The following is a 114,152-nucleotide window of genomic DNA, read 5'->3' on the forward strand; positions in this document are numbered from 1 at the left end:
TTGCTATGATGACGCCATCGGCGCGGCGAAGCGACTGGAGAAGACGAAGGGCGGCGGGAGGGCGGTGCGTCACGCCCGGATCGAACAGCGGCAGCTCAAGTTCTGCGCCGCAGATGAGGTCGATTTCCGCGCCGGCCTTTTCGGCAGCCGCGAGACAGTAGCGCAGGGCAAGCTCGGAGCTCGAGCCGGGGCGCTGCGTCCCGCCGATACCGACGATAAAGGGTTTGCGGGTCTGCGTCATGGCGGTCTCCTCCTTCGGCCGCAGCCGATTGCCTTATCAGGCCTCCTGAGGAAATATTTGTATACCTTTCTAGCGGAAGTCAAGGCGATATTGCCGTTCTAACGCTTATATTGTTTACCTGGTATACACTTATTGGCGATTGGCCTCATTGGATAGTTTATCGTAATCTCCCCACATCATCATGAAGAAGGAACAGGTGGCGGCTTGACGAACGAGACAACCAGAGACGGAGTCAAGGACGGGGCGACGCAGAGCGCCGTCGAAACCGCCTATCATCGCATCCGGCACCTGATCCTCACCGGCGAGATGCGCTCCGGCGACAAGCTGCTCGAAAACCAGCTCGCCGCCGCGATCGGTGTTTCCCGCACGCCGATCCGGGAGGCTTTGAACCGGCTGAACGCCGAAGGCCTCGTGGTGCTGGAACGCTATCGGCGGGGAATCGTCGCGGATTTCTCTCTCGACGACGCGATCGAGATCTTTCGCCTGCGCGCCATTCTCGAAGGCCATGCGACCAGCCGCGCCGCCAGCCGCATTTCGGAAGCCGACCTGCAGCGGCTTCAGGAGTTAGAACGGGTGATGGAGACCCAGTTCGAGGAGCTCGGCTGGAACGAACATCTCGAAGGGTTCGACAAGCTCAACGCCGAATTCCACGCGGTGATCGCTGCCGCCGCCGAAAGCCCGAGGCTCGAAAAAATCCTCGCCTCTTCGCTGGAATTGCCGGCTTCGATTTTCAACCGTTATTCAGAGCCGGTCGAGGTTCGTACACGCCGCACCCATGCCCAGCACCGGGAAATCCTCGCCGCGCTAAGAGCCCGCAATCCCGAATGGGCGCAGGCGGCGATGAACGCCCATCTCTTCTCGCTGTTGCCGACAGCTTCGGGCTCGCTGGAGCATGAAGACGGAGCGAAATGAGGTGATGCGATAGCTCCGTTTTCGTTGGGCTCCCGCCGACCGGCCGTTGCCGAACTGCTACCGATTGGTGGCCATCCACAGGACGTGGCGCCCGCCGCGTTTGCCGTTGGCGCGCACATAAATCTCCTCGGCGATAAATCCCACGTCCCGCAGCCGCCGGGTGAAGGCGGCATCCGGCGCCGACGACCAGACGGCGAGGACGCCGTTGCCGCGCAGCGCAGCCTTGGCTGCGCGAAGACCGGCATGGTTATAAAGGCTGTCGTTGGAGGCCCGCGTCAGCCCATCGGGGCCGTTGTCGACATCGAGCAGGATGGCATCGTAAGCAGCGTTGCGCGACCGGATCAGCGCGCCGACATCGCCGACATGAATATCGACACGCGGATCGTCGAGCGTACCCTTGTGAAAATCAGCCATCGGCCCGCGCGCCCAGTCAACCACGGCCGGAACCAGTTCCGCGACGGTGACCCCGGTATCGCCCGGCAGGGCGCCGAGGGCTGCTCTGAGCGTAAACCCCATGCCGAGACCGCCGATCAGCATATGGGCATTTTTCCGGCCAGCAATCCGCTCGCAGGAAAGCGTCGCCAGCGCCTCTTCCGAACCGCTCAGCCGGCTGTTCATCAGCTCCGTCGAGCCGAGCATGATCGAAAATTCGGCCCCGCGCTGCTTCAGGCGCAACTCGCCGCCCTCGCCGGGAATGGTTGCGCGGTCAAGCTGGATCCAGGGAAGCATTGGCCAATCTCATCGTCTTGTGTTGGACGCCTCCTAACACAGACATTGCGGGGAAAACACCGAACTATCGGCGGCCGGCGGAAGAATCTGGTCATCTAGACCATGCTGCCGATGGTGGATTCGAAATCGCCGGCCTGGAAGCAGCCGCCAGAGGCTGAGATGGAGGCATGGAGGGCGGGGAATTACCTCCCCCCTCATTCCTGTTGTGGGGCAAGCTCCGCAACGCCCGACCTGGTACAGGCCGACAGCGGCGGAATTGTCAGTGCCTCGATCAGCACAAAAGCGAACTCTTGGAGTTCGCCATCGGTAAGCTCTGAATAATCGTCTCCGTTCGGAAGATCATCCGAGCATCCATCGTTGTTTTTTGGAATCATGTCTCGCCCCAGCCCGCGGCGAACATGCATGAAATTTGGCAAATAGCATCACCTTTTTGATGCTGTGCTGCAAAATAAAAGGCCCGCGCCTTTTCCCCCTGCGCGGGCCCCTCCTAAGACGTAACCTCTTCTACGCTCGACTTAGGAGAACGGTATTGTACTCCGGACTGGGAAGTCCTCAATTCGTCCAAAAGACCTAGCACAAGGGGTATAGCCCCCAGGGGAGCGGCCGGCTTTTGGGGCGCCGGCCGCTAAGACCGCAGCGACTGGGGGGTGACAATTGTGCGGTCCTGCGCCTCAAATGACGACAATCGCGACCGCACATCAAGATGAACCTTGGGTGATATGACTACGCCCAAAGGCCTCATAGCCTTATCAAAATCATCAAATCGGCATCTCCTCCTCAAGCCACCCGCCTGGCGGTCACGTTGCGCAGATACGGCATAACCTCCTTGGAGTAGATCTCCATGTTTTTGCGGGTTAGCTCGGCGGGCAGCGTACCGAACTGCAGAAGCGTGAGCAGATGGCCGAAGCCGATCTGGGCCTGGTATTCTTCCAGCTTCTCGCGCACCGTCGCCGGACTGCCGCAGATGAACTTGCCCTCTTCGATGACGCTGTCGATCGTCTGCTTCATCGAATGGCCGGCCTTGGCCGACATCGCTCCGACCATCGACTTCACCGAGGTGTAGCCGGGCGGCAGCAGCATCTCCATCGGCATGCGCAGAAACTTCTGCAGGAAGGCCTCGATATGCTCCTTGGCTTCCCGGCGGGCGATCTCGTCGGTCTCGGCGACGTAGAGCGGCAGCGACCAGCCGAGCTGGTCCTCGGTCGCCTCGTAGCCGTAACCGGCGGCGACGTCCTTGTACATCTTCATGTAGCGGGCGACGGTCGCCACCGAGGCGAAGGTCTGGAGATAGGTATATTTGCGGTCCGGATGGGCGGCCCATTCGATCGTCTCGCTGGAACCCTGGCTCGGGATCCAGATCGGCGGATGCGGATTGTCCTGGTAGACCCGCGGCCAGACGTTCACGTATTCGAAATTGTAGTGCTTGCCCTCGAAGACGCTCGGGCCGGGCTTTGTCCAGGCCTGCAGGATCAGGTCATGGGCTTCCTGGAACCGCTCGTGCGAAAACGCCGGATTGACGCCCCAGGAATGGTATTCGGCGCCGATGCCGCGCACCATGCCGGCGATCAGGCGGCCGCCGGTGATGTTGTCGACCATCGCGAATTCTTCCGCGATGGTGAGCGGGTTGTTCAGGAGCGGCAGGGCGCGCCCGAGAATGGCGATCTTGACGTTCTTGGTGCGGCGGGCGAGCGCGCCGGCCATGACGCCGGGGATCGGCATCAGGCCGTAGGCGTTCGAATGGTGCTCGTTGACGCAGATGCCGTCGAAACCGAGCTGGTCGGCATATTCGAGCTCGTCCAGATAACGATTGTAGAGCTGGTGGCCCTTCTTCGGGTCGTAATAGGTATTCGGCAGGGTGACCCACGCCGAATTGTGCTTCTCGTCATAGGACAGATCGAGATCCGCATAGGGCATCAGGTGCATGAAGTAGAATTTCATCGCGTAACCTCCCCGATGAAGCCACTGACCAGTTCGACGAAACGGTCGGCCTTTTCGATCTGCGGGACATGTCCGCAGTTCTCGATGATCTCAAGCCGCGAATTTGGAATGAGATCGCGCCAGGCCGGAGCGTAACCGACCGGCATCGCCTTGTCGTCGTCGCCCCAGACGATCAGCGTCGGCACAGAAATACGGTGCAGCCACTTGTGCAGGTCCGGATTGAGGAATCGCGGCTCCCAGGCGAGCTTGGCCGACGTGAGCTTGTTCCTGAGAAGGATTTCCATCTCTTCCTTCGACGGCGGCGGGGCCGCCAGCATCGCTTCTGCAAATGCCTGGTCGTGGAAGAGGTTGCGGGCCGTCTCCTCCGGGTTCCACATGAAGACGTCCCCCTTGCGCACGCCCTTCACCCGGATGCCGGCGGGCGCCACGACGGTCAGGGAACTGAGCTTGGTCGCATTGCGGATGGCGATCTCGGCCGCCAGCCAGCCGCCGATCGACGTGCCGACAAGGTTGACCTTCTCAAGGTCGAGGTGATCGAAGACATCCAGATAAAAGAAGGCGAGGTCCGAAATGTTGTCGAGCCATTCGGGACTGTCGGAGGCGCCAAAACCCGGATGTTCCGGTACGATGACCTCATGGGTTTCGGAGAGCTTCTCCATGAAGGGCAGCCAGCGCGAGGCGCCGCTCGCGCCATGCAGGAACAGGAGTGGCGCACCAGTCCCTTTCCGCATGAACCGGACTTTGCAGCCGGTTATCGTCTCCGTACTTTCGGTAAAGCTCATCGGTTTCCGCCCTCCCAAGTGCCGTTTACCGCAGGCGGGAAGCGCTCCTCTGCACCCGCCCGAAGGCCTCCCTTGGGGCCAATCTGTATAACCTTGACAGATGGGTCAATATGATTCTGTCAAATTTTGATTGATAATAGCAAATTTCTAACTTGCATCTTCGGTAATTGCATACAAAGTAGGCGCCGCTCGGGTGGGGAGGGTCATGCTCGCCCGGTTCGGAGGGAGGATAGGAATGCAGGCCGAAAAACTGTTTGATCTCCACGGTCAGGTAGCGATCGTGACGGGCGCTGCGAGCGGCCTGGGGCTTGCGATCACCAAGGCGCTGGCCGCCAATGGCGCGCATGTAGCGTTGCTCGATCTCAACGCCGAGACCCTCGCCGCCGCCTATCAATGGCTGAACGGCCAGCGCTTTTCCGCCGAAACCCATAAGGTCGATGTTTCCGCCAGCGCGAGCCTGCGCGAGACGATCGACGGCATCGCCGAAAAGCACGGACACCTCGATATCCTCGTTGCCAATGCAGGCATCAGCGGCGGCCCCAATTCCCGCACCGAGGCCGGCGCGATCGAGAATGTCAGTGACGAGTTGTGGAACAAGGTGGTGGACGTGAACCTCACCGCCACCTTCGTCGCCATTCAATCGGCCGCCAAGCATATGAAGAAGCAGAAAAGCGGCCGCATCGTCGCAATCGCCTCGATTGCCGGCCTGCGCGGCGACCCCATGACCGGTTACGCCTATGCCTCCAGCAAGGGCGCCGTCGTCAACCTCGTCAAGCAGGCTTCCTGGGAACTGGCACCTTACAACGTGCTGGTCAACGGCATCGCGCCCGGCCCCTTCCGCACCAATATCGCCGGCGGGCGCATCCGCGAACCGGAAATCGAGAAGGCCTTCGCCGACACCGTACCGCTCGGCCGCATCGCCGAGACGGACGAGATCATGGGCCTCGCGCTACTTTTGGCATCGAAGGCCTCGAGCTTCATGACCGGCGCGGTGATCCCGATCGACGGAGGCACGGTCGCCATCTAGGCTGCGCGAAATGTCGTAATTGACAATATCAGGCTCCCTGCTTTATCTCCTTGGAGAGGGATGAGAGAGCGGGGCTCGAGAAAAGCCCGAAATTGACGAATGCCAAACGCACTCGTCTCATGACGCAGGAGGAAACCATCATGAATATCGCGACCAATCCCGCCCCCTCTTCCGAGGCCTACCAGTCCGCACGGCTGCTGATCGACGGCGTCTGGCTGGAGAATGGCGACCGCAAGACGCAACCGCTCATCAATCCGGCGACCGAAAAGGCGATCGGCGTGGTGCCGCATGCAACGGTCGAGGATCTCGATCGGGCGCTCGAAGCCGCCAAGCGCGCCTTCCCGGCGTGGCGCGCCACCAGTCCACGCGAGCGTGGACGCATTCTGAAGCGCGCAGCACAGTTGATGCACGACCGGCAGGAAGAGATCGCTACTCTTGCGACGCTCGAAATGGGCAAGCCGATCGCCGAGGCACGGCTGGAAACCCATTTCGCCACCGAAGAAATGGAGTGGTTCGCCGAGGAAGGCCGCCGCACCTATGGCCGCGTCATTCCCGGACGGATCGGCGAAACCCGCTTCCAGGTCGTCAAGGAACCGGTCGGCCCGACTGCCGGCTTCTCCGCCTGGAACTTTCCCGTCGGCAATGCCGCCCGCAAGATGGGCTCGGCGCTCGCAGCCGGTTGCACGATGATCTACAAGCCCGGCGAAGAGGCCCCGGCTTCGGCCGCAGCAGTTGCCCAGTGCCTCATCGATGCAGGTGTGCCGGCCGGCGTCATCGCCGTCGTCTATGGCGTGCCGGACTTCATCTCCCGCCACCTGCTCGCCTCGCCGATCATCCGCAAGATCTCGTTCACCGGCTCGGTCCCGGTCGGTCAGCACCTGATCCGGCTTGCTTCGGAAAGCTTGAAGCGCACCACGATGGAACTCGGCGGCCATGCGCCGGTGCTTGTCTTCGACGATGCCGACCAGACGGCCGCGCTCGACATGTCGGTGCAGCGCAAATACCGCAACGGCGGCCAGGTCTGTGTTTCTCCGACCCGCTTCTACGTGCAGGAAAAGTCCTATGATGCCTTCTGCGCCGGTTTTGCCGAGCGTGCCGGCAAGATCAAGGTCGGCGACGGCCTCGATCCGGCAACCGGCATGGGTCCGCTCGTCCACGGCCGCCGCCGCGACGCGATCGAGGCGCTGGTGCAGGACGCGACCTCCAAGGGCGCCAAGCTGCTCTCCGGCGGTCATCGCGTCAATAACGAGGGTTTCTACTTTGCCCCAACCGTTCTCGCAGACGTGCCGAGCGACGCGCGGATCATGAGCGAGGAGCCGTTCGGCCCGGTTGCCGTGCTCAACCGCTTCTCGGATTTTGACGACGCGGTCACCAAGGCGAACGAACTGCCTTACGGCCTCGCCGCCTATGCCTTCTCCAATTCGCACAAGACCATCGCAAAACTTTCCGATGCGCTGGAAGCGGGCATGGTCGGCATCAATTCCTTCAACATCTCCATGCCGGAAACCCCGTTCGGCGGGGTGAAGGCAAGCGGCCACGGTTCCGAAGTCGGGATCGAGGGCGTCGAGGCCTATATGGTCACCAAGACGGTCAGCATCACCTGATCCGGTTCAGGTCCAAAAAAGCTCCAAGAGGACGAGAGTTATGAAACACGAAAAACCGACCGGGACATTCGCCGCCGAGGCCGTGCTGACCCACATGAAGGCCGCCGGCATCGATGTCCTGTTCGCCAATGGCGGCACCGACTTTCCGTCGATCATCGAGGCCTATGCGCGCCAGCCGGAAAGCGGCCTGAAGATGCCGGAAGCCCTGGTCATCCCGCATGAGGGTGTCGCGGTCGGCATGGCGCATGGCTATTACCTGATGACCAGCAAGCCTGCCGGCGTCATCGTCCACGTCAATGTCGGTCTTGCAAACTCGGTCATGGGCCTGATCAACGCCCGCTCCGAAAACGTGCCTGTCATGATGTTCTCCGGTCGTACGCCGATCACCGAGGCGGGCCGCTTCGGCTCGCGTTCCTCGCCGATCCACTGGGGCCAGGAAATGTTCGACCAGGGCGGCATGGTCCGCGAAGTGGTCAAGTGGGATTACGAGCTGCGCTACCCGGAACAGGCGGGCATCGTCATCGACCGCGCCGTGAGCATCGCCATGAGCGAGCCGCGTGGCCCGGTTTATTTGAGCCTGCCGCGCGAGGCGCTGGCCGAAGGCGCCCAAATCGAGACCAATCAGCGCTCGACGGTCACTCCGACGACCTTCGGCCCGGCCGATCCGGCGCTGGTTGCTGAAGCTGCCGACCTGCTTTCCAAGGCGAAGAGCCCGCTGGTCATCACCCAGAGCCCGGAACTGGCACCGGATTTCGAACCGCTCGCCGGTTTCGTCGAGAAATTCGCGCTGCCGACCGTCGAAATGTGGGCGACCCGCCTGGCACTGCCGAGCGACCACCCGATGATGATCGGGCGGGACTCCACCCAAGTGCTGAAGGAAGCCGACGTCGTCGTCGTCATCAATGCCGCCGTGCCGTGGATATCCGATCATACGGGCCTTGCGGAAGGCGCCAAGGTTATCGCCATCGGTCCGGACCCGCAGCATAGCCGCGTGCCGATCCGCAGCTTCGAGATCGACATCGCGCTTGCCGGCGGCACCAACAAGACGATCGCAGCCCTTGCCGCAGCCATGGCCGAACGTGTGTCGGCCAGCGAAACCTTCTCCGAACGTCGCGAGAAGTGGGCGAAGATCAAGGCAGCCCAGGCCGAAGCCGCCGACAGGCGCGCCGCCATGGGCAATGGTTCGCCGATGACGCCGGCCTTCGTCAGCCGCTGCGTCTCCGATATCATGGACGAGAAAACGACTATCGTAAACGAACTCGGCATCGATCCCTCGGTGATGAGCTTCAGATATCCGAAGTCCTACTTCTCGACCCCGCTTTCCGGCGGTCTCGGCTTCGGCCTCACCGCAGCACTCGGCGCCCAGCTCGGCGACCGTAGCCGCCAGGTGATCGCCACGATCGGCGACGGTTCCTACATGTTCGCCAACCCTGTCGCCTGCCACCAGACGGCAACCGCGCTGAAGCTGCCGCTGCTGACGATCGTCTTCAACAACGGCATCTGGAACGCCGTGCGCCGCTCGACGCTTTACATGTATCCGGACGGCAGCGCCGCGACCGCCAACACCATGCCGATCACCGCGCTCGACCCGGCCCCGGACTATGCGGCCATCGCTCGCGCCCACGGTGCCCATGCCGAACGCGTCGAGACGGGTGCCGACCTGCCGGCGGCGCTGCAGCGGGCGCTTACCGCGACCAAGAGCGGCCGGCAGGCCATGCTCGAAGTCATGGTCTCCTACTAAGAGGCGTCGTCATGGGGGGAGCCGGAGACGACGCAAGGACGATAGAGACGCTGGCCGAACTCCGCCGGCGTTATCCGATGGTCGGGGATCTCGAGAAACGGGCGAAATGGCGGCTTCCGCGTTTCGCCTATGAATTTCTGCAGGGCGGCGCCGGGGATGAAACCGGCCTCAACCGAAACCGGACTGCGCTGCAAGCGGTGGAAATCGTTCCGCGCTACGGCATCGACGTATCCAAGGTCGATGCCTCGGTCGAGCTTTTCGGCCATCGTTACGCCGCCCCGATCGGCATCTCGCCGATCGGCTTCGACGGCATGATGTGGCCGGGTGCGACCGAACGTTTCGCCAAGGCCGCGCAGGCCCACAATATCCCCTACATGGTCGGCACGCTTGCCTGCTCGACCATTGAGAAGGTGGTGGAATGGGCGTCTGACGTCACGTGGTTCCAGCTGTACCCGATGGCACCGAACAATCACCAGTACAGCCTGGAAATGGCCGAGCGCGCCCGTGTCGCGGGCGCCAGGGTACTGGTCGCGACACTGGATGTGCCGGTGCGCGCAAAGCGGCCGCGGGATCTTCGCAACGGCCTCACCATGCCTTTCAAGCTGACGCCGAAGACGATGTTGGCCGCGGCCGCGGCCCCCTTCTGGCTGGACGCGATCCGCCGCAAGGGCATGCCGACCTTCGCCAACATGGCTGGTTTCGCCGGCGCGCCGGACCGGGTGACCACCTCCGCCTTCGTGCAGAAACATATCGGCGGCGGCTTTCCGTGGGAACAGATCGCCCGTCTGCGCGACACGTGGCCCGGGCCGATGATGGTCAAGGGCGTCATGCACCCGGCAGATGCCGAAAAGGCGCTGGAACTCGGCTTGAACGGTGTCGTCGTCTCCAACCACGGCGGCCGCCAGTTCGATGCGGCACCGGCGACGATCGACGTACTGCCGGAGATTGCCCGCACCGTGGGCACGCGCGGCACCGTGCTGTTCGACAGCGGCGTCGTCTCCGGCGTCGACATGATGCGCGCGATTGCCTGCGGTGCCCATTCGTCCTTTGCCGGTCGTGCCTTCATGCTCGGCCTTGCCGCACTCGGAGACCATGGCGCCACCCATATGGCGCAGGCCTTCATTGAAGAATACCGCATCACGCTCGGCCAGAGCGGGCTGCTGAATACTGAAGAGGCCCGCCGAGCGCCCGTGCGCCATCCCGGTGCCTGGACGGCGGAAGATTTCCAACCTCACCTCTAATCGACCATGTCTCCGGGGAGGAGAAACCCATGAAAGTTGCCGACGCCATCGTGGAAATCCTGAAGCGCGAGGGGATCGAGGTCATCTGCGGTTACCCGGTGAACCATGTTCTGGAACACGCGGCCATGGCCGATGTCCGCCCGATCATCGTGCGCCAGGAGCGTCATGGCCTGCATATGGCCGACGCCATGTCGCGGTTGAGCTCCGGCAAGACGATCGGCGTCTTCGCCATGCAGCTCGGACCAGGTACCGAAAACGCCTATGGCGGCATTGCCCAGGCCTATTCGGAATCGGTGCCGCTGCTGGTGCTGCCCATGGGTTACGAGCGCCGCGTCGCGCATATCGACCCAAACTACAACGCGACCCGCTCGATGCGCGACATCACCAAGTCCGCCGAGCCGATCACCTCGGCTGCCGAAATCCCCAACATCTTCCGCCGCGCCTTCTCTAAACTGCGCAACGGCCGCGGCGGTCCGGTTCTGATCGAGATCCCGAACGACATGTGGCAGGACGAAGTGCCCGAACCTCTGAACTATCGGCCGGTTCTGTCCACCCGCTACGGGCCGGACCCGGCTGCCGTGCGCGACGCGGTCGATCTGCTGCTCGCTGCCAAGCGCCCGATCCTCTACGCCGGCCAGGGCATCCATTATGCCGAAGCTTGGCCGCAGTTGAAACAGCTCGCTGAACTGCTGGCGATCCCCGTCTCGACCAGCCTTGAAGGCAAGAGCGCATTTCCGGAAACCCACCCGCTCTCCGTCGGCGCCGGTGGTGCGGCGATCTCCAAGACGCTTCGCCACTTCCTCGACACATCGGACCTGATCTTCGGCATCGGCTGCTCGTTCACCGAGACCGCCTTCGGCGTGCAGATGCCGCTCGACAAGACCGTCATCCACGCGACGCTCGATCCCGACCACGTCAACAAGGATATCGAAGCCAAGGTGGCGCTGGTCGGAGATGCGGCGCTGACGCTCGACGCGGTTCTCGCCGAGCTCGAAGCCCGCAAGGTCAAGGCGCGCGACCACACCGAAGTTGCCGCCGAGATCGCCAGGATCCAGGCCGAATGGCTGGCGGAATGGATGCCGAAGCTTACCGCGCCCGAAGCGCCGCTGTCGCCCTACCGCGTTCTCTGGGACCTGCAGCACACCGTCGATATCGAAAACACCATCATCACCCATGATGCCGGCAGCCCGCGCGACCAGCTTTCGCCGTTCTGGAAATCGGTCAAGCCGCTCACCTATATCGGCTGGGGCAAGACGACCCAGCTCGGTTATGGCCTCGGCCTTGCCATGGGCGCCAAGCTGATGCATCCGGACAAGCTCTGCATCAACGTCTGGGGCGATGCCGCGATCGGCTTTACCGGCATGGATTTCGAAACCGCGGTGCGCGAACGCCTGCCAATCCTGTCAATCCTGCTCAACAATTTCTCAATGGCGATGGAACTGCCGATCATGAAGGTGTCGACGGAAAAATACCGCTCCACCGACATTTCCGGCGATTATGCCGCCTTCGCCCGCGCGCTTGGTGGCTACGGCGAACGCGTCACCGAACCGAGTGAGATCATCCCGGCGATCAAGCGCGGCATCGAGCAGACCAGACAAGGCGTGCCGGTTCTGCTGGAATTCATCACACGGCAGGAAATCGCCCGGTCACGCTACCACCGCATGCTGACGGGTGAGAAGAAATGACCGAGCCCAGTCTGCAGTCCACCATCGACGCCCTGAGGCTCCACTTCGGCGACCGGCTCTCGACCACGGAAGCGGTGCGCGAGCATCACGGCCACGACATGTCCCGCCAGCCGACGCGGCTGCCGGATGCGGTCGTCTATGCCGAAAGCGAGGACGAGGTGGCGCGCGTCGTCTCCGCCTGTTTCGAAGCGGGCATTCCCGTGACCCCGTTTGCGGCGGGCTCCTCGATGGAGGGGCATACGATCCCGCTGAAGGGCGGCATCTCGTTGGATCTCACCCGCATGAACAGAATAGTCCAGGTCAACCACGAGGATTTCGACGCGCAGGTGCAGGCGGGCGTAACCCGCAAGCAGCTCAACGCCCATATCCGCGATACCGGCCTGTTCTTCCCCGTAGATCCCGGCGCCGACGCCTCGCTCGGCGGCATGGCCTCGACGCGGGCCTCCGGCACCACGGCCGTCCGCTATGGCACGATGCGCGAAAACGTGCTGGCGCTGCGCGTCGTCACGCCCCAGGGCAAGATCATCAGCACCGGCCGCCGGACGAAAAAGTCCTCGACGGGTTACGACCTGACCAAGCTGTTCGTCGGCGCCGAAGGCACGCTCGGCGTCATCACTGAAGTCACCGTCAGGCTGCACCCTATCCCGGAGACCATCGCCTCGGCGGTCTGCGCCTTCGAGACGATGCGCGGCGCGGTGGAAGCCGTCGTTGCGACCATCCAGAGCGGCATTCCTGTCGCCCGCATCGAATTCCTCGATGAGGTCGCCGTCGAGGCAGCAAACCGGCATGCCGGCCTCACCCTGAAACTCGCGCCGACCCTGTTTCTGGAATTCCACGGCAGTCCGCGCTGGGTGGAGGAACAGTCGAACACCGTGGCCGAAATCGCCGCCGATCTCGGCGGATCCGATTTCCAGTGGTCGACCCGCACCGAAGACCGCGAACGGCTGTGGAAGGCCCGCCATGAGACGATCTATTCCAACCAGACGCTGCGCCCCGGCTGCAAGGCCTTCACGACAGATGTCTGCGTGCCGATCTCGCGGCTTGCCGAAGCGGTGCTCGCCGCCCGCGAGGACATCGACAACTCCTTCGTGATCGGTAAGATCATCGGCCATGTGGGTGACGGCAATTTCCATGTCGGCTACCTGATCAAGCCGGAAATCCCAGAGGAGCTTGCGGAAGCGGAACGCCTTGCCGAACGCCTCTACCAGCGCGCCATCGACATGGGTGGCACGTTCAGCGGCGAACACGGGATCGGCATTTCCAAGCTGAAATATCTCCGCCGCGAACATGGCGATGCCGTCGATATGATGAACGCCATCAAGGCAGCCCTCGACCCCAAGGGCATCATGAACCCCGGCAAGCTCGGCCAGGTGGAGTAAAGGCAGACGCTGGCGTGAGGTCGGTCAGCGGCTGAGATCGATACGGCTGGTGACCACCGATTTGCCGCTCGAAAGATCCTTGTCGATGGTCTGGAGCCTGAGGCGATCGTTGCCGACCCTCTCGATGCTCATGTTGGCCGTCCGATCACCATTGACTACCCTTGCCCAGCGAACGCCGAGATTGATCGCATTGCCTCGCCGGTTGCCGGAAAGGACCGAAGGCTGGCCCGATGGACCGACATAGGTGCCACGATAACCCCGATCCGAAGCCCGGAGGTCGGCTGATATGCTGCGCCGCACGACCAGCAGGCCGCGGCAGGTTCCCCGCATCGACAGGGTGGTCGCGCCGGCCGTCGAGGTGAAGCTGCAGGTGACATCGATGGGGCTGCCCCCGATGCGGGTCAGAACCGTGCCGTTGCCGTTCCAGTCGCCGGCAAGCGTTTTCAAGAAATCGCCTTCGGCCGCCAGAGCCAAGCCCGGCGAAAAGGCAAACGCGGTGAATGCGGCGGAGGCAAGAAAGGAGCGCATGGCGACCATCCATCTGAGTGCCCGCTTCAAACGCCGGTTGAGCCGTTCTGTTCCATCCCGGCTCCCTCGTGGCCAGCGCCGTCGACCCGGCCCCGGAACCAGCCTGATCTCTTCCCTTCATCCTCCCCTGCCCTAACTGCGTTTCCGGGAGAGGAAGAAGGAGGAGCGAGCATGATCATCCGGTCTGGAAGCTGCCTTTGCGGCAAGGTGCGGTATTCGGTGAAGGATGCGCCGCTCAGGATCGGGCTCTGCCATTGCGCCGATTGCCGGAAGGAAAGCGGCTCGAGCTTCGTCACGTTCGGCATCTGGCCGCGGCATGGCTTTGAAAGCACAGGCGAGGTCAGGTATTTCCATGGACGCGGCTTCTGCCCCGAATGCGGCTCGCGCGTCTTCAACGAGAGCGACGGCGACGAGATCGAGATTCGTGTCGGATCGCTCGACATGGCGCCGACCGATCTCGAACCGGTCTATGAGATATGGGTGAAGCGCCGGGAGAACTGGCTGAACCCGCTTCCCATCCAGCAGTTCGAAGAAGATCGCAATTGACGCAGTCGTCGCGCACCGCCCCTGGAGAGGCCGCCGAACTGAAGGGAAACAAACAAATGTCCGAACAGATCGACAAGGCGATCGCCATCGCGACCCAGGCGCATGAAGGGCAGTCGTCGAAGACCGGCGGTCCATTCATCGACCATGTCAGACGAGTCGCTGAAAACGTGGCTGGCGAAAACGAAAAGCAGGTCGCCTGGCTGCATGACGTGGTCGAGAAAGGTCCCGGCTGGACGTTCGAGCGGCTGCGCGAAGAGGGCTTTTCACAAGCGGTCGTCGATGCAGTCGATGCGATGAGCAAGCGCGACGGCGAGGAATATTTCGCCTTCGTCCGCCGCTCGATCGAGAACCCGCTCGCCCGGCCTGTGAAACGCGCCGACCTTACCGACAATCTTGCCCAGATGCGCCAGATGGGCGGCGATGGCTCGAAATTCGCCGAAGGCCTGCGCATTCTCAACGAACAATATCCGGCCCGACCCACGGAACCTTGAGCCCGTCCCTGCCGTTCGTCTGCGCGCGGCAGAAGCCGCTATCCGGCGACAGGATGGACTGATGGAACTCAAATCTCAGGTGGCATTGGTAACGGGGGCAGGTTCAGGGATCGGCAAGGCGGCGGCCCTGAAGCTCGCGGGAGACGGCGCCAAGGTTGGCGTACTCGGGCACACGAAAAGAGAAATTGACGGCACGGCCCGGGAAATAGAAGAGGCGGGCGGCGAGGCGCTGGTGCTCGTGGCAGACGTTTCCGATGAGAACCAGATGCGCGAGGCGATCGACCGGCTTGCGGAAAAATTCGGGCGGCTCGACATCGTCGTCGCCAATGCGGGCATCAACGGCGTCTGGGCGCCGATCGACGACCTGAAACCGGAAGAATTCGACAGGACGATCGCCGTCAACCTGCGCGGCACCTATCTGACGCTTCACCTCACCGTGCCGCATCTGAAGGCACAGGGCGCCGGCTCGATCATCGTCGTCTCCTCGATCAACGGCAACCGCACGTTCACGACACCCGGCGCCACCGCCTATACCGCGACCAAGGCCGCGCAGGTGGCGATAGTGCAGCAACTGGCGCTGGAGCTCGGCAAGCACCACATCCGCGTCAACGCCGTCTGCCCTGGCGAGATCGAGACCAATATCAGTGAAAACACCAATCTGCGCCACGAGGAGGAAACCGCAATTCCGGTGAAATGGCCGCAGGGCCAGGTTCCGATCAGCGACGGCAAGCCGGGAAAGAGCGAGGACGTCGCCGAAGTGATCGCCTTCCTCGCCTCCGACCGCTCCCGGCATGTAACCGGCACCCCGATCTACGTGGACGGCGGCCAGGGACTGCTGAGGTAGGATTGTTTTCCGCCTTGACCGGTGCCGGCGAGTTTACGCTGTCGAATAGGCAAACGGTCATTTGAACAGCCGGGCATAGGACTTCAGTCCCGTCCGTGGAACCCCCTTCCTCAACCTGCGTTCATGTCGCGCAAAAGATTGAGGAAACACCCAATGAAGAACCTACTTCTCGCATCGGCTCTGGCCATTTCTTCCATTCTCTCGGTCGCCGGCCCATCCGACGCCGCAAGTGTTACCATCACCACCAATGAGCGGATCGCCCCGCGTCACACCGTCCGCGAAGTCTATCGTCCGCATCGTCCCCGCCACGACTGCATGGTCAAGAAGGTGAAGACCCGCTACCACGGCCGGGTCGTCGTCAAGACCACCCGCGTCTGCCGCTGATCGCCAGATCGCAAACAAGAGAGGGCGGCGGGGATCGGGCCGGCGCCCCCTCCTTCGGGGAGGCCTATCGGGACGGGTACCGGAAGCTCCGGATCGCCTTTTTTCGGCTGTCAGGCTCCATCGACAGGTTTCAACATGCCTACGATCGATCCAGGGTAGCCGTAAAATTCCGTTGCAATGCCACAGGAAATCGGCAATTTCCTGTCTGGTATGGAGGCTGATCCCATGTCCAGCACATCAGCGAAAAAAGCGCCGGTCATCATCATCGACCTGCAGACCAACATGTTCGACGGCCGTATCGAGCCGCCACTCCACGAGGCGGATCTCCTCACCGACCGCGCCCGCAAGGTGATCGACTGGGCGCGGCGCGACGGCCGGGCGATCGCCTTCGTACGTCACGATGGGCCTAAGGGCGATCCGCTGGCGCCGGGAGAGCCCGGCTGGCCCGTCTGGCCGGCACTCGGCCAACGGGATGACGAGCCGACATTCGCAAAGTCGGTGCGGGACGCCTTCAGCAACCCGGAACTCGGCAAATGGATCGAGAGCCAGGGCGCGCCGGAAGTGGTGATCCTCGGCGCCCAAACGGATTTCTGCATCGCTGGCACGGTGGAAGGCGCGATGGCCGCCGGGCTGAAGGTGACGGTGGTTTCCGATGCCCACAGCACGCTCGATCAGCCGCAAGAGAACGCCGCCGCCATCATTCGCCGCTACAATGCCCAGTTCGCCAGGGCCGGCGCCAATCTGGTGACGAGCGAGGCGCTTACGGGCTCGCTTTGGCCTCATCGAGTTTGACGGCTGTGACGAAGAACCCCTGCAGGAACGGCGCCTGCCATGATCATCCGGTGCCGGCGCTTCCCCTCACGTCACCCGGCGACAGCCAAGGGCTGGCTGCAGTGTGCATAGATTCTCTGGCTGATTTCGGCAGGCTGCCCTGTGCCGTCCATGAATGTGAGGAGCGGCTTCATCGCAGTCCATCGCGCCTTGATCGAGTCAATACGTTCAGATGACTTTTCTTCGTGCTTGAGACTGTCGCCGTCGCGCGCGCGCAGCCGCTGCAGAAGCGCCTCGGTAGGGACCTCGAGGTAGAACGCGAAGTCCGGACGTGTCACCCCACCATTGATCTCGATCAGAAAATCGGGGTCGACGCCTCGGTGCGTGAAGACGGCAAACGTCGCGAGAACATATCGGTCGGAGATCACGACTGCCCCGCGGTCCAGCGCCGGATCGATGACTTCCATGACATGCCGATGCCGGTCGGCGGCCGCAAACAGAGACAGAATGCGGGCTTTTTCAGCGCTGCCGCCGTGGTCGTGGAAATGCTCGACAATCGGCGCGTCGCGATACCAATCGGTTGGCTGCCGGGTCAAAACGACCTCTCGTCCAGCGTCCCTGAACCGTTGCGCCAGCCTCTCGATCTGGGTGGATTTGCCCGAACCATCGAAGCCGTCAATTGTGATGAACAGGCCACGATTCGCCCGTTTGGGGCGAAACACCTTGCCAATGCGCGACGGGTCGAGACTGCTGACTGGAATCATCGGTTCTGTTCTCTCGAAAATTGTTCTTTGATCTGAAAGCGGCAACTGCTGGTCAATTGGATTTGCGAAACTACGCCCGTCTCGACAGCGCCGCTTCCGGGTTCCTTGATTTCACCAAGACCGGCGACATGTCCGGGGTCGTCATCTCCAAGCGCTGTGAAACCATTTGGGCTTGCTTCCGCACGTTCAGCCGGTTCGCGCCTGCTGGTCGCAGGATGACGATGTCGCCTTTTTGTGGGGCGCATCGCTGCATGACTTCGTCGCGGGTGATGCGGAGCTGTCCGTTCAGAAACGAATAGGTATCCTGCGGGGATGAGGAAAGATCCATGTCGCACCTCGAGTTTCGATAAATGAGATCATTCTCAATATTTACACTTTGGCGCCGAAGTCAACATCCGGTCACCGTGAGACGCTTGCCATCCGTCGCCGGGGCCGAGCTGCGCTGACCGGGCGCAGCAGGGCCAGGTTCGCAATTGCGTATTGAAAACAAAGGCATCGATATCAATCGCGGCTTTTGTCCTGGTTTACTGCCGAAAGCGGTTGCGCGACAGGAATGGGTGCTGTATCAGTTTTGCGACACGTCTAGAAAAAAGGATGGTCGTTTGCTGCTTGTCCTCTACTACGCTGCGGTAACCCTGGCTCTGCGGTCTGGCGGTCCTCTGCGTGCTCGGACTGCCGGACGCCTATCCGCCATCGAGTGGGTGCCGGAGCTACATGGCCGCGAGACGCGTATTTCAAGCGAATACGTTCGGTTGCCTTTTCTAGACCCTTTTTCAGAACTCGCCCCGCGTTTGAGGGCCAATACGGGGTGACTTGCAATGGATTTGACCGAAAACAGAATCCGTCTTCTGGGCGGTCGTGTCAGCGTTGATCAGGCGTTCATCGACAGCCAGATCTATTTGCGAGACGGGGACGTCGCGATCGCCGCCGGTACGCTTATCGAGGGGATAGGCAACAAGTTTTCCGATCTCGACATGTACGTTTTCACGGAAGAGCGACGCGCCTGCGAAGAAGTCATCTACCGTCGGCATCACCGGGTGCTTAGCGTCGAGCGAGACATCCTGAACGAGACTTCGCGCGGCAAGCAGGTCTTCCTGGTCCACACTGTGGTGCCGAACTCGGGCGTCAAGGTCGATGTCGAGTTCGACACATTCGCCGAGGTCGAAGCGCTCTTTGATCAGGTCAAGACGATCTATGACTACGCCTGCAACAACCTTGTCCTGCTGACCAAGGTGCTCACCGTGCGGCAGCAGAACCTAATTCACCGGCTGTTCAATTGCCTGGTCCTGCGCAACGAACCGCGGTTCCAACAGCTGATGGGAGGAATATCGCGCTGGCAATATTGCTATGTGGCATACCGTTGGTTTGCGTCGGATTTCTCCGTCCTCCTTGACCTGATGGGCGCCTGGGACAAGCGCGAAATCGACCGCTCCGTCGATCTGGCTCGCGAAAATCTGATTCAGCAGATGTCAGCCTACCTCCACCTTGTTGGATCGACCAATGTCCGAAGAAAATGGCTGCTGACTTATCTGGATCAGTTGCTTGTTCCGGACGCAATTCGTGTTCGCTTCCTGGACCTTTTCTACATGACCGGCGTCTCGGACCACCGTTCGAAGGAGCAGTTTGTCTTCAACACATTGGATCTGGTTGATGACATCCAGGAGGCATCGAGGGAGAAGCTGCTTGCGAACCCTTATTTCCCGGCTGGGCGCGCGGCGCTCGATACGCTACATGCCAACTGTTTCGGTTCGGCTGCCACCTCTGACTATGCGGAGACGGAATACAGGTATCGCTCGCGTGTCTACGAGGAGGGCGTGAAGCCCACCCGACTGCTTCTGATCGATGGCATCTAGAACGCGGACGGTTACGATGTCCTCGCTACGCAAGACAAGCAATGGCGTGCTTCCGCTGATCGGCCTGACGTGTTGCACCAAGCAAATCCTTGGATCGGATTTCCATGCGGTGCTTGATCGCTACGTTGCAGTCGTCGCCGGGTTTCTTGAGGCCGTCCCGATCCTTATTCCGGTTGACGCCAGCCGGCCCCAGCTCGAAAGCCTGCTCGCGCGCCTGGACGGCGTGTTGGTTACCGGTGCGCCAACCATGCTGGACCCCTCGCTTTACGGAGAGAGGCCCGATCCCGATTACAAATATGATCCGCAGCGGGACGTCACAACACAAGCGCTCATCCCGCTGGCGATTGCCATGGGCGTCCCGGTATTGGCAATCTGCCGCGGGATCCAGGATATGAACGTTGCTTTTGGCGGATCGCTCCATCAGGCAGTTCATCGTATGCCCGGCCGGCTGGATCACCGCGCGCCGTCGGACGTTTCAACCCGCGCTGAAAAGTTTGTTCCCTCGCATACCCTGCGCTGTGTCGAGAACACGCTTTTTGAGACGCTTGCCATTGAATGCGGACTCGATCCCCTGGCGGTACCGGTCAATTCTCTCCACGTGCAAGCCATCAAGGATCTGGGATCAGGGTTGACCGTGGAAGCGGTCGCCCCGGATGGCTCAATCGAAGCCGTGCGTGTGACGACGACGTCGATATTCGCCTTTGGTGTGCAATGGCACGTAGAGTGGGAACCTGATGAAACCAATTTCAACGGCGCTGTGCTTCGGACATTTCAGGGAGCCTGCCTGACGCGGACCAGTCGCCGGTCCGACGTGTTCGCCTGCGCCAATAGGGCCGTTCCAACCCTGCGCTGAAGCATCGGTGTTTGAGATGTTCAGGGCGCGAATGATCACTGCTTGCACCCGGGCGCCTATGTCGATGCCTGCGCCATCGCGTCAGATTCTGCCGTTTCAGCAGCGATCAGCCGCGCCAATCGCAGCACGCCTTCTCTCGCAAGCTCGGGCGCGCAGGACGAGAAGCACAGGCGCAGCGTGTTGCCGCCGGAGCCATCGGCATGGAAGGGGCGACCGGGAACGAAGGCGACACGCTCGCCTGTGATGGCCTTGGCAAGCAGCGTCTTGGCGTCGATGCCTTCGGGCAATGTCAGCCAAACGAACATTCCACCCTCTGGTTTTCGCCAGGTCACGTTGCGCGGCATATAGTCTTCGAGCGCCCTGATCAGGTTGTCGCGCCTCTGCCGGTAGACCTCTCGCGAGGTGTTCACACTCGCGTCAAACATTTCGTCTGCAACACGGTGCATGACCATCTGATTGATGGTCGAACTGTTCAGATCGCTGGACTGCTTCAGCAGCGTAAGCTTGTTGATCAGTTGGCTCGCTGCGCAAATCCAGCCGATGCGCATGCCCGGGGTCATCGTCTTCGAGAAACTGCCACAATAGACGACCAGCGACGTTTCGATAGAGCCAGAATCCGCGATGTCGAGCTGCATGATAGTCGGCTGTGGATCGCCTTCGTAGCGCAGTGAAGAATAGGCCCCGTCTTCTATCAGAGGCGCATCATTTGCGCGAGCAAGGGCAATGAGGCGTCGCCGTGCCGTCACATCCATCGTTTCGCCCGTTGGATTGGAGAAATCCGGATTGGCGTAGATAAGTTTCAAAGGCTGGGCTTTGCCGGCTCCTGGGCTTGCCATGCTCACGCCGTCGCCATCGAAGAAGCGGTAGTCGGGCTCATATGCGTCGAATATCTGTAGCGCGCCAAGGTAGCTTGGCTTTGAGACGGCGAGCGGATCACCCATCTCCAGAAACAGGCGGGATAGAAATTCGATAGCCTGCTGTGCACCGGACGTGATCAGGATGTTGTCTGAGCTGCAAACGACGCCCTGCCGGCGCATAAAATCGGCAATCCAGCGCCGCAACGGCAAATATCCTTCACTCGCACAATATTGAAGCGAAATCGCCGGGCTATCCTGGAGGGATTTTTGATAGCCATCGCGAAATTGCGGCAAGGCGAAAAGATTTGCGTCGGGGAACCCTCCCGCAAAGGAAATGATCTCCGAATTGTCGAGCAGGGCGAAGAGGTCGCGGATCTCCGACGCATTCATGTTCTTGGCCCGGTTTGCGAAACGATGCTCCCAGGTGTGTCTCTGCAAGTGTGTCAACGGTTGTTGCATCGGCATGGTTTCGATCCACATCAAGAGATGTTGGCCAGGGAGTTCGACTTCGTGGTCACGTAGCGAACAATTGAATCGATAGCGCCCTCGCAGGACTCGAAACCGCGGACGATCCCGCCGAACGGCGAGTGGATTTCGCTGTAGGAAGGCACATCCGGCTTGGCCGGACGCGCATTGATGTGGCATTGGACAAGTTCACGGCGGAAAACCTGGCCTACGGAGCCGTAGTCGATTTCTGCGCCATAGGGAAAGAGGAACCAGCCAAACATGTCGGCTCGGCCGCGGCCGTTGTCGACTTTGGCGACGTCGCCCAGTATGCAGTGCAGATCCCCATGGTGGAGATTGACGCCCGTTTTCAGCTCGAACGCCTCGGCAATGTAAGCGCCGCCGATACGGCCCGCGAACTCCAGGAAAAACGGCTGTCCGTCCCGATCGACGATCATCTCGAGATGGAAGCCTCCATCGCGATAGCCGAGCGCCCGGGCAATGTCCGTTACCGCCAGGCTCGCCCATTCCGGATTGTCGACCTGCGTCGAGCCGAGAGCTGAGCCCGATGCGAAGGAGAAGCAGGTGTTCACATATTTCGACGCCTGAAGCAGGGTCAGCTCGCCGCCGCTCAAAAGTCCGTCGAGGTGGAAGATGTCTCCCGGCACGAACTCCTCGACCAGCCAGTCGCGTTCGCCAAGGTTTTCGATGCGCGCGTCCAGGCCAGCGCGCGGCCCGATCCATATGCCGTTGCTGGCTGCGTCAAGACGTGGCTTGAGGACGAGTTTCTGATCAGGCGGCAGCGAGGCGCTGATGCGCTTGTACTTGGCAAGCGCCCAAAAGGCAGGCTGTTTCAGACTTGACTGATGCGCAGCCATCCGCATCGTCAGCTTGTCACGGATGGGAAGGACCCTTGCGACTGAATCGCCGGGAATGTTGAACCGTTCGCGGATCCGGGCGGCAAGGAGCAGATCGCGTTCGCCGCGGGCGACCAGATAGTCGCAATTCGCGCAAGCCTCTTCGATATGCGCCGGCAGAGCATCCGCATCGAGATCCGCCAACCTCGCGGGGAAGGTCGTGGCGTTGGCCAGCGATTTCTGGTCGAGGAACTGACCGATATAGGTCACGTCGTGACGCTGGTGATCGATGACCTGATCATACCGGATGCGTCTCGGATCCGCCCGATTTAGAATAACGATTCTGGTCAAGGCTTGCTCCCATTCTTCGACACCACGCTTGCACCACGTTCAGAAAGCCGCGTACCTGGTCGCTCGATCTTCGTCGCCCGGCCGCTTTGGGCTGAAAACGCCAAATCGTGAGCCAACATCGCAGCGCAGGGATGACGTTCATTCATGCGTTTCATTTTCGCTGTTTGCCTGGCGAAGCGCCGCACGGTTTCCGCTGGCCTGCAGGTCCAGGAGATAGATCCCCGCCGCGATGGTGGCGATGCCTGTGCCCCACAAGGCATACTGGAGGTTCACGTCTTCCAGGCCGGTGACTGCGGGCATCGAAAACACCAGTAGTCCGAAGGCGCTGGTGACCGCTTGTGTATGGGTGCGCACCCGGCCGATCGACTCCAGGTCGGCCAGCTCGATCATTCGCCCGTCACACAGGATCTTCGAGAACGAGAACGCAAAGCCCATCAGGAAATAGATGACCGCGACCGCCCCCGGATAGGCGGTGACCGAAATGCTGGCTGCAAGAAGCCCGAGCGCGACGATTGCCAGATACTCGAAGCCATCCAGATTGAACCGCTGCAGGATTCGCGCGGCGAAAACCGCGGCCGAGATCCCTCCCACGGACCACAGGGCGTCGATCAATCCATACAGCCCGCTGCCGCCGGCAAGCTCGCGCTGCACCAGCATCGGCAGCAGCACGTTCGACAGCTGCCCCACGGACGTGCTGAGCCCGATCAGCGCCGCGAGCCGACCCAGCTCCGGCTTCTGCACGAAGAACCGGTAGCCTTCCGCCACCTGCGCCATGTAGCTCCGGCGCCCACCTGAGGGCGGGTAGGCGTCCGGCAGTCCGAGCACGCAGAGGACCGCCAGGCCGCAGAGGATCACGCCAAGCGCGAAGGCGGCATGGAGCGGCAACCACATCAGCGCAAGCCCGCCAAGGCCGGCACCGGCGATCATCGAGCCTTGCCGCAGTCCGTTGACGATCGCGTTGGTCCGCCTGATATCAGCCTGCTCGACGATAGACTTCTGGATCGCGTCGAGCGCGCCGCCCTGCAGAAGTCCTGCCGCCGCGATGCAGCACGCGACGAAAAGGATCATCGCGTAGCTGAGCTCGAAGCCGAGCAGCCAGGCCAGGCCGGGCAGCGCCATGGCGCCACCGAACAGCGCCTGGCCGATGATTGCCAGACGCTTGCGGCTGCGCCGGTCGATCAGCGCGCCAACGCCCGGGGCGAGCAGGACGTTGATGAGGTGACCGACGAGAAAGGCGATGCCGATCAGGGTGACCGACCCGCCGACGAGGGCCGATGACCAGCCGAGCGCGACGACCCAGAGACCGCGCGTCACACCGGCCAGGGTTACCGCAGCGTAGTAGAGGACAAGCAGCAAACGACCATCCTTTTTTCTAGACGTGTCGCAAAACTGATACAGCACCCATTCCTGTCGCGCAACCGCTTTCGGCAGTAAACCAGGACAAAAGCCGCGATTGATATCGATGCCTTTGTTTTCAATACGCAATTGCGAACCTGGCCCTGCTGCGCCCGGTCAGCGCAGCTCGGCCCCGGCGACGGATGGCGAGCGTCTCACGGTGACCGGATGTTGACTTCGGCGCCAAAGTGTAAATATTGAGAATGATCTCATTTATCGAAACTCGAGGTGCGACATGGATCTTTCCTCATCCCCGCAGGATACCTATTCGTTTCTGAACGGACAGCTCCGCATCACCCGCGACGAAGTCATGCAGCGATGCGCCCCACAAAAAGGCGACATCGTCATCCTGTCAGGCACCCTCGTCGAGGGCATTGGCAGCAAGCATTCCGACCTCGACGCCTATATCATCTGCGACGAGCTTCCTCCGGTCCGGCACGTTGGCGATCACAGCTTCATCATCGAACAGAATGGCGGGCTGCGCACCTTCGTCGACTACATCCGCGATGATGGTTTCGCCATCGATGTGGAATATTACACACGCGCCGAAATCCAGGCGATGAAAGACGAGGTTCAAGGCCTCTATCGTCAGGCGCGAGAGCGCACCAAGACGCTGCGCAAGAAGATGCCGCACGCCTATGAAGACGGCTTGCACAAGATGCAGGTCGGCATCGCCCTCACCGGCGGAGAGGAGTTTGCCAGTTTGTTCTCGGCAGACTTCTGGAAACAGATGTCGTTCGTCCAATACCGCAACCGGACCGGCGGCTACCCCGAATTCAAGGATGTGATGGGCACCTGGGGCTCGGGCGACTTTGACACCAGTCTGCTGGTCTGCACCATGTTTCTCATGGATCAGGCGGCCGGGCTGTGCCATCTCGCCGGCAGCACCAATGGCAAGGCCAAGTGGGTGATGCAGAACCTGAAGCGCCTGCCCGAGCCGCTCCGCCCGCTTGGCCAGGACATTATCGATTGGTACGGGTCGGGTGGACGCTCCGCCGAGGACCGCAGGGCGGCAGTGCTTTCGGCTTGCGATCTCGTCACGCGAATCTACGAGGCGGACACTGCCCTGCTCGACGCAGATACGCGGAACTTCTATTCGGCAGAGGAAGCGCTGCACCTGACACAACAGGAATTCCTGACAGAGCCGTTCCACGATCCGCAGACGGTCCTCGAATTCGAGTTCCGGCGGCTTCTGTTCAACTCCGGCACACGATCCGTGCGCGAGCTTCTGATCCAGAACGTGTGACCGACGAAGCAGAACTGCGTCGACGCGATCGGCACCTCCGCCCCATCGGGTCGACGGCGTTATCATTGCGAGGTCAAAGAAATGTCTTCTGAAAACGACGCAAAGAGAGCCTACCGGAACGGCGACAGGCTGGTCATGGGAATGTCGATCGACGACCTGATGACACTTGATCCGGCAGAGGGCTATGAACGCACCGTCTCCGAGCTTCTTGGTAACGTGTATGAACGGCTGGTTCGGCTCGACCGGGACGATCTATCGAGGATCAAGCCGGAGGCGGCGGAAAGCTGGGCCATTTCACCCGACGGATTGCGATTTTCGTTTCGCCTGCGCCCGAATTTGAAGTTCTCGTCGGGCAACCCCGTCACGGCCGATGATGTCGCCTGGTCCTTCAAACGCGCGGTCACCTTCGCCAGAGGACCTGCCGAAATCCTGAACGAGCTCGGCTTGACGCCCGAAAACGTCAGCGAACGGGCCGTGGCGGAGGATGAGCAGACCTTCAGACTAACGCTGAATGCCGCCTTTGCGCCGAGTTTCGTTCTAAATTGCCTGACGTCCAACGCGGCGTCGATTGTCGACAGGAAGACGGTCGAGCAGGTTTGCGGCGCAGACGCCGATGCGCCGACCTTCGGCAACAACTGGCTGAAGAGAAACACTGCGGGGTCCGGGCCGTTCGCGGTTTCTGACTGGTGTCCGGGCCAGGCGGTCGCGCTGACAAGGAATGAGTTCTCCCGGCAAAGGACCTCCCTCGCCGTCGCCGAATATCGTCATATTCCAGACGGAGCGACCCAGCTCGGCCTTCTCCTTGAAGGCAAGATCGACGTTGCCCGCAGCCTTGATTTCCAGCAGTTGGAGATCGCGCGACAGAGTGGCGTTTGCCGCGTGTCAGCCGCACCTAAAGGGGCGATACTCTTTATCAGCCTCAATCAACGGCATCCCGTCCTTTCCAAACCGCAGGTCATTCGCGCCTTCAAGCATCTCGTGGACTATGAGACCATGCAGCAGCAATGGCTGGAAGGTTCGGGGCGTGTGCACCAGGGGTTCCTGCCGCTCGGCATGCTTGGCAGCGAGGACAAGACCCGCTTCGCCTATGATCCGCAAGAGGCTCGGCGCCTGCTGGTGGAGGCCGGCCTGGGAAGCGGCTTCCAGATTTCCATGGACGTACATCAGTTCCCGACGGTCATGGGCGTTGCTTCCATCTTCCAGAAATCGCTGGCGCTTGTGGGCGTGGAATTGACATTGCTGCCCGATACCGGCAAGTCGGTGCTCGGAAAGTTTCGCAGCCGCAAGCACGATCTTTACTGCGGTCGCTGGGGTACGGATTATTGGGACCCCAATTCCAACGCCAAGGCCTTCCTCAAGAACGCGGACAATGGCTCGGAAAAGGAGGCGGGTATTCTCGCGTGGCGCAATGGCTGGTCCGCGCCGGAGCTAAGCCGGATAGCCGACGATGCGCTGACAATCTCGGATCCCGATCTGAGAGCGGAACGCTACCGCCTGCTGCAGGACGAGGTTGTTTCGACTGCCCCTTACATTTTCATTTACCAGCAGGTCGAATACGTCGCCACCCGCGACTGGTTCACGACCCTGTCAGTCGGCCCGACCTTCGGCAGCAACTACCTCTTCGACACCGTCGATGCGTGAACATGCCCAGTCGATCAATCGCGAAACGGCCGGGATGCACCTGCCAGCTTGATTGGCTTATAGGTTGGATCCAGTCGGCATGTGGATGCTTGGGCGACTGGAGTCAGCCCCAAAGAGACCTGCTCGGCGGCTCCATCAGCGAGCCGTTGTATTGAACCGGTATCTCCCGGTCTTCCGCCAGCAGAAGTGGCGCGTCGAGATCGACGTACCGGGCGCCCTGCGCGACAAGAAAGGCCGGCGCCATGGCCAGCGAAGTGCCGAGCATGCAACCGACCATAACGTCGAACCCTGCCTCCAGAGCATCCCGCCTCAATTCCAGGGCCTCGGTCAGACCGCCAGTCTTGTCGAGCTTTATGTTGATGGCGTCATATTTTCCCGCGAGGAACTTGAGAGAATGCCGGTCATGGCAACTCTCGTCCGCACAGATCGGCAGGGGGCGACTGATTCCGCGCAATGCCTCGTCCGAATCGGCAGGCAGTGGCTGCTCCACCATGGCCACGCCCAGGCGGACCAGGTGTGGCGCAAGATCGAGATACTGCTCGATTGTCCAGCCCTCATTGGCGTCGACAATCAATGTAGAGCGAGGAGCCCCGGAGCGCACGGCCTCGATACGCTCGACGTCGCGATCCGAACCCAGTTTGATCTTGAGGAGAGGACGATGGGCGTTCCGCGCGGCCGCGTTCCGCATGGAATCGGGATCCCCCAGAGAGAGCGTGTAGGCGGTGCTGAGCTGCGCCGGTGCCGAAAGACCCGCCAATTTCCAGGCCACCGTGCCGCTTCTCTTCGCCTCCAGATCCCAGAAGGCGCAATCGATGGCATTGCGCGCCGCGCCGGCGGGAAGGCGCGTCACCAGCCCAATGCGGTCCAGTCCGTTGGAGAGATCTTGCTCAAGCGATTGGACCGTTTCGATTACGCCTTCGACGGTCTCGCCGTAGCGCTGATAGGGCACGCATTCGCCGCGCCCGCAAATAGTGCCATCGCGCAATTCGACGGTGACCACGCGGATTTCTGTGCGCGAACCGCGCGATATCGTGAAGGTTCCGTCAACCCGAAAACGCTCTTCGACAACACGAAGGGACAAGCGGGTCATGGCAGCCCCGATGCAGCGATGTCTCGACATGCGAGACAACGGACTTCCAAACCTTCGGGCGTCATCTCAAAATTCCCTTCGGCTTCTTGGCGGGAAGCCCTGGCGTATATCGGTCCATTGGCGAGCACAGCATGCCCACTTCTTCCCATCCATTACATCAGCGGTCCGGTGGGGCCACGACGGAACGTGACTGCCTGGTTGTTCCGCTCATGGATGACCGAACGCAGGATGTTGTTGCTGAACCCTTCTCTCACGATGCTGCGGGCCATGATCGGGATAAGGTTGCGGCGAGCCTTGCTGAACGTCCTTCCGAGATCATCGAATGTGGCGCCCTGATGGCCAATGCCCGGGCAGAGGATCAGGTTCTGGCCCAAGGCGTCGATCAGGCCCTCAAGCTGTTGAAGCTCGCGGGTGGCGCCGAGCACCGCGCCGATCACTTTCTGTTGCCGGCGCTCATTGTAGGCGTTGATCTCCTCCACCAGATAGGCCGCGACGCTCTGGTCCCGATCCTTCAGGATCGCTGTCTGGATCGGTTGTCCTTCGCTGTTTGACGACATGACAACGACGAAGACGCCTTTGCCATGTTCGGCCGCCCTATCGAAAATCGGATCGAGGGCGCCGAAGCCCAGATAGGCCGTGACCGTCAGTGCGTCAGCATTGTAGTAGCTGGACGGGCCGAGATAGGCTTCCGCATAACCCGCGGAGCTTGCGTCAATATCGCCGCGCTTGGCGTCGACAATGACCAGGTACCCGCGGTCATGCGCCATATCGATGAGCCGCTTCAGTTCAACCAGACCGTCGGGACCGAAGCGCTCGAAATAACTGACCTGGGGCTTTACGACCGAGACCAGACCCTGGGTGGAGTCCAGCAGGCGTTCGTAAAAGATCCGGAGGCCCGCCTTGTCGTTCGGCAGCCCCGCCGCCGTCAGAAGGCCGGGTGCAGGATCGATGCCAAGACAGAACGGTGATATGTCGTCGCCGATACGTTGAAATGCTGCTTCAAAGCTCACGCAAATACCCCTTGTGCTTGCTGTGACGCGTGTAGCGTCTGATGTATGCACCAAGGCACACAATCTCAAATTATTATTATCATTTCAAAAAAGAGATATAGCGTCAAATTATCAACTATTGTCAAGCCCATTCTGTTGAAGGCGAGGGGCTTCTGGGAATACGGACCCGACGCCGCACCCCTCAATTGGCGGCTTCCCATCCGGAAAGCGGCTCGTGAGCTGCAGCCAAGACGTTGACCGAGCTGCCTTCCAGGCAGTTTATCGTGGCAACCAACTCACGGATTTGGGCCGCGACAATCCCAGCGTCGGGATGCGCTCCGGGCATCTGCCGAGCGACGTTTATCAGCGCGGACCGCTCTTCCAATCCTGCAAAAATGGCTTTGCGGGTTGCCGACAGGAAACGATCGACAAGCTCCGCCATGGCGCCAATCGTTGCGTCACTTGCGACCGCGCACATGCCGGGAAGATGCAGGCCGAAGGCCGCGACATCAAGTTCTGTCAATGGAAAGTTTGCCATGCTTTCAAGTACGTGAAGTTCGTTCGTGCGGTAAACGCTGACAACATCCACGTCGCCCCTCAGAAAAGAGCCAATTTTGTCGACCGGACTCACGTCGACAAAGTTTATCCTGTCGTAATTTACCTGATTGTCCTCGCAAAAACGGGCCAGAAACGCGGTCCCGGTCTCACCGCTCAGCTTCGCAACCCTCTTTCCCTCAAGTTGCTTCGGTAGCACGACAGGACACTGGCTGCGAGAAATCAGACAAACCGGGGCAGCGGCCTGGTAAAGCGAAACGATCTTGATCGGTGCGCCACCCTCTATGGCGGTCAGAGCAAAAGTACACGGCAGGATCAGGATATCGAGTTCGCCCCGATGCAAGGCATCAAGGGCCGCGGGCGACCCTGTTCCTTCACAAAAGACGACTTCCAGCTTTTCGCCCGAGTAAAAACCCCTCGATTTGGCGAGATAGAAAAACGCATATTCCGCCTTTGCCTTCCAGCTGAAGCCGACACGCAACGTCTCGCCGGCAGGAATACGCCAAGGCCGCGGTTCTCCGGACGCCATTGCCAGGATGTCGAAAAAACGCTCGACGTAAACCCTTTTTTGCATTGCCTGAACTCCATCGACACTTCAACGAGCCTGACACTGTCCCCGCGCCGATATTATCGGCGAGACATAATTTGAGATTGATATATATATTGATAATTAAATCTACTTAAGTGGACATCCGCAGGCTGTCAACAGATCATTTGGCAAACGATCCCACCACGATGCGCTTCGAGACAGGGCGTGACGGCTTCTGGCTTCACCGTCTGTCGACGATGCGTGATAATCGGCCAAAGGGCGAAGACGCATCGTCTCGATGCCGGATAGCAGCGTCATCGCCCGTCGCCGCCACCGAAATCACCAGGGCTCAGCCAGCGCAATTATGTCCGTCGGGTAAAGAAAATGGGCATGAATTCTGATCAGCAAGATGGCGCCTCGGCAGGGGTGCTGCATTTGCGATTGGGACAAAATATGGAATTATACTATTTGTGAGACATTACCTTTGCCTGTCGGTCGAGGATCGCTATAACGCAGCCACAGCGCCAGACTTCCAACTCACTACTGCACCATGGTCGATGATGAAGAATTCGAACTTAAATGCTGAGACGATTCAGGTTCGCGACATAGGCGCCCGACTCCACGCCTATCGGGTGGGTCGCGGTCTGTCGCCCGAGGATCTCGCTGCCCAGCTGGGAATCTCCCGCGCGGCCCTCTATCGGGCGGAAAAGGGAGAAATCTTCAAGATCGATACGCTGACCAAGATCACCAGCGTCCTCGACGTATCTCTCCCGAGCTTGCTTGGCATTGGAATGGAATATGTCGACACCGCAGTCGCCTTTTTCGAACGGATGCGGCAACTCGAAGAAGAAAGCGAGCAGATCATCGGTTTCTTCGGCCCGATCTCCTATCTGCTGACGTCGCCCGCCTATGATGAAATGCTGAAGGAGGTCCTCCGCGATTCCGATGCCGACGACAAGGCGACGACGGACGCTGTCGAGAAATTGCTCGAGATCCTGAAGCAGCGCAAGGCGACCTATCAACAGCGACGTCCACTGCTGGTCAATCTGATCGCCTCGTCGGACCTTGAACGCTTTCTCCTGCACGGCCTGATCGGCCGCCACGACCTGCCGGACGAAATCCAGACAAGGCGCCGCGTCCTGGCAAAGCAGGAAACACTGCATATCCTCGAACTGCTGCGGGTGCAACCGATCGGGGTGCAGATATGCATCATCCCGCAGACCGTGCCCTCGACAACCTTCCAGATCTTCCGGCAGTCGACCCGATCGGTGCTGGCCATCAGTCCCTTTCGCTTGGGCGAACAACCCAATGTCCGTGTCGGCGTCGGCTTTATAACTTCTTCTGCCGAAGCGATCTCCCTGCACGAGAACATCGCCAAACGGCTGTGGGAACAATCCTTGAAGGGCAACGATGCAGCCGATTATCTGATCAAGCTGATCGAAAAATACGGCGTGGAGTAAACCCCCAGGGGCATGCAGGCGGGCCTTCCTTACAAGGCGGGCATGACGGCCAGATGCAAACCCAATGCGATCAGCAAGCATCCAGCAAGGACACGCAGGAGACGCTGTCTTCCCGTGGAACGATGGAGACGTCGCCGTACGACTTCGGCCAGAAGAGCGCATAAGACGTCGGACGAGGAAAAGATCACATTGGCAATACAGCCCAGCACGAGAAGCTGAAGCCATAGCGTCTGTCCGTCTTCAATTCGGGTAAACTGGGGAAGAAAGGCAACATAGAACAACGCCGTTTTCGGATTGAGGATCTCCACCAACATACCCTCGAACAGCGCCTGAGCCTCGCTGGACGATCTGTCCGAAAGCGCGTTCGTCTTCATGTCCTCGACACGTCGAAACAAACCAAAGCCGAGCCAGATCAAGTAAGCCGACCCGGCCATCTTCATGCCGATATACACGCTCGGAAAGAAGTGCAGCAGCACGGTAATGCCGAATGCAGCGGCAAATACATGAAAATATGTGCCGAGATGGATGCCGAACGAGGTCATCAGGCCGTGCCGACGGCCCCGCGCCGCGGTTTGCGCCGCGACGAACAGCATCGCCGGCCCAGGCACATAGCCATATAACGTTGCCGTCACCAGGAAGGTCAGCAGAAGTTCGTTCGGTGGCACGGTGGCGCTCGCTCATTGTCGTGGCTTCGCGGTATCTCTCACCATAGACCCCCATCCGGCACACGAACGGAGCAGAGAACGCACGTATTGATGAAAAGCCTCAGCGCAATTATGCCGCGTCAGGCTTCCTGAAGACAAACACATGGTTTCCGGAATCATCGGGAAGCGGCCCGTCCTCAGGCCACACCCTGGCATCGTACACCATCTCAAAACCTGCCTGTTGCAGTTGGGACAGGAAATGCTGGCGACATACCTTGAACTCCACTTCGCCGCGAACGGCGAGGGTTACGTTTTCCTCGATAAGACCAATGATGCGATCCGAAATATTCGGCCTGCGCCGCCTGGTGTCGTCGCGGGCGGCCGCGTAGAACCGCACCACGGCTGCCTTGTACTGCTCTGTCAGCGGCGCATCGAAATACGGCACGATGTTTTCTGCGAATACCGCCTTACCCCCCGGCCTGAGGGCTCTGAACAACTGCTCCGCAAAAGCCGGCTGCATCGCATGCTCGATGTGATGATAGGCAGACGACAACAGCAGCAGGTCGTACTCCCTGTTCGCCTTCAGAAAATCAATGACATCCGCAACGTGAAAGGTTGTATTGTCGAACAAGCCGAAACGTTGCCGGGCGAACGCTATGTTCCGCGCATCGATATCCACGCCCGTTACCGTTTTTATGTTCGGATGAGAGATCACCCCAAGGAGCGACATGCCTGTTCCACAGCACAGGTCAGCAATCGTGGCATCTTCCAATACATCCAACTCGGCCTGCACACGCTCCCAGAATGCTCCAAAGAGCGCCATTTCATCCGGCCTCGACCACTCCTCCATTTCGTAGTTTCCAGGAGCGAGATACTGAAAGACATCCATAATATTTCCTCTACTGCGGATTGGCACGACAACCGACGGCCTCAGCTTTGAAGCGGAATGAAATCCAGAAGTAAAATATCCCGGAAGGCGAATGTATTATTTTCCAAAATCTCTACGGGCGACAATTTATGATAGACGGATTCATCGTCTATAATGTAGTTCTCCCCCATTTCCCGCATCAGGAAACTATCTAGCTCGGATTTTTCATTGTCCGCGATGTGGACACGTCCGCCGTCAGCGCCGCAATACGTCAAGAGAACCACTGAAATGAAGCGCTCGCCGTCCTTGTGATAGCCGGGCGGGCTGGTCTCGCACCGTTGCCCGGGCAGGGCGCAGTAGCGCATGACGTGGAGATTGACCTGATAAGCCTGTCCGGCATTCGAGAGCGGCAACCTGGCCACCTGTTGCGATATCAGCTTGTAGATGCCGATATCGGTGGAAAGATCAGTTGCAAGCGGTGCATATCGGCGCTCAACACCGCCCAGTTCCGGATTGTGCGACACATCCTGAAGATAGGGTCGAACTTCCCCAAGATGGCGGACCTCAACGCCCGCATCGGTCACGAGGGCGCTGTATTGGTCAAAACTGCGATAACGCTTGCCAGTCTTGTAATATTCATCTGCCGGCAGATCCCATGAGCCAGACGCCATGCGGCCGAGCATATATGCGAGATCCCGGTCCAGTTGCAGCGGCCTTTTCGTGTAACCGCGAGCTTCGATATCTGCGCGAGCATCAGCGTGATGCGAAAATTCAACGGGAATGTTTTTCACCGAATGGCCTCCACAATCTGTGGTGCTATCGCAAGGCGGTAACTGACCAGCGTCGATACCGCCGGCTTCGCGAAGCAGCATCTCAATAATTTTCATTGTGTCTATTTCTGGAATTTTATCTAATTTTTGAAACGTGTCAATCGCGATGTCAGATCTGGCGGATTTTTGGGTTATCGGAGAAGCGCAGCAAAGTCAGGACAAGCATCCGATCTTCGCATGGAAAGCTCCGCCGACCCGCGACAGAGTAGGAGCATCAAACGATTTCAGTGAGCGTAGTTCCCACATGACGTACCTGCCCGGCATTCATGGAGAGAAGCAGCCGGGCTTCCGGAATAGCCTGTGCCGATTGCCGAGCGGTTTCCGGCGCTGGTTGTGTCGCGAGGGGCATTGTCCGAGGTGTTCCGGCCGAGCGTGGTTGCGGGCTGCGGCCGCAACAGGACATGGGGGCTACTGGGCTACCAGCCTTGTGCTCCGGGACGAACAGGCAGACGTGCAGGCAAACTCGAACAACCCGCGTCCCGGTCAGTCGGAAAAGGTCGAGACATGGGTGGCATCATTTCCATCAGGCACCGCGCCACCCATTTCCATAATTTCGAACACTTCGCTAACGGTTGCTGGCGATCTGCCGGGCGACGTCCGAGACAGCCTTCAGCGTTTCGTTCACGTCGGCCGAAGCGTAAGCTTTGTCGAGGTTGTCGGCGAAGGTCAGGAGCCTTTTAAACTCCTTGTCGACGTGGCTATCCAGCAGAATACACTCATAATATTGCTCGGCGAGTTTATCGGCCACGATAGCAAGCATCAGATAGGCAGCCGCGTGCTCCGGATCTGAGACGGCCTTTTCATAAGCGTCCTTGGCGACGCAGCTAAAGGCTTTCACTGCTCTACCCTTGTCGTCAATGACCTTGATCATGCTGCTGAACATGGAAACAACCTCCTTCGGAAAAACGTTCGAACGATTTCGGCCCCACTCATCAGGGCCCTGAGAAAAGAGGGGCAAGACACATGCTTAGCGATAAGTGCACTTGTTGTCTTGGCACGGGGCGCATGATGCAAGCCCTCGCCTTTTCCTACGCAGATCATGCAGACAATCGGAGCCTTCGCCCCGCGACCTCGACCAGACGCCGTCGTCTTCAGAGGGAGATCCATCTCACTCGCGGCTTTGCTCAAGGGCCGGCTCAGCTGTCGGCGAGTGGAGAAAAAGGGTGGCGACAATTCATCGTTGGTAGCAGCAGCCATAAACATCGGGTCTCGAAAAACAACTCAGGCCGGCGGCCGGCACCACCGACCACCTGTAAACGTCACAATGTCTGGGCTTAAAAGCGCGCAGCGACGACGCCGATCGTCTTGAAGTTACGCGACCGACTCTCTGTCTGCACCATAGGGCATCTCCTACTTAAGGATGCTAAAAACAGAGGCTAAAGCCGTAACGCGAGATGTGTCAAGGACATTCTCAAAAATGAGAACTTTTTCATGCCGCGTCGGAGAGACCCAAATGCAGATCATGTTGGAGGCCTCGGGAAGACAACATCTTCCACAAAAACAACCGTTCCGCCGAACTATCCTCATTCACCTCGTCGACACGACCAAGCGCCCGAGATGACGGTCGTTATCGGCTTATCGGCCACCATCCTCCGAATTCAGATCCCGCCCCCCGTCCCGCCGACGTCAGTCCAGCGCTCGGGAGTGGTCGGAGTACCGAGTTTATAGGCAGCCTTACGGTGCAAAAGACCCCTCAAAAGTCATCAGCCGGGAAAGAAATCGCCGAGCACAATCGATGCGAACCACGTGCCCTGCGGCACCCCGTCACAAATCCTTCAAAAAAACTGCTTGACGATCGCCGTCTATAGAAAGAGACTTGATTTTAATAAATGGACTAATTCGCAAAACATGACATTGGGCATTTGCCTGAGTTTAAGGAGAAAGCGGTGCTTCAGCTCAACAGACTTTCCCGTCTCGGAAACCAGACAATTGAAGGGGTCCTCGATGAAGAGGACAGGCAGGAGATGATCGAGTCAGCCTCCGCCAAGATCCGGGAGCTCTTCGACGTCCTGAAAATCGATCACGTCAACGATCACAATACACGGGACACACCCAAGCGCTTTGCCAAGATGCTCGTGTGCGAAACACTGGACGGTCGCTATTCCCTTCCGCCAAAGATCACCGAGTTCGAAAATGTTGGCGCCTTCGACGGCCTTATCGTCACCGGTCCGATCGAACTTCGCTCCACATGCGCGCACCACCTCATGCCAATTCACGGCAGCGTCTATATCGGCGTACTGCCATCGACCAACGGCAAGATCATAGGCCTGTCCAAATACGACCGCATCGTCCACTATTTCGCGTCCCGGCTACAAATCCAGGAGGAGCTGGTAAGGCAGATCGGCGACTTCGTTTACGAGAAAACACAGCCAGAGGGCGTTGCCGTCCGCATCAGTGCCGTTCACATGTGCAAAACGCACCGCGGCATCAGAGCATCGCAGGCCAGCCGTATGATAACGACCGCCTATTACGGGAAATTCGAGACGGACCAAGCGGCAAAGTCTGATTTCCTTCAGGAATGCAAAGCGCTGGAGAGGTTTTGATCAACGATGGACACATTCGCCGATCCCACTCTCCGTCCTGCCCGAGCCGGCGCCAGGCCGATGGAAATCTACAGATCGACCAAGAGCTACGATCACAATGAAGGGTTGTCGTGCTGTTTCCGTCAATGGCGCGCAGACTCGCATTGCAGGCTTGTCCACGGCTATGCCCTGGCAGTGAAGCTGGTATTTGCGACCCCGCATCTCGATCACCGCAATTGGTGCCTCGACTTCGGTTCTCTGAAGCCCGTGAAAGCGTGGCTGCATGACCTTCTCGACCACACGATGATCGCTGCCGCCGACGACCCCGAACTGCCCCGACTTCAAGATCTTGCGGCCGCCGGACTGGTGGACCTCCGCATTCTGCCGGCAGTGGGTTGCGAGGCGCTGGCCAAGCACGTGCACGATCATGTGTCGCAGGTTACCGCTGAGATGACCAAGGGGCGCGTATCGCTCGAGTCCGTGGAAATCCGGGAGCACGCGGGAAATTCTGCGATCTACGAAGTGCGCACGAATTGGAATTCTACGGCGGCGTTGCCGTGATGGCAGCGCACCTTGACAACCGACGGACCGAGCGCCGCTTTCGGGAAGCGCCCCCCGAACTGGACGCCAGTCGACGACGCAGCCGCGCTCTCAACACCTCGCAAGCCCGCCTCTTCATTGAGAAGGCTCCTATTTGCCGACCCCCGCTCGCTCGCAACACGCAGAACTCTCGGTGGCACAATGTATCCCGCATCGTTCCGGTATCACAGACCGTCCGGACTTCATCATGCCCTGGAGCTTCTCTCTCGGCATAAGGCGGATGCAGCAATCCTCGCCGGCGGGCAGAGTCTGGTCCCGCGCATGAACCTGCGTCAGGCAACTCCTGAAAATATCGTCGATCTCAACAGGATTGCCGACCTGTCGAAGCTCGCCGTCGTGAATGACGTTCTGGAAATCGGAGCGATGGTCCGCCATCAGAGCTTCTGTTGTGAAGCTGCGATCGGCTTTCTTTCACTGCCGTCCGGCTTTGCGGAACTTCTTGGTCGAATGGCAGACACAATCGGAAACCTGCCGATCAGGCTGAGAGGAACCATCGGCGGCAGCCTCGCCAATGCCAGTCCGAAAGCGCAGTGGGCCTTGCTGTCGTTTCTGCTGGATGCCGACATCGTCATCGAGAATGCCGGAGGCACGCGCTGCGAGCGCTATACACAGTTCGTAAAAGGGGACGGCAGAACGACGCTGAAACCGGACGATCTTATTACCAATGTCAGGATCAAGGTTCCCCCGGCAGAATGGCGGTATGGGTTTGCCCAACTCGCCCCGCAGCCAAACCGGCCCGCTTCCGCATTCGCCCTGGTCGCCATCACCTTGGAAGATGCTCGCGTACGCGATTGCCGTATTGCCATTGGCGCCTGCACGCCCGTTCCTTGCCGTCTGCACGCGCTGGAAGATTGGCTGTCCGGTCGCCGGGCCTCCGTCAGCGGCAGTGATGATCTTGTCGAAATCGCAGCAGCAGCAGTTCGACAACAGGGCGGCGAAAGCCAGCCCTATATCGAACACCTCGCTGTCGTGGCGACGACGCGTGCAATCGCGCAGGCAGTGGAGTGCTGATGGAGGACACCGAGCTTCACACCATCTCCTTCACGTTGAACGGCGTCACCCAGCGTCTGCGAGTGGCGGCCCGGCGATCGTTGACCGATGTTCTCGGTCAAGAATGCGGCATGAAAAGTGCTCATATGGGCTGCGGCCAGGGCGATTGCGGGTCCTGCACGGTCAGCGTCGACGGCGTACCGATCAGAGGATGCCTACTTTTCGCCGTTCAGGCCGACGGCGCCGATATTCGAACGGCAGAGGCCCTGGCCAACCCCGATTCGCTCGCTGCAATCCGAAACGCCTTCAAAAAACATCGGGCGATACAATGCGGCTATTGCACGCCGGGCTTCATGGTCCTGGCCGATTACATACTGCGGAACGAATTGTCGCTCGATCAGGCCATTCAGACGCTGTCCGCCAACCTGTGCCGGTGCACCGGATATAGTCCCATCGTGTCGGCGGTCGCCGATCTTCTGGCAGCGCGCGCCGAACGTGGATCGGGACCATGAACATGATAGGCCAGTCCATCGACAGGGTGGAAGACGACGACCTGCTGCAAGCCAGCACTCGGTTTGTCGGCTCGCTGGCGTTTGAAAACATGCTGCATATGCATGTCGTCCGATCCCCCTATGCCCATGCTCGCTTGAAGAACGTGACTGTCGGCAAAGCCGCCAGTGCCCCGGGTGTGGTCGCGGTGTGGACCGGAAACGACATACGCGAACTTCCCCCCATCGGGTTCCGCCGTATACCCGACCGCGACCTGCTGCAGCATCGGCAGCCAGTTATGGCATTGGACGAATTGCGCTACGTCGGCGAACCCGCCGCGATTGTGTTGGCCACCGATCCCTGCCTTGCCGAAGATGCAGGCCGGCTGATCGCGATCAATGCCGAAATACGGCCGCCCGTTCTCGACTGCGGAACTGAAACGGACGCCCGGACCGAGGCCCGCATGCGCGGCAGCAATGAAGTCGCGCGGATTGAAAAAGGCTACGGCGACGTCGAGGCGGCGTTCGCGGCGGCCGAACATAAAATCTCCATTTCATGCCGACTTGCGCGGCAAACGGCCGTGCCGATGGAGACGCGGGGCGCAATCGCGGTGCCGCATCCGGCTGCAGCCGGCTTCGACCTTTATGGCGCGGCAAAGGTTCCGCACGCCAATCGCCAGGAACTCGCCCGGATATTGTCTCTGGATATCGGCGGCGTCGTCTTGCGGGAGGGGCATGCCGGTGGGGGATTTGGCGTCAGGGGCGAACTGTACCCGGAGGATGTTCTGGTGGCCTTTGCCGCGCTGCGGCTGGGCCGCCCCGTTAAATGGATCGAAGACCGGTCAGAGCACTTCCTCGCCATCAACCACTCCCGCGATCAGACTATCCACCTCAATGCGGCCGTCAGCAAGACAGGCATCATTGCGGCTTTGCGCGCCAGAATTACGACGGACCAAGGCGCCTATCTTCGAACCCACGAGATCAAGGTTTCCGACCTGTCTTGTGCCTTTCTGCCCGGACCGTACCGCATTCCGGCCTATCAGGCGACAGCGACGGTGCACCTGACCAACAAGACCCCTTGCGGAACATATCGCGCACCAGGCCGATTCGAGGCAACCTTTGCCATGGAGCGGATGATTGATGCGATTGCCAGGACCCTCGAGCTGGACCCCGTGGAAGTTCGCCGCAGGAACCTCATCAGCGCCGCGGACATGCCGTTCGACCGGCAAATCGAAGCCACCGGGAAAAGGGTCGTGTATGACTCGGGAGATTATCTCCAGACGCTGGATACGGCGATACGGGCCTTCGACCTTCCGGAACTGAGACGCTCCGCCGAAGAGCGCAGGCAGCGAGGCGAGTGCATCGGTATCGGCCTGGCCATGTTCGTGGAGAAGACCGATACCGCGCTCCACGAAACAGCCCGTCTCGAACTGGCGGCCGACGGCAAGATAGAGATCGTCACCGGCACCTCTTCGCTCGGGCAGGGCATGGAGACGGCCTTGGCACAGATCGCGGCGGATGGGCTTGGTTTCCCGATTGACGTCTTCCGTATCGTGCGTGGGCAAACGGATCGCATCTCCCAAAGTGGCGGGACATTCGCCTCTCGCACCACCGTCATGGCTGGCTCGGCCATCCACGAGGCCAGTCGTATTTTCCGCCGGAAACTGATCGAAACATCCGCCGCGCTCCTCGGCGCAACCACAGAGGTGATCACCCTTCGCCGCGACGGCTGCTGCATCAACGGCCGGAATGTGGCTCTTTCCGAACTGCGCGCCATGATCGACGCGTCCGCTCACTCCACGCAGCTCATTGCCGAAGCCGATTTCAGCTCCGGAGCCATGGCCTGCCCCTACGGCGTGCACATAGCCCAGGTGAAGGTCGATCCGGACGACCTGAGTGTCACGGTGGAGAAGTACCATATTGCCTACGAGATCGGCCGGGCTGTCAATCCGGATCTCGTCAAGGCTCAATTGCTGGGCGGCGCGATGCAAGGCATCGGCGGCGCCCTGATGGAAGAAATATCATTCTCCAGCGACGGCCAGCCCCTGACGACCTCGTTTGCCGACTACGTGACGCCGAGGATCGTCGATGTGCCGGCGTTCGAAATTCTGTTGCTCGAGGATTGGCCGAGCCCCACGAACCCGCTCGGACTGAAGGGCGCGGGCGAGGGAGGCATCAATGCTGCCGGTGCCGCAGTCGCGGCGGCTGTGGAAGATGCGTTCGCCGCGAAAATAGCGCCGCGGCGGCTGCCGATAACGCCGAAAGCCCTGTTCGACCTCCTGTCCAAAACAGACGACGGGCTCATCTCCCCGCTCCGGCGGCGGTAACGACTTGTTCATGAAAGGCAAAAGACATGGCCATTGATACGCATGCCCACTACGTTCCCAAAGAGGTGCTGGATGTCCTGGACGAGCGGGCTCAGGATTTCGGTATCACCATGCACCGTGATACGCCCGGGGCGATACCCGCACTGCACTTTGACTATGGTCTCAAAGTACGTCCCTTCTTTCCGCAACTGGTGGAGACGGTCGAGCAAAGATTGCAGGGCATGGCCGAGATGGGCGTTTCCCATCAGGTGCTCAGTCAATGGACCGATATCTTCGCCTATTCGCTGCCGAAGGAAAAGGCGACGGCGTGGCACAGGCTCATGAACAGCGCCTATCGGCATCTTTGCGCCCAATATCCCGACAGGTTCTCGTTCATCGCATCCATTCCGCTGAATGAACCCGAGCTTGCAGCGTCCGAAGTCGAACATGCGGTGCTTTCGATGGGAGCTGTCGGCATATGTCTTGCTGCCAATGTGGAGGACGTCAACCTGGGCGATATCGACCTGGATCCATTGTGGTCGAAACTCCAGCAAATGGACGTGCCGGTCATGATCCACCCCGTCCAGGCCGTGCCGGGAGCGCGGATCAAGAAATATGCGCTCACGCAGGTCGTCCAATATCCATACGATACGACTTTGGCGATTGGATCGCTGGTGGGCTCGGGCGTGCTCGATCGATTTCCGGGATTGCGGATCCTGATTTCGCACGGGGGCGGTCTGCTGCCATTCCTCATGGGGCGTTTTGATCGGCTCTATGTGCGGATGAACAAGGCACAGCAGCAATATGTCGCGGAGCGAGAAACGTCTCATTATGTGAAGAATTTCTTCTTCGACACGGTTGTCCATAGCCCGAAAATCCTCCGCTTCCTGGCTGAAAGCGTATCCCCGGATAGAATCGTCCTGGGAACCGACTACTCCTTTCCTCCCGCCGACATGACCCCGCTGCGAACGATCGAGGCGAGCGGTCTCTCGGCAGAAGACTGCCTGAAGATCTCGGTCGAGAACGCCTACGCGCTTTTTCCAAGGCTACGGCGACAGCAGCAGCTGCGCGCCGGCTAGACCTCTGGCGACAGCACAACTGCCGGCATCGTCCGCTCCTTGGCTTCATGCGATTTCGGACGGAAATCGGCTACGCACAGATCTCGGAATTGCTGTGAACACCCTTGGTTTTCTGTTTCTGCCGTGAAGGCAGTACACAACGACACGGACAGAAAAATGCGAACCCTTCTCCTGTATTCTCATCCCGTTGAATCAAGCTACGGCGCCTCCCTTTTCGAGCAAACGAGACTTGGCCTGGAGCAGGCCGGACATCAGGTGGACTGCTGCGATCTTTATGCAGAGGGGTTTACACCGGTTCTGACCCGCCATGAGCGATTGATATACCACGACGTTCCCATCAATCGCCAAAACGTGGAATCCTATGTGCAACGCCTCAAGAATGCCGAGGCGCTGGTACTGGTCACTCCGATCTGGCACTTCGGCTTTCCCGCCATGCTCAAAGGGTTCTTTGACCGGGTCTTTCTGCCTGGCGTATCCTTTGAACTGCACGATGAGCGCATGCGTTACGTTCTCCAGCACATCAGAAAGCTGGCCGCCGTGACGACGTATGGAGCGGATCGCTCGAAAGCATTTCTTGTCGGGGATCCACCACGCAAGGTGGTTACGCGCGTCATCCGAGCCCAGATCCACCCGATGGCCAAGACCGTCTACCTTGCGCACTACGGCATGAACCGTTCAACGGACGCGACACGCCGGAAATTTCTCTCCAAGGTGCGCAGCCAGATGGAAAAGTTCTGAGCGCCGCTCCCTCCGGTTTCGGCGAAGTCGCGTGGTCGCGGGCGCGACAGGACATTACATTGGCCACGGCCTCAAAACCACGCGCCGAGCCGACAGACCATTATATAAATAAAATCTATTTATATAGACACAATTTCATTTTATTAATATGGTTTCCAGGCCAACAAATCGGCAGCGACATGCCGCACCGCTCAATCAAGGGTCGCGGACAGCAACAAGCCGACAGCAAGAGGGAATTTTCCATTATGTTGTATCATCGTGTAAGCGTTAGTGCGCCAAGCCGCTTCCATCTGACGTTGGCAGATTTGAATGGCTCTTTTTCCGATCGTGTGGACGGGGGAGTGGGCTTCGCGCTTTCGAGTCCAAGATTTGAGATCACGGCGACGCAAGCGACGGGTCGCAACGCCATCACATGCGATATCGATGACCCCGAAGACCGCGTCGAGGCCGAAAACGCCATTGAGGCCGCACTCGGGGCGTTGCACCAGAAGCTGCGCCTGCCCGAAGTCGACATTTTCGTGAAGTCGCCCGTATCGTCACACGCCGGGCTCGGCTCGAAGACGGCTCTGCTGCTTGGAATCGCGAAAGCCTATACGACGCTTTACGGTTATGAGTTTCCCGGTCGCGAACTCGCCCGCTTTGTCGGACGCGGCGGAACGTCGGGCATTGGCTCCAACTGCTTCGACCAGGGAGGCTTTGTCGTCGACTGCGGCCATCGGGCGGAAGTCAAGGCGGGTGCGTTCATGACGTCCGGCTGGGCCACGGACATCCCGCCCGGCCCCCTGCTCGCGCGTTATGACATGCCCGATTGGCCGATGCTGCTTGTCACCCCCATCGCCCGCAAGATCCATGGCGCGCTGGAGCAGCAGCTCTTCGCCCAGGTCTGCCCCATCCCGATGGAAGACGTCCGGGCGGTGAGCCACATCACAATGATGATGCTTATTCCCGCCGTGATCGAGGACGATCCGAAAATCTTCGCCCGCGGCATCAACGAGCTACAGAAATGCCGATGGAAATCTCACCAGATCGAGTGCCAGGCGGAAGTGGTGCCCGTCGTCATGGAAAAGCTACGTGAAATGGGCGTCAGCGGCGTTGCCATGAGCAGTTGGGGCTCTTCCATCCTCGCAATGGGTCCGGAAATGGATGATCCGGCTTTCCGGACCGGGATTGTCGCCGCCATCCAGCAGGTCATGAATGACTACGACGGCGGGACCGTGTCGGAGATACGGTGCGACAATGTGGGACACAAACTCAGGACCTTCCGGGTTCCTGCGCTTCAGGCCTGAGATCTGTCATGCGGACATTGATCGAAAACCTCGACGCGTTGTTTCTGGTCGATAATGACGACACCATCCTTCGCAATGCCAGCGTCGTGCTCGAAGGCAAGCGTATCGCCGATGTCGGGCCGGCCGCCGAGGTGGCAGGCCGCCACGATCGAGCGTCCTTCGATACGATCATGGATGGACGGCAACGGGCGCTTTGCCCAGGCTTCATCGATACGCATGTGCACCTGTCGGAGACGCTTTCGCGGGGGGTATTCCCGGACAACCTGAACACTCGGGCCTGGGTCTTCAATTGGGCAAAGCCCTTCTATGCGCATATCGATCGCGAGGATGAATATTGGGGTGCTTTGCTTGGCATCTGCGAGATGTTGCGCAGCGGGACGACATGCTTCCTCGATATGGGTTCGCAATTCGATCCGGCCCACGTGGTGGACGCGATCGAGCAGTCCGGAATCCGCGGCATCACCGGACGGCACGCCGCCGACAACCGCCCCAGGGACATTCCGCCCGGCTGGTCGGAAGAAATGATGCGGCATCATTTCTTCGACGATGCCGAAACGGCCCTGGCTGCGCTTGAAGATTGCGTCCACCGCTTCAATGGCGGGGCCGACGGGCGCATCCGTTGCTGGGTCAACATCGAAGGAAAGGAGCCCTGTTCGCTGGAGCTGCATGTCGGTGCAAGGGCGCTGGCGGAGCGCCTGGGGGTCGGCACGACCTATCATCTGGCGACCTCTATCGAGGAGGCCCGCATATGCGAGAAAAACCACGGCGCCTGGCCGGTATCGAGAATTCAGGCGGCGGGGGGATTGGGAAGCAACCTGGTGATCGCTCATTGCGTCGCCGTCAACGACGAAGACCTGGACGCTCTCTCCGCCGGAGACGTCAAGGTCGCCTTCTGCCCCTGCTCTTCCCTCAAGTTGGGAAAGGGTGCCAGCGCCATAGGCCGCTACAAAGAAATGCTGGACAGGGGCATAACGGTCAGCCTTGGAACAGATGGCGTTTCTGCTGCGGGCAACCTGAATCTGATGCGCCAGATGCATATCGTTTCCGGCCTCTTCAAGGATGCCCATATTGATCCGGACGCGGTCGGCGCGCGCAAGGCCCTGAGAATGGCGACCATCGAGGCGGCCTGCGCCCTGCTCTGGGACGATGAGATCGGCTCCATCGAGGTCGGCAAGCAGGCCGACTTCATTCTGTTCGATACCGATCACATCGAGTGGACGCCTTATCACGATCCGCTTCAGACCCTCGTCTATTCCGCGTCCGTCAACTCCATCGTCGAGACCTGGGTCGCCGGACGCGCTCTCTATAGGGGCGGCAGGATCAACTCGCTGGACGAAGCCGACATAAAGCGAAAGGCAAGAGAACGCGCAGCAGCAGCAGTGAGGAGGGCGGGTCTCGCCGATGTCCAGACGGCGGCGGCTGCGGTGACCCAGCTTTATGATGAAGGCAATTGATACCTCCTCAACCCTCTCTCACCTGTTGAAAGGAATCCCATGCGCACCCTGGAACTTGGCGTTTTCATGCCGGTCGGCACGAATGGCTTTCTGATGTCCACAACGGCACCAAGATATCAGCCGACCTTCGCGCTTGAGAGGAGCATCGCGGCGCTTGCGGAAGAGGCCGGCTTCGACTTCCTCTTTTCAATGGGAAAATGGATGGGGTTCGGCGGCAGGAGCGGCTTTTGGGAACAGACGATCGAGCCGGTCGTCATGAGCGCAGCGCTGGCCGGCGTGACGAACAGGATCAAGCTGTTCGCAACCATCAACCCGCTGCTCTTTCACCCCGTCGTCGCGGCGAAAATGATTGCCACGATCGACGAAATCAGCGGCGGCCGCTTCGGCGTCAACATCGTCACCGGAAACACGCTTGAAGAACTCGAGCAGATGGGAGTCGTGCCCGAAGGATATGAGAGCTTCCGCTATGAATATGCCGACGAATGGCTGACTGTTGTCAAGCAATTGTGGACGCAACAGCGCCTCACCCACGACGGTCGCTTCTTTCAACTGACCAACTGCGTCTGCGATCCGAAGCCGATCCAAAAGCCCTATCCGCCGATCATCTCAGCCGGACTGTCCGATGAAGGCCTCCGTTTCGGAGCCAAGCATTCGAACTATCAATTTGTCGGCGCCCGTCCAGAAAAAGTGGACCATGTAAAAGCCTTCGCTGCCGAAGAGGGGCGCGACTTGAAGGTTTCAGCCAACATGCTGATCGTGGCCGGCAGCTCCGATCAGGCCGCTCACGATCGTTTCGAGCGCTTGCTCGACGGCCGGGACAACGAGGCTTTCGACAACCTCATCGCCTCGTTCGAGAGGGACAATCGGGACTCTTCCGAAGGCCGGACGTCCTTTCTGCGCAATCCGCGCATGATCGGCTTCGGCACCGGAGCACCGATCATCGGATCCTACGACACGATTGCCGAGCAACTCGCTCAGGTCGCGACAGACGCGAAATTCGATGCCATTCAACTCACCTTTATCGACTTCATCGACGACCTGAAGGATTTCGGCAGGCAAATTTATCCGGGATTGAAGGCACGTCTGGCACGGCACGACATTCGGCTCGGCCAGGACGTTGCCGCTTCCGCAAGGGCCGCCGAGCATGCGTGACGCCCGGCATGGCACCAATAAGGCCCGCATAGCCCATCTGGCGGGGCCGAACGCGACAATCCACAATACTCCGCCACTGGTGACATCCAACAAGGCTCGAGCCATTCACGCTCTCCCCTTGCTAACCGATGTCGATGGAAACCCATCGCGTTACGACAGCTTGCGCCCGCAGAGACTGGCTGTACCCGTCCACGTTTACATCGAGCAGTTCTCCGCGCATCCGCTCGAGGCCGACGCTGCTCATCTCTACGCGCCGCCGGACGGCTACGTCGATAGCCAGGGCAATTTCAGTACAACGGAGACTGCCACGGCCAATCGGCCTGTCTTTCGTGTGGAGCTGAGGCCGGAGGACGGTTACTATCCCCTGCCCTATATGGCCCGACAGCGGGACGGAAGCGCCTGGGAAACGGATGGCGTGTCATCCTTTGCCGCGCGGGAAATGAGCCGCCAACCTTTCATGCCGGACGGCAGCCGCACCTTCGAGGAAGTGGACAGGCTGGGTGTGGACCCGAAAGGACGCGGCAGCGCAATCCACGACATTGCGGATGTGGAGTTTTACCGCGTCGCCCCATCCGGTGGCTACATGAACGGCGTTCCGAGCGGCGAAAGCAGCGGTCACGCCGATGGCACCGGTGCGATCGAGGTTTCAGGGAGGGACTTCTTTCCCTACAGACCCCCGCATTTGAGCAGATCGCCCCCGCGAACGACGCTGGCCCGAATAGCCAACGCCACCCAAAAAATCCTGCGTGACGGTCATTATGACGGAGCGATCTGGACACAGGGCAGTCCTCGCATCGAGGAAACGATTTACTGGTTAAACCTCGTTCTCGACGTGACGGTACCCGTTTGCGGAAATGCATCGCAGCGCTATCACGGCGAAACGAGCAATGACGGTCCGCGCAACCTCATCGATTCCGTGCACTACATCTCTTCCGGTTGCTGGGCCGATGCGGAAGGACACAACCGGGCGGGAGCCGTTCTGGTACAGGACCAACGTGTGTTCGCCGCAAGGGAGGTTGTGAAAGTCGACGCGCGACCCGGCGGCTTCGCCGCCAGCGGCGGACATGGCGGCATTATCGGCGCGGCATCTGAAGGCCGCTCTCGGCTTTGCTTTACCCCCAACGCCAAACACACCTACCAGTCCGAGTTGAATATCAGCCGGCTGCCTGCATCCGTCTGCGGGATTACGCAACGCGATGGCACGATAGGACGCATCGAAATTCCGATCAAAACCCCTTCCGGCGACCTGCGCGACGACGCCATTCCCTATGTGTCCATCGTCAAGGACTACAGCTACTCCGAGGACGACTTCGGCATTCATCCGGAAAACGAGGTGGATATCGTCGCAATTCTGCGGAAATGCCTGACGTCTCATCCGCTTGCCGGCTTCGTTCTCGAAGGGCTCTCGCCCTACGGCAAGCCTGCATCCGCCTCGAAACTGGCGGCACTCGAACGCGCGGTCTATTGCGGTCTCCCGATAGTATGCGTCGGTCGCGGCAATACGGAAGGTTTTGCCCGTCACAGCCGCAGTTTTATCGGCGGGTCGAACCTGACCGCAACGAAGGCCCGAATGCTGCTGATGCTCTGCATCATGAAGTTCGGGATGCTGCCGCCCGCCACGGATGCGGAACACCCGTCTGAAGCAGAGAGAAACGCGACAGAGCAACATCTCGACCGTTATCGGAAGATCTTTGACACCCATTGAGCCCTATTTCGCCGCATATATAGCACCAAGCCGGCAGCGCCCCCTTCATTCGTTCGAAGAGAATCCGGGACATACCCGCGACGGCGGAATCGAAGCTCCGGAGGAACGACACGATGTGGGTCACCTTTGCCACGCTCGCGGGCGTAACACTTGGCTGCGGCGACTTGGCTCTAAAGATGGCACTGCCCAATCTTCAGCCGCGCATTGCCTGTTTCACGCTGTATTTCCTGGGTCTAATTCTATGGATCCCGATATTTCTCATGCTCGGTCTCGCGCCAGCCGCCCTTGAGGCGGTGCACCTGTCACCAGCGGCGCATGGAATGGTGATCGGCCGATCCCTGTTACAATTCGGCGCCTATGCGCCGATATTCATCGTTCTGCGCAATCTGCCCTTGGGAACCTATGCGGCCCTGCGTGCACTGTCGCCGGCACTTTCGGTCGTTGCAGGCACAATCTTCTACGGTGATCGCCCGAACGCCCCGGAATATCTGGGGATCGGGGCCATTTTGAGTGGTGTCGTGCTGGTGGCCTGGGAGCGCAAGACTGCAGCCCACTCCAGCATCGTGGCACCGGCATCCGACCACCTCTGGTTGGCAAATATGGTGCTTACGATCATAGCCGCGACTTGTTCTGGTTTGATGTCGATCTATGACAAACACCTGTTATCGACAGTCCCGGCCAATCTGTTCGTTCTGCAGGCGCTGTCCGATGCCTACCGCATGGGCCTTCTCACTCTTCTTCTGGCATTTTCCACGCGACCGGCCCTCGCCCGCCCGCTAAAATGGAATTGGCGAAGGCGTGACGGTGGGCATCTGCCGCTTCTCTATCTGGGCCTTGCATCCCTACTGATAGCCTTTGGGGAGATTTTCTCGTTTTACGCCGTTTCCTTTCCGGACAGCATGCCGTCCATCGTCGCAATATTGAGGCGTTCAAGCCTTCCGGTTTCGGTAATTCTCGCCAATCTCTTTTTCAGAGAGCGCCTGACGGAGAAGAAAATGCTCGGCATGGCGTCCATCATGGCGGGCGTCGCCCTTATCAATGCCGGCTGGACCTCCGATCTTGCTCCGACGCCGACATGACAGTTGGTCCGAGCCGATCATGAAAAGCGTATATCAGGGCCGTCGCAAATTTGAGATTTTGTCTTGTAAATGAGAAGTCGATATGCAATGCTGCCTTTTATCTGTTTATGGAGCGTCCCAGGAGAAGGAGATATCGATGCTGATTCCTGGATGGTCATTGCCTCTGCGGGCACTTTCGTCAGACAGCGGCCTGTTGACGTCGCGGGGCGTCCGAATGGTTCCCCATGACGGTTGAACCATTGCAGTTGAGCGATTTTTCCCGCGATGACCACGGTTCGATTGGCCTGGTCCGCGAAAGCGTTCCGCGTCCGTTCAAGCCCACGGTGGTGGCGGAAATGTCCCGTGTCGTTTCCAATGACGCGGTCAATGCGGAATATTATCATCTGGTCGTCGAGTGCGGCCCCGTGGCCGCGGCTGCCGAACCTGGGCAGTTTTTTAGCCTGCTTTGCCCAAAATTGCCGGGCGAAGAGCCGTTTCTACGACGCCCGATGAGCCTTTACGGCACGAACCCGCACCAGGGACGGATCGAGTTTCTCTACAAGGTCGTCGGCTCGGGAACGCGTGGCCTTGCGACCCTGAAGCGCGGCGACCTGCTTGACATAATGGGGCCCCTCGGACGCGGTTTCGCACTCGATCCAGGCTTGACGGATATTGTCGCAGTCGGACGCGGCGCGGGGCTCGCCACGCTTGCACCGCTGGCGAAGGCCGCAAGGCGTAACGGCACCCGCGTCACGGCCGTCTTCAGCGCTCGCAGACCTGACCTCATGGTCTCTGTCGGGCTTTTCGAGGAGCAAGGGGCGACCGTCATACAGGTGACGGATCAGGAGGCGACGAGCGGCCCGGCCAATGTGGAGCGTATTCTGCGCGAATTGATCACGGACGGTCGCTGCCAGGCCTTTTTCACCTGTGGGTCCAGCCGGCTGATGAGGGTCCAGCAGCGCCTCGCGGAGGAGTTTTCGCTGCCGGGCCAGGTGGCGATCGAACAACAAATGGCCTGCGGTATCGGGCTTTGTTTTTGCTGCGTCAGGGACTTCAATGTCGGTGGCACTATCGTCAATCGCCGGGTCTGCTGGGACGGTCCGGTGTTCGATCTTTTAGAGACTCTGCCATGAAGCTTGAGACCGATATCGACATGTCGGTGAAGATCGGCGAACTGACGCTGAAGAATCCCATCATGCCCGCGTCGGGAACCTTCGCTGAAGGCCTGTCGCAGGTGATGGATTTCGACCGCCTGGGCGCGATCGTCACCAAGACTGTCACCAGAGAAGTCCGGGCCGGCAACCCGACCCCCCGCGTCGTCGAGCGCCCAAACAGCATGATCAATGCGATCGGCATCCCATCCAAAGGCGTTGCGCATTTCGTCGAGAAGATTATCCCGCTTTATGCCCATTTATCCACGCCGCTCGTCGTCAGCATCTCGGCGCCTACTGCAGACGGTTTTGCCTGCCTGGCCCGCGATCTTTCGCTCCCCGGCGTAGCCGCCATCGAAGCGAACATTTCCTGCCCGAACATCGAGGAGGACGGCAAGGCGTTTGCCATGAACGCGGACTCGACCGCCACGGTGACGCGCGCGTTGCGCGCCGCCACCGATCTTCCGCTGTGGATCAAGCTTACCCCGAATACCGGAGACATGCCGGCAGTTGCGCGTGCCGGGGAAGCCGAGGGAGCGGATGCGCTGGTTGTCGCCAACACGATTCTGTCGATGGCAATCGATCTCAAGACGTTCAAACCGAGTCTCGGCAATGTCATGGGGGGGCTGTCCGGCCCGGCGGTCAAGCCGATCGTTCTGCGCCAGGTTTTCCAGTGTGCGAACGCGGTCGACATTCCGATCATCGGCTGCGGTGGCATCTCATCCGCCGAGGACGTAATCGAATATATGCTGGCCGGCGCACGCGCGGTGCAAGTGGGAACGGCCACCTTTCTTCAACCCAACATCATGCCCCGGATCATAGAGGACCTGCAGGCGTTTTGTTATCACCGACAGATCAACCGGGCTTCGGCCCTGACCGGAGCACTGTTGATCGAGGAAGCCGACGAGAGTGACCTCTCCTGGCTGGATCCGCAGTAATGACCGTATTCAATGCGCATATGGCTTCAGCAGACAGCTTTGACGAGCTCCGAGTTGGCCAGCAGCTCTTCGAGCGGCTTGCAGAACTGACGGGAGACGGCGTCGGGATCACGAGGGCAAGTTACGGAAGCGGCGAGAGCCTCGCGCTTGACGCAGTCGAGACGGTCGCCAGGGAACTGGGCCTCGCCACGCATCGCGATCACGGCGCCAACCTTGTCGTCACACTCGCCGGGAGCGAACCGGAGCTTCCCTATATCGCTTGCGGATCGCATCTGGATTCGGTGCCTCAAGGCGGAAATTTCGACGGCGCCGCTGGCGTCGTCGCGGGATTGTTGGTCCTCGGTCGGCTGAAGGCGGAGGGATTTATACCGCGGCGCTCGATCAAGCTGTTCGGTCTGCGCGGAGAGGAAAGCGCCCGTTTCGGCAAGGCTTACATCGGCTCCAGAGCGCTTTTCGGAGAACTCACAGAGGTCGATCTTTCCGCCAAGTCGAGCGATACGCAACGGAGCCTTGGCGACTGCATGCGCGATGTCGGTGCCGATGTCGAACGCATAAAGCGCGGAGAACGCCTGCTCGACGCCAGCAGGATTCTGGTCTGGCTGGAACTGCACATCGAACAGGGACCGGTCTTGATCGCCCGCGGGCAGTCGATCGGTATCGTCACGGGCATTCGCGGCAATATAAGGCACCGCGCAATCGAATGCGTCGGCGAGGCCGGTCATTCAGGTGCGATACCACGCTGGTTGCGGCATGATGCGGTCTTCGCCACTGCCGAGTTGATGACGCGCATCGACCACCATTGGCGCACATTGCTGGAATGCGGCAGAGATCTTGTTGTGACATCTGGCCTGTTCGGCACCGTGCCCGAGGAGCATGCAATTGCCCGCATTCCAGGCCACGTGCGTTTCAGTTTCGAGGCCCGCAGCCAAAGCCACGACACCCTGGAGGAGTTTTACAACCTCTTTCTTTCCGAGTGCGCGTCGATCTGCGAGGAGCGCGGTGTTGCCTTCAATTTCGATCGCCGGGTCGATTCCGGTTCGGCCATCATGGATAGAGAATGGATCGAACGCTTGGGAAACGCTACGAAGTCATTGGGCATCCCCGCCGAGGAAATGCCAAGCGGTGCGGGGCACGATGCAGCCGTCTTTGCCACTGCCGGGGTACCGAGCGCCATGATTTTCGTGCGCAACCGCAACGGCTCCCACAACCCGGAAGAAGACATGGACCTTGCCGACTTTCTAGAGGGCGTTGCCGTGCTGCGCGAAGCGATCATGGAGTCCGCTCAATAGGACCTGTTACAAGCGTCAGATTTTGCATGTGACGGAGGCGGGGCGCTTGAGGGCGCTTATATGTCGGGCCTCGGGAAGCTCGCTTTTGCGCGGGACGTACGGCGCGTTGATCCGCTGTTCATCACGATTCCCGAGCCTTGCCATCCAGCATGAAGCATAGGGTGTGCGGCAGCCGCGGTAACGACCGACGCTCCTCCGCAACCGGTTCCAATGTAACTCCAGACCAAGCTTCACGCTTCTGCCGGTTGCTCAAACCGCGCCATTTGGCGTATCCAAACAACCGAGACTTAAATCGCCGCCGGGATAGCCACGACACCTCCGTCTTCGCCGTAAATGCAATTCTGCTTCTTTTCATTTTACGAGAATTCGGAAAATTTTCTAGACGACGTCTAATTTATGCGATACAAACTTCGTCTTCACCATAAAATTGAGGGAACATAATGAAAAGAGCAGTTTTAGCGCTGTCGGTTGCCGCTTCAATCTTGATCGGCTCCGCAATCTCAGCCGCCGCACAGACCCTGACGCCCGTCAAATTTTCACTGGATTGGACGCTGCAAGGCAACCACGCCATCTGGGGCCTTGCGCTCAAGGAAAAGAGCTTTGAGGCCAACGGCCTTAAGGTCACGATGGACCGCGGCTACGGCTCGGGCGACACCATCGTCAAGGTTGCGTCAGGCGCCTACGACATCGGCTTCACCGACATCAATTCGCTGATCAAGTTCAATGCCGAGAACCCGGAGCGTGCCCTGATCGCCTTCTACCAGGTGTTCGACAAAACCCCGAACTCGATCATTGCGCTGGCGAAATCCGGCATCAAGACACCGGCGGATCTTGCCGGCAAGAAGCTTGGCGCGCCGGAAGCCGATTCCAGCCGCTTGATGTTCGGCGCCTTCGCCGGGGCCAACAAGATCGACCCGGCCTCGATCAACTGGGTTACCATGGCACCGAACCTGCGCGAAACCATGCTGGTTCAGGGCCAGGTCGATGCGATCTCCGGCTTTTCCTCGACATCCGTGTTCAACTTGATATCCGCCGGCGTGCCTGAAAAGGATATCACCGTGCTCGGTTATGCCGATAACGGTCTCGACCTCTATGGCAGCGCACTGGTCGCCACGCCCGCCTACATCGCCAAGAACCCCGAGATCATCAAGGGCTTCGTCAAAGCATCGATAGCCGGCACAATCTCGCTTTTGAAGAACCCGCAAGCGGGCATGCAGGCGATGAAGGAAATAGAGCCGCTCTACGACATCAAGCTGGAAACGGCGCGCCTGCAGTTCCTGATCGACAGGGGCGTTCTGAAATCGCCCCTGTTCGAAAAGAACGGCCTCGGTTTCGTCGATCCTGCCCGTATGGCCCTGACCATCAAGACCAATGCCGATGCCTACAAGATTGCAGCGCCGGCTCCGGAAAAGATCTACACGACGGCATTCCTGCCGCCGGCCGCCGAGCGGATTCCGCCGAAGTAAATCTCTCGTAATCTTAGCAAAACCACAGTTCTGGCGGCCTGGATGAAAAATCTCGTCGAGTTGATCGACGTCAGCCTTTCCTATGGAAAGACGCTGGCGGTATCGAACCTGAATATGAAAGTACCGGAGGGCTCCTTCGCCGCGGTGGTTGGCCCATCCGGCTGCGGAAAATCCTCGTTGATGAAACTGGTGACGGGCTTGATGCCCGCCACCACCGGAGCTGTCGTGGTCGATGGCCATGAAATCTCCGGCCCGGTCAGCATCGTCGGCATGGCGTTCCAGAACCCGAACCTCCTGCCCTGGCGTACGACGCTGGAAAACGTGATGCTGCCGCTGGAGGTGGTCCGTCCCGAACGCCACCAGCTGCGGGCGAAAAAAAAGGAATTCACCGAGCGGGCAATGGACCTTCTGCGGATCGTCGGTCTTGAGAGTTTCGCCAATCATTATCCCTGGCAGCTTTCCGGCGGCATGCAGCAGCGCGCCTCGCTGTGCCGGTCGCTGATCCATCAGCCGCGCCTTCTGATGCTCGACGAGCCATTCGGCGCGCTCGACGCGTTTACCCGTGAGGAGCTATGGGATGTCCTGCAGACGATTTGGCTGGAACGGCGCTTCACCGCGATCCTGGTCACTCACGATTTGCGCGAGGCACTTTATCTCGCCGATGACGTGCATGTGATGTCCAATCGGCCGGGCTGCGTCGCTCGCACGGTCAATACAGGCGCCTTCAGCCGCCCGCGGGGTGAGCAGACCTTCATCGATCCCGCGTTCAACGAAAACGTAATGGAGCTGCGCGCCGACATCCGTGCCCAGAGAATGCCGATCGAAATGGCGGCAACCGGTGCGCCCACTACACCTGCGAGGGCAGCGCGATGAACATGATGGAACGCGCCGGTCCGATTGTCCTGCCTTTGGCGTTGCTCATCTTCTGGGAACTGGCCTGCGAGACTTTCGACATCCCGCCCTTCGTGCTGCCGTCGCCGTCGATGGTCGCGGTGGCGCTTTACAACAACGCCTTTGTCATCTGGTTTCATTCCAGCCAGACGCTCTACACCACGGTGGTCGGCTTTGCCGTCGCCGTCGCATTCGGCACCTTCCTCGGTATCCTGGTCGGCTCCTCACGACTTGCCTATACCAGTCTTTATCCGATGCTGGTGGGCTTCAACTCGGTTCCAAAGGTCGCGATCGTGCCGATTCTCGTCGTCTGGTTCGGCATCGGGACCGTGCCGGCAATCGTCACCGCATTCATGCTCAGCTTCTTTCCGATTGCCGTCAACGTGGCGACCGGACTTGCCACGATCGAGCCGGACCTGCGCGACGTGTTGCGGTCGCTGGGTGCCAGCCAATTGGACATCGTCCGCAAGATCGGCATTCCGCGCTCGATGCCTTATCTGTTTGCGTCGCTCAAAATATCGATCACCTTGGCATTCGTTGGCTCGGTCATCTCGGAGACGCTTGCCTCCAACCGCGGCATCGGCACGCTGATGACCCAGGCATCCGCCAACTTCAATATACCACTGGTGTTTGCCGGCCTTGTGGTGATCGCGCTAATGGGCATCATCATGTACATGATGTTTGCCTTCGTCGAAAAGCGCATGACGGGCTGGGCGACGCGCGGTGCGACCTTCGGTATCGGCGGCTGAACTGCCCTTTGTTCAGACGAGCGCCAAATGTGACGCCACCATTGCTGCAACGTCGGTAAAGGCGCAGATGCCGAGCTCGGCGGGGGCGATCCCCCGCCCCGTTGCAAGGACCGGCACCCGTTCGCGGGTGTGGTCTGTTCCGGTCCGGGTCGGATCATTGCCATGGTCCGCCGTGATGATCAGCAGATCGCCCTCGCGAAGCCGCGCGGTCAGTTCGGGCAGGCGCGCATCGAACGTTTCGAGCGCCCGCGCGTAGCCGGCGACATTGCGCCGGTGGCCCCAGAGACTGTCGAATTCGATGAAATTGGTGAACACCAGATCGCCTTGTGCCGCGCGATCGCACCAACCGAGAACGTGGTCGAACAGCGCCATGTCGTCAATACCCTTCGAGACGTCGGTAATGCCTTTGTAAGCGAATATATCGCCGATCTTGCCGACCGCATGCACCGCGCCGCCCGCCGAGACCACCCTGTCGCAGATCGTCGCGGCCGGTGGGGCGATGGCAAAATCCTTGCGGTTGGCAGTGCGGACGAAACTGCCCGGCATCTCGCCAAGGAAGGGACGGGCGATAATGCGACCGACATTGAGCGGATGAAAGATATCCGCTGCAATCCGGCACAGATCGAGCAGTCTCTCCAGGCCGAAATGCGTTTCATGCGCGGCGATCTGCACGACGCTATCGGCGGACGTATAGACGATCGGCTTTCCTGTCGCGATATGCTCCAGACCAAGCTGGTCCAGTACCTCGGTGCCGGAGGCGTGGCAATTGGCGAGCGTCCCGGGAATGCCGGAACGGGTGATTAGGTCACCGATAAGGTCAGCCGGAAAGGCGGGAACCGTGCGAGGAAAATAATGCCAGTCGCGGGTCACCGGAACGCCGGCGAGCTCCCAGTGGCCGGATTGGGTATCTTTGCCGGCGGAACTTTCCTGCGCCGCGCCCCAACGGACATCGGGGGCACTTGCCGCGGCCGCCAGTCCTGGCGCCTGCTGGCCGCAGGAAAGCAGGATAGCAGCGCCCAATCCGAGAGCATCGAGGTTAGGCAGCGTCAGCGGTCCACTCCTGCCCTCCTCGGCCCGCCCTTCGGCACAGGCTTTTGCGATATTCAGGAGAGTATTGGATCCTTCATCGCCATAACGGCCAGCGTCCGGCGCACCGCCGCAGCCGACGGAATCAAGGACGCAGAGGAAAACACGGGCCATGGCAATCGTTTCAGTTGAGCTCGAAACGGCTGATTGAACGGCGACGGATGAGTTCTACCACCTCGTAAAAGGCCCACCCGATCAGGGACAGCAACACAACCATGCCAATGACCACGGCGGTATCGCTGTTTTCCTGGCCCGATGACAGGAGATAACCGAGCCCCTCATTGGCCCCCATCAGCTCTCCTATGACGGCAGCCGTCATGGCAAGCGTGGTCGCAACCGCCATGCCAGCCAGAACCGCCGGGAGCGCGGATGGCAATTCGATATGCCAGAAACTCTGCCATGCGCTGAGCTTCAGCACCTTTGCGAGATCGCGAAAGCTACCCTCTCCATATCGCAGCCCCGTGACCATGCCCTGCATGACAGGGAAGAAGGTAACGATCGCGATCAGCACGATCTTCGGCGTCGGACCAATGCCGAGCCAGAGAAGCAGCAGAGGCGCGATCGCGATTTTCGGCGCGGTCTGGAGAAGCAGGATCAGCGGCGTGGCAAAACGTTCGATGCGTGGAAGACGCGCGAAAACGACGCCGGAGAGGATTCCGACGATCGTTCCGAGCGCGAATCCCGCAACGATTTCCCAAAGCGTGACGCCGATATGCCGAAGCAGCTTGGCGTTCTCGTACAGGAAAGCGATACGCGAGAGGACTTCAACTGGCCCCGGAAGAAGATACGCGGGAACATTGAAGAGATGGACGACCGCCGTCCAAAGGACGAGGGTCGCGATCAGGCCCGCTATGCCACGCAGGATCATGCTTACTTACCGATCGTGGACGGATCGACAACAAAATCAGCAGCCTTGGGGGCCGCGTCGATCACCTTGTATTCCGCCAGAATATCGGCGTTTTTCTGCCAGCCCGCAAGATCAGCGGCGCCAAGGCCCTTGTTCTTGGTGAGCGGGCTCTGCCAGACGGATGGCACGAACGTCTTTTCGAAGGCCGTCGTCAGGATCGCCTTCTGCTCCTTCGGCCAGGTGGGCGTGTATTTGTTCAGCGAGATATCAATCGCATCGCCGACATGGCCGTCGATGACCCATTCGTAGGACTGGGTCACAGCGGTGGTGAAACGTTTGACCAGATCTGCCCTCTGCGAAACGCTCTTGGCGCTCGTGACGACGACGTTGCCGAAAGACGGCAGGAAGTCGTTCGATAGGATCATCGTAACCTTCGTACCGTCGGCTTCCAGGTTGTACTTACGCAGTTCGGAGAAGATGATCGCATCGACCTGGCCGGACTGCAGCGACTGCATGATCGCGCCCGTAGCGACCACCTCGACCGTAACATCGCCGAGCGACAGACCTGCCTGTTTCAGGCCCACCTGCAGCTGCAGGTAGTTAGGGCTGGCCAGGCTCGTAACTGCGATCTTTTTTCCCTTCAGGTCCTTGTAGGTCTTGATACCGCTCGCTTCCTTGGCGAGCAGCGCACCGATGCCGCGCTGGTAGGTCGTGTGTACGACCTTGACCGGCAAGCCGTTGGCAGCGGCGGCCACGACTGCGTCACCGTTGGGGAAGCCGAAATCGACATTCCCTGCAGCGATATTGGTCAGGATGTCCGCAGCGCCGGCATAGATGAACTCGACCTCGATGCCGTTCTTTTCAAAAATGCCCTTCTCAACCCCGGCATAAAGCGGAGCATAGAACGGAACGGCGGCGCCGTCGATCTGCATTACGACCTTGTCGGCGGCCAGAGCCGCGGAGTCGAACAGCGGTGAAGTGAGCAGGGCCATAAGGCTTGCTGCAGTCATGACGCGAAACTGTATCATGGTTGGCTCCTGAGTTCCCATTCATTGGAGGAAAATGCCCTTCCGGCTATCCGCAGAAGGTTTCGTTGGGTTGCCTCATAGTCGTCGAGCCAGTCGTCTGTGACGCGATTTCCATGGACACCAAGTAGGCAGCTGGTTTCGAGGCCGACGGCGCTTCCAACCGTTAGAATGATCTCGCTTTCCATTTCGACGCCGATGGCGCCCTTGGCCTGGAAAGCATCAATGAAATTGCCGTGACCATGATCCGCGCCCTCCAGCGGGCGATAACGGCGGTCCTGACCGAAATAATAGCTGTCGGTCGATGCGACCATGCCGGGGCGGCAGACGAGATCGAGGCTGGCCGCCGCATCCACGAGGCCTTGCGTGATGCGAGCAGATGCCTGAGCCTTACCACCGGCAGCACGATAGGTGAGCGCAGTACCCGTGTCGCCGATCGCCCGGTCGACGGCGACGAAACTGCCGACATTATACTCTGCCGCCAGCGCCGACATGCCTCCGATGCGCACGACGCGCCGAGCGCCGAGCATGGCGAGTTCGACCAGGGCTATTTCCGTCGAGGGGCCGCCGATGCCGGTCGAGCAGATCGTCAGGCGCTTGCCTTCATAGGTGCCGGTAATGACGGCAAATTCGCGCTTGCGGCCGAAATCCGTGACGTCTTCCAGCATGCCGGCCAGCAGGCGGACGCGGTCCGGATCGCCGGGTGTCAGCACATTTTCGGCAATGTCGCCGGGCCCGCAGGGCAAATGCGGGGGACGGCCATTTTTCCAGGGGAAGGCAGCGCTGGTCTTAGCCATTCGCCACGCCTTTCCACGACAGCAGCCGGCGTTCAAGGATCGTCAGCGCCACATGCAGAAGCAGCCCGAGGGCCACGGTCGTCAGCACGGCCGCGAACAGAAGCGGTGTCTTGTACGTCGCGGATGCAAAGGTCATCAGGTAACCGAGCCCGACCTTGCCCGCCATCCATTCCGCCAATACGGCGCCGACAAGTGCCTGTACCGCGCCGATCTTCAGCCCGACGAAGACCTCCGGCATGGCCGCCGGCAATTCGATCTGGCGAAAACGCTGCAGTCCGCTCAGCCCGAGCAGCTTCGAAAGATCCTTCATCTTCGGGTCGAGCGTCCGGAAACCGGCGACAGCGCCGATGAAGACAGGGAAGAACACCAGCGAAAAGACCAGAACGATTTTCGCCATGATGCCGAAGCCGAACCAGACCACGAAAAGCGGCGCGAGCGCGATCTTCGGTGCCGTCTGGAGAATGACCAGCGGGCCATCGAGCCAAGTAGCAAGCTTCGGGAAGCGCGTCATGACGTAGGCGATCGCGATGCCCGCGATACAGCCGAGGATGAGGCCGGCGATGATGTTCTGCAATGTGAAGCCGAGATGCATCCACAATTCGCCGGTCATCGCGATGCCGGCAAGCGCGTTCCAGGTCCGAAGCGGCGAGGGCAGCAAATAGGTCGGCATGGCCATCGGGCCGGTTGCGTACCACCAGGCGGCCAGAAGCACGAGCAGCGCCAGAGCGTAATCGACCGCCGCGGAAAGGCGCCGTTTCATCAATGCGCCTCCCCGGCGGGCGTTCTCAAGTCACGCCGCAACTGGGCAACGAGTGTGTGGTAGGTAGGATCGAGCTTGGTGTCTTCGCCCCGCGGGCGTGCAAGATCGACGTCATGCACGCATTTCAGCTTGCCGGGCCGGGCCGTCATCACCATCACCCGGTCGGCGAGGTAAGCGGCTTCCTCGACGCTGTGGGTCACGAGCAGGATGGTCTTTCCGGTCGACTGCCAGATCCGAAGCAACTCGTCGTTGAGGTTGTCGCGGGTCAGAAGATCGACGGCCGAGAAGGGTTCATCCATCAAAAGGATCGGCGGATCGTCGGATAGCGCGCGGGCAATGGCGGCGCGCTGGCGCATGCCGCCGGACAGCTGGCGCGGCAGGGCCTTTTCGAAACCTGAAAGCCCGACCATCTTGATCAGGTCGAGCGCGGTCTTGTCACCTTGAGCGCGACGGACGCCGGACGTATCGAGGGGGAAGCGGACATTCTCGAGGATGGTCTTCCAGGGCAGCAGCACCGGTTCCTGGAAGACGAAACCGACCGGACGCACGGCGCCTGCCACGTCGAGGGTAATCGTACCGCCGCTTGCCTGGTCGAGACCGGAGATCAACCGCAGAAGCGTCGACTTGCCGCATCCGGATGGGCCGACGATCGAGATGAACTCGCCTTTCCTGATCGTGATGCTGACCGGCTCCAGCGCCGTGACCGTTCCATGGTCCGCAACGAATGTTTTGTGAACACTCGCGATATCGATCATCCGCTCCGATTGACCCACCGATAACTCCATGTCTGCTAAGGGGGAGAACTATTGGCATTGCTGGGGTTTACGCCCGCATCCTACCAGTCCCGCCTCGGAAAGCGGCCAAGCTTTCACAGTATCTCCATGTCGGCAAGGGAAATCTCAAAGATGAGATTTATATCATAATTGCTCACATAATCTCTCACGCTGCGGTAGCAATTACGCTGCGCCCCCACCCGTCAACATAGTTTCCTCGATAAAGTCCGCGGCAGCGCATGACATGTTCAATCCGGTCCGCTCGTCATAGAACCCCTCGAGGCGCGGCTCTGCGAGGGCCTTCATTGCCACCCTCCGTGGCGCGCCGCCTTGGCGATCACGATGCGGAAACCGTTTCCCCGCCAGAAGCCGTCGGGTTCGAGGCTGCCGCGATAGGTGCAGCAGGCCTTCAGCTTGCCGCTGGAGAAACAGCCGCCCCGCAATATTCTACGAATGGATGGCGCAGCATCCAGTGCTTCCCGTCCATCGTCGGCGTAGGGATATGTGAAGCTCGGCGTCGCCATGTCCTCGCCCCAGAGCGTCGTGCCCCATTCCCAGACCTGGCCGGCCATGTCGTAGCAGCCATAGGGGGAGCGGCCCCTGGGAAACAGTCCGACTGTGCAGGTGTTGTTGAAACCCGCCTCCTCGGAATTGGCCGCATCATCCCGCCAGATGCTGCCCCAGGGATAGACGATCGTTTCGTCGCCGTAATCCGGCTGGTCGCCGCGCGCGGCACGTTCCCATTCCGTTTCGGACGGCAGCCGGACGATCTCGTCGGCGCGGATCCTACCCGCGTCTCGCCAGCGATCGGTCAGCCAGTCGCAATAGGCACATGCGTCGCGCCAGGTCAGATCCGTCGCGGGCGCATTGCGGCGGTCCTCGGAAAAGCCGTCGGGGCTGCGCCAAGGCCTTCCGGTTTCCGCAATGAACGTGCCGTAACTCGCGTTCGTTACCGGATAGAGGCCGATGCGGAAATCACCCACGACGGCTCGATGCGGCGGCGCCGAATTGGGATGGGTATTGGAGCCGAAGGTGAAGCTGCCGCCTGGCACATCCGCCAGCGCTTCGAGATCGCGAGGATCTCCCCAGACCGAAAGCTTGCGGCCGGCCTTTTCCCGCTCGGGAGCGGTCAGTGCGCCGTCGCCGATGATCGCAAGGAGAAGAGCGGCAATCCGGTCCCGCAGCGCGCCGGGACCGGTAATGATATCCGCGGCGAGCAGCCCGCCGCGCAGGACGTCGTCGCCCTCTCCGCTGATCAGAGCTTCGATCAGGGAAACGGCCCTGTCCGAGCCGGAAAGGCGAGCCGCCAGGCTTTTCAACACCGGTGCCCAGAGCGCCGGCTCGGTACGGAAGGGCCGGACGGCTTCTTCCGCAGCTTGGGAGGCAAGATGACGGGCGGCAAGCAGTTGGCGCACGCGGCTCACCGGCATCACGCCCGGATCGTCGAGCTTGCCGGTGAGGGCATCGAAAGCCAGGCCGCAGAGAAAATTTGCGGTCTGCTTGTCGCCGGCCACCTTCAGAAGCCAGCTGTCAGCTGCGGCTTCAGCCGTTTGGCCGGCGTCGCCGCCGATCATTGCCATGGCGAACTGGGCGGGATTGGCTGCAGCGGTGCCAAGCGCGATCCCCGTCGCCTCGAGATCGAGGCCGGCAAGTTTTGCGGCCGCTTGACGACGCTGGACGCCAAGCAATGGCAGGAGATCATGACGGACCAAGCCCTGGGGCATCGGCCAGCCCTTGACGACGGAAGCTTCGCCCAAGGCCAGCAGGCGCACGCCGGGATGATGGGCCTGAAGCAGCAAGGCCTCGTTAAGGAGGGATATACCGCCGGTGCCGGCGGCCTCGACGCCGTCCAGGATAAGCAGCAGGGTTGCATCCGATGCCGCCCATGCGCCGTCGGACAAGGCTCGCGCCAATCCCGGAAGGGTATCTTCCAGCAACGTCGCTAATGTCTTGTCGGCAACGACTGGGACGTAGAGCGGCAGGACATCGTCCAGATCCCAGTTTTCGGAATGCACGGCACCGCGATCGTTACGAGAAAGTGGTAGGGGAGAATAACCGCCGGAAACGAGCCTGAAAGCGAGATGCTTCGCGAAGGTCGTCTTGCCGCTGCCGGTTTCTCCCGAAAGCAGCAATGCCGGATTGTCTCTCACCACTTCGAGCGCCGAGAAATACACGGCCGGTTCCGGCTCCGTCTGGTCCTTCAGCTTGCGCAGACCCTTTGCGGCCTTGTCCTCGAAGCTGAAATTGACGAGCAACGGGATATAACCGGTCTGCAGATCCGCCACCGAACCGTCCGGCAACGACAGCAACGGTGCCAGTCCGAATTCACGAGCTTTCGAGAACAGCGCAGCACGCAGCACGGTCGGTACGGTCATCTGATCGGCCCCATCAGAACAGTTTTGCGACATCCGGGTCATGGAAACGCTGGATTTCGATTGCGTAGCCGGCTGGATCCTCGAAGAAGAAGTGTTCGCAATAGGTGCCGCGCAGCATCCCCGACAAGCCTTTCACCCCGGCTTCCTTCATGCGGCTGTGCCAGCCTTCAACGTCCTGTGCCACAATGGTCAAGAGGACCGCGTTCTTTTCCTGATGCTTCAGGTGGCCGCGATTACCGTCGACGATGCCCAAATAGCACTTGCCGGCGATGCGATAGATGCGCGCCAGGCCCTGATCCAGTACCAGTTCGAAGCCGAGTACCTTTTCGTAGAAGGGAGCGACGGCGTGGATGTCTTCGTAGTAGAAGAAGGTGATCGAGTAGTCTTTTTCCATGTCTTATCCCTGACTCAGCGAATGTTGAGCGTGCCCTTGTGATCGATCGATAGCCCGCCGATGCCTTTACGCGCCGCAAAGACATCGATGGGGTGAACGAGATAAAGCCAGGGCGGGTTTTGATGAAGCCGGGTCAGACAGCGCGCGTAGGCCAGTTCCCGCTCGGCGTCATCGACGGCGTGGTTGGCGGCGGCGATCAGCGCCTCGGTCTCCGGGTCGTCGTAACCCTGCCACCAGACGGCTTTCGTCTTGGCTGAAATCTTGTCGTTCAGGATACGGTAGGTGCTGTGCGGCGAAGAATCGAAGATCGCCATGTCGCCCATTTCCTTGCGGCCGATCTGGCGCGCATATTCCGGCCGGTCCAGCTCGGTCTCGACTTCAACCTCGAGCCCCACCGCCTCTAGCGAAGCCGCCACGAAACGGCTCACTTCCGGTGAACGTTCGGGCATGAAGGTCGGCGTACGCAACCGGATCGGCCCGCCCGCATCAATATCATCGAGCAGCCGCTTCGCCTTTTCCGGGTCGTGGCCGATGGCAGAGAGGTTCGCCTTGCCGGCGCCGAGATGGAAAGGGCTGACGATGGTCGAGGACGGCACGGCAAGACCGTGGAAAATCTCGTCGGCAATCGCTGCGGTATTCACTGCATGGTTTACAGCAAGTCGCGCCTGCGCCGAGCGGAAGACGCCCTGGCTACAATTCAGATAGTACATGACCGACAGTGTATTGATCGCCTTGCCCCATTCAAAGGCATCGTCGAAGACGAGGCGGCCTTCCACCCGTTCCAAATTGAGCGCGGCGTCGATACTGCCGCCCCGGAGTTGAGCGTAGCGCGCTTCCGCATGTTTTTCCGCCAGCACCACAATATGCTGCGGTCCGGCTTCACCGTTCACCCGCTCCAACACAGCGCGCGTCAACGGTTCGAATTCCGCCACCCGATAACGTCCAGTACCCAAGACAGGCAGGCCACCGGCATCGAGACGGCAGATATAGAACTCGGAAAAGATGTCGAGGATATCGGCGATGGGATCGGGATTTTCGACACCGACGACGTCCGGTCCTTGCGCCGTGATGCGCGCATCCTTGAGGTAGCGCGCATAGGACCACTTCATCCCGAACGTATCGACAGCTTCGAGGATGCCATCGATGAAGCCGATGATGTCTTCCGCCACGCAGAGCTTGCCGTCATGGAAGATTGCGCCTTCGCGGATATGGAAACGCCATTTGCGGCCGTCAACCGAATGGGTCCAACGGTCGAACAGCGCCGGCCGCACGAAACCGTCCTCCCATTTCAGCAGCGGTTCGAAAACGAGGTTCTTCAGCGTCAGCACGCTGGTATCGTCGGTGACCCGCGTCGGAGGCAGGAAATCCACTTTTTCCAGGCTGATGGTAAGCGGGCGCACTGGCAACCTTACTCGAGTTCGTTGCGGCGACGCGGATTGAACCAATCCGCCAGGCTATCGCCGATCAGGTTGAAGGAAAGAACGGCCAACAGGATCGCCATTCCGGGAGCGAGAGCCACCCAGGCGGCGCTGCGGACAAATTGCAGGTTTGCAGAAACGTCGGCACCCCATTCCGCCAGGGGGGGCTGGGCACCGAGGCCCAGGAAGCCGAGGCTGGCGGTTTGCAGAATAGCGCTGCCGAGCGCCAGCGTCGACTGCACCAGCAAGGGGCCGAGCCCGTTGACGAAGATGTAGCGCAGCAGGATTCGATGGGTGGGCAGACCAAGTGAAATTGCGGCCTCCACATAGGGCTTGACGGAAATGCTCAGCGCCTGGCTGCGCGCGACGCGCGCGAACTGCGGCGCCAACGTGACGGCAACAGCAAGCATGGCGTTCTGGAGGCTCGGCCCGAAAGCCGCCGCAAGCGCGATCGCCAGTACCAGCGCGGGGAAAGCCAGAATGGCATCGACGATACGCATGATGATGCTATCGAGCCAGCCTCCGGCAAAGCCTGCCAGCATCCCGAAGAAAACGCCGATCACGAAGGCGATGGCAACCACCCCGACGCCGATCGTCAGCGTCGCCCGGCCGCCATACATGATGCGGGTCAGCACATCGCGACCGAAGGCGTCGGTGCCAAGCCAGTGAGCAAAGGTCGGGGCCTCCAGCTTATGGAGGATATCGAGCTTGGTCGGCGCATAGGGCGAAACCGGTGGCCCGATGGTGATCAAGCCAATGAGCGCGACGAGGATGACAAGGCCGACCACGGCCAGCGTATTGCGTCTCAAAAAGGTCAGGAGCTCACGCACGATCACTCCATTCTCTTGCGCACGCGCGGATCGAGGACTCCATAGAGCAGGTCCACGATGATGGAGGTGAGGACGAATATGAGAGCGAAGACCAGCGTGGTGCCCTGAATGACCGGATAGTCACGATTCTTGATCGCTTCGAACATATAACGGCCGATGCCCGGCCAAGCGAAGATCGTCTCGGTCAAGATTGCACCGCCAAGCATTTCCGCAAATTTCAGGCCGATAACGGTGATCGCCGGCAGCAGCGAATTGCGCAGGCCGTGGTTCAGCACAACATCCGAACGCCGCAACCCCTTGGCCCTGGCAGTACGGATGAAATCCTCACCCATCACGTCGAGCATGGTATTACGCACGAAGCGGCCAAGCGTGGCGGCGAGAAAGGCGGCGAGCACCGCAGTCGGCAGAACGAGATGCTGGACCGCGCTCCATGCCGCCGCGAAATTACCGGTGATGATGCCGTCGAGAATGGCGAAACCGGTCACGGTTTCCGCCGTCAAAAAGGAGCTCATTCGTCCCGATACAGGCAGCCAGCCGAGATAGGTCGCGAAGATCAGCTGCAGGATGAGCGCCAGCAGGAAGGCCGGCATCGACACACCGATCAGCGAAACGACGCGGGTAATGTGGTCGAAGATGGAGTTGGGCCGGACGGCCGACAGCACACCGATCGGAATGCCAAAGATGATGGCGACGATGACGGCAAGAACCGAAAGCTCGATCGTCGCCGGCAGGCGCATCAGGATTTCGTTTGTCACGGGTTGGCCCGACTTCAGGGAGAAACCGAGATCGCCTTGCAACAGACCGAATACGTAGTTGGCAAATTGCAGGATCACCGGCTGATCGAGATCGAGCTGGGCCCGCAGCGCATCGATCTGCTCCTGAGCCGCGCCCGGACCGAGCAACGTCACGGCCGGATCGCCGGGTATCAACCGGACCAGTGAAAAGACAATCACCAGCACGATGCACATGACGGGTATCAGCGCGATCAGGCGGCGTATGATGAAACTCGCCATGCTCTCAACTCATTTGTAAAGCCGCCCGCACAGGGTCGGGCGGATAGACGCCTTCCCGCCGCGCCAGGGCAAGGACAGCAAGGAGGCGGGCAGCCCGAAAATTGCCCGCCTTAGTCTTGGGAGAAGACTATCACTTCTTGGAGACGGACCAATATTCGTTGAGCGGCGGCGCACTGTTGACCACAAGGCCCTCGACGTTGGCACGCTGGAAAACGATCAGCTTGGGGCTGAACAGATAGGCACCCGGAACCTTCTTGGCGATCTCTTCCTGCACCTGGAAGTAAAGCTGCTTGCGGGCGTCCATGTCGGAGGTCTGCTGAGCCTTCAGGACAAGATCGTCGAGCACTTTATCTTCCGGCATACGGAAGGTCATGGCCGTGTTGGCAAGCGACGAGAGGTAACCGATGGTGATGTGGGCGTCCGGGTCGTTGTACCAAGGCTGGCGCCCGTCGAGCGCGACGTCGAACTGGCCGGAAGTCTGCAGCGCACGCAGCGCCGGGAACTCCGTCTGCTGGATGGTGGCATTAACGCCGATATCGGCCAGGTTCGCCTGCACGAAGGTGGCAACCGCACCCCAGAGCGGACCCTGGAAGCTGTAGAGCTTCAGATCAAGGCTCGAGGGGTCGACCTTGGCTTCCGCCAGCAGCTTCTTGGCGAGCGCCGGATCGTATTTCGGAGCCAGCTCCTTCATCTTCGGGTTGAAGGCCCAGCTGTTGGTGGTCAGCGGGCCATAGACGCGCTCGGCCGTACCGCCGAAAACGCCCTTCAGGAGACCATCGTAATCGATCGCATACGTAATCGCCTGGCGAACCTTGACGTTGGCGAACGGACCGTCCTTCTTGTTGTTGTTGAATTCGAGCTGACGAATGATCTGGCTCGACGTCTCGAGAATCTTGATGTCCTTGTTCTTCTTCAGCGCCTCGATATCCTCGGCGGCGATTGCGGACAACTGGCCCTGCTGCTGAACGATATCAACACCGCCGCTCTCAAGCTCCAGACGGCGGGTGGAGGCGTCTGGAATGACGCGATAGATGATCTTCGAAAGCTTCGGAGCACCGCGGAAATAGTCCGGATTGGCTTCCAGAACGACATTCGTATCGGCCTGCGCGCCCTTGAAGACGAACGGACCGGTACCAACCGGATTGGCGGCGAACCTATCGCCGAACTTCTGCACCGCCGCGGGGCTGACGATGGCCGATTGCGGCTGCGCGAGAATGGACAGGAAGGCCGGGTACGCAGCGGAAAGCGTGATTTTCACCTCGGTCGGGGACACGACGGCGATGTCCTTGATCAGGTCGAACGTCGCCTTGACGTAGGAATTGGTGGCCTTGGTACGCTCCAGTGAGAATTTCACTGCAGCCGCATCGAAAGGAGTGCCGTCCTGGAACTTGACACCATCCCGCAGCTTGAAAGTAAATTCCTTGCCGTCGGCGGAAATGGTCCAGCTCGTCGCCAGACGTCCTTCGAGCTGTTTGAATTCCGGCGACGTCCAGGCGACCAGCGTATCGAAGACGTTGAGGATGATTTCGCTGCCGACCGGCTCCGCCTTGTTGCCGCCGGGCTCAAGGCCGACCGGATCGGAAGGAACCGCAACGACAAGCGTCTTCGAGCGATCTTGAGCCTGCGCGTGTGTGCCCGCCGATATCAGCGGCACGGTGACCACCGCTGCCGCAAGACCCTTCCAGATATTCATGCTACGACCCTTCCCTGGCCATGGGCCCTTCGGAACCCGCTTCCATACATCGCATCAATCGGCACTCGCGCCTCAACTGATATACTACGAAATATATCAATGGTGCTTAGACATGTAAAGTCGAAGTGACACTGTTTTAGACAAAGAGTGTCTACGCACATTTTTTGTGCTGGATGCGCAAACCACGCCTGCCATCCACCACGATAAGAGAATTTCGCCCTAAGGATGGTTGTCCTTTGATCGTCCATCAATCAAAAAGGATCGGCACCGGTAATCACGGGACGGGTCGTGTCTGAAACCCATGCGGACCACGATCCCGGGTACATCGCCGCCGGTATTCCGATGGCGGCAAGCGCAAGCACGGTGTGTGCGGCCGACATGCCGGCACCACAATAGACGCCGACGTCGCAAGAGCCATCGACGCCCAGCGCGCGGTACATCTCTCTCAGCGTGGCGCTGTCGGTGAAGTTGCCATAGTCGGTAACGTTATCCAGCGCAGGCGCGCTGATCGCACGAGGAATATGGCCACGCGCGGGTTGACCCTCCGCAATGGGACCACCGATGTAATTGGGCCGAATGCGCGCATCGAGAAGTATTCCCTCTTTCCCGAAGCGAAGAGCATCGCTCGCGTCAAACACAGGCATATGCCCCGGCGACAAGCCAATCGTGCTTGGCTGCACAATGGTGATGGCGTCCGTCGTTGGAAGACCGGCCGATACCCAGGCAGGAAACCCGCCGTCCAGTACGCGGACATCCGGCAGACCCGCCCATTTCAGCACCCACCAGGCGCGGGCGGCTGTCATGCTGCGGTCCCCGTCATAGATGACGATCGTGCTTTCCGGCCGCAGCCCCCATCGGCGCGCCTTTTCCTGTAGGACTCCGATCTCGGGAAGCGGGCGCTGACCGCCCTCCACGGATGGCGGCGATTGAAAATCAGAATAGGCTTCCGTATCGACCGCGCCTTCGATCCGCTGCCCCTTGAAGGACGGCTGGCCGGTATAGGGATTGATCGAGTGGACCGCCAGAACCGTCACATCCGCGCCTGAATTGCGCAGCCCATTCAGGTCGAGCGGCGTAAGAAGAACTGATTTGCGAACGTCATCGGCCATGACACCCTCTCCCGGAAACGATCACTCCGTGAAATCATCCTCGTTCATCGGAACCTTCTTGGCAAGATGAAATATCTTACGTAATATCTTACGCGGCCGAATATGGTCGGAACCACTCGCTTTCCGCTCCGTAAAGCCGCCAGGAGTCGATTACTTGACAGTTCTCTCCGTCGAAATCTGACGACTTCCTTTCGGCGGTGGGCCTGACGGCTGAGATGGCCCGCCGTTTCCCGCACGAATTCTCTGGCGGCCAACGCCAGCGCATTAGCATCGCCCGCGCTTTGACGCTTAACCCTGGTCTCATCGTTGCCGATGAAGCGGTTTCCGCACTGGACGTTTCGATCAAGGCCCAGGTCGTCAATCTGATGCTTGAACTTCAGGAGAACCTGAAGATAGCCTTCCTCTTTATTAGCCATGATATGGCCGTAGTGGAACGCGTCAGTCATCGCGTGGCGGTCATGTATCTGGGAGAGATCGTCGAAATAGGCTCGCGCGCGCAGATTTTCAGCAGACCGCAGCATCCGTATACCAAGCGCCTGCTCGACGCGGTGCCGATTGCCGATCCCGCTCGCCGCCACCTGCGGAAGGCGCAGCCCGGGATGGAAATCGGCAGTGCCATCAGACCGGCGGACTACGTCCCGGTCGAGGCCATATATCGCGAGCACGCCCCGGGGCACCTGGTGAAGCAGAACTGATACCGCAAAGGCCCGAGCAGCCCGTTAAAGCGAGATACCTGACTGCGGATTGGCGACCATCGCCGCAAACAGCCCCTTGCGGGTATTCTCGTTGTGCTCGATCATCGCAAGCCGGGCCTTCTCGCTGTCACGCTGCCGGAGCACCGCCACGATACGATGGTGGTCGTTGATCGTCTCCGGATTGATGTCGCGGATTCGTGTTCCCATGTAGAAAAGCCGGGCGCATTCTTCCAGGTGGCTCATCACCAGCGAATGCAGGCGCGGATTGCGCGATCCCCGAGCAATCGCGGAATGGAACGTCTCGTTCGACGTCACGAACGTTTTGGTGCTGACATCTTCACCAACGATGTAACTTGCATCCGCCAACCCGTCGAGGGCATCGAGTTCATCTTCGGTCAGGCTTTGGGCGGCCAGAGCCGCCGCGGTCCCTTCGAGCACGCCCCGAACTGCAAAAAGGTCGTTCATATCCTTCAGGGTCACCGGCGTGACACGATATCCGCGACGGGGAAACGCCTCCATCAAGCCTTCGACGCAAAGACGCGCGAGCGCTTCCCGCACCGGCGTCTTGCTCATCTGCAACTGATCGGCCAATTCCGGCTCCGAAACGTCCACACCGGGCGGAAGTTCACCCATTATGACGCGTTCACGCAATATCGCATAGGCCTGCTCCGTCAGCGATTTCCCACGCTTTTCCGATGAAACCGCCGACTTGTCAGTCCTGTTCACATCTCTCTCCGTACCCCCGCGAGGCCCCAACGTCTCTGCCTGACTCCGGATTTGTCTCCAGCGCCGAGATGAGCCATGACTTCTAACACGGAATTCGATTCCGCCAATCTTGACCAACATGCTTTGACACAGCCCAGGCCAGAAATATACTACGTGGTATATCTAATTTGAGCAACATCTCGTCTATGTGCGCCCAATCCCTCGGGTCAATACGTTGCCGAAATTCTCGCAATAAATCCAAATAGCTCCGCCTCCGTCACGAATTCGATGGAGGTATGTTCGGACCAATCGGGATTCGGCATCGCCGAATCCGCTTATCTCGCAGCGCTCGGCCTTGGTTCCCGCTTTGGTATCACCTCGCTCGGTCAGTCCCCTATCGACCGGCCAGGCCTCCGTGTTCCAGAATATGCGCTCTCGGGCGGACGAATGTCTTCCTGCCGGCCTTCCAACCGGCAAGAGGCGAGGCGACCGTACGGATTGCGCTGCGCTGATCTACTGCATCGAGGACGACGATATCCGCCGCTCCTCCAACGGAAAGGCCGTGTTCGGCACGCATGATGGCGGCGGCCCGCTTGCCCACCATTTCGAACACTTGGTCGATATCTTTGTCGCGGGATAGCTGCATGACATTGGCATACAGGTTTGCCATGCGCACCAGCGATGCATCGCCGAACGGAGTGAAGGGGTTGAGTACGTTGTTGGTCGCGATGGCGGCCTCGACGCCGTCGGCAAGCAGCAGATGAGCAGGTGCGATGCCGCGCGGGGCATTGGACAGGTGATTGCGCCCCATGAGGAAAAGATCAGTCGCTGGCAGGACCGTCAGGGCGATCCCGGCCGTGGCGATCTCCCGCCCGATTGCCGAACGGTCCGCTGGGTTCAAGGTCGAAAGATTGGTAACGTGTCCGATCACGACACGTCCACCATAACCGTTCGCGCGTGTCGCCTCGACAACGGCCGGCAGGTCCGTCTTTGCCGGATCGAGGCTGAAGTCGAGGTGGAAATCCACATCGACGTCATGTTTTTTTGCGAGAGCAAATATTCGTCGGATGTGTTCTTCCGGGCGCGGGTCGGTGTAGGGGCAGCCGCCAATCATGTCCGCCCCAGTCGCCAGCGCCTCATCCAGCATCGCTTCCGTTTCGGGCTCCTGGGTCAGCCCCTCCTGGGCGAAGGCGCAGATCTGGATGTCGATCGCAAACGCAAAACGCTCCCGGACCCGTTTGATGGCCTCGAAGGATCGCATGCCAGCGCGCGGGTCGATCTCGACGAATGTCCGCATGCGGTTGGTGCCGTGAACAATGGCCTGGCGGACGATCGCTGAGGCGCGATCATGGACGTCCTCTTCGGAAAACCCAGCCTTGGCCTTGGCGGTCTCGCGTACCGCTTCCTCCAGTGTGCCGGCACAGATCGAGCAGCGCTCCAGGATGCAGGCCTTGTCCAGGTGGATATGACTGTCCACGAAGCCGGAAAACGCAAATTTTCCATCGAGGTCTTCCTCCTCGACCGCATCGCAGCGAATCTGCGGTCGCATATCGACGATGCGACCGGCCCTGATCGCGATGTCGATCGGATGCGGCTGCCGCGAGACGCGGGCGTTGCGGAGAACAAGGTCAGCCTGCATCTCTTGCCTCAAATTCCCATGGCACAGCCGTCGCTGCGCGGGTCGTGGGCGCCGTCGATCCATCCGTCGCCGCCCACGCGAATGACGCCGGCCTGACCGGATAGTGGGTTCAGTGCCGGGATGGCGATCGTCTCATGCCCGCGAGCGGACAGCGCGCCAAGGACACCCTCGCCGACGGACTCTTCGATCTTGAGATTGTCCCTTGAATCGGAAAACGTGCGGCCGAGCAGGAATCGCGGCGCGTCGAGCGCCGAAAGCGGATCAAACCCGTGGTCGATCAACCTGCTCAGGAGGACCGTGAGCGTCTGCGGTTGGCCGTCTGCCCCTTGCGTTCCGTAGAGGAGGCAAGGTTTGCCATCCCGCAACCCCATGCCCGGGTTGAGCGTGTAAAACGGTCGCTTGCCCGGCGCGAGCACGTTGGGACTTGCCGGATCGGTGCTGAAGGCAGCTCCCCGGTTCTGCCATAGGATGCCGGTGTCACCCAGCAATACGCCGCTTCCCCAATCATAATAGGTGCTTTGCAGGACACTGGCTGAACGCCCTTCCGCATCGACGGCCGCGAGATAGACCGTATCGCCGGTCTGGAAGCGGGCAGGCCACGGCATGGCTCTCTGCGGGTCGATGGCTGAGACCTTGCGTGCTAGAACTTCGTCGGCAAGCCGTTCATTGCATGCCTGCTTGACATGATCCGGATCGGCAATGCGACCGCGGTCGAGAAAAGCCTGTTTCACGGCTTCGACGCACAGATGGTAGAAGTCGGCGGAAGCGGGATCAATGTCCTGCATGGGGAGTTTCGACAGGATGCCCATAATGGCAAGCGTCGTCAGTCCCTGCGAAGGCGGGGGCGGGGCGAGAAGTTCGACATTCCGATAGGTCAGAGAAATGGGTTCGACAACCTGGGCGGATGTCTTTCCCAGGTCGCGGAAACGGATCGGACTGCCGGCTGCTTCCAGGCTGCAGGCTATCTGTTGGCCGAGTTCCCCCTCATAGAATTCGCGATGGCCATGCAGCGCCAGCCGTTCCAGCACCTTGGCAAGTTGCGGTTGCCTCTGCGTGCCCTCCGTTACGAAAAATGTACCGACGCCGGGCCAGTCCGCGATCTCCGCATTCCGGAACTCGTGCCAATATGACTGGGATCGGCTGACCGGAAAACCGCCTTCAGCCAATTCGATGGCATCGCCGAGAAGAGTTGCGAGGCTTCCGGTTCCCTGCCAGTTCTCCCGCGAGTAGCGGAGCGCTTCACCCCAGCTGTCGATCAGGGCAGCGGTCGTCAGGGCCGAAAGCGGGCCGCGTATTGGAATCGTGTCGAGCTCGGGCAAAACCTCAGCCGCCTGCCCTATGCCCATAATCGCCTTGCGTCTGCCGGTGCTGTCCGCGACGATCCAGATCGCGTCTCCGCCCAGCCCGCAGAAATGCGGATAAAGAACGGTCAGCGCCGCACCAGCCGCAACGACCGCTTCGATTGCTGTGCCGCCGCGGCGTAGCACTTTGGCACCGGCCTCGCTCGCGGCGTGGTGGGGAGTGGTGACCATGCCGCGCCGGGACCGTGCTGCAGCGGTGCTCGTCTGGCGCATGAAATCCTCCGGCAAAACCTCTTCCTTTCGGCAGTCGCGCCCGACTTCGGTCTTCAGTTCATCATTCCGACGCGGACATGTAGCGGCTGAGGATCTCAGTAATGTCGGGACCATCATCCTTTTCGTCCGCCTTGGCACGATCCTCCACCGCATGAAGGTGATGATCCATGATGCGGCTCGCCGCAACGGGATCGAGGTTCTTCAACGCCTCGATAAGGTGGATATGCTCGTCGATACCGCATTCCGCAGAATGCGGGCGGCCGAAACGGGCCAGAATCAGCGAAGAACGCGAAACGACCTGGCTGATGAAGTCGATCAGCAGTTTCGAGCCAGTCAGTTCCGCCAGGAGGATGTGAAATTCGCCAGCGAGACGGATGGAACGGGGCGAGGAGGCCCGAAGCGCCCGCTCCTCCTCCCGCACATGGCTGACCAGGGCGTCGATACCGTCTTTCGGCATGCGCTTGCACAGGCGTTCGATCACTTCCCGCTCGAGGCAGCGGCGGAGCGCAAAGACCTCTTCCGCCTCTTCCAGCGTCGGCATGGCGACGGCTGCCCCGCGGTTCGGCTTGATTTCCACCAACCCGTCGGAGGCAAGGCGGACCAGCGCATTGCGTGCACTCGTTCGGCTCACGCCAAACGTATCGCCGATCGAGTCTTCCGGGAGCTTTGTTCCAGGCTTCAGGGCCTGTTCGAGAATGGCACGACGAAGCGATGCGTAGATCGCGTCGCTTCTGGTCAGATTCGTGGACATCGCTTCGCTTTCCGCTCGAATACATTTTAAGCGGCATATTGCACAAATTTTGTACCATTTCTAGCCGCAAAGATCGCATTCAATTTTGCCTTGAAATTGCATACGAGATCATCTAGCGTTTGATCAATGCCGCTATCAACGGCGTCAAAAGTGGCATGTCGCAGCCATTTCGATGTTGTCGGTCAATTTTTCGCAGGAAACATGCATGCAAATCAATCGTCGGATTGAATACAACGTGAGGGGAATGAAATGATCAGAACAAGCAGACTGCTGGTGACCGGGGCTGCCCTGCTCGCCTTGTCGACGCCGACGATGGCCGGAACGCTGAAGTGGGGTGCATCGCGCGACATCAGCTCGCTCGACCCTTATTCCTACGGGGACAGCTTCGCGCTCGGCGTGCTCAATCACGCCTATGAAGGGCTGATGCGCTACGATCGCAATCTCAAGATCGAGCCCGCACTCGCCACGTCCTATGAAATCATCTCGCCCGCCACCTGGCGTTTCAAGCTGCGTGAAGGCGTGAAATTCCACAACGGCGCGGATTTCACCGCCGAGGATGTCCAGGCTTCGCTGTTGCGCGCCACGAACCCGAAATCGCCGCTCCGCGGCAACATTCCGGCTTACAAGGCCTCGCGCGTTATAGATGCCCACACGATCGAGATCGATGTTTCCGCCAATTATCCGCTGCTGCTCAACGACCTGACGACGATCTACATCTTCGATGCGGGCTGGCTGAAGGACAACAAGGCCGAGACCCCGACCGATGTCGGCTCGGGTGTCGAGGGTTATGCCACCTATAACGAAAACGGCACTGGCCCGTTCAAGGTCGAAAGCCGCCAGCCGGATGCCAAGACCGTCTTCGTCAAGTATGACGGATGGTGGGATAAGCCGCAGCACAATATCGACCGGATCGAACTGACGCCGATCGCGTCCAGCGCGACCCGCGTGGCCGCTCTCCTGTCCGGTGATATCGACTTTACCGACCAGGCGCCAGTGCAGGATCTGCCGCGTCTCGAGGCCGCCTCATCGCAGGTCAAGCTTCTCGAAGGTACCGATCTTCGCACCGTCATGATCGGCTTCAGCCAGCGCGATCAGCTTCTGTCGGGGGCGTCGAACCCGATGAAGGACTTGCGCGTCCGCCAGGCGATGCAACTCGCTATCGACCTTGATCTCATCCAGAAGCGGGTGATGCGCGGCAAGTCGCGCAATGCCGGCGCCCTCGTTGCCCCGCAGATCCCAGGTTATGACAAGGCGATCGACGAGCCCGTCAAGGCCGATCCGGAAAAGGCCAAGGCGCTTCTGAAGGAAGCCGGCGCCGAAGGTTTCGAGTTCGAATTCAACTGTGCCGATAGCCTGGTGAACGAAGAACAGATCTGCCAGGCCGTCGCCTCCATGTGGTCGCGCATTGGCTTGAAACCGAAGTTGGATCAGGGGCCGCGCGCCGTCCAGACGCCGAAGCGTTCGGCCGGCAAGGTGGATGTCTATACGCTTGGCTGGGCAACCCTGCCGATGCTCGACACCTACAGCCTGACGTCGCAGGTCCTGCATACGAAGGAAGGCTCCTTCGGCATCTTCAACTGGGGTGGCTGGTCCGACAAGGAGTTCGACAAGGTGACGGAAGCCTCCGCCATCGAACTCGACCAGACCAAGCGCCTTGCGATGGAAGCACAGTCGCTGAAGATCGCCAAGGATCACACCCTGATGATCCCGCTGCATCAGCAGCCTCTCGCTTGGGCGACAAGCGCGAAGGTAAAGGATTTCCCGCTCTTTTCGGATAACCTTCCCCGCCTGTGGCTGGTGAAGATGTAATCCTCAAGGCCCCCGTCGCGGAACAAGCCCGGCGGGGGCCGGTTTCTTCCTTCGTCCAGATCAAGGACCCCCGCCATGCTCGCCTTCCTCGTCAAGCGGATCGGTAATGCCGTTCTCGTCATGCTGACGGTCGCCTTCTTCGCTTTCCTGATCTTCCGTTTTCTGGGAGATCCGGTGGAGATGATGGTGAACGAGAGTGCGACCCAGTCCGACCGCGACGAACTGCGGGGCCGGCTCGGGTTGAACGATGGCTTTCTCGTCCAGTACGTCCGCTTCGTCACGAATGCCGCACAGGGCGAATTCGGCCTGTCCTGGCGTAATCAGCAATCGGTGATCGGCCTGATCGCCGAACGGTTCCCGGCCACGTTCGAACTGGTCATCATCGCCACCTTCCTGTCGCTGGTGATCGGCATTCCGCTCGGCGTCTTCACCGCGATCGGGCGAGGGCGATGGTGGGCGGAGGGACTGCAGTTCAGCTCGATCGTCGGCGTCTCTCTTCCAAGTTTCTTTGTCGGCATTATCCTGATCCTGACGTTTTCCGTCACGCTGGGCTGGCTACCGGGTTATGGCCGTGGCGATGTGATGCGCATCGGCTGGTGGTCAACCGGATTGTTGACTGCATCTGGCCGTGCCGCCGTGGTCCTGCCCGCACTTTCGCTCTCGCTTTTCCAGATCACGCTCGTCATGCGGTTGGTCCGGGCTGAGATGCTCGAGACGCTGCGTGCGGATTTCATCAAGTTTGCTCGCGCCCGGGGCGTCAAACGCCGGCCCCTCTGGTTTCGCCATGCGCTGAAGAACTGTCTGATGCCGGTCGTCACCCTGACGGCCATGCAGGTCGGCAACCTGATCGCCTTCGCGCTGGTGACCGAGACGGTTTTCCAGTGGCCGGGAATGGGCATGCTGTTCATGCAAGCCGTCACCTTCGTCGATATCCCGGTCATGGCGGCCTATCTCTGTATCGTATCCTTCATCTTCGTGACGCTGAACACGCTCGTCGATATCGCCTACGCGGTCATCGATCCGCGTCTGCGCAACGCGTGAAAAGCGCCGGGAGACTCGTATGACCGCCATCGAACCCGTCAAGCAATCCGCCCCGTCCCGTTTCGCACGCTTGCGCCAATCGGATCTGTGGTGGAGTTTCACCCAGCATCCGTCCGCGATTGCCGCCGCCGTCCTGCTGATCGTCCTGATCGGCACGGCTTTTCTTGCTCCGTGGTTCACGATGCAGAACCCTTACGATCTGGCCTCGTTGGACCTGCTCAACGCCGAAATCCCGCCGGTCTGGATGGCGGACGGGCAGTGGCCGTTCATTCTCGGCACTGATGTCCAGGGGCGCGACCTGCTTTCGGCGATCCTTTACGGTTCCCGCGCCTCGATCGTCATCGGCGCAGCCTCCGTCGCGGTTGCGCTGGTGATCGGCTCGGCGCTCGGGCTGATCGCCGGCTATTACGGCAAATGGGCCGATGGCTTGTTGATGCGGGCGGGCGACGTGCTCCTCTCCATGCCGACCATGCTGATCGCCATCCTGGTATCGGCACTCGCCCGGCAGCTTCTGCCGCCCTATCTGCGCGAGGTCGGCGCTTCGGGCGTGATCGTCTTCGCCATTTCGCTTTCGGCCTGGGTGCAATATGCCCGCACGGTGCGGGCGCAGACCATGGTCGAGCGCAATAAGGAATATGTGCAGGCTGCCCGGCTGATCCGGGTGCCGACATGGCGCATCCTGCTGAAGCATATCCTCCCCAACACCACGACGCCGCTGCTGGTGACGGCAACCCTGAATTTCGGACTGGGCATACTGATCGAAGCGACACTGTCCTTCCTTGGCGTCGGAATGCCGCCGGAGCAGCCGTCACTTGGCACGCTGATCCGCATCGGCAACCAGTACCTCTTTTCCGGCCTCTGGTGGATCGTGCTCTTTCCAGGCCTGCATCTCTGTCTTCTCGTCGTCTCCATCAACGTGCTCGGCGACTGGCTGCGCGACGCCCTTAACCCCAAACTGCGCTGAGGCATGACCATGACCGATCTCCTGATTACCAATGCAAGGCCGATGGGCGGCGCTGCCGTCGACATTCTGATCAAGGATGGCGTTATCACCGCAATCGGCCGCGGGCTCTCCGCCGAGAATATCCCTGTCGAGGACGGGGGCGGCCGGATCGCTATTCCGGGCCTGGTCGATGCCCACACCCATCTCGACAAGTCGCTTCTCGGTTATCCCTGGTATGTCAACGAAGTCGGCCCGCGCCTGATCGACAAGATCGACAACGAACGCAAGGTGAAGCGCGAATATGGTCTCGACGTGCATGTCCAGTCGATGCGACAGTCGCTGCAATCGGTCGGCTATGGCACGACGTTGATCCGCACCCACGTGGATATCGACACCGACCAGGGGCTGGCCGCGCTGGAAGGCGTCACGGAAACCCGGCGCCAGCTGGCCGGCGTGGTCGAGATCGAAATCGTCGCCTTCCCGCAATCCGGGCTGATGCGCCGGCCCGGCACCGCCGAGCTACTGGACAAGGCCATGGCCATGGGTGCCGATCTGGTCGGCGGGCTGGACCCCTGCGGCATGGACCGCGACCCCAAGGCGCATCTCGACACGATTTTCACAATCGCCGAGAAATACGGGAAAGGTATCGATATCCATCTCCACGAAGGCGGCGCGCTCGGCACCTTTTCCATGGAAATGACCTTCGAGCGTATCCGGGCCTTGAGCATGCAGGGCAAGGTCGCCGTAAGCCACGCCTTCTGCCTCGGAGATCCGGACTGGAACGCAACACAGGCGCTGATCGACACATGCGCCGAGCTGGATGTGCCGATCTTGACGACTGCCCCGCCATCGCGGGAAGTGCCCTCCCTCAGGCGCCTGCGCTCGGCCGGCGTGCGCTTTGGCGCCGGCATCGACGGTTTCCGGGACACCTGGGGACCCTACGGCAATGGCGACATGCTGGAGCGCGCCATGCTGCTCGGCATGAAGAACAACCTGCGGCGCGACGACGAGCTGTTGATGGCACTCGACGTCTGCACGACCGGCGGCGCCATCGCCATGGACCGGCATGCGCACGCGCTTGAAGTCGGCGGTCGGGGCGATGTCGTGATCGTCGAGGGCGAGAGCGTCGGCGAGGCAATCGTCACCCATCAGCCGCGCAAGCTGGTGGTCACGGCCGGAAACGTCGTGGCACGCGACGGTGCAAGCCTGCGAGCCCGGCCATGACGACAGCCTGGTCCGCCCTCCCCCTCGGCAAACGGCCGGCCGGCCGTTGGGCGCTTGCGTCGCGTTTCGCGATCGCCGACCTTCCGGAAGGCCGCCGCCTCATCACCGACGGTGAAGTGGTCATCGAGAGCGATCGCGTCATTTGGGTCGGTCGCCGGTTCGAAGGGGAGCTTTCTGCCCGCTATGACATGGGCGACGCTCTCATCGGCCCGGGTTTCGTCGATCTCGACGCTCTCTCCGATCTCGACACGACCGTGCTCGGCATGGACAACCAGCCCGGCTGGAAGAAAGGCCGAGTCTGGCCCGCGGATTACGCCGACCGGGCCTACGAGATGTATTCGCAAGAGGAACTCGCCTTCCAGAAGCGTTATGCCTTCGCACAGCTTCTGCTAAACGGCATCACCTCGGCGCTGCCGATTGCTTCCCTGTTCTATCGCGCTTGGGGCGAGACGGTGGCGGAATTCGAGGCGGCTGCCGTCGCCGCCGAAGATCTGGGCCTGCGCGTCTGGCTCGGGCCGGCCTATCGCACCGGCGGCGTGATCCTCGACGAGGCGGGCACGATGCAGCCTGTCTTCGACGAAGAGCGCGGTCTTGGCGAGTTGGCAGCCGCAGCAGCGTTTGCCAAGCGGGTGCAGGGCTCCGCCGGCGGACTGGTCTCGGGCATGTTCGCCCCGGATCGGGTGGAGACCTGCACCGAGGCGTTGCTCCATCGGACGTTTGCCCATGCGGACGAACTGGACATGCCCGTGCGCCTGCACATGGCGCAGGGCGAAATGGAATTGCAGACCGTCCGGCGCCTGCATGGCATGACCGCCCCGCAATGGCTCGATCGCCTCGGCGTTCTTTCATCCCGCCTGATCGCGCCGCATGCAACGGTGGCGACCGATGATGATCTGCTGTGTTATGCGGCGAACGGCGTGACTGTCGCCCATTGCCCACTTGTATCCGCGCGCCACGGCTCCTCGCTGAAGTCCTTCTCGATGCTGAAGGCGAAAGGCATCCGTCTCGGCATGGGTACGGACACGGCACCGCCCGACATGGTGCTGAACATGGCCGTCGGCATGATGGCGAACCGGCTCGCGGAAGGCAAAGGCGATGCCGGATCGGCGGCCGAATTTTACGATGCCGCGACGCTCGCCGGCGCCGACGCGCTAAAACGCCCGGATATCGGGCGCATCACGCCGGGGGCCAAGGCCGATATCGCCGTGTTTGATATGGCCGATCGGATGATTGCGCCGCGCATCGATCCGATCCAGACGCTTGTCTATGGTGCGACCGGCCGCGTCACCCGCGCGACGATCGTCGATGGCCGCCTCTGCATGCGCGACGGAGCTGTGGCCGGGATCGACCTTGCGGCCGCGCGGGCCCAGGTTCAGACGCAGTTCGAGGGGCTGATCGCGCGGTATCCCGAGCGGACATTCGGCCATCCACCGGTGCAGGAGATTTTCCCGCCGAGCTATCCTCTGGTCGAGAACGAGCCATCGTCATGAGCACCGCCAGCCCTTCCCCTGCCCTCGAAGTCAAAGGCCTCTCAGTCGAATTTCCGACACGCAGGGGAATATTGACGGCCCTGTCCGATGTATCGCTGACGATCGAACGCGGCGAGATTCTCGGCGTGGTCGGCGAGTCGGGGGCCGGAAAATCGATGACCGGCATGGCCGTTCTCGGCCTTCTCGAACCTCCCGGCCGAGTCTCCTCCGGCGAAATTCGCATCGCCGGCAAGCGCACCGACAATCTCAGCGATGATGAAATGGAAAGCGTGCGCGGTCGCATGGTCGGCGCGATCTTCCAGGACCCGCTGACTTCGCTCAACCCGCTTTTCTCCGTCGGCCAGCAGTTGGTCGAAACGATCAGGCTGCATTCCGACCGAAACCGGACGGAGGCCCGTGTCCATGCGGTCAACCTTTTGAAACAGGTCGGCATTCCCGGCGCCGAGGAGCGTATCGATCACCATCCGCACCAGTTCTCGGGAGGCATGCGCCAACGGGTTGTGATCGCGCTGGCATTGGCCGGAAATCCGCAGTTGATCATTGCCGACGAGCCCACGACGGCGCTGGACGTATCGATCCAGGCGCAGATTACCACGCTCTTGCGCAGGCTCTGCCGCGAGCAGGGTGCCGGCGTTATGCTGGTCACCCACGACATGGGCGTCATTGCCGAGACGGCCGATCGGGTGGCGGTCATGTATGCCGGCCGCGTCATTGAAGTCGGCGCCGTCGAGGATGTGCTGGCCCGGCCGAAACATCCTTATACGCGCGGGCTGATGGGCTCGATCCCCGCACTCGGCGCCCGCGTCGAGCGGCTCACGCAGATCGATGGCGCGATGCCTCGCTTAAATGCCGTTCCCCCCGGCTGCGCCTTCAATCCCCGCTGTCCCGAGGCAGGGTCGCGCTGTCTTCAGGTTCGACCGACCCTGATGCCCGAAGGGCAAGGCGCTGTAGCCTGTTTGCTCCATGATGGAGGCGTCGCATGAGAAGTCCATTGAACGCCCTTGAAGTCGACCAGCTCACGCGGGTCTTTGACGTCTCCTCGCCCTGGCTGAACAGGATGATCGAGCGGAAGCCGAAACGGTATCTGCGTGCGGTCCAGGATGTGACCTTCGTCGTCCAGAAGGGCAAATGCCTCGCGCTTGTGGGGGAGTCTGGTTGCGGCAAATCGACGGTGGCGCGGCTGGTGACGGGACTTTACGAGCCCACCGAAGGTGCCATCATTTTTGCGCAAGCGAATGATGGCACTCCGATGGAAGCCCAGATGATTTTCCAGGACCCCCATGCAAGCCTCAATCCGCGCTGGCGCGTCGGCGACATCATCGCCGAGCCGATCCGCGAATTCGCACTACGCGACAGTGGCGAGGCAACTGCCGTGCGCGTCGCCGAGTTGCTGAAGGTCGTTGGTCTTTCGCCGGATGATGCAGGACGTTATCCGCACGAATTCTCGGGTGGCCAGCGGCAGCGCATATCGATTGCCCGGGCGCTGGCGAGCGAGCCGGAATTCCTCGTCTGCGACGAGCCGACCTCGGCGCTGGACGTCTCGGTTCAGGCACAGATCCTCAACCTGATGCGCAAGCTTCAGGACGAACTCGGCCTGACCTATCTTTTCATAAGCCATAATCTTGCGGTCGTGCGTCACATGGCGGACCGGATCGCCGTCATGTATCTCGGCCGGATCGTCGAGGAGGCGGATACGGAGGTCCTGTTCGCCAATCCACAGCATCCCTATACGCAGCTGCTGTTGCAGACGATCCCCAACGTCGCCTCGCCCAATCGCGACCGGCAATTGATGGGCGGCGAGCCCCCCAGCCCGCTCGATCCGCCGAAAGGCTGCTCGTTCCATCCGCGCTGTCCGCTCGCGTTGGACATATGCAGTCAGGTCGCACCGGCCGTGCGCGCCCGGAAGGGCGGCGGAGCTGTCGCCTGCCATCTTGCGCCGCAATTTTGAACATGCGGCGTCGTAAACGGATCAGGGAATTTCCATGAATACAATGAACACGGTTTTCACCAACGCAAGGACGGCCGATGGCCTTCTGCACGACATCGGCGTCGAGAATGGCCGGATCAAGTCGATCGATCCGGCTGGTTCGGCGGCGACGGCGGGCACGGTCAACGACATTGCCGGGGATCTGCTGGTTCCCGGTTTCGTCGAGGGACATATCCATCTGGACACCAGCTTCTACGGTGGCAAATGGGTACCGCACCGCCCATGCACCAATGGTTTCGACGTCCATGAGCGAGTCGCCTTCCAGGCGGAGAACATGGCGGAGGCCGAGCCGATGGGGGAACGCGCCCGCAACCAGCTCGAACTCTGCATCGCGAACGGCACGCTGCAGATGCGCAGCCATGTCATGGTGGACGGTTCGGTCGGACTGAGGTCGCTGGAAACGGTGCTTGCCGTACGGGAGCAATACAAGGACGTCATCGATATCCAGCTCGTCGCCTTTCCCCAGAGCGGCATTCTGAAAAGCCCCGGCACGCCGGAGCTTCTGGACGAAGCCATTCGCCTCGGCGCGGATCTTGTCGGCGGCCTCGATCCGGCGAGCTTCGACCGGGATGTCAACGGCCATCTCGACGTGGTGTTCGGCGTGGCGGATAAACATGGCGTCGATATCGACATCCATCTGCACGACGCCGGAAGCATGGGCGCCTTCACGATCGAGGAGATTTGCGCCCGGACCACCGCGCTCGGCTTGCAGGGGCGTGTCGCGGTCAGCCACGCTTACGCCTTGGGTGACCTCACGCCGGATGCGGCCCGCAAGATTGCCGCCACCATCGCGAAAAGCGGCGTCTCGATCATGACCAATGCGCCGGGCAATCACGTCTTCCCGCCGGTCGCTTTGCTGCGCCGCGAAGGCGTCACCGTCTTCAGCGGCAGCGACAATATTCGGGATTCCTGGTGGCCCTATGGCGATGGCGACATGCTGCGTCGGGCGGAAATCATTGGGTACCGCTCCGGCTTCTATACAGATGAGGAACTGAAGGCAGCCTTCGACATCGTCACCACAGCAGGTGCGAAAGCGTTGCGGATCGAGAGTTACGGGATCGAGGTCGGAGCCAAGGCGGATTTCGTGACGCTCCCGGCCGCTCATCTGCCGGAGGCGGTCGTCGCATTTCCGAAGGGCCGAAGGGTCTTCAAGGCGGGGCGGCTTGTCGCGGAAAACGGTAAGGTCATCCGCTAGCCGGCCTCGACCGAAGCCCAACGCGTTTGACATGCATCCGACGCGCTGGGCTTGATGCCACCGGCGACCGCATTTCTTGTCGATTGATGGAGCCAGGAAGCAGGTCCTTCTATGACGCACCAGCCGCCACCGATCCGACCTCATGATCAAAATTGCTGCTCTTTTAGCCCAACCTATTTTGTGCAGGCTAAGCCGCCGGCGGCGACCTCGACCCCTCGAAGTGCCGCAGAGGGTCTGTCGTCACCTAAACGAACTGCGCGCGGGTGGATGAAGGGCAAGGCCTACGGCCGATCCGCCCGCGATCTCCCCGACTGAGGAGGGATCTCACAAGACATCCCCTGTTAACCGGGCATTTGGTGTCTGGAGCGGAGGAATTCCATCAAGTCACTGGCTGGCTTGGGCAAAGCGCGGCGGGTTGATGCAATCTGCCGCACATCGAAGCCCAATTCATCTCCAGCGAAATCGACCTTAACCAGATCACCGCGCTCGAGATCAGCCGCTACGCTCCGTTCCAGCGAACAGGCAATGCCTACACCAGCAACCACGAACTCGCGCAGGAACTGGTACTCCGTCGCCTGCGCCGCGACCTTTACGTGGCTAATACCGGCATTCGCCAAAAGCTTCGAGACACCGCGTCCAAACAGCGAAGAAGGCGGAGGGCCTACGAAGTCGTAGCGTGCCACGTCCTGCGGCTTGACACGCTTGCGGTGGGCAAGCGGGTGGTTCGGCGAGGCAATGAGAACCAGCTTCTCCCGGCCGATAGTTTCAGCCCGGACGCCTCGCAGGTCTTCGTTACCCAGAAAACAGCCGACGTCGGCCACGCCATCGCGAACCTCCGAAAAAACATCCTCCTGTTTGCCAATTCTTAGGACGAGCTGGATATCCGGCCGCGCTATCGCAAAGTCTGTCAGATCCTTTCGCAGAACAAAATTGGCAAGGCTTCTCTGGCACGATAGAACGACCTGCTGACCGGTCTCACCTCGGATCTTCACGACATCTGCCCGCATGTCGTCGGCCTCGGCCAGGAACTCGCGCGCATGTTGCAAAACGCTGCGACCGATCTCGGTCAGCAACGGCTTGCGGCCCCGTCGGCGCACGAAGATCTGGCCGCCGATTTCCTTCTCGATCGCCATGATATGGGCGCTGACGGAGGGTTGGGCGATGCCGAAACGATCGGCGGCGGCCGCGAAGCTTCCCTCCTCGACCACTGCAACCAGAACTTCCATGCGCCGGAGCGTGATATTGAACATGGTGATAACCTATAGCCTATAGGCTATCAAACCTAAAGCCCCTCAACCCGTTGCTAGTTATCGTTCGAATGGATCAAATGTCATTCGAGGATGAGGAATGACATGAACAATCGCAATAGGAGCCTGACGCTTTAGCCGTCAGCCGGAGTGTTCCTGCCACCGCTGGCCGAGGTCTCGGCCCAATCCGCAAAGATTACAATATTCCGCATGGGCTCCATGCGGGCAGGAGGACGCATGAATATTGTCGGAATTGATATTGGCGGTACGTTTACCGATCTGGTCGGTTATGTCGACGGCAGGATCGTGACGTCGAAGACTTCGACCGTGCCGGCCGATCCGACCCAGGGCATCGCCCGCAGCCTCGAGCTTGCGAACTGCGATCCCAACGAACTCAACGAGATTCTGCACGGTTCGACGATCGCCATCAACACGGTGCTGGAGCGCAAGGGCGCCCGCACCGCGCTGATCACCACGAGCGGCTTCCGCGACGTTTATGCGATCGGCCGTTCGAACCGCATCCAGGCCTTCAACCTGTTCTTCAAACGCCCGCAGCCGCTGGTGCCGCGCAGCCTGACCTTCGAGATTCCGGAACGCGTGCTTGCATCGGGCGAAGTGCTCGAAGCGCTGGACGAGAAGGCGGTTGCGGCCGTCATCGCCGAGATCGAAGCGGCCGGCATCGAGTCCGTCGCGGTGTGCCTCCTGCATTCCTGGGCGAATCCCGATCACGAGCGCCGCGTCGGCGACATGCTGCGCAAGGCGCTGCCGAATGTCTTCGTGACGCTGTCGCATGAAATCCTGCGCGAATACCGCGAATACGAGCGCTCCTCGACCACCGCGCTCAACGCTTTCGTCGGCCCGCGCGTCGAAGGTTATCTGAAGCGTCTCGAAACTTATCTCCGTTCCGGCGCCTTCGACGGCAAGATCCATATCATGCGATCGAACGGTGGCGTGATGTCGATTGGCCAGGCGCAGGAACAGCCGGTCTCGATGATGGAATCCGGTCCGGTGGCCGGCATGATCGGCGCCGGGCGTCTGGCCAAGCTGCTTGGCCTCAAGCGCTGCATCGGCTTCGACATGGGCGGTACGACCGCCAAGTCGAGCCTGATCACCGATGGAGCGCCGGCTATCGAAACCGGTTACGTGATCGGTGAAGAAGCCGACGGCCAGCCGATGCAGCTGCCGGTCGTCAACATCGTCGAAGTCGGCGCCGGCGGCGGTTCGATCGCCTGGGTCGACAATGCGGGTGGTCTGCATGTGGGTCCCCAGAGCGTCGGTGCCGATCCGGGCCCTGCCTGCTATGGCAAGGGGGCGGACTTGCCCGTCGTCACCGACGCCGACCTCATTCTAGGCCGCATCAATCCGCAGCGCTTCCTCAACGGCGGCATGCCGCTCGACAAGGCGGCCTCCGAACAGGCGATGCTGAGCAAGGTCGGCAATACGCTGAAGCTCAATCCGGTCGAGGCAGCGCTCGGCGTTGCGAAGATCGCCGACAGTTCCATGTCGCTGTCGGTGCGTGCCGTCTCGATCAACAAGGGCATCGACCCGCGCGATACCGCGATGATCGCCTTCGGGGGCGCCGGTCCGCTGCATGCGATCGCCATTGCCCGCGAGATCTACATTCCGCTGGTCATCATCCCGAAACTGCCGGGTACTTTCTCCGCACTAGGCATGCTGATGGCGTCCTGGCGCCAGGATTTCGTCCAGACGTTCATCGGCCGCGTCGGCGAGCTTTCCGAGGCTGGCGTCGAGAAGGTCTATGCGGAGCTCGTTGCCACCGGCCGCGAACAGATGAAGCGCGACGGGATTGCCGAGAACAAGGCGGATCACCGCTTCTTCGCCGACCTGCGTTATGTCGGCCAGGAACATGCGATCTCGATCCCGATCGAAAATACCGGCATGCTGTCCGGCGACACCAGCGAAGTCCGCAAGCGTTTCGACACCGAGCATGACCGCCGCTACAGCCAGTCAGCGCCGACCGAAGCGCTCGAAATCGTCAGCCTGCGCCTGGTCCTGACTGCTGCCCGCACCGACAACGTCGCCGAGGAATGGCTGTCCCGCCCGTGGGAGCCGGAAGCTGAAGCAGAAGTCGGCAGCCGCGACGTGGTTTTCAACGATGCGGCAAAGCCGCTGAAGACAGCGATCTACTGGCGCCCGGCGCTGCCGGCCGGCTTCAAGCTCACCGGCCCTGCGGTCATCGAAGAACCGAATTCCACCATCCTGATCCATCCCGGCGACGAAGTCGTCGTCCATGAGGCAGGCCATCTCCTGGTGACGCTCGCCAAGCAGAGCGAGGAATAAGACATGACCCCGATGAAGAACGATCCGATCACCGTTGAAGTCGTCCGCAATGCCATCGTCGCCTATGCCGACGAGATGGCCGAGGCGCTTTGCAAATCCGCCTACAACATGATGATCTATGAGGTCCGCGACTATTGCTGCGGCCTGATCGACACGACCGGCCGGATGATCTCGCAGAACCGCGGCGGCCTGCCGATCTTCCTCGCCGATCTCGGCATCGCCGTCGAGGACGGCATCAAGAAATACGGGCTCCAGGGTTTCGAAGAGGGCGACGTCCTCGTGATGAACCATGGCCATATCTGCGGCCAGCACCTCAACAACGTCGTCGTCTACGCGCCCTGCTTCCATGACGGCGAGCTGATCGGCTTTGCCGCCAACCGCGCCCATTGGGTAGATATCGGCGGCGGTCGCCAGGGTTTCGGCTCCAACGCGACCACCGATATCTTCTCCGAAGGCCTGCAGATGCGGTCCCTGAAGATCTACAAGGCCGGTGAACTCAACGACACGCTCTACCAGATCATCCAGGACAATATCCGTTATCCGGATGCCAGCCTCGGCGACCTGCGTGCCCAGGTGGCGTCCTGCCAGATCGGCGCCAAGCGTTATGCCGAACTGGTCGCCCGTTACGGTCGCGGCGTAGTGGAAAGCTGCGTCGAGACCATCTGGGACCAGACCGACAAGGCCGCCCGCCAGGTGATCGAACGCATTCCGGACGGCACCTATTCCGCCGAGAGCTTCCTCGACAATGACGGCCGTGATCTCGCGACGCCGCTACGCATCGCCGTCAAGGTGATCGTGTCAGGCTCGACCATCACCGTCGATTTCCACGGCATGCATCCGCAGGTCAACGGTCCGCTGAATTCCGGCCGCTCGGGCGGCATCGCGGCGGCCCGCGTCGCCTTCAAGGCGCTGACCTCGCCGGAACTCGACGTCAACGAAGGCTGCTTCCGTGCTCTCAACGTCGACCTGCCGGACGGCACGATCCTATCTGCCCGTCCGCCGGCCGCGCTCGGCCAGTGGAGTATCGCGCTACCTACTGTCATCGACACGATCCTCAAGGCGTTGGCGCCGGCCGTGCCGGAACTGATCCCGGCTGCCCATAAGGGCGACATGGGCGGTTGCTCGTTCTTCGGTTTCTATGACGACGGTTCGCGCTTCCTGTTGATGAACATCTTTGGCGGCGGCTGGGGTGGTCGCCCGCATGAGGACGGCGAATCCGCTGCTGTCTCGGTCTGCCAGGGCGACGTGCGCAATACGCCGGTCGAGCTGCAGGAGATCAAGTATCCGTTCATCGTCGAGAAGCACGCCCTGCGTCCGGACTCCGGCGGTGCCGGCGAACATCGCGGCGGCCTCGGCATCGAGCTCACCTATCGCTGCCTGCGCGCCTGCCGCGGCAACATCAACTTCGACCGCACCGTCACCCCGCCCTGGGGCCTGCATGGCGGCCATGCCGGCGAGGTCAGCGTGGCGATCATCGACCGCGCCGACGGCACGCAGCTGCGGGTCAACAAGGCGACCGACGTGCACTTCACGCCGGGCGATCGCATCACCTTCCTCACCGCCGGCGGCGGCGGCTACGGAGATCCCAGAAAGCGCTCGCGCTCGGATCTGGACGAGGATATCGCCAATGGTCTCGTCTCGAAGGAAGCGGCTGTCCGTGATTACGGCTATGTCGAGCCGCAGATGCCGCGCCGCATCGCAGTGAACGGCTGAGGACATGGCGATGATCGGCGAAATCCGCAAGAAACGGTTGATCGAGGCAATGCTGGAGGCAGGGCTGGACGGCCTCGTGCTCTACGGTAATGCTTGGCAGAACGACTACCTGCGTTATGCCGCCGATTTCGGCATTCTGGAAGGTGAGGGACTGGCGGTCGTCACGCGCGATGGCGAGGTGACCCTCTATCTCGACGACGAGCTGGAAGGCGAGCGCGCCGCGGTCGAATGCCCCGAGGTCAAGACCGTCGTTGCGGGCGACCTGATCGCCACGGTGTCGGGCATCATCGCCCGGCTCGGCAACAGCCGCATCGCTGCCGGCCCGAAACGTCATCTGCCGTATGGACTTGCCGCCCAGCGTGGCGACCTGCGTTTCGAGGACGCGACCGCGCTGGTCGATCGCTTGCTGATGGTGAAATCCGCCGACGAGTTGAATGCCGTGCGTAGCGCCGCACGGCTGGCGGACGAGGGTTATGCGGTGTTCCGCAATGCTGCCGCCGTCGGCAAGAAGGATTACGAGCTGATCGCCGAGATCGAGTCCTTCTTCCGCAACGAAGGTGTCGACGACAATTTCATGATCATCGGCGTCGGCGGCCCGGAAGTGCGCGGCATGGCGCCACCGCTCGGCAAGATCCTGAAATCCGGCGATCTGGTGACGACCGAGCTTACCCCTTGCGTCAACGGCTATTACGTCCAGATCTGCCGCACGCTGGTGATCGGCGAACCGAACGAGGCGCAGCGCAAGGTTTTCGGTATCTACAACGACGCGCTGGAAGCCGGCCTTGCGGTAGTCAAGCCCGGCGTGACCGCAGCCGATATCGCCCGAGCCGAGAACGACATTTTTCGCGCTCATGGTCTCGGTGAGTATGTGACCAGCGAATATACCCGCGTGCGCGGCCACGGCCTTGGTCTCTTTCCGGATACCAAGCCGCATATTCTCGAAGACGTATCCACGGTAATCGAGGAGGGCATGTCCCTGATCGTGCACCCGAACACCTATAATCCCGAAATCGGTTATTTCGTGCACGGTGACTCGCTGATCGTCCGCGCCGACGGGCCGGAAATCTTGACGAGGACGCCGCGCGAACTGTTCTCGGTCGGCGCCCGGAGGGCGGCGGCATGAGACACGGTCTGATCCAGTGGCGCGAAAATGAACTCTCCCTCGCGGACGTAAAGGCGCGGCAGGCCCACCTGCAGCAGGCGATCGTCGCTGCCGGCCTCGATGGGGTGCTGATCTATACCAACCATGTGCGCTCGGCCGGCGTCACCTGGGTTTCCGGGTTTACGCCCTACTGGTCGGATGGCCTCGTCCTGGTGCTGCGCGAAGGCCTGCCGATCTTCTTGACGGCGCTGTCGAAGCGCGTCGGGGAATGGGTCAAGTCCGTGGCCCCGACCTTCGAAGTGGCTCATTCGCCCTTCCCGGGCAAGCTTGCCGGCGAGCGGCTCGCCAAGGTGGATGCAAAGCGCCTCGGCGTGGTCGAACTCGACCGCATGCCGGGCGGCGTGGTGGACGAGATCCTGTCCGTCCTGCCAGTCGAGCTTTCCGATGCGACGGAGCTTTTCACCGCGGTTCGCGGCCAGGCGGATCGCGCCGAGCTCGATCTCGTGCGCCACACCAACAATATCGCCCACGAGGCTTTCAAGGCTGGCGATATCGACAGCAGATATGCCGGTGATTTCACCGGTCCGGTCGAGCGCGCCGTGCGGCTTGCGGGCGCCGAGGAATGCTACGTTGCTGTCGCTCCCGACCTTTCCAAGGATCGGCGTTTCATCCGCACCGGCGGGCAAGAACTCGGCCGCACCTTCGCGGTGCGCCTGTCGATCGCCTACAACGGCGTCTGGGTTCGCCGCATCGAAACCTTCTCTGCTGTTTCCGAAATCGCCGCGCGCCTCTCCTCCGTGGGCGCGGAGCTGGACCGGGCGTCTCCCGCCCTGCCGGCCGACGGCTCGATTTCGGCTTTCTATCTGCCTAATGGCGCCAAGCTGATCGACTGGCATCTCGAAGCGCCCCACGGCACCCGGCCGCTGAAGGTCGTGGCGGATGCGCGAACGCCACTTGCCGCGCCGGTCCCCTACGGCATCCTGACGACCGCGTTTACCCTCGACGGCGAGACGATCGTTGCCTCGCGGCCGGTCGGGATTGGTAACGGTTCCATGCGGGAGGCAGCCGAATGAACGCAGGCGACCTCGTTTCCATTCTTCTGACGATCGATGGCGCGGACGAAAGCCTCCGCGATCTCGTCAACTCGCATACCGTCGACGCGCTTGTTTGTCTGGCGGCTGGTGCCGGTGCGACCGAAGGTTCCTCACTGCTCGCCTTCTATCGCGAAACCGGTGCCCGCGACGCACTCTCCTCTGCTGCGGGCGCGTCGGCGGCTATCCGTTTTACGGAATGGGACGCGATCCACGTGCCTTCCTGCGCGACGCCCGATGCCATGGCTGTACCGGCGGCGCTGATTTTCGCTCAGGATCATGCGGTCTATGTGAAGGCGGTTGCCGCCGGTCACGCCGTTGGGGTGGCGCTTTCGGAGGCTGTCGGCGGCGTTTCGGCCTTGCCGGAAACCTGGCCGGGCCTGTTTGCGGCACCTGCCGTGGCGGCGGTGAGTGCAGCAATAGCGCTCAGTCTTTCGGACGAACAGGTTGCGCAGGCGCTGGTGCTGTCCATGGCGGGCAGTTCGGGCCGCAACGGCCGTCCGTCGGGCATGCCGTCGGCCCGCTGGCTGGTGATCGGCGAAGCGGTATTGAAGGGCATTCGAGCGGCGCTCGCTGCGAAAGCGGATATCAAAGGCGACCTCGAACTCCTCTCTCCAGGCTGGATGAAGGGACAGGCAGCGGCAGCCGTTGCCTTGGAACCTGCCCATGTCGATCCGCTGGCGATCGCGCGGGTCGGAATGAAGCCCTTCGTCTCCGCCCGTCAGGGCGTCAATGCGATACAAGCTTTCCGTCATCTGCTGGAAAAGGGCGTCGATCCCGGCGCCGTCGATAGTGTCGAGGTTTTTCTGCCACCCGTGGCAGCACCCGTCGCCAGCCGGCCGCTTATGGCCGAAGATCGGTTGTCGACCATCGCCCATCTGGGACTGCAGCTCGGCATCGCTGCCCTTGAGCCTGCAAGGCTGACGGATGTGGATCGCTCACGTCCCTTCAATGCGGAAGTCCTGGCCTTTGCCGAGCTCGTCACGATCACGGCCGATGAGACGCTCGCCGGCGAAGGCTGGCCTGCGCGTGTTGTCCTGACTGAAAAGGGACAGACACGCGAGGGCATCTGGCCTCAGGCTTGTGGTGAGGACGCGCAGGCTATGCTCGGCCGCAAGATCGAAAGCCTTCCCGCCAAGACGGCGCGGCATTTGCAGCGGCTGGAAGCCGCGCTTGCCGATGCCGATGCGGCCGCGGTGCAGGAGGCCCGCAGCCTCCTCATGGAGCTTACGGATGCCTCTTTCCCGAGGAGCGAGGCGGCCTGAAGGGACACTGGAACTTATGAAAAACGGATGCCGCAGGGAGTGCCGGCATCACAAGGAGGAGAGAATGCTGAAATTTCTGAAAACCATGGCGACTGCGGCGGCATTTGCCGCGCTGTCCTTTCAGGCGGCGAGCGCCCAGGCGATTGAGAAAAAGGACATCACGATCGGCCTTCCGCTCAATACCTCGACCCTGCTGCCGATCTATGTTGCCGATGCCCAGGGCTTCTTCAAGGAAGAGGGCATCAACGTGAAGATCGTCGCTTTCAAGGGCGGCACGGACCTGGTGCGCGGCATGGTCGCCGGCGCGGTCGATATCGGCGTCGGCGCTTTCTCGGAAGCGCTTGTCGGGGTCGAAACCGGCCAGGGCGTGAAGATCTTCTACGGCGGCTTCAACATGGCCGTCTTCGACTGGTATTCGGTGCCGTCGATCAAGACGCTCGAAGAAGCCAAGGGCAAGCGCTTCGGCATCTCGACCTTCGGTTCGTCGACCGACTTCCTGACCCGTTATGCGCTGAAGACCAAGGGCATCGACCCGAAGAGCGAAGTGCAGATCGTCCAGGGTGGCGGCTCCGTGCCGCGCCTCGCTGCGATGGAAGCCGGCCAGCTCGAAGTCAACATCTTCGCGACGCCGGAAAAGTTCATGGCGGCCGATCGCGGCTTCAACCTGATCCTGCAACAGAAGTCGATCGCCCCGGATTTCCCGTTCCACTGCTTCTATGCGCGTGAGGATTTCATCAAGAACGATCCGAATGCCATCAAGGCGGTGCTCCGCGGCTTTGCCAAGGCTGTACGGTGGTCCAAGGCCCACAAGGAAGAATCGGTCAAGCTTCTGGCCTCCAAGCTCGGTCTCGAGGAAACCTATCTCAACCGCGGCTACGACGACTTCATTGACGAGATCTTCGAAGACGGCCGTCTGGCGAGCGACGCGGGCATGAAGGCTTTCTGGGACGTCGGCATCATGAACGGCACCTACAAGGCGCCCATGCCGGTCGAGAAGTATTGGGTCGGCACGTTCCACGACACCTATAATGAATGGAAGCCCAAGTAAGCCTTCCATTTGTATGAGAATATAACGAGAGCGGGCGGAGGCCCGCTCCAGGAGGAAATGAAAGTGGCGCAGATTGAAATCCGCGATCTCGGGATCGATTACCGCAAGCCGAAGAGCAACGAGGTGTTTTCCGCTGTCGACAATGTCGCATTGTCGGTCGAAAAGGGCGAATTCGTCACTATCGTCGGATCGAGTGGTTGCGGCAAGAGCACGCTTCTGATGGCAGTCGCGGGGCTCGTCAGCCTGACGCGTGGCTCGATCCAGATCGATGGCAAACAGATCAATGGTCCGGGTCCCGATCGCGCCGTCGTGTTTCAGGAGGCCTCGCTTCTTCCCTGGCGTTCGGTGCGCGGCAACGTCAAGTTCGGGCTCGAAATGCAGCGCTGGAACGGCGGCGATCTCAACGAACGGGCCATGCAGATGATCCGCCTCGTCGGTCTCGGCCGCTTCTCCGACTATCATCCGCACCAGCTTTCCGGCGGCATGCGCCAGCGCGTCAACATCGCCCGGGCGCTCGCCGTCGATCCGCAAGTGTTGCTGATGGACGAGCCATTCGGGGCGCTCGACGCCCAGACCCGCGAGATCATGGGCACCGAATTGCTGCGCATCTGGGAGCGTGACAAAAAGACGGCGTTGTTTGTGACGCACGATATCGACGAAGCGATCTTCCTGGCCGATAAGATCGTCGTCATGGGCCGCAATCCGGGTCATATCAAGGAAGTGATCAAGGTCAATCTGCCGCGTCCGCGCAATGAGGCGATCCTCGACAGCGAGGATTTCCACGAACTGCGCAAGCGTTTGCGCGCCCATCTGGCTGAAGACATGTCCAGCATGCAGCTGGTGCAGGAGGTCGCATGAGATCGGCAGAGATGACCGCCGAACCGGCGGAAGCCCGGCAGCTTTCCCTTTCCTTCCTGCACCCATCCCGCTCGGCGGTGATTGGCACGCTGGCCGTCATCGCATTCCTCGTCCTTTGGCAGATCGCGCCCGCCATGGGCTGGGTGAACGGCCGCTTCACCAGCCGGCCGACCGAGGTGTTCTTCGCGGCTATCGACGTCTTCAAGAACGATAACTTCCTCTTTCACGCGCGCATCAGCCTGACGGAATTCTTTGCGGGTTTCATCCTTGCGATCGTGGTCTCCATTCCGCTCGGTGTGCTGCTCGGCACGTCGAAGATCGCCCGCTACCTGATCGATCCGCCGCTGATGGCGCTCTACATCGCCCCGACGCTGGTGCTGCTGCCGATCATGGTGATCTGGCTCGGCATCGACATGGCGCCGAAGATCGCCGTCGTTTTCTTAGGGGCGGTTTTCCCGATCGTTCTCAACACCATGGCCGGCATGAGCGAGGCGGATCCGCGGTTTCTGCGGATGGCGCGTTCGTTCGGCGCAAGCAAGTTCGACATCTTTACGCGCGTCCTGGTGCCCGGCTCGTTGCCGGCGCTGCTGACCGGCCTGAGGCTCGCCGTTGGTCGTGCCGTGCTCGGCGTCATCGTCGGCGAGCTGTTCGTGTCGCAGGCGGGCATCGGTTACCAGCTCAATCTCTATGGTTCCGCCATGCGCATCGACCGCCTGCTCGTCTATGCACTGATCGTCAGCGCCTTCGGCTACACGCTGACCGTCTTGGTCCGCTCGGTGGAGAACAAGGTCCGCGACTGGAGGTCGAAATGATCGCCGAACTTTTCTATCGCCGCCAGGCGCTTGTGCTCGGCACGCTGTCGATGATCGGCATCGTGGTTTTCTGGCAGATCGCCGTCGACACCGGTTTCATCAATCCGTTCTTCATATCGACGCCAAGCCAGGTCGCCGCCGAATTCATCACTCAGTTCGAAGACGGTTCGGTCGCCACAAATGTAGCGGCAACGCTCTATTGCTTTGCCTGGTCTCTCGGTCTTGCCACCGTGGTCGGCATCATCCTCGGCATGCTGGCCGGCTGGTTCGCGGATGTGGAATCGGCGCTCGAACCGTTCATCTGGTTCAAATATTCGGCTCCGACAGTCGCCTTCTATCCGCTGTTCGTCGCCTGGCTCGGCTACGGCACGCCGACCATCATCGCGATCGCCTTCCTGTTCGCGCTGACGCCGATCTATGCGAACACGCTGTCCGGCATCAAGAATACCGATCGCGACCTTGCCCGCGCCGCGCGCTCCTTCGGCGCCAGGCCGCTTGACATCTTCCTGCGTGTCGCGCTGCCGGGATCCGTGCCGGTGATGATGGCCGGTCTTCGCCTCGGCGTCGGCCGCGCGCTGACCGGTGTCGTGGTGGCCGAACTCTTTGGCGCCAATGCCGGCCTCGGCTACGCCATCACCTATTACGGTCAGTTGATGCAGACGACCAAGATGATGGTGTCGATCGTGATCGTCATCGTGCTTGGCGTGCTGCTGACCCAGATCCTGTCGTTCCTGGAAACCAGGACAGATTCCTGGCGCGTCGATAGCAACCGCTGAAACTTCGAGGTTCGTGTCATGAAGATCATTGATTCCCATTTCCACTGGTGGCCGCGGTCGATTTTCGAACCGCTTCTGAAGCGCGAAGGTTTTCCGAAGGCTGTCGTGAATGCGCGCGGCGGCTATACCTATCACGGGGCCAATGGGCGCCGCGGCACGGTGGCGAGCTGGAAGGAGTGGTTCGATCTCGACGAGCAGCTCGCCTATATGGACAGTCTCGGCCACGATATTTCCGTAGTCTGCTCGATCGGTCCGCTGTCGATCTATTTTTCCGAGCTTCCCGTCGAGGAAGGTCGTGATGCGGCACTTGCCTGGAACGAGGAAATGGCCTGGGCACAGCGACGTTATCCGGGCCGTGTCTGGGCGTCCGCCGCCATTCCCCTCGTCGATACCAACGTGGCGATCGAAGTGCTCGACGATGCGGTCAACCGGCTTGGCCTGATGGGCGTCAATCTGCCGGGCAGCGTCGGCAAGGAAGGCATGATCGATGATATCCGGCTCGAGCCGTTCTACGAGCGGGTCGCGGAACTCGGCCTGCCGATGTTCCTGCATCCGACCGATGCCGTTTTCGCCGATGTCATGCAGGGCTATAATGATGCCCTGCACCTGAGCCTCGGCCGCGTGGTCGAAGTGAGCGCAGCAGCGTCGCGGCTCATCCTTTCCGGCATGATGGAGCGTCATCCGGGCCTCAAGATCGTCATGTCGCATACGGGTGGCGCGCTGCCATACCAGTCTGGCCGCATGGACAAGAACTCCAGGACCGCGGGCCTGACGAAACCGGTCAGCCATTATCTGCACCAGATGTTCACCGATACGGTTTCGCCGCATTCGGCCGGCCAGAAATTCGCGATCGAATATTTCGGCGCCGACAATGTCATGTACGGCACGGACTATCCCTGCTGGGATCCGGCCGTGTGCCTGACGCTTCTCGATGAGATCGAGATGAGTGCCGCGACCAAGCAGAAGATCTTCTACGATAACGCGGTGCGGATTCTCGGTCTCAAACCATCAAGGGCTGCTGCTGCCTGAATGCGCTTGATAAAGGGGGTTGATATGAAGGACGATCGAAGGTCCTGACAGGATGTGAACCGAGGACCGCATGCGCGGCTTCGATACGAGCCGTGTTTTGGCCAGAACCGACTTGCCGATATGACAAGTGCCCCGGTCGGGCTGGAGAAGTGCATACGCTCCAAAACCGCTTGTCGACATGCGCCAGCCCGGCATTTGCACAAAGTGTAGCATTGGCCATCGATAAGTAACCCCTTTGGCGGTTGCAGCCCAAACTCTTTGCCTCTAGTCTCGGTTCCCGATATCGCTTTTCGAGAGTGTGGGTTATCTGATGGTGGTGGATGGAACATCAGGATCTTCTTTCCGGCTTTATCCGGTTTCCCGTCCTACATCACGCGGCCGAAGGCGACCTGCACGGTCTGTGGATGATCGAGGAACTGGCGCATCATGGCTACAAGGTCTCGGCCGGAACACTCTATCCGATGCTGCACTCCATGGAGAAGAAGGGCTATCTCACCTCGCGGACGGAGCGGGTGGGCCGCACGCATCGCAGGATTTACAACGCAACACCGTACGGAGTAGCAGCTCTCGAAATGGCCAGGGAAAAGGCAAAGGAGTTGTTTCGTGAGGTCATCGGCGGAAGCAATTCATGAGGAGACAGTCGAGCCGCATCCGCATGGCACGCCGGGTGAAGTCTTTTCGGCATTCCTGAAGCTCGGTCTGACATCCTTCGGTGGCCCGATCGCCCATCTCGGTTATTTCCGCGACGAATTGGTCGTGCGCCGCAAATGGATCGACGAGGCAGGTTATGCCGACCTCGTGGCGCTTTGCCAGTTTCTTCCCGGCCCCGCCTCAAGTCAGGTCGGCTTTGCCCTCGGCCTGCTGCGCGGCGGCCCGCTTGGCGCCTTGGCCGCCTGGACCGCCTTTACGCTGCCGTCGGCAATCTTGCTGGTGATATTCGCAATGGCGGCAACGGCATTTGACGGGCCAATCGGCGCAGGCTTGCTGCATGGTCTGAAGGTCGTGGCTGTCGCCATCGTAGCGCAGGCGGTATGGGGCATGGCAAAGAGCCTCACCCCCGATCGGGAGCGGGCGGGCATCGCGCTCGTCGCCGTTCTCATCGTCGTGTTTGCGGCCGGTGCGGCCGGACAGATTGCGGCCATCTCGCTCGGTGCTCTGGCAGGCCTTGCCCTGTGCCGCAACGGTCCCGTCACGGGGACAACCCATCTTTCCTTCCGGGTTTCACGGACTGTCGGAACCGGATGCCTTGCTGCGTTTTTCCTGCTGCTCGTCGGACTGCCCATCGTCGCGGCGGCGGTCGATTCTCAAGGTCTCGCACTGTTCGATTCCTTCTATCGCTCTGGGTCGCTGGTCTTTGGCGGCGGCCATGTCGTGCTGCCCTTGCTACAGGCTGAGGTCGTCAGTTCTGGCTGGGTAACGAATGACGCCTTTCTGGCGGGTTATGGTGCCGCTCAGGCGGTCCCTGGTCCGTTGTTCACCTTTGCCGCCTATCTCGGTGCCGTCATGGGCCCTGCTCCAAATGGCATCCTTGGCGCAGCCATATGCCTTGCCGCAATTTTTGTGCCCGGGTTCCTGTTGCTCCTCGGCGCTCTGCCGTTCTGGAATGGTTTCCGGAAGCAGCCTATGGCCCAGGCTTCGATGCGCGGCGCCAACGCTGCCGTCGTCGGAATTCTCGGGGCGGCTCTCTACAACCCGGTCTGGACAAGCGCGATCGTCGGTGCCCACGACTTCGCGCTGGCGCTGACAGACTTCCTCCTGCTTGTCGTCTGGAAGGCGCCGCCATGGATGGTGGTACTCGGCATGGGGCTTGGGGCGGTCGGCCTCGCCGCTATCTAGTCGAAAACCGAAGCGGCGGCTCCCGCTCAAGCAGGCGCAGGGAGCATTTCATAAAAAGGGGGGCCGAGGTGATGCGCGCACCCCGGCCGCTAACCCTTCACTGCTGGCTGGCAGCCTCACTGCCACCCTTGTTGCGGCTTGGGCCGCATTTCAGGTTCAAACGGCGATCTTGCCGCCGCCAATCTTGGTAATCGCCACTACGGCTGGTCGTACAGGCATGTCCGGTTTGAAATCCGGCCAGCGGGTGGAGAGGTCCTCGTAGTAGGACGGACGGCCATGGCCCGGCCAGTCCTCGCCGCCATCAGCCGGATGCTGGACGGCCACGAAGGCGGTCTCGTCATCCGGTGCGAAGAGCGGGCCGCACATTTCTGCTCCAACCGGTACGCGGAAGAACAATTTCGATGTCGCGCGGGCGTCACCCTCCGTGTCGACTGCCCATAGGCCATCGGTGCGTCCGGTCTGCTTGTTATTGTTGCCGTCCGTCGATACCCAGAGGCGACCGGCGGAATCGACAGCGCAGTTGTCCGGCATGCCGAACCAGCCGTTCTTCGTGGTTTCGGTCGAGAATGTCGCACCCACCGCCGCAACCGACGGGTCGCCGCATTTCAGGAGCACTTCCCACTTGCCGGAGGTCGCGGTGAAATCGCCGTCGTTTTCAGCGATCTCGATGATGTGCCCGAAGGCGTTTTCCGCGCGGGGATTGGCGGCATTCACCTGGTCTGCCTTGCGGCGGGTGTTGTTGGTCAGCATGACATAGACCTTGCCGTTCACGCCGTTCGGCTGGACGTCTTCCGGACGGTCCATCTTGGTAGCGCCGAGCACATCGCCTGCGCGGCGACACTCGATCAGCACGTCGGCTTGGCTGGCAAAGCCGTTGGCGGCCGTTAGCGGGCCCTGGCCGTGAACCATCGGCAGCCACTGCATGTTGCCGTCTTCGTTGAACTTGGCGACATAAAGCGTGCCCTGATCGAGCAGGGTCATATTAGCCGCGCGGTCGTTCGGATTGAAGGTGCCGTCGGTCACGAATTTGTAGACATAATCGAAACGCTCGTCGTCTCCGAGATAGAAGACGACCCTGCCGTTCTTGGCCACAATCGACTCCGCACCTTCATGCTTCGTGCGGCCGAGCGCGGTGCGCTTCTTCGGCGTGGAGGTCGGATCCATGACATCGACCTCTACGATCCAGCCGAAGCGGTTCGGCTCATTCGGTTCCTTGGCGAGATCGAAGCGGTCGTAGAAATTGGCCCATTCGTAGCCACCTTCCGGAACGCCATAACGCTTGTAGTTGGCGGCTTCCCTATGACCTTCCGGCAGCTTTCCGGAGAAATAGCCATGGAAATTCTCTTCCGCCATGATGTAGGTGCCCCAGGGCGTGACGCCACCGGCACAATTGTTGATCGTACCGATGGCGCGGGTGCCGGTCGCATCGGCATTGGTCTTCAGGCGATCATTCCCGGCAGCCGGGCCGGTGATCTCCATCGGCGTATTGGCGGTGATGCGGCGATTGTACTTGCCGTCGGCGACGACCTGCCACTTGCCGCCCTGCTTGCGAATTTCGACGATGGTGCCGCCATGGGCGGCCATTTCGACATCCACCTGCTCCTTGCTGAGGGCGCCCTGCTTGATCTTGCCGTCGACGACCTTGACGAGGCCCGGGAACATCAGATGCGGATTGGTGTATTCGTGATTGACGACGAGCAGGCCGTGCTCGCTGGAACCTTCGAGCGGAATGTAACCGACATAGTCGTTATTGTAGCCGAACTGCTTGCTCTGGGCGTCGGCGGTCTGCTTGGTCGGATTGAATTCCGGGGCGCCCGGCAGGACCGCATCGCCCCAGCGCAGCAGGATATCGGCACTATAACCTTCGGCGACGTGATGGTTGGCATCGACGCCGGCTTCCACCTCGGTGAACTTGAATGCAGAACTGCTCTTGCCTTGTGCGCGCGCCTCGTCGGCGCTCATCAGAGCGAAGGGGCTGACCGTGGCCGCGATAGCAGAGACAGCCAGCGAACCCTGCAGGAAATTCCGGCGCGAAAAGCGCTTGCCGACGATTTCGCCCATCGTCGGGTTGGCGCTCGTGTTGTGACCTTCGCCATCGGCGTCTTCGAGCTGGGTCGTCGGAAAAATCTTTTGCGAAAGATGGTCCATCGAATACCTCCACTGGTTGAAATGCGGTCCAAAATCATCCTGCTTTAGAGCCGTTCTAAACCTAGAGACGCGACATTACGGTTTTGCGACAGTGATATCCCAATTGAGATGAATCACCTTCCCAACATGAGAGCGTCTACCCGTTTTCAATCACGACCGTTTTGCTATTCTCCCTGAGCTTCTTTCAAACCTTGCGAGGCAGAGATGGTCGATGAAACAGTCAACGTCCGTTATATGGTCGACAACGTGGAAACTGCGGTGGAATGGTATGTGGGCCATCTCGGCTTCTCCCTCATCTCAAAGCAGGCGCCGGCGTTCGCGGACGTCAGGCGCGGCGCATTGCGGCTACTCCTAAGCGGTCCAATGAGTTCGGCGGGCCGGCCGATGCCCGATGGCGAACAACCGGCGCCGGGCGGCTGGAACCGCATTCATCTTATCGTCGATGACTTGGCCTCCGAGGTGGCGCGTTTACGCGCAAGAGGCGTCAGCTTTCGCAATGACGTGGTCACCGGGCCGGGCGGTTCGCAGATTCTGCTCGTCGATCCCGCCGGCAATCTCATCGAGCTTTTTCAGCCTGCGCGGTAGCAATATTCAAGAATATGGCGTTCTTCGGAAAGACGGGACGGCGAACTGCTTCGCCGGCAGTTCCCGAAGGCGAAGCTTAAGCCGGCTCCGTATCATCGGCATGGGGCGTGCTCCGCTCAACGAGCGGATGGCCCTTGTAAGGGCGACCCGCCACAACCGGCTGCGACATAACGTTCAACAAAATTTCTTATAAACGCCGCTGCAGCTTTCATCGTTTTCATGACGGCAAGGGTCTGCGGAATTTCGGAAAATGCGTCATCCAATTTCCGGAATTGCGGATTATTCTCCGCAACCAGTCCAAGAGATCCCTTCAACCCCGCTGCCGCATCGCAGAGACCAGCTTTCAGCATTTCTATCGCTGCGGGTGGATTGTCGGCATAGACAATCGTCGCGTTCTTGAGCTGACGTTCGAGTTGTTTGGTATAGGCGGCCCCTTGTGCGGTCGCTATCCGGCAGCCGGAGAGGTCCATATCCGCTACGCGGAAGACATCTGACTTTACCGGAACGAGATAGGTCGCGGTGACGAACGCGTAGGGGGCCGAAAACGCAAAGCGATCTGCGCGCGAGGGGTCTGCTGCGATAAAAGCGACGTCCCATTCGTTTCGATCCGCCGCCGCCAATATCGCCACCGCCGATTGATACTTCAGGATCGAAAGGACGCAGCCCGTTTCCGCCGCCAATGCGTTCGCCAGATCGACACTTGGCCCGACAAGCGCACCCGTCCGCTCATCCACACGCGCAAGTGCGGGATTTGCGACATGCACGGCAGCACGGATTAGGCCCGTTGGTGCAAGTTCGAAAACAACTTTGTCCGGAACCGCCATGGTTCACACCCGTTCCGCAAACCTGCCTGCCAAGGCCTCAGCGCCGCGCGCCAGCAAGGCGACATCGACACCAACGGCCGTGAACAGCGCTCCCAAATCTATGCAACGGGCCGCGAACTTCTCGTCGGGTGTAAGAATTCCCGCCGGCTTCCCGAGGCGCTTGAGCAGAGCAACTGCTTTTTCAATGGCTTCGACCACTTCCGGGTGGCCAGGCTGTCCGGGATATCCGAAACTGGCGGCGAGATCGGCTGGCCCGATGAATATGCCATCCACGCCTTCGACGGATGCGATCGCCTCTATATGAGCCATGGCCGCCCGCGTTTCGACCTGAACGAGAACACAGAGTTCCCGCTCCGCCTGCTGTGCGTAGTTCTTGACCCTGCCGAAACGCGTGGCACGCGTAAGAGCGGAAACGCCTCGGATACCGGCGGGCGGATACCGGGTGGCGTCCACTGCGGCTTTCGCTTCGTCGGCGTTCTGAACATAGGGTATCAGCAGCGATTGAACGCCGATATCCAGAAAACGCTTGATCAGCACCGGATCGTTGACCGCCGGTCGCACGATCGGCGCGACCTCATAGGGCGCCACCGCCTGTAGTTGCGGCAATACCGTCAGCACGTCGCTGGGGGAATGTTCCGTATCGAACAGCAGCCAATCGAACCCGGCTGGCGCTAAGATCTCCGCCGCGTAGCTTCCTGGAAGCCCGCACCAGAGCCCGATCTGGCTATGCCCGGCGCGCAGTTTCGCCTTGAATTTGTTGACAGGAAGATCCATCGCCGACCTCACACGAAGGAGACACCGATCGAGCCGACTGGCCCATAATCGGCCTGGATGACATCACCCTTGACGATATCGACCGGTCTCGTGAAAGAGCCCGCAAGGACGATTTGCCCCTTCTTCAAACCGCCACCGACGGCATGCAGCTTGTTGACGAGCCAGGCGACACCAGCCGCCGGATGGCCCATGATCGCTGCCGAAACGCCGGACTCCTCGATAATTCCGTTCTTCGAAAGCGTCGCACCAACCCAGCGGATGTCGATATCCATGGGACGAACGACTCGTCCGCCGACAACGATTGCCCCGAAAGCTGCATTGTCGGCGATCGTGTCGGTGATCGCGCGCGGAACTTCGGTCCGGTAATCGATGATCTCGAGCGCGGGCACGATGAACTCGGTCGCGCGCATGACGTCGTAGATCCGGGTGCCCGTTCCTTCGAGATCTTCCCCCATTATGAAAGCCAGCTCGACTTCCAGGCGCGGCTTGATGAACAAATCCGCCTTGATCTGCGCCCCGTCGTTGTAAAGCGCATCGTCCAGAATGACGCCATAGTCGGGCTCGGTCATCTTGGACGCCATCTGCATGGCGCGAGACGTCAGGCCTATCTTGTGACCGACGATCCGCGCGCCACGGGATACACGCGACTGCGCCCAAAGGGCCTGGATGCGATAGGCGTCCTCGATATCGAGATCGGGATAGGTCTTGCTTGGCTGGACGATCGGCTTCCGGTCGGTCTCCGCCTTCAATATGGCATCCGCCGCCGCCTGGCGTTGTTCATCGGTAATCATGATCCGGCTCCGGAAATTGCGTTACTTGATCGGCGGGCGCGGCAAAACGGCGTCGCCAGGCTCCATGACATAGGTATAAGCGAGCGAGAACCAGGGCCCTTGAACGTCCCTGTCGGTCGGGTGCGGTTCGTCATGGCGAACGAAGTTGCCGGTCAGTGCCGCGGTCACGCCAAACTGCACATCGGATTCGATGTTCGGATCGCTGGGATCGAAGACCTGAGAGATCAGCGTCTTGTAGCCGTGCTTGAAGATCAGCGCATGAAGATGCGCCGGCCGATAGGGATGGCGGCCCTGGGCTTTGAGCAAGCGTCCGACCACGCCGTCGACGGGGATCGGATAACCAACCATCTTCACGGTTCGGAACCAGAAGCGCCCGTCCTCGTCGGTCATAAATTTGCCGCGCAGGTTCATCTCCGCCTGATCGGGATCCTGATTTTCGTAGAGGCCGACCGGGGACGCATGCCATACATCGACCTCGGCGCCTGAGATCGGCTCGCCTTCACGGTCAACGACTCGAGCCTGAACGAAAAGCGGCGTGCCGGGTGTGTCTGACCGAATGATGGTGCCGCCGTTTTCAACCCTTGGGGAATTCAAGCGCCAGAAGGGGCCGAGAAGCGACTGGGATGTTTCGGTCTGCCCCTTATCACCATTGTTGAGCAGGCAGACGAGGGACGACACACCCAGGGAGCCCGACATGAGGACGAACTCGTTGTGGCTGTCTGTTTGCATCTGGCCGATCTCGTTCAAGATCGCCGTTGCCTCCCGGAATTCCACTTCGGTCAGCCGCACTTCCCGAACGAAAGCATGAAGATGCTTCACCAGCGCCACGAGGATCTCCCGAACCCTGGGATCGGAAGTCCGACCCATCGCCGCAACCACGGCGGGCGTTACGTCGCTTTCAGTTTTAATGACCATTTGTCACCTCCCAATACGGCACCGTTACAAAAATAATCGATTATTTGTCAAGCCACCAACGACACCGGAAATACTGAAGGCGCCATCACTTGCGGTATAAATACGCCTATATGACTGATTAACAACGATATTATCATTAAACGATACAAGAATTATGTGGGTCACTAGGCGTTTTACCTCGACCCCGTTGACAAGAATAATCGTTTATCTTATCGATCATCGACAGCAGGCGACTTTTGCCTGGGAGGTTTTATGAAGCAGCGGTCCGAGGCCCATAACCTGTCCAACGAACAAGCCGGAAACGGTGGCTTTTCCGATGACGGGAAGAACACGATCGGTAGCCAGCTGGCATCCCGGCTGCGTGAAGCGATTATTTCGGGAGACCTTGAGGCTGGCAGCAAGATCAATCTCGACAGGGCGCGGCAGTCGTTCAACGTCAGCTTGAGCCCCTTGCGCGAAGGGCTTGCGCGCCTGATCTCCGATGGTTTGGTGGAGTTCGAGGACAATCGCGGCTATCGCGTTTCACCCGTTTCGCTCGCAAATCTTGAGGAAATCACCAGCCTGCGTGAAGAATTCGAGGTTTTCGCCCTGAAGGAGTCCATCCGGGTTGGCGACGTGGAATGGGAAAGCAATGTCATGCGCATGCTTCACAAGCTCAACCGCGCCGAACGAGATGCGAACAAGCCGGAAACGCTGGAGCATTGGGAAGCGGTCCATCGGGACTTCCATCTCACACTTATTTCAGGGTGCGGGAAACCGCTTCTGCTTCACTTCTGCAAAACGCTGCTCAATCTCAATGACCGTTATCGCAGAACATTCCTGACGCAAACGTCCGGCGACCGAAACGTAAGCCAGGAGCACAGTGAGATCGCTCAGGGGGCGGTTGCAAGAGATAGTGATTACGCTGCAGAGCAGCTCCGTCAACACATCCATCGCACAGGGACCAATCTGCTTGGTCACCTCACCCGCACCGGGGTCGTGAGATGACATATGCCACACAGATGAAAGACATCCCGGTCGGCGTTGCGCATTTCTCCGCAATCCAGTTGCCACCGGCGCAATTCGTAAAGGATGCCGCAACAGCGGGATTCAATTCCGTCGGGCTTCGGCTGCATCCCGCCTTTGTGGGCGCGCCTTACTACGAACTGCCGCAGGGCAGTAAGGCAGCATCGGAATTTCGAACCCTGCTCGACAGCGAAGATATGAAGGTCTTCGATATCGAGTTCTTCGTTATCGGTCCGGATTTCAGCGCTGCCTCGGTCGAACACATCGTTGCGGCTGCAGCAGACATCGGAGCCAGACGCCTGTCCACCTGCGGCGACGACGAGAATCGCGATCGGCTGATCGGCAATTTCATCGAGTTTTGCCAACTTGCCGCGCGCTACGACATGGCCGTCGACCTTGAGAATATGGGCTGGCGCGCAGTCAAGACCTACAACGAGTGCGCTTCACTCGTCGAGGTCTGTGGCCAGGACAATGCAGGTGCCTTGATCGACGCCATCCATTTTTTCAGAAACGGTGGAAGCGTTGACGACATCAATGTGGATATCGTTCAGCATGTCCAGCTTTGCGACGCAATGGGGTCGGCCCCCAAGCGCCCCGAAGATATGATCAATGAAGCGCGGGCGGGACGATTGGCTCCGGGTGACGGTAAGCTGGCCCTGAAAGAACTGCTGAGCAAACTTGCCGATAAAGCCGCGATATCGGTGGAGGTTCCGTTGGTCGGAGACGTGGCTCCGCTGGCGCATCTGAGAAATCTCAATCTGAAGGCGCGGAAAATTCTGCAATCAGGAAACTAGGACGTTCTTGGTCTGGCGCGGTGGAGGCCGCGCCGGGAGGAGGAAAACTTTCCATGAATTATAAGTTCGACTTCGGTGCGGTCTTCGAGCGCGCCCCCGAATTGCTGTGGGCGACGTTAGGAACATTCGGCCTCGCATTTGCCGGCATGGCGCTCGCCCTGCTGATCGGTATTCTGGGCGTCATCGCCCGGACCTCGCACAACAAGATCGCGCGGGCTCCCGTCATCGCCTTTGTCGAAATCGTGCGCAACACGCCGTTTCTGGTGCAGATCTTCTATATCTATTTTGCCCTGCCCCTGATGGGCATCCGCCTCAATCCGACGGCAACGGCGATCATCGCGCTCGGCATCAATGGCGGCGCCTATGCGATCGAGATTATCCGGGGCGGCGTCGAAAGCATCAGCAAGGGTCAGGTCGAGGCAGGTTACGCGCTTGGCTTGCACAAGGCCGATGTATTCCGCCTGATCGTGCTCAAGCCGGCGCTGCGCGCAATCTATCCGTCGCTGACGAGCCAGTTCATCATGCTGACGCTCACGACATCGGTCTGCACCTCTATTGCGGCTTATGAACTGACCTCGGCGGCCCAGCGGATCGAGTCCGATACGTTCAGAAGCTTCGAGGTCTATTTCTCGGTCACCGGGATCTACCTCGTCATATCGAGCGTCATGATGGGCATTTTCGCCCTGATTTCCCGCCGCTATTTCAGCTACCCGGCACGATAGGAGGATCTACCATGGGACCTGTCGGCGCCAACGAATTCCTCTTCCTTCTGCAAGGGCTCAAGTGGACGGCTTTGCTTGCGGTCATCGGCTTCATTGGTGGCGGTATTTTCGGCATGCTGATCGCATTGATCCGCTCATCACGAAACGCCGCCGCGAGAACCGCGTCCGCTGCCTATATCGCCCTGTTCCAGGGTACGCCGCTTCTGATGCAGTTGTTCGTCGTCTATTACGGCGTCGCGCTGATCGGCATCGATGTTAGCGCCTGGCTTGCTGTCGCGATCGCTTTCACTCTTCACGCCAGCGCGTTTCTCGGCGAGATATGGCGCGGCTCAATCGAGGCTGTTCCGAAGGGACAAGCCGAGGCCGCAAACGCGCTAGGACTGCACTACGTGTCGCGGATGAAGGATGTCATCCTCCCGCAGGCACTCAAGATTTCCATGCCGGCGACCATCGGCTTCCTGGTGCAACTGATCAAGGGCACGTCGCTCGCAGCGATCGTCGGCTTTATCGAACTCGCCCGCGCCGGGCAGATCATATCCAACCAGACCTACAGGCCGCTTCTCGTCTTCGGGATCGTCGGCGTGATCTACTTCATCATTTGCTGGCCCCTCTCCCATTTCGGGACCGGTCTTGAGAAACGGATGGCTAAAGCCGCCCGCTGAAGCTTCCCACGAAGCAATATCAAAGAGGAGGAGAATGAAATGCAATGCAATCGCAGGAAATTGATGGGGGTCGCGCTCGCAACCGCGGCGTTCGCCTTGGTTGGCACAGCGACGGCCTCGGCCGCCAGCGTGGCGGAGATCAAGTCCAAGGGCACCATCGTCGTCGGCATCCAGGGCGACAATGCGCCCTGGGGCTTCGTCAACTCGAGCGGCACCCAGGACGGCTTCGACGCCGACGTGGCAACGCTTTTCGCCAAGGAGCTTGGCGTCAAGGTTCAGTTCCAGCCGCTCGCCGTCGCCAACCGCATCCCGGCGCTGACGACCGGCAAGGTGGACATTCTGTTCGCCACGATGGCAATGACCGAGGAGCGCGCCAAGTCGATCCAGTACAGCAAGCCCTATGCCGCCAACACCATCGCTCTCTACGCGGCAAAGGCCGACAAGGCACAGGCCGTCGCCGATCTGGCGGGCTGGGAAATCGGCGTGCCGAAGTCGAGTTCGCAGGACAAGGCCGTCAGCGACGCCGTCGGATCGACCGCGACCGTTCGTCGTTTCGATGACGACGCCGCAACGATCCAGGCGCTGATTTCCGGCCAGGTCAAGGCAGTCGGCGGCAACCAGTTCTACGGCCAGCGGCTCGATGCGGCCGCCTCCGGGAAATACGAGCGCAAGATCGAGTTTCTGACAACCTACAACGGCGTTGGAACACGGCTTGGTGAAAAGGACTGGAACACCACAGTCAACGCCTTCATCGACAAGATCAAGGCCAGTGGCGAACTGGCCGCAATTACCAAGAAATGGATGGGTATCGAACTGCCGAAGTTCCCGGAATCCATACCGAACATTCCGTTCACCGTTAACTGAAGATCGTAAGGAGGGTGCCGTGGCCAATTCCGTCATAGACCAGTCGACGCTCATTTCACTTGAAAAAGTGGAGAGATGGTACGGCGCCTTTCATGCATTGAAGGCCATCGATCTGTCGGTTCGCAAAGGCGAGAAGATCGTTCTTTGCGGACCGTCCGGCTCCGGTAAATCAACCTTGATCCGGTGCATCAATGCGCTCGAGACAATCCAGGACGGTAGTATAACCGTTGAAGGCCAGTTGCTGGACGGCAGCAGCAAGGCCGTGGATGCGATCCGCCGCGAAGTCGGCATGGTGTTTCAGAGCTTCAATCTCTTTCCGCACATGACGGTTTTGCAGAACTGCGCCCTGGCGCCGATGCGTGTAAGGGGAACAAGCCGTGCGGATGCCGAAAAACTGGCGCGCAAATATCTCGAACGGGTCCGGATCCTCGATCAGGCGGAGAAATATCCGGCGCAGCTTTCGGGCGGCCAGCAGCAGCGCGTCGCCATCGCCCGCGCGCTCTGCATGGAACCGAAAGTGATGTTGTTCGACGAGCCGACCTCCGCGCTTGATCCCGAAATGGTCAAGGAGGTGCTCGATACGATGATCTCGCTGGCCCGCGACGGGATGACGATGATTTGCGTTACCCACGAAATGGGTTTTGCAAGGCAGGTGGCAGACCGCGTCATCTTCATGGCGTCCGGCGAGATCATCGAAGAAGCGGAGCCGGAAATCTTCTTCAAATCGCCGAAGCACGAACGCACCAAGACCTTCCTCGGTGAAATTCTGGCTCATCATTAGGCCGGCCTGAAGAGAGTATGCCCATGAACAACCAGCAATTTCTTGTCGGTCTTATAGGCGCGGAGATCCAGATGTCGAAATCGCCGGCGCTTCATGAAGTGGAAGGCCGGCACCAGGGACTCGACTACCGATACGAGCTTCTCGACCTGACGGAACGCAGCCTGCCGGTATCCGCCCTCCCCGCACTTCTCGACGAAGAGGAGCGGCGGGGATTTGCCGGAAGCAACATAACTCATCCCTGCAAGCAGACCGTTATCGCCCATCTGACGCAGCTTTCCGAGGATGCCGAGATGTTAGGCGCCGTCAATACCGTGGTCTTCCAGAACGGCGAGCGGATCGGCCACAACACCGATTGGTATGGCTTCTATAAGAATTTTGAGTGCGGTCTGCCGGATGTGGCAAGATCCCGTGCCGTCCTGTTGGGAGCTGGCGGCGCCGGCGTCGCGGTCGCACATGCGGCAATCAAGCTCGGAATCGAACGGCTTTCGATCTTCGACCGGGACAGCCAGCGCGCCGAACGTCTGGCATCCCAACTGAATGATCGGTTCTCCAGGCAATGCGCGGACCCGATCACCGACATAGGCGCAGCGATGCGCCTTGCCGACGGCCTGATCCACGCCACACCCACCGGCATGAAAAGCCATCCTGGCCTGCCGATCGATGCGGTCTGGCTCGATCAGCGCCACTGGGTTGCAGATATCGTGTATATGCCGCTGGAAACCGAACTTCTCGCGCTGGCGCGGAAAACAGGATGCCGAACCCTTCCAGGTGGCGGCATGACCGTGTTCCAGGCTGCAGCGGCCTTCAAGCTCTTTACCGGTATCGAACCGGATGCTGAGCGGATGTCCCGTCATTTCGCCGAGCTATGCCGCGCGACGCTTTGAAAGGTCTCCGACGATGCCGCATGTGATCATCGATTACAGCCGGGGTGCCGGTGATCGGGTCGCTATGGATGCGTTGACGGCAGTGGTTCACCGCTGCATCCGCGACACAGGGATCGTCGAACCGAAAGCCGTACGGACGCTTGCGCGGGAGGCAAGCTTTTCCTGCGTCGGTGACGAGCACCCCGACAATCAGTTCATCCAGATCATCATCCGCATGGCGCCCGGCCGCCCGTTGGAAGCCAGGCAGAAGCTTCTGAAAGCCGTTTTTGAGGAGGCGCGGGCCGCCGCCGCCCCTGCATTGGCCGAAGGCCGGCTCGGCCTTCGCGTCGATCTCTACGAATCCGACCCCACCCTTGCGCTTCAGGAGAGCACACTCGCCTGAGACGCCGGCTTCATGAAATAAAGGAGTTCTCGTGAGCCTGATCTACGTCTTGAATGGTCCCAATCTCAACCTGCTCGGCAAGCGTCAGCCGCATATCTACGGCTATGAAACCCTTGCCGACGTCGAAGCCGATTGCCGGAAAGTGGCAACGGAGCTAGGGCACGAGATCCGCTTCCACCAGAGCAACCGGGAGTATGAAATCATTGACTGGATCCACGAGGCACGGGAAGATGGCGCAGGTATCGTCATCAACCCGGCGGCTTTCACACATACGTCACTGGCCATTCTCGACGCTTTGAACACATTCGAAGGCCCGGTCATCGAGATCCACATTTCCAATGTCCACAAGCGCGAAAGCTTCCGGCATCACTCGTTTGTCTCGCACCGCGCGGAGGGCGTGATCTGCGGCCTCGGTACCGAAGGATACCAGCTCGGCATCCGCCGCGTAGCGACCCTGATTAAGACCTCCGAGAAGAAATGAGGCGACCGTGACCACTCCAGTCAGATTGGCTGTGCTTGGTGCCGGCCTTATCGGAAAACGGCATATCCAACATGTCCTGAATGAACCCGACGCGATACTCCGTGCGGTGGTCGATCCCACGCCGATCGGGCAGAAGATTGCGGCGGAAGCGGGCGTCAAGTGGTTCGCAAGCTTCGCCGAGATGATTGCCGTCGACCGGCCCGACGGGATTATCGTCGCGACACCCAATCAGGTCCATGTCCAGAATGGACTGGAAGCGGTCGAAGCGGGCATACCGGCCCTGATCGAAAAGCCGATCTCGGACGATATCGCGTCGGGCGAGCGGCTCATCGCCGCCGCGGAAGCCAAGGGCGTTCCGCTCCTGACCGGGCACCATCGGCGGCACAATCCGATGATGCAGAAAGCAAAGGAAATTATCGACAGCGGCCGGCTCGGACGCGTGCTCGTTGTCAACGCGATGTTCTGGCTGTTCAAGCCGGACGATTACTTCGACATTGCCTGGCGTCGACAGGCCGGAGCCGGCCCGGTTTTTCTGAACCTCATCCACGACGTCGACAATCTTCGCTACCTCTTCGGCGATATCGCCGCCGTGCAGGCGCGCGAATCCAATGCGGTCCGCAGCAACGCCGTCGAGGAAACAGCCGTGGTTCTCATCGAGTTCAGGAACGGCATTCTCGCCACCGCATCGGTTTCCGACTCCGTCGTCGCCCCTTGGAGCTGGGAGATGACCACCGGCGAGAACCCCGTTTATCCAAAAGCCGACGAGGCCTGCTACGTCGTCGGCGGGACCCATGGCTCCCTGGCCATTCCGTCTCTCGAAATCTGGCGCAACCCCGTTAAGCGAAGCTGGTGGGAGCCCTTCGAGAACGAACGGGTCGATGTCGAGGATCAGGATCCGCTCGTCCTGCAGATCAGGCAGTTCTGCAAGGTCATCCGGGGCGAGGAGCAGCCGCTAGTCAGCGGCCGCGAAGGCCTTCAGACCCTCAAGGTCATCGACGCCGTCAAGCGATCCGCAGCTTCCGGAGAGCGCATCCTGTTGAACTGACCGCACAGAAGCGCAACATGATGGAAGCGAAGACTGTACATTCAACCGGGAGACGTCGACCGCACCGCGAGATCGCACTGCCGCTGTGTTTTTCAAGCGAAAACCCAACCATGGCGAGTTACCTTGTCGGCATGCCTTCAGGCCTGAGCGCCTTTTTGAGCGCCGCGATACGGAAGATGGCGTTGGGAGCGCCGTAGCCGCGATAGGCGCGCCGTTCGACGATCTCGAAGAAGAAGCCCTCGCCATAGGTCATGCTGTAGAGTTGGAAATATTCGCCGTGCTCGTCGCGGTCGTAGAGAATGTTCTCTTCCTT

The 114,152-nt window shown here is 60.5% G+C and carries 108 protein-coding genes and 1 pseudogene (1 of these 109 cut by a window edge); 67 read left to right on the forward strand and 42 right to left on the reverse strand.

Annotated elements, in window-relative coordinates; genetic code table 11:
* On the reverse strand, positions 1 to 241 hold the beginning of the coding sequence (locus J2857_RS22640; RefSeq protein WP_210012322.1) for an NADPH-dependent FMN reductase. Its footprint begins 371 nt before the window's first position; 241 of the gene's 612 nt are visible here — the first part of the coding sequence; its start codon is at positions 239 to 241; its stop codon lies off the left edge, out of view.
* 204 nt (positions 242 to 445) lie between these two features.
* Between J2857_RS22640 and J2857_RS22645 the strand changes: the two genes are divergently transcribed.
* Positions 446 to 1,153 (forward strand): GntR family transcriptional regulator, encoded by a 708-nt coding sequence (locus J2857_RS22645; protein ID WP_210012323.1) that lies wholly within the window; start codon positions 446 to 448, stop codon positions 1,151 to 1,153.
* Positions 1,154 to 1,210: 57 nt separating this feature from the next.
* Here the strand turns inward: J2857_RS22645 and J2857_RS22650 are convergent, their stop codons facing one another.
* The 4 genes from J2857_RS22650 to J2857_RS22665 all read right to left on the reverse strand — a co-directional run bounded on the left by J2857_RS22650 (position 1,211) and on the right by J2857_RS22665 (position 4,602).
* Positions 1,211 to 1,882, reverse strand: a complete 672-nt coding sequence (locus J2857_RS22650) for a spermidine synthase (protein WP_210012324.1) — start codon at positions 1,880 to 1,882, stop codon at positions 1,211 to 1,213.
* A 194-nt stretch (positions 1,883 to 2,076) separates the two neighbouring features.
* Complete coding sequence (locus J2857_RS22655) at positions 2,077 to 2,256, reverse strand: hypothetical protein (protein ID WP_210012325.1); 180 nt, start codon at positions 2,254 to 2,256, stop codon at positions 2,077 to 2,079.
* A 403-nt stretch (positions 2,257 to 2,659) separates the two neighbouring features.
* Positions 2,660 to 3,820 carry an LLM class flavin-dependent oxidoreductase gene (locus J2857_RS22660; protein WP_210012326.1) on the reverse strand — a complete coding sequence of 387 codons (1,161 nt, stop codon included), beginning with the start codon at positions 3,818 to 3,820 and terminating at the stop codon, positions 2,660 to 2,662.
* Positions 3,817 to 4,602, reverse strand: a complete 786-nt coding sequence (locus J2857_RS22665; protein WP_210012327.1) for an alpha/beta fold hydrolase — start codon at positions 4,600 to 4,602, stop codon at positions 3,817 to 3,819. The genes J2857_RS22660 and J2857_RS22665 overlap by 4 nt, the downstream gene beginning before the upstream one ends.
* 235 nt (positions 4,603 to 4,837) lie before the next feature.
* On the opposite strand from J2857_RS22665, the gene J2857_RS22670 reads away from it, so the two are divergent.
* The 6 genes from J2857_RS22670 to J2857_RS22695 all read left to right on the forward strand — a co-directional run bounded on the left by J2857_RS22670 (position 4,838) and on the right by J2857_RS22695 (position 13,279).
* A complete protein-coding gene (locus J2857_RS22670; protein WP_210012328.1) occupies positions 4,838 to 5,629 on the forward strand; it encodes an SDR family NAD(P)-dependent oxidoreductase in 792 nt (263 codons plus the stop codon).
* Positions 5,630 to 5,769: 140 nt separating this feature from the next.
* Complete coding sequence (locus tag J2857_RS22675; RefSeq protein ID WP_210012329.1) at positions 5,770 to 7,233, forward strand: NAD-dependent succinate-semialdehyde dehydrogenase; 1,464 nt, start codon at positions 5,770 to 5,772, stop codon at positions 7,231 to 7,233.
* A gap of 40 nt (positions 7,234 to 7,273) precedes the next feature.
* Positions 7,274 to 8,974 carry a thiamine pyrophosphate-requiring protein gene (locus J2857_RS22680; protein WP_210012330.1) on the forward strand — a complete coding sequence of 567 codons (1,701 nt, stop codon included), beginning with the start codon at positions 7,274 to 7,276 and terminating at the stop codon, positions 8,972 to 8,974.
* An 11-nt stretch (positions 8,975 to 8,985) separates the two neighbouring features.
* On the forward strand, positions 8,986 to 10,215 hold the full coding sequence (locus tag J2857_RS22685) for an alpha-hydroxy acid oxidase (RefSeq protein WP_210012331.1): 1,230 nt from the start codon (positions 8,986 to 8,988) through the stop codon (positions 10,213 to 10,215).
* Positions 10,215 to 11,900 carry a thiamine pyrophosphate-requiring protein gene (locus tag J2857_RS22690; RefSeq protein ID WP_306868657.1) on the forward strand — a complete coding sequence of 562 codons (1,686 nt, stop codon included), beginning with the start codon at positions 10,215 to 10,217 and terminating at the stop codon, positions 11,898 to 11,900. The genes J2857_RS22685 and J2857_RS22690 overlap by 1 nt, the downstream gene beginning before the upstream one ends.
* Positions 11,897 to 13,279 carry an FAD-binding oxidoreductase gene (locus tag J2857_RS22695; protein ID WP_210012333.1) on the forward strand — a complete coding sequence of 461 codons (1,383 nt, stop codon included), beginning with the start codon at positions 11,897 to 11,899 and terminating at the stop codon, positions 13,277 to 13,279. Before J2857_RS22690 ends, J2857_RS22695 begins: the two co-directional genes overlap by 4 nt.
* 24 nt (positions 13,280 to 13,303) lie before the next feature.
* Here the strand turns inward: J2857_RS22695 and J2857_RS22700 are convergent, their stop codons facing one another.
* The gene (locus J2857_RS22700; RefSeq protein ID WP_210012334.1) at positions 13,304 to 13,807 is read right to left on the reverse strand and encodes a hypothetical protein; all 504 of its coding nucleotides are present in this window, start codon (positions 13,805 to 13,807) and stop codon (positions 13,304 to 13,306) included.
* 171 nt (positions 13,808 to 13,978) lie between these two features.
* Between J2857_RS22700 and J2857_RS22705 the strand changes: the two genes are divergently transcribed.
* From J2857_RS22705 to J2857_RS22725, 5 genes are all read left to right on the forward strand, one after another.
* The gene (locus tag J2857_RS22705) at positions 13,979 to 14,353 is read left to right on the forward strand and encodes a GFA family protein (protein WP_210012335.1); all 375 of its coding nucleotides are present in this window, start codon (positions 13,979 to 13,981) and stop codon (positions 14,351 to 14,353) included.
* Between the two features lie 56 nt (positions 14,354 to 14,409).
* Complete coding sequence (locus J2857_RS22710; RefSeq protein WP_210012336.1) at positions 14,410 to 14,844, forward strand: HD domain-containing protein; 435 nt, start codon at positions 14,410 to 14,412, stop codon at positions 14,842 to 14,844.
* Positions 14,845 to 14,905: 61 nt separating this feature from the next.
* Positions 14,906 to 15,688 (forward strand): SDR family oxidoreductase, encoded by a 783-nt coding sequence (locus J2857_RS22715; RefSeq protein ID WP_210012337.1) that lies wholly within the window; start codon positions 14,906 to 14,908, stop codon positions 15,686 to 15,688.
* A gap of 153 nt (positions 15,689 to 15,841) precedes the next feature.
* Positions 15,842 to 16,072 (forward strand): hypothetical protein, encoded by a 231-nt coding sequence (locus tag J2857_RS22720; RefSeq protein WP_210012338.1) that lies wholly within the window; start codon positions 15,842 to 15,844, stop codon positions 16,070 to 16,072.
* A gap of 225 nt (positions 16,073 to 16,297) precedes the next feature.
* Positions 16,298 to 16,864, forward strand: coding sequence for an isochorismatase family protein (locus J2857_RS22725; RefSeq protein ID WP_210012339.1), 567 nt, complete (start codon positions 16,298 to 16,300; stop codon positions 16,862 to 16,864).
* 71 nt (positions 16,865 to 16,935) lie between these two features.
* Here J2857_RS22725 and tmk read toward each other — a convergent pair whose 3' ends face one another.
* Both tmk and J2857_RS22735 read right to left on the reverse strand, forming a co-directional pair.
* Positions 16,936 to 17,607 carry a dTMP kinase gene (tmk, locus tag J2857_RS22730; RefSeq protein ID WP_210012340.1) on the reverse strand — a complete coding sequence of 224 codons (672 nt, stop codon included), beginning with the start codon at positions 17,605 to 17,607 and terminating at the stop codon, positions 16,936 to 16,938.
* Between the two features lie 70 nt (positions 17,608 to 17,677).
* Entirely contained in the window at positions 17,678 to 17,935 is a 258-nt protein-coding gene (locus J2857_RS22735) for a hypothetical protein (RefSeq protein WP_210012341.1), read from the reverse strand.
* A 490-nt stretch (positions 17,936 to 18,425) separates the two neighbouring features.
* Here J2857_RS22735 and J2857_RS22740 point away from each other — a divergent pair, with 490 nt between their 5' ends.
* Complete coding sequence (locus J2857_RS22740) at positions 18,426 to 19,460, forward strand: hypothetical protein (protein WP_210012342.1); 1,035 nt, start codon at positions 18,426 to 18,428, stop codon at positions 19,458 to 19,460.
* A gap of 16 nt (positions 19,461 to 19,476) precedes the next feature.
* Complete coding sequence (locus J2857_RS22745; RefSeq protein WP_210012343.1) at positions 19,477 to 20,313, forward strand: gamma-glutamyl-gamma-aminobutyrate hydrolase family protein; 837 nt, start codon at positions 19,477 to 19,479, stop codon at positions 20,311 to 20,313.
* Positions 20,314 to 20,369: 56 nt separating this feature from the next.
* On the opposite strand, the gene J2857_RS22750 is transcribed toward J2857_RS22745, so the two are convergent.
* From J2857_RS22750 to J2857_RS22760, 3 genes are all read right to left on the reverse strand, one after another.
* The gene (locus J2857_RS22750) at positions 20,370 to 21,650 is read right to left on the reverse strand and encodes a PLP-dependent aminotransferase family protein (RefSeq protein ID WP_245363671.1); all 1,281 of its coding nucleotides are present in this window, start codon (positions 21,648 to 21,650) and stop codon (positions 20,370 to 20,372) included.
* On the reverse strand, positions 21,650 to 22,822 hold the full coding sequence (locus tag J2857_RS22755) for an ATP-grasp domain-containing protein (RefSeq protein ID WP_210012344.1): 1,173 nt from the start codon (positions 22,820 to 22,822) through the stop codon (positions 21,650 to 21,652). The genes J2857_RS22750 and J2857_RS22755 overlap by 1 nt, the downstream gene beginning before the upstream one ends.
* Positions 22,823 to 22,960: 138 nt before the next feature.
* A complete protein-coding gene (locus tag J2857_RS22760; RefSeq protein WP_210012345.1) occupies positions 22,961 to 24,307 on the reverse strand; it encodes an MFS transporter in 1,347 nt (448 codons plus the stop codon).
* A 145-nt stretch (positions 24,308 to 24,452) separates the two neighbouring features.
* On the opposite strand from J2857_RS22760, the gene J2857_RS22765 reads away from it, so the two are divergent.
* Together J2857_RS22765 and J2857_RS22770 are read left to right on the forward strand one after the other, a co-directional pair.
* Positions 24,453 to 25,463, forward strand: coding sequence for a hypothetical protein (locus tag J2857_RS22765; protein WP_210012346.1), 1,011 nt, complete (start codon positions 24,453 to 24,455; stop codon positions 25,461 to 25,463).
* A gap of 81 nt (positions 25,464 to 25,544) precedes the next feature.
* On the forward strand, positions 25,545 to 27,104 hold the full coding sequence (locus tag J2857_RS22770; RefSeq protein WP_210012347.1) for an ABC transporter substrate-binding protein: 1,560 nt from the start codon (positions 25,545 to 25,547) through the stop codon (positions 27,102 to 27,104).
* A gap of 103 nt (positions 27,105 to 27,207) precedes the next feature.
* On the opposite strand, the gene dgcA is transcribed toward J2857_RS22770, so the two are convergent.
* The 3 genes from dgcA to J2857_RS22785 form a co-directional block, all read right to left on the reverse strand.
* The gene (gene dgcA / locus J2857_RS22775) at positions 27,208 to 28,194 is read right to left on the reverse strand and encodes an N-acetyl-D-Glu racemase DgcA (protein WP_210012348.1); all 987 of its coding nucleotides are present in this window, start codon (positions 28,192 to 28,194) and stop codon (positions 27,208 to 27,210) included.
* Between the two features lie 152 nt (positions 28,195 to 28,346).
* On the reverse strand, positions 28,347 to 29,204 hold the full coding sequence (pyrF, locus tag J2857_RS22780; protein WP_210012349.1) for an orotidine-5'-phosphate decarboxylase: 858 nt from the start codon (positions 29,202 to 29,204) through the stop codon (positions 28,347 to 28,349).
* Between the two features lie 181 nt (positions 29,205 to 29,385).
* Positions 29,386 to 30,312, reverse strand: a complete 927-nt coding sequence (locus J2857_RS22785; RefSeq protein ID WP_210012350.1) for an ABC transporter substrate-binding protein — start codon at positions 30,310 to 30,312, stop codon at positions 29,386 to 29,388.
* 512 nt (positions 30,313 to 30,824) lie between these two features.
* On the opposite strand from J2857_RS22785, the gene J2857_RS22790 reads away from it, so the two are divergent.
* Entirely contained in the window at positions 30,825 to 31,727 is a 903-nt protein-coding gene (locus J2857_RS22790; protein ID WP_210012351.1) for a helix-turn-helix domain-containing protein, read from the forward strand.
* A gap of 29 nt (positions 31,728 to 31,756) precedes the next feature.
* Here the strand turns inward: J2857_RS22790 and J2857_RS22795 are convergent, their stop codons facing one another.
* The 4 genes from J2857_RS22795 to J2857_RS22810 all read right to left on the reverse strand — a co-directional run bounded on the left by J2857_RS22795 (position 31,757) and on the right by J2857_RS22810 (position 34,952).
* The gene (locus J2857_RS22795) at positions 31,757 to 32,392 is read right to left on the reverse strand and encodes a LysE family translocator (RefSeq protein ID WP_210012352.1); all 636 of its coding nucleotides are present in this window, start codon (positions 32,390 to 32,392) and stop codon (positions 31,757 to 31,759) included.
* A 109-nt stretch (positions 32,393 to 32,501) separates the two neighbouring features.
* Positions 32,502 to 33,260, reverse strand: a complete 759-nt coding sequence (locus J2857_RS22800) for a class I SAM-dependent methyltransferase (RefSeq protein WP_210012353.1) — start codon at positions 33,258 to 33,260, stop codon at positions 32,502 to 32,504.
* A gap of 41 nt (positions 33,261 to 33,301) precedes the next feature.
* Complete coding sequence (locus tag J2857_RS22805; protein ID WP_210012354.1) at positions 33,302 to 34,126, reverse strand: 2OG-Fe dioxygenase family protein; 825 nt, start codon at positions 34,124 to 34,126, stop codon at positions 33,302 to 33,304.
* A gap of 508 nt (positions 34,127 to 34,634) precedes the next feature.
* Positions 34,635 to 34,952 (reverse strand): hypothetical protein, encoded by a 318-nt coding sequence (locus J2857_RS22810; RefSeq protein ID WP_210012355.1) that lies wholly within the window; start codon positions 34,950 to 34,952, stop codon positions 34,635 to 34,637.
* Between the two features lie 1,003 nt (positions 34,953 to 35,955).
* Between J2857_RS22810 and folE the strand changes: the two genes are divergently transcribed.
* The 18 genes from folE (at position 35,956) to J2857_RS22900 (ending at position 55,931) form a co-directional block, all read left to right on the forward strand.
* Complete coding sequence (gene folE, locus J2857_RS22815; RefSeq protein WP_210012356.1) at positions 35,956 to 36,612, forward strand: GTP cyclohydrolase I; 657 nt, start codon at positions 35,956 to 35,958, stop codon at positions 36,610 to 36,612.
* A gap of 60 nt (positions 36,613 to 36,672) precedes the next feature.
* A complete protein-coding gene (locus tag J2857_RS22820) occupies positions 36,673 to 37,152 on the forward strand; it encodes a 6-pyruvoyl trahydropterin synthase family protein (protein WP_210012357.1) in 480 nt (159 codons plus the stop codon).
* Between the two features lie 180 nt (positions 37,153 to 37,332).
* The gene (locus J2857_RS22825) at positions 37,333 to 38,202 is read left to right on the forward strand and encodes an FAD binding domain-containing protein (RefSeq protein WP_210012358.1); all 870 of its coding nucleotides are present in this window, start codon (positions 37,333 to 37,335) and stop codon (positions 38,200 to 38,202) included.
* Complete coding sequence (locus tag J2857_RS22830; RefSeq protein ID WP_210012359.1) at positions 38,202 to 38,693, forward strand: (2Fe-2S)-binding protein; 492 nt, start codon at positions 38,202 to 38,204, stop codon at positions 38,691 to 38,693. Before J2857_RS22825 ends, J2857_RS22830 begins: the two co-directional genes overlap by 1 nt.
* Positions 38,690 to 40,996 (forward strand): xanthine dehydrogenase family protein molybdopterin-binding subunit, encoded by a 2,307-nt coding sequence (locus J2857_RS22835; protein ID WP_210012360.1) that lies wholly within the window; start codon positions 38,690 to 38,692, stop codon positions 40,994 to 40,996. Before J2857_RS22830 ends, J2857_RS22835 begins: the two co-directional genes overlap by 4 nt.
* Before the next feature lie 26 nt (positions 40,997 to 41,022).
* Positions 41,023 to 42,054 carry an amidohydrolase family protein gene (locus J2857_RS22840; protein WP_210012361.1) on the forward strand — a complete coding sequence of 344 codons (1,032 nt, stop codon included), beginning with the start codon at positions 41,023 to 41,025 and terminating at the stop codon, positions 42,052 to 42,054.
* Between the two features lie 156 nt (positions 42,055 to 42,210).
* Positions 42,211 to 42,792, forward strand: coding sequence for an NAD(P)H-dependent oxidoreductase (locus J2857_RS22845; RefSeq protein WP_210012362.1), 582 nt, complete (start codon positions 42,211 to 42,213; stop codon positions 42,790 to 42,792).
* A 59-nt stretch (positions 42,793 to 42,851) separates the two neighbouring features.
* Positions 42,852 to 44,078: a beta-ribofuranosylaminobenzene 5'-phosphate synthase family protein gene (locus J2857_RS22850; protein WP_210012363.1), complete on the forward strand. Its 1,227-nt coding sequence runs from the start codon at positions 42,852 to 42,854 to the stop codon at positions 44,076 to 44,078.
* Positions 44,079 to 44,086: 8 nt separating this feature from the next.
* Positions 44,087 to 45,532 (forward strand): amidohydrolase family protein, encoded by a 1,446-nt coding sequence (locus J2857_RS22855; RefSeq protein WP_210012364.1) that lies wholly within the window; start codon positions 44,087 to 44,089, stop codon positions 45,530 to 45,532.
* A gap of 39 nt (positions 45,533 to 45,571) precedes the next feature.
* Positions 45,572 to 46,684 (forward strand): LLM class flavin-dependent oxidoreductase, encoded by a 1,113-nt coding sequence (locus tag J2857_RS22860; protein WP_210012365.1) that lies wholly within the window; start codon positions 45,572 to 45,574, stop codon positions 46,682 to 46,684.
* The gene (locus J2857_RS22865; protein WP_210012366.1) at positions 46,677 to 48,389 is read left to right on the forward strand and encodes an asparaginase domain-containing protein; all 1,713 of its coding nucleotides are present in this window, start codon (positions 46,677 to 46,679) and stop codon (positions 48,387 to 48,389) included. Before J2857_RS22860 ends, J2857_RS22865 begins: the two co-directional genes overlap by 8 nt.
* Before the next feature lie 113 nt (positions 48,390 to 48,502).
* Positions 48,503 to 49,468 (forward strand): EamA family transporter, encoded by a 966-nt coding sequence (locus J2857_RS22870; protein ID WP_210012367.1) that lies wholly within the window; start codon positions 48,503 to 48,505, stop codon positions 49,466 to 49,468.
* Positions 49,469 to 49,692: 224 nt separating this feature from the next.
* A complete protein-coding gene (locus J2857_RS22875; protein ID WP_210012368.1) occupies positions 49,693 to 50,580 on the forward strand; it encodes a dihydroorotate dehydrogenase electron transfer subunit in 888 nt (295 codons plus the stop codon).
* Positions 50,478 to 51,536 (forward strand): dihydroorotate dehydrogenase, encoded by a 1,059-nt coding sequence (locus J2857_RS22880; RefSeq protein ID WP_245363675.1) that lies wholly within the window; start codon positions 50,478 to 50,480, stop codon positions 51,534 to 51,536. Before J2857_RS22875 ends, J2857_RS22880 begins: the two co-directional genes overlap by 103 nt.
* Complete coding sequence (locus J2857_RS22885) at positions 51,536 to 52,825, forward strand: hydantoinase/carbamoylase family amidase (protein WP_245363677.1); 1,290 nt, start codon at positions 51,536 to 51,538, stop codon at positions 52,823 to 52,825. Before J2857_RS22880 ends, J2857_RS22885 begins: the two co-directional genes overlap by 1 nt.
* Positions 52,826 to 53,265: 440 nt before the next feature.
* On the forward strand, positions 53,266 to 54,291 hold the full coding sequence (locus J2857_RS22890; protein ID WP_210012369.1) for an ABC transporter substrate-binding protein: 1,026 nt from the start codon (positions 53,266 to 53,268) through the stop codon (positions 54,289 to 54,291).
* 42 nt (positions 54,292 to 54,333) lie between these two features.
* Positions 54,334 to 55,164 carry an ABC transporter ATP-binding protein gene (locus tag J2857_RS22895; RefSeq protein ID WP_210012370.1) on the forward strand — a complete coding sequence of 277 codons (831 nt, stop codon included), beginning with the start codon at positions 54,334 to 54,336 and terminating at the stop codon, positions 55,162 to 55,164.
* Positions 55,161 to 55,931 carry an ABC transporter permease gene (locus J2857_RS22900; RefSeq protein WP_210012371.1) on the forward strand — a complete coding sequence of 257 codons (771 nt, stop codon included), beginning with the start codon at positions 55,161 to 55,163 and terminating at the stop codon, positions 55,929 to 55,931. Before J2857_RS22895 ends, J2857_RS22900 begins: the two co-directional genes overlap by 4 nt.
* A gap of 12 nt (positions 55,932 to 55,943) precedes the next feature.
* On the opposite strand, the gene J2857_RS22905 is transcribed toward J2857_RS22900, so the two are convergent.
* From J2857_RS22905 to J2857_RS22965, 13 genes are all read right to left on the reverse strand, one after another.
* Positions 55,944 to 57,131, reverse strand: coding sequence for a phosphopentomutase (locus tag J2857_RS22905; protein ID WP_210012372.1), 1,188 nt, complete (start codon positions 57,129 to 57,131; stop codon positions 55,944 to 55,946).
* Positions 57,132 to 57,141: 10 nt separating this feature from the next.
* Entirely contained in the window at positions 57,142 to 57,885 is a 744-nt protein-coding gene (locus J2857_RS22910) for an ABC transporter permease (protein WP_210012373.1), read from the reverse strand.
* A 2-nt stretch (positions 57,886 to 57,887) separates the two neighbouring features.
* Complete coding sequence (locus tag J2857_RS22915; RefSeq protein WP_210012374.1) at positions 57,888 to 58,892, reverse strand: ABC transporter substrate-binding protein; 1,005 nt, start codon at positions 58,890 to 58,892, stop codon at positions 57,888 to 57,890.
* On the reverse strand, positions 58,889 to 59,686 hold the full coding sequence (locus J2857_RS22920; protein WP_210012375.1) for a nucleoside phosphorylase: 798 nt from the start codon (positions 59,684 to 59,686) through the stop codon (positions 58,889 to 58,891). Before J2857_RS22920 ends, J2857_RS22915 begins: the two co-directional genes overlap by 4 nt.
* Positions 59,679 to 60,446 carry an ABC transporter permease gene (locus J2857_RS22925; protein ID WP_210012376.1) on the reverse strand — a complete coding sequence of 256 codons (768 nt, stop codon included), beginning with the start codon at positions 60,444 to 60,446 and terminating at the stop codon, positions 59,679 to 59,681. Before J2857_RS22925 ends, J2857_RS22920 begins: the two co-directional genes overlap by 8 nt.
* Positions 60,446 to 61,219: an ABC transporter ATP-binding protein gene (locus tag J2857_RS22930; protein ID WP_210012377.1), complete on the reverse strand. Its 774-nt coding sequence runs from the start codon at positions 61,217 to 61,219 to the stop codon at positions 60,446 to 60,448. Before J2857_RS22930 ends, J2857_RS22925 begins: the two co-directional genes overlap by 1 nt.
* 302 nt (positions 61,220 to 61,521) lie before the next feature.
* Positions 61,522 to 63,594 carry a formylglycine-generating enzyme family protein gene (locus tag J2857_RS22935; protein ID WP_210012378.1) on the reverse strand — a complete coding sequence of 691 codons (2,073 nt, stop codon included), beginning with the start codon at positions 63,592 to 63,594 and terminating at the stop codon, positions 61,522 to 61,524.
* Positions 63,595 to 63,607: 13 nt separating this feature from the next.
* Positions 63,608 to 63,988 (reverse strand): VOC family protein, encoded by a 381-nt coding sequence (locus J2857_RS22940; protein ID WP_210012379.1) that lies wholly within the window; start codon positions 63,986 to 63,988, stop codon positions 63,608 to 63,610.
* A gap of 14 nt (positions 63,989 to 64,002) precedes the next feature.
* Positions 64,003 to 65,388 carry an ABC transporter substrate-binding protein gene (locus J2857_RS22945; protein ID WP_210012380.1) on the reverse strand — a complete coding sequence of 462 codons (1,386 nt, stop codon included), beginning with the start codon at positions 65,386 to 65,388 and terminating at the stop codon, positions 64,003 to 64,005.
* An 8-nt stretch (positions 65,389 to 65,396) separates the two neighbouring features.
* Positions 65,397 to 66,236 (reverse strand): ABC transporter permease, encoded by an 840-nt coding sequence (locus J2857_RS22950; RefSeq protein WP_210012381.1) that lies wholly within the window; start codon positions 66,234 to 66,236, stop codon positions 65,397 to 65,399.
* 2 nt (positions 66,237 to 66,238) lie between these two features.
* Positions 66,239 to 67,249, reverse strand: coding sequence for an ABC transporter permease (locus tag J2857_RS22955; protein ID WP_210012382.1), 1,011 nt, complete (start codon positions 67,247 to 67,249; stop codon positions 66,239 to 66,241).
* A gap of 130 nt (positions 67,250 to 67,379) precedes the next feature.
* Positions 67,380 to 68,942 (reverse strand): ABC transporter substrate-binding protein, encoded by a 1,563-nt coding sequence (locus J2857_RS22960; RefSeq protein ID WP_210012383.1) that lies wholly within the window; start codon positions 68,940 to 68,942, stop codon positions 67,380 to 67,382.
* 251 nt (positions 68,943 to 69,193) lie between these two features.
* A complete protein-coding gene (locus J2857_RS22965) occupies positions 69,194 to 70,051 on the reverse strand; it encodes a sulfurtransferase (protein ID WP_210012384.1) in 858 nt (285 codons plus the stop codon).
* A gap of 158 nt (positions 70,052 to 70,209) precedes the next feature.
* Here J2857_RS22965 and J2857_RS31315 point away from each other — a divergent pair.
* Positions 70,210 to 70,746, forward strand: a pseudogene (locus J2857_RS31315) (ATP-binding cassette domain-containing protein); the annotation flags it as partial.
* A gap of 24 nt (positions 70,747 to 70,770) precedes the next feature.
* Here the strand turns inward: J2857_RS31315 and J2857_RS22975 are convergent.
* The 4 genes from J2857_RS22975 to J2857_RS22990 all read right to left on the reverse strand — a co-directional run bounded on the left by J2857_RS22975 (position 70,771) and on the right by J2857_RS22990 (position 75,415).
* Positions 70,771 to 71,472 (reverse strand): GntR family transcriptional regulator, encoded by a 702-nt coding sequence (locus J2857_RS22975; protein WP_348635710.1) that lies wholly within the window; start codon positions 71,470 to 71,472, stop codon positions 70,771 to 70,773.
* Between the two features lie 373 nt (positions 71,473 to 71,845).
* A complete protein-coding gene (locus J2857_RS22980; protein ID WP_210012386.1) occupies positions 71,846 to 73,090 on the reverse strand; it encodes an amidohydrolase family protein in 1,245 nt (414 codons plus the stop codon).
* Between the two features lie 8 nt (positions 73,091 to 73,098).
* The gene (locus J2857_RS22985; protein WP_245363680.1) at positions 73,099 to 74,664 is read right to left on the reverse strand and encodes a gamma-glutamyltransferase family protein; all 1,566 of its coding nucleotides are present in this window, start codon (positions 74,662 to 74,664) and stop codon (positions 73,099 to 73,101) included.
* Between the two features lie 61 nt (positions 74,665 to 74,725).
* Positions 74,726 to 75,415: a GntR family transcriptional regulator gene (locus J2857_RS22990; protein ID WP_210012387.1), complete on the reverse strand. Its 690-nt coding sequence runs from the start codon at positions 75,413 to 75,415 to the stop codon at positions 74,726 to 74,728.
* Positions 75,416 to 75,664: 249 nt separating this feature from the next.
* Here J2857_RS22990 and J2857_RS22995 point away from each other — a divergent pair, with 249 nt between their 5' ends.
* The 8 genes from J2857_RS22995 (at position 75,665) to J2857_RS23030 (ending at position 85,104) form a co-directional block, all read left to right on the forward strand.
* The gene (locus J2857_RS22995) at positions 75,665 to 77,224 is read left to right on the forward strand and encodes an ABC transporter substrate-binding protein (RefSeq protein ID WP_210012388.1); all 1,560 of its coding nucleotides are present in this window, start codon (positions 75,665 to 75,667) and stop codon (positions 77,222 to 77,224) included.
* Positions 77,225 to 77,299: 75 nt separating this feature from the next.
* A complete protein-coding gene (locus tag J2857_RS23000; RefSeq protein ID WP_210012389.1) occupies positions 77,300 to 78,265 on the forward strand; it encodes an ABC transporter permease in 966 nt (321 codons plus the stop codon).
* A gap of 19 nt (positions 78,266 to 78,284) precedes the next feature.
* Positions 78,285 to 79,229 carry an ABC transporter permease gene (locus tag J2857_RS23005; RefSeq protein ID WP_210012390.1) on the forward strand — a complete coding sequence of 315 codons (945 nt, stop codon included), beginning with the start codon at positions 78,285 to 78,287 and terminating at the stop codon, positions 79,227 to 79,229.
* 9 nt (positions 79,230 to 79,238) lie between these two features.
* Positions 79,239 to 80,432 carry an amidohydrolase family protein gene (locus J2857_RS23010; RefSeq protein ID WP_210012391.1) on the forward strand — a complete coding sequence of 398 codons (1,194 nt, stop codon included), beginning with the start codon at positions 79,239 to 79,241 and terminating at the stop codon, positions 80,430 to 80,432.
* Positions 80,429 to 81,922: an amidohydrolase family protein gene (locus J2857_RS23015; RefSeq protein WP_210012392.1), complete on the forward strand. Its 1,494-nt coding sequence runs from the start codon at positions 80,429 to 80,431 to the stop codon at positions 81,920 to 81,922. The genes J2857_RS23010 and J2857_RS23015 overlap by 4 nt, the downstream gene beginning before the upstream one ends.
* Positions 81,919 to 82,905 (forward strand): ABC transporter ATP-binding protein, encoded by a 987-nt coding sequence (locus tag J2857_RS23020; RefSeq protein WP_210012393.1) that lies wholly within the window; start codon positions 81,919 to 81,921, stop codon positions 82,903 to 82,905. The genes J2857_RS23015 and J2857_RS23020 overlap by 4 nt, the downstream gene beginning before the upstream one ends.
* Positions 82,902 to 83,870 (forward strand): ABC transporter ATP-binding protein, encoded by a 969-nt coding sequence (locus tag J2857_RS23025; protein WP_210012394.1) that lies wholly within the window; start codon positions 82,902 to 82,904, stop codon positions 83,868 to 83,870. Before J2857_RS23020 ends, J2857_RS23025 begins: the two co-directional genes overlap by 4 nt.
* A gap of 34 nt (positions 83,871 to 83,904) precedes the next feature.
* Positions 83,905 to 85,104 carry an amidohydrolase family protein gene (locus J2857_RS23030; RefSeq protein WP_210012395.1) on the forward strand — a complete coding sequence of 400 codons (1,200 nt, stop codon included), beginning with the start codon at positions 83,905 to 83,907 and terminating at the stop codon, positions 85,102 to 85,104.
* 341 nt (positions 85,105 to 85,445) lie between these two features.
* Here the strand turns inward: J2857_RS23030 and J2857_RS23035 are convergent, their stop codons facing one another.
* Complete coding sequence (locus tag J2857_RS23035) at positions 85,446 to 86,354, reverse strand: LysR family transcriptional regulator (protein WP_210012396.1); 909 nt, start codon at positions 86,352 to 86,354, stop codon at positions 85,446 to 85,448.
* A 234-nt stretch (positions 86,355 to 86,588) separates the two neighbouring features.
* Between J2857_RS23035 and J2857_RS23040 the strand changes: the two genes are divergently transcribed.
* The 12 genes from J2857_RS23040 (at position 86,589) to chrA (ending at position 100,182) form a co-directional block, all read left to right on the forward strand.
* A complete protein-coding gene (locus tag J2857_RS23040) occupies positions 86,589 to 88,652 on the forward strand; it encodes a hydantoinase/oxoprolinase family protein (RefSeq protein ID WP_210012397.1) in 2,064 nt (687 codons plus the stop codon).
* A 3-nt stretch (positions 88,653 to 88,655) separates the two neighbouring features.
* Positions 88,656 to 90,365: a hydantoinase B/oxoprolinase family protein gene (locus tag J2857_RS23045; RefSeq protein WP_210012398.1), complete on the forward strand. Its 1,710-nt coding sequence runs from the start codon at positions 88,656 to 88,658 to the stop codon at positions 90,363 to 90,365.
* A 10-nt stretch (positions 90,366 to 90,375) separates the two neighbouring features.
* Positions 90,376 to 91,488 carry a M24 family metallopeptidase gene (locus J2857_RS23050; protein WP_210012399.1) on the forward strand — a complete coding sequence of 371 codons (1,113 nt, stop codon included), beginning with the start codon at positions 90,376 to 90,378 and terminating at the stop codon, positions 91,486 to 91,488.
* Positions 91,485 to 92,540 carry an aminopeptidase P family N-terminal domain-containing protein gene (locus tag J2857_RS23055; RefSeq protein ID WP_210012400.1) on the forward strand — a complete coding sequence of 352 codons (1,056 nt, stop codon included), beginning with the start codon at positions 91,485 to 91,487 and terminating at the stop codon, positions 92,538 to 92,540. Before J2857_RS23050 ends, J2857_RS23055 begins: the two co-directional genes overlap by 4 nt.
* Positions 92,537 to 93,823: an MmgE/PrpD family protein gene (locus J2857_RS23060; RefSeq protein WP_210012401.1), complete on the forward strand. Its 1,287-nt coding sequence runs from the start codon at positions 92,537 to 92,539 to the stop codon at positions 93,821 to 93,823. The genes J2857_RS23055 and J2857_RS23060 overlap by 4 nt, the downstream gene beginning before the upstream one ends.
* Positions 93,824 to 93,887: 64 nt before the next feature.
* The gene (locus tag J2857_RS23065) at positions 93,888 to 94,871 is read left to right on the forward strand and encodes an ABC transporter substrate-binding protein (RefSeq protein ID WP_210012402.1); all 984 of its coding nucleotides are present in this window, start codon (positions 93,888 to 93,890) and stop codon (positions 94,869 to 94,871) included.
* A gap of 57 nt (positions 94,872 to 94,928) precedes the next feature.
* Positions 94,929 to 95,729, forward strand: a complete 801-nt coding sequence (locus J2857_RS23070) for an ABC transporter ATP-binding protein (RefSeq protein ID WP_245363681.1) — start codon at positions 94,929 to 94,931, stop codon at positions 95,727 to 95,729.
* Positions 95,726 to 96,541, forward strand: coding sequence for an ABC transporter permease (locus tag J2857_RS23075; RefSeq protein WP_210012404.1), 816 nt, complete (start codon positions 95,726 to 95,728; stop codon positions 96,539 to 96,541). Before J2857_RS23070 ends, J2857_RS23075 begins: the two co-directional genes overlap by 4 nt.
* Positions 96,538 to 97,317 carry an ABC transporter permease gene (locus tag J2857_RS23080; RefSeq protein WP_210012405.1) on the forward strand — a complete coding sequence of 260 codons (780 nt, stop codon included), beginning with the start codon at positions 96,538 to 96,540 and terminating at the stop codon, positions 97,315 to 97,317. The genes J2857_RS23075 and J2857_RS23080 overlap by 4 nt, the downstream gene beginning before the upstream one ends.
* A gap of 18 nt (positions 97,318 to 97,335) precedes the next feature.
* On the forward strand, positions 97,336 to 98,346 hold the full coding sequence (locus tag J2857_RS23085) for an amidohydrolase family protein (RefSeq protein ID WP_210012406.1): 1,011 nt from the start codon (positions 97,336 to 97,338) through the stop codon (positions 98,344 to 98,346).
* Between the two features lie 320 nt (positions 98,347 to 98,666).
* Complete coding sequence (locus J2857_RS23090; protein WP_210012407.1) at positions 98,667 to 98,978, forward strand: PadR family transcriptional regulator; 312 nt, start codon at positions 98,667 to 98,669, stop codon at positions 98,976 to 98,978.
* Complete coding sequence (gene chrA / locus J2857_RS23095; RefSeq protein ID WP_348635711.1) at positions 98,950 to 100,182, forward strand: chromate efflux transporter; 1,233 nt, start codon at positions 98,950 to 98,952, stop codon at positions 100,180 to 100,182. Before J2857_RS23090 ends, chrA begins: the two co-directional genes overlap by 29 nt.
* Before the next feature lie 156 nt (positions 100,183 to 100,338).
* Here chrA and J2857_RS23100 read toward each other — a convergent pair whose 3' ends face one another.
* Positions 100,339 to 102,330 carry a PhoX family protein gene (locus J2857_RS23100; protein WP_210012408.1) on the reverse strand — a complete coding sequence of 664 codons (1,992 nt, stop codon included), beginning with the start codon at positions 102,328 to 102,330 and terminating at the stop codon, positions 100,339 to 100,341.
* A 204-nt stretch (positions 102,331 to 102,534) separates the two neighbouring features.
* Here J2857_RS23100 and J2857_RS23105 point away from each other — a divergent pair, with 204 nt between their 5' ends.
* Positions 102,535 to 102,915, forward strand: a complete 381-nt coding sequence (locus tag J2857_RS23105; protein WP_210012409.1) for a VOC family protein — start codon at positions 102,535 to 102,537, stop codon at positions 102,913 to 102,915.
* Between the two features lie 116 nt (positions 102,916 to 103,031).
* On the opposite strand, the gene J2857_RS23110 is transcribed toward J2857_RS23105, so the two are convergent.
* The 4 genes from J2857_RS23110 to J2857_RS23125 are packed head-to-tail and all read right to left on the reverse strand — an operon-like array spanning position 103,032 to position 106,219.
* Positions 103,032 to 103,739: a transporter substrate-binding domain-containing protein gene (locus J2857_RS23110; protein WP_210012410.1), complete on the reverse strand. Its 708-nt coding sequence runs from the start codon at positions 103,737 to 103,739 to the stop codon at positions 103,032 to 103,034.
* Positions 103,740 to 103,742: 3 nt separating this feature from the next.
* Complete coding sequence (gene hpaI, locus J2857_RS23115) at positions 103,743 to 104,513, reverse strand: 4-hydroxy-2-oxoheptanedioate aldolase (protein ID WP_210012411.1); 771 nt, start codon at positions 104,511 to 104,513, stop codon at positions 103,743 to 103,745.
* A gap of 8 nt (positions 104,514 to 104,521) precedes the next feature.
* Positions 104,522 to 105,304 (reverse strand): 2-oxo-hept-4-ene-1,7-dioate hydratase, encoded by a 783-nt coding sequence (gene hpaH / locus J2857_RS23120; protein WP_210012412.1) that lies wholly within the window; start codon positions 105,302 to 105,304, stop codon positions 104,522 to 104,524.
* A gap of 21 nt (positions 105,305 to 105,325) precedes the next feature.
* A complete protein-coding gene (locus tag J2857_RS23125; RefSeq protein ID WP_210012413.1) occupies positions 105,326 to 106,219 on the reverse strand; it encodes an intradiol ring-cleavage dioxygenase in 894 nt (297 codons plus the stop codon).
* A gap of 252 nt (positions 106,220 to 106,471) precedes the next feature.
* On the opposite strand from J2857_RS23125, the gene J2857_RS23130 reads away from it, so the two are divergent.
* From J2857_RS23130 to J2857_RS23175, 10 genes are read left to right on the forward strand one after another with little or no spacing between them, the layout of a single operon-like run.
* A complete protein-coding gene (locus J2857_RS23130; RefSeq protein WP_210012414.1) occupies positions 106,472 to 107,206 on the forward strand; it encodes a GntR family transcriptional regulator in 735 nt (244 codons plus the stop codon).
* Positions 107,203 to 108,018 (forward strand): sugar phosphate isomerase/epimerase family protein, encoded by an 816-nt coding sequence (locus tag J2857_RS23135; RefSeq protein ID WP_210012415.1) that lies wholly within the window; start codon positions 107,203 to 107,205, stop codon positions 108,016 to 108,018. Before J2857_RS23130 ends, J2857_RS23135 begins: the two co-directional genes overlap by 4 nt.
* Positions 108,019 to 108,071: 53 nt before the next feature.
* Positions 108,072 to 108,740 carry an amino acid ABC transporter permease gene (locus tag J2857_RS23140; protein WP_210012416.1) on the forward strand — a complete coding sequence of 223 codons (669 nt, stop codon included), beginning with the start codon at positions 108,072 to 108,074 and terminating at the stop codon, positions 108,738 to 108,740.
* Positions 108,741 to 108,751: 11 nt separating this feature from the next.
* Positions 108,752 to 109,402, forward strand: a complete 651-nt coding sequence (locus tag J2857_RS23145; protein WP_210012417.1) for an amino acid ABC transporter permease — start codon at positions 108,752 to 108,754, stop codon at positions 109,400 to 109,402.
* 39 nt (positions 109,403 to 109,441) lie between these two features.
* Positions 109,442 to 110,266: a transporter substrate-binding domain-containing protein gene (locus J2857_RS23150; RefSeq protein WP_210012418.1), complete on the forward strand. Its 825-nt coding sequence runs from the start codon at positions 109,442 to 109,444 to the stop codon at positions 110,264 to 110,266.
* Between the two features lie 19 nt (positions 110,267 to 110,285).
* The gene (locus tag J2857_RS23155) at positions 110,286 to 111,047 is read left to right on the forward strand and encodes an amino acid ABC transporter ATP-binding protein (protein ID WP_210012419.1); all 762 of its coding nucleotides are present in this window, start codon (positions 110,286 to 110,288) and stop codon (positions 111,045 to 111,047) included.
* A gap of 23 nt (positions 111,048 to 111,070) precedes the next feature.
* Entirely contained in the window at positions 111,071 to 111,931 is an 861-nt protein-coding gene (locus J2857_RS23160) for a shikimate dehydrogenase (protein WP_210012420.1), read from the forward strand.
* Between the two features lie 13 nt (positions 111,932 to 111,944).
* A complete protein-coding gene (locus tag J2857_RS23165) occupies positions 111,945 to 112,313 on the forward strand; it encodes a 5-carboxymethyl-2-hydroxymuconate isomerase (RefSeq protein ID WP_210012421.1) in 369 nt (122 codons plus the stop codon).
* A gap of 31 nt (positions 112,314 to 112,344) precedes the next feature.
* Positions 112,345 to 112,794, forward strand: coding sequence for a type II 3-dehydroquinate dehydratase (gene aroQ / locus J2857_RS23170; RefSeq protein WP_210012422.1), 450 nt, complete (start codon positions 112,345 to 112,347; stop codon positions 112,792 to 112,794).
* A 7-nt stretch (positions 112,795 to 112,801) separates the two neighbouring features.
* Positions 112,802 to 113,839: a Gfo/Idh/MocA family protein gene (locus J2857_RS23175; protein ID WP_210012423.1), complete on the forward strand. Its 1,038-nt coding sequence runs from the start codon at positions 112,802 to 112,804 to the stop codon at positions 113,837 to 113,839.
* A gap of 118 nt (positions 113,840 to 113,957) precedes the next feature.
* Here the strand turns inward: J2857_RS23175 and J2857_RS23180 are convergent.
* The coding region (locus J2857_RS23180; protein WP_210012424.1) for a hypothetical protein at positions 113,958 to 114,152 on the reverse strand (195 nt) is incomplete at its 5' end.

Source organism: Neorhizobium galegae, assembly GCF_017877055.1.
Classification (GTDB): Bacteria; Pseudomonadota; Alphaproteobacteria; order Rhizobiales; family Rhizobiaceae; genus Neorhizobium; species Neorhizobium galegae_D.

What these genes read in the sequence shown, in the direction of transcription:
- J2857_RS22860 (WP_210012365.1), top strand. Translation starts at nt 45,572, where the DNA reads ATGCGCACCCTGGAACTTGGCGTTTTCATGCCGGTCGGCACGAATGGC.
- J2857_RS22990 (WP_210012387.1), bottom strand. Translation starts at nt 75,415, where the DNA reads ATGTCCACGAATCTGACCAGAAGCGACGCGATCTACGCATCGCTTCGT.
- J2857_RS22985 (WP_245363680.1), bottom strand. Translation starts at nt 74,664, where the DNA reads ATGCGCCAGACGAGCACCGCTGCAGCACGGTCCCGGCGCGGCATGGTC.
- J2857_RS23040 (WP_210012397.1), top strand. Translation starts at nt 86,589, where the DNA reads ATGAATATTGTCGGAATTGATATTGGCGGTACGTTTACCGATCTGGTC.
- J2857_RS23165 (WP_210012421.1), top strand. Translation starts at nt 111,945, where the DNA reads ATGCCGCATGTGATCATCGATTACAGCCGGGGTGCCGGTGATCGGGTC.
- J2857_RS22820 (WP_210012357.1), top strand. Translation starts at nt 36,673, where the DNA reads ATGGAAATCTACAGATCGACCAAGAGCTACGATCACAATGAAGGGTTG.
- J2857_RS23135 (WP_210012415.1), top strand. Translation starts at nt 107,203, where the DNA reads ATGACATATGCCACACAGATGAAAGACATCCCGGTCGGCGTTGCGCAT.
- J2857_RS22835 (WP_210012360.1), top strand. Translation starts at nt 38,690, where the DNA reads ATGAACATGATAGGCCAGTCCATCGACAGGGTGGAAGACGACGACCTG.
- J2857_RS22885 (WP_245363677.1), top strand. Translation starts at nt 51,536, where the DNA reads ATGACCGTATTCAATGCGCATATGGCTTCAGCAGACAGCTTTGACGAG.
- J2857_RS23075 (WP_210012404.1), top strand. Translation starts at nt 95,726, where the DNA reads ATGAGATCGGCAGAGATGACCGCCGAACCGGCGGAAGCCCGGCAGCTT.
- J2857_RS23145 (WP_210012417.1), top strand. Translation starts at nt 108,752, where the DNA reads ATGGGACCTGTCGGCGCCAACGAATTCCTCTTCCTTCTGCAAGGGCTC.
- J2857_RS23030 (WP_210012395.1), top strand. Translation starts at nt 83,905, where the DNA reads ATGAATACAATGAACACGGTTTTCACCAACGCAAGGACGGCCGATGGC.
- J2857_RS22910 (WP_210012373.1), bottom strand. Translation starts at nt 57,885, where the DNA reads ATGATCCTGCGTGGCATAGCGGGCCTGATCGCGACCCTCGTCCTTTGG.
- J2857_RS23160 (WP_210012420.1), top strand. Translation starts at nt 111,071, where the DNA reads ATGAACAACCAGCAATTTCTTGTCGGTCTTATAGGCGCGGAGATCCAG.
- J2857_RS22790 (WP_210012351.1), top strand. Translation starts at nt 30,825, where the DNA reads ATGATGAAGAATTCGAACTTAAATGCTGAGACGATTCAGGTTCGCGAC.
- J2857_RS22665 (WP_210012327.1), bottom strand. Translation starts at nt 4,602, where the DNA reads ATGAGCTTTACCGAAAGTACGGAGACGATAACCGGCTGCAAAGTCCGG.
- J2857_RS22825 (WP_210012358.1), top strand. Translation starts at nt 37,333, where the DNA reads ATGTATCCCGCATCGTTCCGGTATCACAGACCGTCCGGACTTCATCAT.
- J2857_RS22745 (WP_210012343.1), top strand. Translation starts at nt 19,477, where the DNA reads ATGTCCTCGCTACGCAAGACAAGCAATGGCGTGCTTCCGCTGATCGGC.
- J2857_RS23045 (WP_210012398.1), top strand. Translation starts at nt 88,656, where the DNA reads ATGACCCCGATGAAGAACGATCCGATCACCGTTGAAGTCGTCCGCAAT.
- J2857_RS23025 (WP_210012394.1), top strand. Translation starts at nt 82,902, where the DNA reads ATGAGAAGTCCATTGAACGCCCTTGAAGTCGACCAGCTCACGCGGGTC.
- J2857_RS22960 (WP_210012383.1), bottom strand. Translation starts at nt 68,942, where the DNA reads ATGAATATCTGGAAGGGTCTTGCGGCAGCGGTGGTCACCGTGCCGCTG.
- hpaI (WP_210012411.1), bottom strand. Translation starts at nt 104,513, where the DNA reads ATGGATCTTCCTGTCAACAAATTCAAGGCGAAACTGCGCGCCGGGCAT.
- J2857_RS23140 (WP_210012416.1), top strand. Translation starts at nt 108,072, where the DNA reads ATGAATTATAAGTTCGACTTCGGTGCGGTCTTCGAGCGCGCCCCCGAA.
- J2857_RS23070 (WP_245363681.1), top strand. Translation starts at nt 94,929, where the DNA reads ATGAAAGTGGCGCAGATTGAAATCCGCGATCTCGGGATCGATTACCGC.
- J2857_RS23005 (WP_210012390.1), top strand. Translation starts at nt 78,285, where the DNA reads ATGACCGCCATCGAACCCGTCAAGCAATCCGCCCCGTCCCGTTTCGCA.
- J2857_RS22900 (WP_210012371.1), top strand. Translation starts at nt 55,161, where the DNA reads ATGAACATGATGGAACGCGCCGGTCCGATTGTCCTGCCTTTGGCGTTG.
- J2857_RS22765 (WP_210012346.1), top strand. Translation starts at nt 24,453, where the DNA reads ATGGATCTTTCCTCATCCCCGCAGGATACCTATTCGTTTCTGAACGGA.
- J2857_RS22895 (WP_210012370.1), top strand. Translation starts at nt 54,334, where the DNA reads ATGAAAAATCTCGTCGAGTTGATCGACGTCAGCCTTTCCTATGGAAAG.
- J2857_RS23080 (WP_210012405.1), top strand. Translation starts at nt 96,538, where the DNA reads ATGATCGCCGAACTTTTCTATCGCCGCCAGGCGCTTGTGCTCGGCACG.
- J2857_RS22890 (WP_210012369.1), top strand. Translation starts at nt 53,266, where the DNA reads ATGAAAAGAGCAGTTTTAGCGCTGTCGGTTGCCGCTTCAATCTTGATC.
- J2857_RS22770 (WP_210012347.1), top strand. Translation starts at nt 25,545, where the DNA reads ATGTCTTCTGAAAACGACGCAAAGAGAGCCTACCGGAACGGCGACAGG.
- J2857_RS23105 (WP_210012409.1), top strand. Translation starts at nt 102,535, where the DNA reads ATGGTCGATGAAACAGTCAACGTCCGTTATATGGTCGACAACGTGGAA.
- J2857_RS22845 (WP_210012362.1), top strand. Translation starts at nt 42,211, where the DNA reads ATGCGAACCCTTCTCCTGTATTCTCATCCCGTTGAATCAAGCTACGGC.
- J2857_RS23065 (WP_210012402.1), top strand. Translation starts at nt 93,888, where the DNA reads ATGCTGAAATTTCTGAAAACCATGGCGACTGCGGCGGCATTTGCCGCG.
- J2857_RS22800 (WP_210012353.1), bottom strand. Translation starts at nt 33,260, where the DNA reads ATGGATGTCTTTCAGTATCTCGCTCCTGGAAACTACGAAATGGAGGAG.
- J2857_RS22995 (WP_210012388.1), top strand. Translation starts at nt 75,665, where the DNA reads ATGATCAGAACAAGCAGACTGCTGGTGACCGGGGCTGCCCTGCTCGCC.
- hpaH (WP_210012412.1), bottom strand. Translation starts at nt 105,304, where the DNA reads ATGATTACCGATGAACAACGCCAGGCGGCGGCGGATGCCATATTGAAG.
- J2857_RS23125 (WP_210012413.1), bottom strand. Translation starts at nt 106,219, where the DNA reads ATGGTCATTAAAACTGAAAGCGACGTAACGCCCGCCGTGGTTGCGGCG.
- J2857_RS22685 (WP_210012331.1), top strand. Translation starts at nt 8,986, where the DNA reads ATGGGGGGAGCCGGAGACGACGCAAGGACGATAGAGACGCTGGCCGAA.
- J2857_RS23020 (WP_210012393.1), top strand. Translation starts at nt 81,919, where the DNA reads ATGAGCACCGCCAGCCCTTCCCCTGCCCTCGAAGTCAAAGGCCTCTCA.
- J2857_RS22725 (WP_210012339.1), top strand. Translation starts at nt 16,298, where the DNA reads ATGTCCAGCACATCAGCGAAAAAAGCGCCGGTCATCATCATCGACCTG.
- J2857_RS23015 (WP_210012392.1), top strand. Translation starts at nt 80,429, where the DNA reads ATGACGACAGCCTGGTCCGCCCTCCCCCTCGGCAAACGGCCGGCCGGC.
- J2857_RS22935 (WP_210012378.1), bottom strand. Translation starts at nt 63,594, where the DNA reads ATGACCGTACCGACCGTGCTGCGTGCTGCGCTGTTCTCGAAAGCTCGT.
- J2857_RS22750 (WP_245363671.1), bottom strand. Translation starts at nt 21,650, where the DNA reads ATGTGGATCGAAACCATGCCGATGCAACAACCGTTGACACACTTGCAG.
- J2857_RS22805 (WP_210012354.1), bottom strand. Translation starts at nt 34,126, where the DNA reads ATGAAAATTATTGAGATGCTGCTTCGCGAAGCCGGCGGTATCGACGCT.
- J2857_RS22830 (WP_210012359.1), top strand. Translation starts at nt 38,202, where the DNA reads ATGGAGGACACCGAGCTTCACACCATCTCCTTCACGTTGAACGGCGTC.
- J2857_RS22855 (WP_210012364.1), top strand. Translation starts at nt 44,087, where the DNA reads ATGCGGACATTGATCGAAAACCTCGACGCGTTGTTTCTGGTCGATAAT.
- J2857_RS22695 (WP_210012333.1), top strand. Translation starts at nt 11,897, where the DNA reads ATGACCGAGCCCAGTCTGCAGTCCACCATCGACGCCCTGAGGCTCCAC.
- J2857_RS22785 (WP_210012350.1), bottom strand. Translation starts at nt 30,312, where the DNA reads ATGCAAAAAAGGGTTTACGTCGAGCGTTTTTTCGACATCCTGGCAATG.
- J2857_RS23085 (WP_210012406.1), top strand. Translation starts at nt 97,336, where the DNA reads ATGAAGATCATTGATTCCCATTTCCACTGGTGGCCGCGGTCGATTTTC.
- J2857_RS22925 (WP_210012376.1), bottom strand. Translation starts at nt 60,446, where the DNA reads ATGAAACGGCGCCTTTCCGCGGCGGTCGATTACGCTCTGGCGCTGCTC.
- J2857_RS23050 (WP_210012399.1), top strand. Translation starts at nt 90,376, where the DNA reads ATGATCGGCGAAATCCGCAAGAAACGGTTGATCGAGGCAATGCTGGAG.
- J2857_RS23000 (WP_210012389.1), top strand. Translation starts at nt 77,300, where the DNA reads ATGCTCGCCTTCCTCGTCAAGCGGATCGGTAATGCCGTTCTCGTCATG.
- J2857_RS23055 (WP_210012400.1), top strand. Translation starts at nt 91,485, where the DNA reads ATGAGACACGGTCTGATCCAGTGGCGCGAAAATGAACTCTCCCTCGCG.
- J2857_RS22980 (WP_210012386.1), bottom strand. Translation starts at nt 73,090, where the DNA reads ATGCAGGCTGACCTTGTTCTCCGCAACGCCCGCGTCTCGCGGCAGCCG.
- J2857_RS22840 (WP_210012361.1), top strand. Translation starts at nt 41,023, where the DNA reads ATGGCCATTGATACGCATGCCCACTACGTTCCCAAAGAGGTGCTGGAT.
- J2857_RS23035 (WP_210012396.1), bottom strand. Translation starts at nt 86,354, where the DNA reads ATGTTCAATATCACGCTCCGGCGCATGGAAGTTCTGGTTGCAGTGGTC.
- J2857_RS22720 (WP_210012338.1), top strand. Translation starts at nt 15,842, where the DNA reads ATGAAGAACCTACTTCTCGCATCGGCTCTGGCCATTTCTTCCATTCTC.
- J2857_RS22675 (WP_210012329.1), top strand. Translation starts at nt 5,770, where the DNA reads ATGAATATCGCGACCAATCCCGCCCCCTCTTCCGAGGCCTACCAGTCC.
- J2857_RS22715 (WP_210012337.1), top strand. Translation starts at nt 14,906, where the DNA reads ATGGAACTCAAATCTCAGGTGGCATTGGTAACGGGGGCAGGTTCAGGG.
- J2857_RS22650 (WP_210012324.1), bottom strand. Translation starts at nt 1,882, where the DNA reads ATGCTTCCCTGGATCCAGCTTGACCGCGCAACCATTCCCGGCGAGGGC.
- J2857_RS23110 (WP_210012410.1), bottom strand. Translation starts at nt 103,739, where the DNA reads ATGGCGGTTCCGGACAAAGTTGTTTTCGAACTTGCACCAACGGGCCTA.
- J2857_RS22920 (WP_210012375.1), bottom strand. Translation starts at nt 59,686, where the DNA reads ATGGCTAAGACCAGCGCTGCCTTCCCCTGGAAAAATGGCCGTCCCCCG.
- J2857_RS23090 (WP_210012407.1), top strand. Translation starts at nt 98,667, where the DNA reads ATGGAACATCAGGATCTTCTTTCCGGCTTTATCCGGTTTCCCGTCCTA.
- J2857_RS22915 (WP_210012374.1), bottom strand. Translation starts at nt 58,892, where the DNA reads ATGATACAGTTTCGCGTCATGACTGCAGCAAGCCTTATGGCCCTGCTC.
- J2857_RS22810 (WP_210012355.1), bottom strand. Translation starts at nt 34,952, where the DNA reads ATGTTCAGCAGCATGATCAAGGTCATTGACGACAAGGGTAGAGCAGTG.
- J2857_RS22870 (WP_210012367.1), top strand. Translation starts at nt 48,503, where the DNA reads ATGTGGGTCACCTTTGCCACGCTCGCGGGCGTAACACTTGGCTGCGGC.
- J2857_RS23150 (WP_210012418.1), top strand. Translation starts at nt 109,442, where the DNA reads ATGCAATGCAATCGCAGGAAATTGATGGGGGTCGCGCTCGCAACCGCG.
- J2857_RS22965 (WP_210012384.1), bottom strand. Translation starts at nt 70,051, where the DNA reads ATGGCCGATGACGTTCGCAAATCAGTTCTTCTTACGCCGCTCGACCTG.
- J2857_RS22955 (WP_210012382.1), bottom strand. Translation starts at nt 67,249, where the DNA reads ATGGCGAGTTTCATCATACGCCGCCTGATCGCGCTGATACCCGTCATG.
- J2857_RS22740 (WP_210012342.1), top strand. Translation starts at nt 18,426, where the DNA reads ATGGATTTGACCGAAAACAGAATCCGTCTTCTGGGCGGTCGTGTCAGC.
- J2857_RS22670 (WP_210012328.1), top strand. Translation starts at nt 4,838, where the DNA reads ATGCAGGCCGAAAAACTGTTTGATCTCCACGGTCAGGTAGCGATCGTG.
- J2857_RS22705 (WP_210012335.1), top strand. Translation starts at nt 13,979, where the DNA reads ATGATCATCCGGTCTGGAAGCTGCCTTTGCGGCAAGGTGCGGTATTCG.
- J2857_RS23100 (WP_210012408.1), bottom strand. Translation starts at nt 102,330, where the DNA reads ATGGACCATCTTTCGCAAAAGATTTTTCCGACGACCCAGCTCGAAGAC.
- J2857_RS22700 (WP_210012334.1), bottom strand. Translation starts at nt 13,807, where the DNA reads ATGCGCTCCTTTCTTGCCTCCGCCGCATTCACCGCGTTTGCCTTTTCG.
- tmk (WP_210012340.1), bottom strand. Translation starts at nt 17,607, where the DNA reads ATGATTCCAGTCAGCAGTCTCGACCCGTCGCGCATTGGCAAGGTGTTT.
- J2857_RS22735 (WP_210012341.1), bottom strand. Translation starts at nt 17,935, where the DNA reads ATGGATCTTTCCTCATCCCCGCAGGATACCTATTCGTTTCTGAACGGA.
- J2857_RS22875 (WP_210012368.1), top strand. Translation starts at nt 49,693, where the DNA reads ATGACGGTTGAACCATTGCAGTTGAGCGATTTTTCCCGCGATGACCAC.
- J2857_RS22905 (WP_210012372.1), bottom strand. Translation starts at nt 57,131, where the DNA reads ATGGCCCGTGTTTTCCTCTGCGTCCTTGATTCCGTCGGCTGCGGCGGT.
- dgcA (WP_210012348.1), bottom strand. Translation starts at nt 28,194, where the DNA reads ATGACCCGCTTGTCCCTTCGTGTTGTCGAAGAGCGTTTTCGGGTTGAC.
- J2857_RS23010 (WP_210012391.1), top strand. Translation starts at nt 79,239, where the DNA reads ATGACCGATCTCCTGATTACCAATGCAAGGCCGATGGGCGGCGCTGCC.
- J2857_RS22865 (WP_210012366.1), top strand. Translation starts at nt 46,677, where the DNA reads ATGCGTGACGCCCGGCATGGCACCAATAAGGCCCGCATAGCCCATCTG.
- J2857_RS23130 (WP_210012414.1), top strand. Translation starts at nt 106,472, where the DNA reads ATGAAGCAGCGGTCCGAGGCCCATAACCTGTCCAACGAACAAGCCGGA.
- J2857_RS23060 (WP_210012401.1), top strand. Translation starts at nt 92,537, where the DNA reads ATGAACGCAGGCGACCTCGTTTCCATTCTTCTGACGATCGATGGCGCG.
- J2857_RS22660 (WP_210012326.1), bottom strand. Translation starts at nt 3,820, where the DNA reads ATGAAATTCTACTTCATGCACCTGATGCCCTATGCGGATCTCGATCTG.
- J2857_RS22710 (WP_210012336.1), top strand. Translation starts at nt 14,410, where the DNA reads ATGTCCGAACAGATCGACAAGGCGATCGCCATCGCGACCCAGGCGCAT.
- J2857_RS22655 (WP_210012325.1), bottom strand. Translation starts at nt 2,256, where the DNA reads ATGATTCCAAAAAACAACGATGGATGCTCGGATGATCTTCCGAACGGA.
- J2857_RS22940 (WP_210012379.1), bottom strand. Translation starts at nt 63,988, where the DNA reads ATGGAAAAAGACTACTCGATCACCTTCTTCTACTACGAAGACATCCAC.
- J2857_RS22680 (WP_210012330.1), top strand. Translation starts at nt 7,274, where the DNA reads ATGAAACACGAAAAACCGACCGGGACATTCGCCGCCGAGGCCGTGCTG.